Below are 115343 nucleotides of genomic sequence, written 5' to 3' on the forward strand. Positions count from 1 at the left end.
AGATCCAATTGCTGGATTCAGGAGACTGACATGCTCTACAAAGGCGACACCCTGTACCTCAACTGGCTGGAAGATGGCATTGCCGAACTGGTGTTCGATGCCCCCGGCTCAGTGAACAAGCTTGATACCGCGACGGTGGCCAGTCTTGGCCAGGCGCTGGATGTTCTTGAAAAACAACCTGAATTAAAAGGGCTGCTGCTGCGTTCGAACAAAGCGGCCTTTATCGTCGGTGCCGATATCACCGAGTTCCTTTCGCTATTCCTGGTTCCGGAAGAACAGTTGAGCCAGTGGCTGCACTTTGCCAACAGCGTCTTTAATCGTCTGGAAGATCTGCCTGTCCCGACCATTTCCGCCGTTAACGGTTATGCGCTGGGCGGTGGCTGCGAATGCGTGCTGGCGACCGACTACCGCCTGGCGACGCCGGACCTGCGCATCGGCCTGCCGGAAACCAAGCTGGGCATCATGCCGGGCTTTGGCGGCTCCGTGCGTATGCCGCGCATGCTGGGTGCCGACAGCGCCCTGGAGATCATTGCCGCAGGTAAAGATGTCGGCGCCGAACAGGCGCAGAAAATTGGCCTGGTCGACGGCGTTGTAAAACCTGAGAAGCTGGTTGAAGGCGCACTCGCCATTCTGCGTCAGGCAATCAACGGCGATCTCGACTGGAGAGCCAAACGTCAGCCGAAGCTGGAACCGTTAAAACTCAGCAAGATTGAAGCCACCATGAGCTTCACTATCGCCAAAGGCATGGTGATGCAGACGGCGGGTAAACACTACCCGGCGCCGATCACGGCGGTGAAAACCATTGAAGCGGCTGCCCGCCTTGGTCGCGATGAAGCGCTGAAGCTCGAAAATCAGAGCTTTGTCCCGCTGGCGCACACCAATGAAGCTCGCGCGCTGGTCGGTATCTTCCTCAACGATCAGTTCGTAAAAGGGAAAGCCAAACAGCTGACTAAAAACGTTGAGACGCCAAAACATGCGGCAGTACTTGGCGCGGGGATTATGGGTGGCGGCATCGCTTACCAGTCAGCCTGGAAAGGCGTGCCGGTGGTGATGAAAGACATCAACGAGAAATCCCTGACGCTGGGCATGACCGAAGCGGCCAAGCTGCTGAATAAACAGCTTGAGCACGGGAAAATTGACGGTCTGAAGCTTGCAGACGTGATCTCCACCATTCAGCCCGTGCTGGAATACAGCGGTTTCGACCGTGTCGACGTGGTGGTCGAAGCCGTCGTCGAGAACCCGAAGGTTAAAAAAGCGGTGCTGGCGGAAACGGAAGACAAGGTTCGCCCGGATACCGTACTGGCCTCTAACACCTCCACCATTCCAATCAGCGAACTGGCGAGCGTGCTGAAGCGTCCGGAAAACTTCTGCGGCATGCACTTCTTCAACCCGGTACACCGTATGCCGCTGGTCGAAGTGATCCGTGGGGAAAAAACCTCTGACGACACCATCGCCAAGGTGGTGGCCTGGGCCAGCAAGATGGGCAAAACGCCGATCGTCGTTAACGATTGTCCGGGCTTCTTCGTCAACCGCGTGCTGTTCCCTTATTTCGCCGGTTTTAGCCAGCTGCTGCGCGACGGCGCGGACTTCCGCAAAATCGACAAAGTGATGGAAAAACAGTTCGGCTGGCCGATGGGACCGGCATATCTGCTGGACGTTGTGGGCATTGATACCGCCCACCACGCCCAGGCGGTAATGGCGGCAGGCTTCCCGCAGCGCATGCAGAAAGACTATCGCGACGCGATTGACGCGCTGTTCGACGCTAACCGCTTCGGTCAGAAAAACGGTCTAGGCTTCTGGCGCTATAAAGAAGACAGTAAGGGCAAACCGAAGAAAGAAGAAGACGCGGCGGTGGATAGCCTGCTGGCCGATGTCAGTCAGCCGAAACGCGACTTCACCGACGATGAGATCATCGCCCGCATGATGATTCCGATGATCAACGAAGTGGTGCGTTGCCTCGAAGAAGGCATTATCGCCAGCCCGGCGGAAGCGGATATGGCGCTGGTATACGGCCTGGGCTTCCCTCCGTTCCACGGCGGCGCGTTCCGCTGGCTGGACACGCTCGGCAGCGCTCGCTATCTCGATATGGCTCAGCAATATCAGCACCTTGGCCCGCTTTATGAGGTGCCGGAAGGTCTGCGTAACAAAGCGCGCCATAACGAACCCTACTATCCCGCAGTTGAGCCAGCCCGTCCGGTTGGCGAGCTGAAAACGGCTTAAGGAGTCACAATGGAAAAGGTTGTCATTGTTGATGCGATTCGCACCCCGATGGGCCGTTCAAAAGGCGGCGCGTTCCGTAACGTGCGTGCGGAAGACCTCTCCGCGCACCTGATGCGTAGCCTGCTGGCGCGTAACCCGGCGCTGGATCCGGCTACGCTGGACGATATCTACTGGGGCTGCGTGCAGCAGACCCTGGAGCAGGGCTTCAACATCGCCCGCAACGCGTCGCTGCTGGCGGAAATCCCGCATTCGGTTCCGGCCGTCACCGTTAACCGCCTGTGCGGTTCATCAATGCAGGCGCTGCACGACGCGGCACGCATGATCATGACCGGTGATGCGCAGGCCTGCCTGGTGGGCGGCGTCGAGCACATGGGGCACGTGCCGATGAGCCACGGGGTCGATTTCCACCCGGGGATGAGCCGCAACGTGGCGAAAGCCGCGGGGATGATGGGTCTGACCGCCGAGATGCTCTCCCGCCTGCACGGCATCAGCCGCGAAATGCAGGATGCCTTTGCCGCGCGCTCTCACGCTCGCGCCTGGGCCGCCACGCAGTCCGGCGCCTTTAAGAATGAGATCATCCCGACCGGCGGCCACGATGCAGACGGCGTTCTGAAGCAGTTCAGCTACGACGAAGTCATCCGCCCGGAAACCACCGTCGAAGCGCTTTCCACGCTGCGTCCGGCGTTTGACCCCGTCACCGGTACGGTCACAGCAGGGACCTCGTCGGCGCTGTCAGACGGCGCCGCCGCGATGCTGGTGATGAGCGAAAGCCGCGCCCGCGAGCTGGGATTAACGCCTCGCGCTCGGGTACGCTCGATGGCGGTCGTGGGCTGCGATCCGTCGATCATGGGCTACGGCCCGGTTCCGGCTTCTAAGCTAGCGCTGAAAAAAGCGGGATTAACCGCCAGCGACATCGACCTGTTTGAGATGAACGAAGCGTTCGCCGCGCAGATCCTGCCGTGCATTAAGGATCTGGGGCTGATGGAGCAGATCGACGAGAAGATTAACCTCAACGGCGGCGCGATCGCCCTCGGTCACCCGCTGGGCTGCTCCGGGGCGCGTATCAGCACGACGCTGATCAACCTGATGGAACGCAAAGATGCCCAGTTTGGTCTGGCAACGATGTGTATTGGGCTGGGTCAGGGTATCGCGACGGTGTTTGAGAGAGTGTAAATTAGGAAAAGTATCTCAAAGCCAATGGCGTCAGAACAAGGCGGCAAGCGAGCGAATCCCGATGAGCTTACTTAAGTAAGTGATTCGGGTGAACGAGCGCAGCCAACGCAGTTATGGCGTCATTGGCGAAGAGAGACAGTTTAGTTGCCGTTCTTCCCGCCTGTCAGGGGCGGGTTTTTTACTTAAATGAAGGCAAACGCATCGCCAAACAGGCGGTCTTCACGCGCGTCACGTTCGTTACAGAACAGGTCACGGGCAATTTTCGCCATCTCAAAACGGCCAGCGATATAGATATCGTGTCCTGCCAGCGTGCCGTGATCCTGCAGCACCGCCGTCAGCACCGTCCCGCTACGCCCGCGCCAGCCCTCTTCCGGCTGCTCAACCACCGGCTCAATGCGCAGGTTAGGATGGGTGACGCTCAGCGCTTCCAGTTCAGACAGGTCATACAGGTGTTTCTCTTCACGGCCACCCCAGTAAATGGTGATGTCACGGTCCGGGTTACGCGCCAGGGCGGTTAACAGAATGGATCGCACGTAGGAGAAGCCTGTACCACCGGCAATCAGGATCAGCGGACGGTCTTCGTCATCGCGCAGCCACGCATCGCCGTGCGGAATATCCACCACGATTTCACGTTCCTTCAGGATCCGATCCATCACCGCCATTGCATACAGGTTAAGCTCTGACGCACCAATATGAAGCTCAATAAATTCCTGCTCCGCTGGCGTGGAGGCCATGGAGAAAGGACGCTTATCACGCTCATCCATCACAACCATCAGGTACTGACCCGCGCGGAAAGAGAATGGCGCTTCTGGCACTAAACGGACGCGATATACGGTGTCGGTGATGGCATCTACCGAGGTCACTTTACAGCTTAAGGTTGTCATTCGCTCTCTCTGTCGGGAAGTCTATAGGGCTTAACGGTCAGCTCACGGTTTACCGTTATTCATTATGGCCAGCTCGTCCCAGATCGCGTCAATGCGCGCGGTCACAGCAGGATCTTTTTTGATCGGGCGACCCCATTCACGGTCGGTTTCGCCAGGCCATTTATTTGTGGCATCCAGTCCCATCTTTGAGCCAAGACCGGAAACCGGCGAGGCAAAATCCAGATAATCAATCGGCGTGTTTTCGACTAACACGGTATCGCGCGCCGGGTCCATTCGCGTGGTAATGGCCCAGATTACGTCATTCCAGTCGCGGGCGTTAACGTCATCATCGCAGACAATAACAAATTTGGTATACATAAACTGGCGCAGGAAAGACCACACGCCCATCATCACGCGTTTCGCGTGACCAGGATACTGCTTCTTCATCGTGACCACCGCCATGCGATACGAGCATCCTTCAGGCGGCAGATAAAAATCAACAATTTCCGGGAACTGCTTTTGCAGAATCGGCACAAACACTTCGTTCAGCGCCACGCCCAGTACCGCGGGTTCATCCGGTGGACGCCCGGTATACGTGGAGTGATAAATCGCATCTTCACGCTGCGTAATGTGCGTTACGGTGAACACCGGGAAGTTATCCACTTCGTTGTAATAGCCGGTGTGGTCGCCGTAAGGGCCTTCTGGCGCCATTTCACCCGGTTCAATGTAACCTTCCAGCACAATTTCTGCACTGGCCGGGACTTCGAGATCGTTAGAGATACACTTCACAACTTCCGTTTTCGTCCCGCGCAGAAGGCCTGCAAAGGCATATTCCGAGAGCGTATCCGGTACGGGCGTGACGGCCCCCAGAATGGTGGCCGGATCGGCGCCCAGGGCGACAGATACCGGGAAACGTTCACCCGGGTGTGCAGCACACCACTCCTGAAAATCCAGCGCGCCGCCGCGATGCGACAGCCAGCGCATGATGAGCTTATTCTTGCCAATCAACTGCTGGCGGTAAATACCAAGATTCTGGCGTTCTTTGTGCGGGCCACGCGTGACGGTCAGTCCCCAGGTGATCAGCGGCGCAGCATCTTCCGGCCAGCACTGCATGATAGGGATTTTAGTCAAATCAACCGCATCGCCTTCCAGCACCTTCTGCTGGCACGGCGCGCCGCGCAGGCGTTTGGTGGGCATGTTCAGCACCTGCTTAAACTGCGGCAGTTTGTCGAACAGATCGCGGAAGCCTTTCGGCGGCTCCGGCTCTTTCAGGAAGGCCAGCAGCTTACCGACTTCACGCAGCGCCGTGACGTCTTCCTGCCCCATCCCCAGTGCGACGCGACGCGGTGTACCAAACAGGTTGCACAGAACCGGCATTGAGTAACCTTTTGGATTTTCAAACAGTAATGCGGGGCCACCGGCACGCAGGGTGCGGTCAGCAATTTCTGTCATCTCCAGATAAGGATCAACAGGAAGTGTAATACGCTTGAGTTCACCCTGCTTTTCCAGCAGCGTCAGGAAGTCGCGGAGATCGTGGTATTTCATGCAGTTAATCATGGCCTCTCTGTAAGCGCTTCATTATACGGCGTAAGCCTGCTTGATGCTGTAATTTTGTTAAATAAGCGTGAACTTATGCGTTCTGTTCCATTTTCCCCCATTATAATCAACTTAGCGATCCCGCCAGGGTTTTGATATGCTTGCGCCCCGAACTAAGGGAAAGAGTGATTATGCAGGCCTGGTATTTACTGTATTGCAAACGCGGGCAACTTCAGCGCGCGCAGGAACATCTTGAACGTCAGTCTGTAAATTGCCTGACGCCCGTGATCACGCTTGAAAAAATGCAGCGCGGGAAGCGCACAACCGTCAGCGAGCCGTTGTTCCCGAACTACCTCTTCGTGGAATTCGACCCGGAAGTCATCCACACCACCACCATCAGCGCAACGCGCGGCGTCAGCCACTTCGTTCGTTTTGGTGCCCACCCGGCAACAGTTCCGTCGACGGTTATTCATCAGCTGTCGATATATCAACAGCCCGAAGGTCTCACCGACCCGGAAACACCCTATACGGGCGATAGCGTCGTGATTACCGAAGGGGCTTTCGAAGGCCTGCAGGCGATTTTTGCCGAGCCGGACGGGGAAGCGCGCTCTATGCTGTTGCTTAATCTGCTGAACAAGCAGGTGCTGCAGAGCGTTAAAAACACCGACTTCCGTAAACTTTAAACATTTATCCCGAACAGCTTACGCACGTTGTCATCCGTCTGTGCCGAAAGCCAGTGCGGATCGTCTCCGCGCCGCTTCGCGACGCTCTCAATAATGTGCCCCAGATAAGCGGGCTCATTTCGTCGCGATGCCGGTTTGGGTTTCATATCGCGCGGCAGCAGATAAGGTGCGTCCGTTTCAAGGAGCAACCGGTCAGCCGGGATCGCTGGCAACAGCTCCCGAAGCTCAAGCCCGCGGCGCTCATCGCAAACCCAACCGGTAATCCCCAGATAAAGCCCGCGCTCCAGGCATTCCAGCGCTTCCTGCCGTGAGCCGGTGAAGCAGTGCAGCACCGCGCCGGGCAGTTTATCGAGCCACGGATCAAGCAGAGTCAGAAAACGCTCATGCGCGTCGCGGCAGTGCATAAATACGGGCATTTCAAGCTCTGCCGCTAGCGCAAGCTGGGCAGTGAATGCCTTTTCCTGCTCTTCAGGCGTGGAAAAGTTACGGTTGAAATCGAGGCCGCACTCGCCAATCGCCACCACTTCTGGTGTCTTTGCCAGCCTGCGTAGAGTGTCGCCACTTTGCGCGGTCCACTGGCTGCTGTCGTGAGGATGCACGCCAGCAGTAGACCAACAGCGATCGTATCGTTGCGCCAGCTGCTGCGCCTGCTCGCTCTCATGCAGGTTGGTGCCCGTCAGCAGCAGTCCTTTCACCCCGGCGGCAAATGCACGCGCAACCACCTCATCACGATCTTTCGCAAACTGCGAGCTGGTCAGGTTGAGTCCGATATCAAACATGCAAATCCCCATATAACAACCGCCCTCACGGGCGGCTGGTTTTACTCTTCAGTGGTCTTGTCGGACGTATCGTCTTCGTCATCCGCTCGACGTCCTTTACCCACGTAGAAACGCGAGAAGAAAACACCGACCTCAAACAGACAGTACATCGGTATGGCCAGCAGCGTCTGCGAGAACACATCCGGCGGCGTTAGCAGCATGCCGACCACGAAGGCGCCCACCAGAATATACGGACGCTTCTTACGCAGGTCATCCGGAGTCGTAACCCCTACCCAGCAAAGCAGTACAATGGCCACCGGCACTTCGAATGCCACGCCAAACGCCATAAACAGCGCCATCACAAAGCTGAGGTAGCTGGCAATATCCGTCGACACCTGGACCCCTTCCGGCGCGGTATGCGTCAGGAAGCCGAAGGCCAGCGGGAAGACAACGAAATAGGCAAACGCCATGCCGATATAGAACAGCAGCGAGCTGGACACCAGCAGCGGGATAACCAGCTTGCGTTCGTGTTTATACAGAGCGGGCGCCACAAACGCCCATACCTGGTAAAGAATGACGGGCGCAGAGGCTATCAACGACACCCAGAAGGTCAGCTTGATGGGGGTAAAGAACGGAGAAGCCACATCCGTCGCAATCATCGTTGCGCCCAGCGGCATCTGCTTAATTAATGGTGCAGAGACAACCTGGTAGATATCATTGGCGAAATAAACCAGGCATAGAAAAATAACGAAAACTGCAATAATGCAGTTTAACAGGCGCTTACGCAGCTCTATGAGGTGCGTAATCAGCGGTTGAGTATCATCTACTGCCATGTTTACGCTTTATCACTCGACGAGGGGGCTGATTCGGAAACGGACGCAGCGGGCTTTACTTCCGCCGTTTTAGTTACCGGTTCTTCCGGCTGCGCCTGTTTTTTCACTTCGGTTTCCTGCGGCGTCTGTTCTGGCGCAGCAGCCTGATGTTCAGCGCTGGCAGGCGTTACGCCCTCGCGCTGCTCCTCGCTGCCCTTCACCACCGGGTTATGGATAGTGTTCACTTCATCGCTCGCTTTTTCAGGATCGTTGACGCTGTAAGAGCGCTTCATGGATTCCGCCGCTTCACGCAGTTCATCCATTGAGGCTTTCAGTTCCGGCGTCAGATTATCCATGCTCGCCTTCTCGACCTTTTTGAGGCTTTCCTGAAATTCCTGCAGCTTAAGCTCCTGCGCCAGCTCATTCTGAACGGTCGATGCCAGCGATCTCAGCGCACGCACCCAGCCCGCAACGGTTTTCACCGCCACCGGCAGACGCTGCGGCCCCAGCACGATCAGGCCAATCACAAAGACCAGCAGCAGCTCACCAAAACCAATGTCAAACACGACTTATACCTGCTCTTTATCGTGGCGTTTGGCGTCTTCCTTTTTGGCTTCTTCTTGCTTGTCGGAGATGGATTTAGCAGTAAAGTCAGCGTCCTGGCTGGTTTTATCCTGCTTGCTCTCATCATCGCTCATCGCTTTCTTAAAGCCTTTGATAGACGCGCCCAGATCGGAACCAATAGAACCGAGCTTTTTGGTGCCAAACAGCAGCACGACGATGACGGCAATGATCAACAATTGCCAGATACTGATACCACCCATACATGTTCCTCAGGGATAGATGATTAATGAGTCAGGTCGCATTATACGTATGCGACCCATCGATGGCGACGCAAACTCAGCGCGTTTTTCGCCATCCGGCAAGCCAGACTACCACCCCGCCAGCCATCAGCCAGGCTGGCATCATCTGCCAGTCCGGACGGTTGATCAGCAGCAGCGTACCGCTCAGCAGCAGCGTTGCGCCAATCCCAAAGAGATAGCGGGACTGCCCCTGGCGAACGCGGCTGGACTGAAGCTCGCGGGCGATTTTATCCATGCTGTGCTGAAGGTTCTTGCTCTGACGCAAACTGTCATAAACCAGTTCGGGAATTTCAGGCATTTTTTCTATCCAGAACGGGCCCTTCTCTTTCAGCGAGCGCACCAGCGCTGGAATGCCAACCTGATCCTTAATCCAGGATTCAAGGAAAGGTTTCGCAGTCTTCCACAAGTCTAACTGAGGATAGAGCTGTCGGCCTACACCCTCAACGTAAAGTAATGTTTTCTGGAGTAAAACTAGCTGTGGCTGAACTTCCATATTAAACCGGCGAGCCGTGTTGAACAGGTTCAACAGTACGTGCCCAAAGGAGATTTCCGCCAGTGGTTTTTCAAAAATCGGTTCACAAACGGTCCGGATCGCAAACTCGAACTCTTCGACGTTAGTGTCCGGCGGAACCCAGCCGGAATCGACGTGCAGCTCGGCCACCTTACGGTAGTCGCGGTTGAAGAACGCGATGAAGTTCTCAGCCAGATACCGTTTATCTTCTTTGTTCAGCGACCCCACAATCCCGCAGTCGATACCGATATATTTCGGGTCCTCAGGGTGTTCGTAGCTCACAAAGATATTGCCCGGATGCATGTCCGCATGGAAAAAGCTGTCGCGGAATACCTGGGTAAAGAAGACCTGTACGCCACGTTCGGCCAGGAGCTTCATGTTTGTTCCCTGCTTCTCCAGGGCTACGACATCCGAAACCGGAATACCGTAGATACGCTCCATCACCATCATGTTCTGGCTGCAGTAGTCAGAATAGACTTCAGGTACATAAAGCATCGGGCTGTTTTCAAAGTTGCGGCGCAGCTGAATGGCGTTTGCCGATTCGCGCAGCAGGTTAAGCTCATCAATCAGCGTTTTTTCATATTCCCGCACCACTTCCAGTGGACGAAGGCGGCGCCCGTCCGGCAGCAAGCGTGGCACCCAGCGCGCCAGACGATAAATCAGCTTCATGTCCGCTTTGATGACTGGCAGGATGTCCGGACGAATAACTTTGATAACGACTTCTTTGCCGTTTTCTTTCAAACGCGCGGTGTGCACCTGCGCGATAGAGGCCGACGCCAGCGGCTGAATATCGAAATCGTCAAACCAGGTTTCGACGGGTACATTTCCCATCGCCTCTTCAATTTGCTTTTTCGCGCGCGCGCCGTCAAAGGGTGCGACGCGGTCCTGAAGCATTGCGAGCTCATCGGCAATGAGAGGCGGGAAGAGGTCGCGGCGGGTCGAGAGCATCTGCCCGAATTTAATCCATACCGGACCGAGTTCCTGCAGCGCCAGGCGCAGACGCTCACCCAGCGGTTGACCTTTGTGGCGATTGGGCATCCAGAACAGCATCCGCCGCCAGATGCGAAGCGGCAGCGTGATGCGCATTTTGGGAATAAGCTCGTCGAGCCCGTAGCTCAAAAAGGTGCGAATAATAAAATAGAGGCGCCGAATTTCACCAGGCGTCATTTGCCCTCCAGTTTTTCCAGCCGTTTGGTAAACGCATCAACCGCGCGTTCAACAGCAGCGGTTTCTTCCGCAAACCATGCAACTTCCAGTGGCCCGGGCGCCATTCGCCACTCCTCAGTCATCACTTCCGCCACATAGCGTTGTTGGCGCTGGAGGCTTTTACGCGCAAAGGAGGCGCCACCATGAAGGGCTTTCCCGATGCCTTCGGCAGCAATGTCGCCGATAAAAGGCGCGAGCAGCTCTGCCGGATCGAACTCCGCCAGATCGGTGAGGGCAACGAAGTTTTGCACGACCTGAATGTCGCCTTCCACCTCCAGCTCACCGCTGCGGATAAGCGCCGTTAATTGCTGGCGATCGCGCAGTTTTGGCAGCACGCTCATGTGCGTGATGACCGAGCAGTCAGCTTCACCTTCCCACGCCCCCAGAACGTCAAGCTGGCGTTCGCTGAATACCAGCACAAGCGGCGTCGAGAACTCTTTTAAAACAATACGTAATATCTTCCCGTTTAGCCGCTGACGCGCTGCTTTCAGCGCCGGAGCACGATAGAGAAAGGCATTCAGTACGTTTTCGATACCTGCGGTGACTAAGGGCTTAAAGGGCACGGGACACCTCCACTCAGAACTTGTAACCGCGATGCAGCGCGACGACACCCGCCGTCAGGTTGAAATATTCAACGTTCTCAAATTCTGCATCCTGCATCATGGCTTTTAATGTGTCCTGATCCGGGTGCATACGGATAGATTCCGCCAGATAGCGGTAGCTTTCAGCGTCGTTAGCCACCAGCTCACCGATGCGCGGCAGCACGTGGAAGGAATAGGCGTCGTAGGCTTTGCTCAGCGGCTCAATAATCGGTTTGGAGAATTCAAGCACCAGCAAGCGTCCACCCGGCTTCAGCACGCGGTACATGGAGCGCAGCGCTTTTTCTTTATCGGTCACGTTACGCAGACCGAAGGAAATAGTGATGCAGTCAAAGGTATTGTCCGGGAACGGCAGCGCTTCGGCGTTTGCCTGCACATATTCCACATTCCCCACCACGCCGATGTTACGCAGCTTTTCGCGTCCCATTTTCAGCATGGAGTCATTAATATCGGCGAGAACAACGCGACCGGTTTCACCCACCAGACGAGAGAATTTCGCAGTTAAATCGCCCGTACCGCCAGCTAAATCCAGCACCGTTTGTCCGCGACGCACGCCGCTACAGTCAATGGTGAAGCGCTTCCACAAGCGATGAATGCCGAACGACATCAGGTCATTCATCACATCGTACTTCGCCGCCACGGAATGAAATACGTGGGCCACCATGTCAGCTTTCTGCGCTTTGGCGACAGTCTGAAAGCCAAAGTGCGTTGTGTCTTGTGAATCGTCAGCCATCTTAGAGCCTGCTTATCAGTAAAATGTTCGTGAAGTGTATCAGATTGGGCGCGTTTGCCCTACGTTTCAACCACCGCGAAAAAAACGCGCTGGAATCTCGTCTGGTGATGAATCCGCCGCTAACGTGTTGTCTTCACTGTTTGTTTTTTGTTCGCTCGCCCCTTCTCGCAGGCGAAACTCGTCGTCCTGGGCGGTGGCCTGCTCGACCAATTCCGGATTAATCTCGCGTTTAACTTCTACCCCCAGGCTGCGGAATGATTCAGCCTGCGCCAGCAGATTGCCACGTCCGGAGGCGAGTTTTTTCATCGCCTGGCGATAGTTATCCTGCGCACGATCCAGGCTTTGCCCGACTGAAGACATGTCGTCCACAAAGAGGCGCATTTTGTCGTACAGCTTGCTGGCACGATCGGCAATCTGCTGCGCGTTGCGACTCTGGTGCTCATAGCGCCACAGGTTCGCAATGGTGCGTAACGCCACCAGCAGCGTGGTGGGGCTGACCAACATAATATTATTTTTGAGCGCTTCGGTTATAAGCTCAGGCTGTCTGTCGAGTGCCAGCAGAAATGCGGGCTCTACCGGAATAAACATCAGGACATAGTCCAGCGAGCGCAGACCCGGCAGCTGCTGGTAGTCTTTTCTGCCGAGCAGGCGAATGTGATTACGCACCGAGGCAATGTGCTCCTGAAGCGCCGATTCGCGGGTGTAGTCATCCTCCGCGTTGAAGTAACGCTCATACGCTACCAGCGTCATCTTGGCGTCAATCACCACATCTTTGCCCTGCGGCAGCCGCACGATCACATCCGGCTGCATGCGCGAGCGGGCATCGTTTTCGATACTCACCTGCGTTTCGTATTCGTACCCTTCCCGAAGGCCTGAAGCTTCCAGGACGCGGGTCAGCACCACTTCTCCCCAGTTGCCCTGGGTTTTGTTATCCCCTTTCAGCGCACGGGTGAGGTTGACCGCCTCCTGCGCCATCTGGGCATTCAGCTGCTGGAGATTGCGAATTTCATGCGCCAGGGTATGCCGCTCGCGGGCTTCCTGACCAAAGCTGTCCTGTACCTGACGGCGGAAGCCGTCCAGCTGTTCACGCAGGGGCGTCAGCAGACTGTTCAGGCTCTGGCGGTTTTGTTCGTCAACGCGGCGGTTGCTGTGCTCAAAAATGCGGTTCGCGAGATTCTCAAACTGTTCGCTGAGACGCTGCTCGCTGTTGATCATCTGGCGGATTTTGTCTTCCGCATGCAGTTGGGTGGATTCAAGGCGTGTGGTCACTTCGCGGAGATCGGCCTCCAGTGACGTGTTGATATCACGCAGGTTGCGCAGCTCGTTGTTGAGCAACTCACACTCATCGCGCCAGTGTTCGCTCAGCGCAAGCTGCTGTTTTATAGCGCTTAAATCTGCGACCATCTCTTCTCGCTCAGCCAGCTGGTCGGCCTTCTGCTGCGCATGCTGGTAGCTGGAAATCAGCCAGCCAATCCCTAAGCTCACCAACGCAATCACCGCGTAAATCAGGATTGAGATATCCACAATGCCCCCTGCATCAACGTATTACCCGCACAAAATAGAATTTTGCTGTATAAACGTCCAGTTTGAAAGGGTTTTCCTGCGAGGCGCTACGCAAAAAATAAAGGCCGAACGTGTCGGCCTTTGATTTAAGAAGAGAGGACTAGATCAGGCGACGCGCTGCTTCCACCACGATTTTCACTGCATGACTTTCGGTCTGCTTCATGGTTTCGGCGTTCGGGATCTCCTGCTGGGTACGGTTGACGATAACGCCCGCCACCATACCGGCACGCAGACCCTGGCTTGCACACATGGTCAGCAGCGTTGCGGATTCCATTTCGTAGTTCATCACACCCATGGACTGCCACTCTTCCATTGAGCCTTTGAAACGGCTAACCACGCGGCCTGAGAAGGTATCGTAACGCTCCTGGCCCGGGTAGAAGGTGTCGGAAGAGGCGGTTACGCCCACGTGAGTGGTTGCGCCTACGGATTTCGCAGCTTCAACCAGCGCGGTGGTACATTCGAAATCAGCCACTGCCGGGAATTCCATTGGTGCAAAATGCAGGCTTGCGCCGTCCAGACGGACGGACGCGGTCGTGACCAGAACGTCGCCGACGTTGATATGCGGCTGAATAGCGCCGGTCGTACCGATACGCAGGAAAGTGCGGATGCCCAGCTGCGCCAGCTCTTCAACAGCAATAGACGTAGACGGACCACCGATACCGGTAGAGCACACGATCACCGCTTTGCCATCCAGCTCTGCGCGCCAGGTGGTGAACTCACGATGGGCAGCCAGCTTGACCGGCTTATCCATCAGCGCGGCGATCTTTTCCACACGCTCCGGATCGCCAGGGACGATGGCGAGCGTAGCCCCTTGTAAATCGTTTTTAGTGAGGCCGAGATGAAAAACATCAGACTTAGACATAGGTGACTCCTCTGTGGGTCGGTTAGTCAGAAGAAGTAAAACGGTACTTTACAGAAGCAGTAAGCATATTTTCGTGACGAACCTCACTATGAATAAAAATGGTTACATTGAATTTCCATAAAAAAGTGATTTACATCACATTAACAAGTTATATCGCCAGGTGCTGCACAAAAGATAGACCGTTTAAGGCACTGTGAGTTGTTAACCTGGTGTCTATATTTACCTTTGCGCTAACTCATTGGTACGGAGAATGCCATGACTGAAAAAACCGGTTTTGCACCTGCTGCGGCCCCACATGCTTCAACCATCGTGTCGACTCCAGAAGCGGCAATTACCGCGGGCGAGACCTCTATTCCCTCGCAGGGGGAGAATATGCCTGCTTATCACGCCCGACCAAAATCGGCAGAGGGTCCGCTACCCATCGTGATTGTGATTCAGGAGATATTTGGTGTTCACGAACACATTCGCGACCTCTGCCGCCGGCTGGCGCTGGAAGGGTATCTGGCCGTTGCGCCAGAGCTCTACTTCCGTCAGGGCGATCCGAACGACTACAGTGATATTCCAACATTGCTCAGCAACCTGGTCAGCAAAGTCCCGGACGCGCAGGTGCTGGCCGATCTCGATCATGTCGCCAGCTGGGCGGCGCGCAACGGCGGCGATCCGCATCGTCTGCTGGTCACCGGTTTCTGCTGGGGCGGTCGCATTAGCTGGCTGTATGCCGCGCATAACCCGCAGCTCAAAGCTGCTGTCGCCTGGTACGGCAAACTGGTGGGTGAAAAAACGCTGAATTCGCCTAAACATCCCGTCGATATCGCCACCGAGTTAAATGCCCCCGTGTTAGGGCTTTATGGCGGTCAGGACACCGGTATTTCGCTGGATTCGGTAGAAACCATGCGCCATGCGCTGCGTGCGGCCAATGCGAAGGCGGAGATTGTGGTGTACCCGGATGCCGGGCATGCGTTTAACGCCGATTATCGTCCGAGCTATCACGCGGAATCAGCAAAAGATGGCTGGCAGAGAATGCTGGCGTGGTTTAGCCAGTACGGTGGTAAGAAAGCGTAATAACAAAAACGCCCGGTGGCGGCTACGCCTTACCGGGCCATCCAATACCCCTACGCCTGACGCAAATTCTGCGCTGCCTTCACCATGTTCGCCAGCGCTGCGCGGGTTTCAGGCCAGCCGCGGGTTTTCAGTCCGCAGTCCGGGTTTACCCAAAGACGCTCTGCCGGAATACGCTGGGCCGCTTTTTTCAGCAGGGCTTCAATCCACTCCACGCTCGGCACGTTCGGGGAGTGGATGTCGTACACGCCCGGCCCGATTTCGTTCGGGTAGTCGAATTCTTCAAACGACTCCAGCAGCTCCATATCTGAACGCGAGGTCTCAATAGTGATCACGTCGGCGTCCAGCGCGGCAATTGAATCCATGATGTCGTTAAATTCGCAATAACACATGTGGGTGTGGATCTGAGTGTCGTCCTTCGCCACCGCGGCGTTGATGCGGAACGCCTCCACGCCCCACTGCAGGTAGGCGTCCCAGTCGCTACGACGCAGCGGCAGACCTTCGCGCAGGGCCGGTTCGTCAATCTGAATAATGCCAATGCCTGCGGCTTCCAGATCCGCCACCTCATCACGCAGCGCCAGGGCGATCTGTTTGGCGATGGTTTCACGGGTCACGTCTTCACGCGGGAAGGACCAGCAAAGAATGGTCACAGGACCGGTGAGCATGCCTTTCACCGGCTTGTCGGTCAGGGACTGGGCGTACTTCGCCCACTCAACCGTGATCGCTTCCGGACGGCTGACGTCACCGATGACCACCGGCGGCTTCACGCATCGGGAGCCATAGCTCTGCACCCAGCCGTTCTGGGTAAAGACGAAGCCGTCCAGGTGCTCGCCAAAGTATTCCACCATGTCATTACGCTCTGCTTCACCGTGCACCAGCACGTCCAGCCCAAGGCGTTCCTGCTCGATAATCGCCTGCTTGATGTGTTCCGCGATCCCGGTGCGGTAGTGATTCGCATCCAGATTGCCCTTTTTAAAGTCCAGACGCAGGCCGCGGATCTCGGTGGTCTGCGGGAAGGAACCAATCGTCGTGGTCGGCCACGCAGGCAGATTGAAGCGGGCGCGCTGGGCTTCGGCGCGCACCTCATACGGGCTCTGGCGCTGGCTGTCCTGGGCGGTGATGGCCGCCAGACGTTTTTCCACCGCCGGGTTATGCACGCGCGCGGAGTGGCGGCGCGCCCGGATCGGGGCGCTCCATTCGGTAATTGCCGCCGTGTCGCCGCTGTTCAGCGCGTCACGCAGCAGGGCCAGCTCTTCACATTTTTGCAGCGCGAAGGCAAACCAGCTCTTTACTTCAGGGTCGAGACGGGTTTCCACGCTCAGGTCGATCGGGCTGTGCAGCAGCGAGCAGGACGAGGCCACCCACAGCTCACGTTTACCGACGATGTCTTTGATTTGTGCGTATTTCTCGGTCAGATCGGCGCGCCAGACGTTACGGCCATTCACCAGACCGGCGGAGAGCAGCCAGTCTGCGGGCAGGCGCTTGTGAAGCTCCGTCACATCATCTTTACCGTGTACAAGGTCTACGTGCAGGCCCTGCACCGGCAGCGCGGTAATCGTGTTCAGGTTCGGCGTCACGCCTTCGAAATAGGTTGTCAGTAGCAGCTTCACCTCCCCGGTGAGCGCGTCATACGCCGGTTTGAAGGCATCGAGCCATTCCTGAGGCAACTCGAGCACCAGCGCCGGTTCGTCGATTTGCACCCACTGAATGCCGCGTTTGCCCAGCTCAATCAGCACCTGTTTGTAGACCGGCAGAATGTCCTTCAGCAGGCTCAGACGATCGAACTGCTCGCCTTTGACTTTCCCCAGCCACAGATAGGTCACTGGCCCCAGCAGCACGGGTTTAACCTGGTGACCCAGCGCCAGCGCTTCGTCCACTTCATCCAGAAGCTGCGTCCAGGTCAGTTTAAACTGCTGACCTTTTACGAACTCCGGCACCATATAGTGATAGTTAGTGTTAAACCACTTAGTCATTTCCGCCGCTGCCGCTGGCTCACCCGTTGGCGCACGGCCACGGCCGATGCGGAACAGGGTATCGATATCTACCGATCCATCTTTGTTCTGATGACGAGCCGGCACGTTGCCAAGCAGCAGGCTGGTCGTCAGAACATGGTCGTACCAGGCGAAATCGCCCACCGGCAGCAGGTCAATGCCCGCCTGCTTCTGCTGATCCCAGTGGCGGGCGCGCAGCTCGCGTCCCACCGCCAGCAGCTCTTCACGCGTGGCGTTACCCGCCCAGTAGCTTTCTTGCGCTTTTTTCAGCTCGCGACGCAGGCCAACGCGAGGGAAACCGAGAGTGTGATTGCGGATTGTCATGGTGTACCCCTTGTGAAATTCGTTATTTAGACGTCCAGATGTTTACACTTCTATAATTGGCAGGTACTGTATATTCCTCAAGCGCAAAATGTTCATGGCGAAGTGAAGGACTTTCATGATCGAGATTAAACACCTGAAAACGCTACAAGCGTTGCGAAACTGCGGTTCGCTCGCGGCTGCTGCGGCCACGCTGCACCAGACACAGTCCGCCCTTTCTCACCAGTTCAGCGATCTGGAACAACGCCTCGGCTTCCGTCTTTTTGTGCGTAAAAGCCAGCCGCTACGCTTTACGCCGCAGGGTGAAATTCTCCTTCAGCTGGCGAATCAGGTTCTGCCGCAAATCGCGAGCGCGCTGCAGGCGTGTAACGAACCGCAGCAGACCAAACTGCGTATCGCTATTGAGTGCCACAGCTGTATTCAGTGGCTGACCCCCGCGCTTGAGAACTTCCGCCAGAAGTGGCCGCAGGTGGAGATGGACTTTAAATCCGGCGTGACGTTCGACCCGCAGCCTTCGCTGCAGCAGGGCGAGCTGGATCTGGTCATGACCTCTGACATTCTGCCGCGCAGCGGCCTGCACTATTCGCCGATGTTTGATTATGAGGTGCGCCTGGTGCTGGCGCCGGACCATCCGCTGGCGGCCAAAACGCGCATCACGCCGGAAGACCTGGCGACGGAAACGCTGCTGATTTACCCGGTTCAGCGCAGTCGTCTGGATATCTGGCGTCACTTCCTGCAGCCCGCGGGCATTAGCCCGCAGCTAAAAAGCGTGGATAACACCCTGCTGCTGATTCAGATGGTGGCGGCCAGAATGGGTATCGCGGCGCTGCCGCACTGGGTGGTGGAGAGCTTTGAACGCCAGGGTCTGGTGGTGACCAAAACCCTGGGAGAAGGACTGTGGAGCCGGCTGTACGCTGCCGTGCGCGATGGCGAGCAGCGTCAGCCGATTACGGAGGCGTTTATTCGCTCAGCGCGGAACCACGCGTGCGATCATCTTCCGTTTGTGCGGAGCGCGGAGCGACCCATCGGCGATGGACCCACAGCGAAGCCAGGATCACCGCTCCCCCAATAAGGAAGCTCGGCCAGTGCGGCTGTTGCTGCCAGATAGCGAGGTTGACCAGCAGCCCTGCCGGGACATGCACGTTGTTCATGATCCCCAGCGTACCGGCGTCGACCTGAGTCGCGCCGTAGTTCCACATGAAGTACCCCAACCCGGAAGCCACGACGCCCAGCCAGATCAGCACGCCCCACTGCACGGACGTAGTCGGCAACTTTTGCGGGTTACCGAGCATAAACCACGCCGCTACCGCGACAATCGCGGCGCCCATATAAAACCATGCGAACGCGTTATGCTGCGGCATCGGACGGGTTTCCATCAGGCGTTTGTAGCCCACCATGCCGATAGCGAAACTGATGTTGGCGAGCTGGACGAACATCAGCCCGGTCCAGAAATGATCGCTTACTTTGTCGTAGCGAATAATCGCCGCGCCAATCACCGCCAGCGCCGCGCTCAGCAGGTATCCCCAGCGCAGACGGCGTTTACTCAGCAGATCGTAAATCAGCGTGATGTAGAGCGGCGTCAGCACGGTAAAGAGCAGGAATTCCGAGACGGACAGATAGACGTAAGCCCGGAAGCTGAACAAATACATGATGCCGAGCTGCATCGCCCCCACCAGCATATACAGCACAATCGTTTTCAGCGATTGCCCGCGCGTGCGCAGAAACGGCAGGAACACCAGTGCCGCCAGCCCCACACGCATCAGCACCGAGAAGTAGCTGTCGACCGAACCGGCAAGGTATTCGCCAATCAGGCTAAAGGAGAAGGCCCACAGGATAGTGGTGATAATGAGTAGCGCCACAATGCTTGTCTCTCAGAAAGAAGGAGAGGCATTGTAGCGAACTCTTTAGTTGACAACTGAGCAATAAACAATCAAGTGAAGATTATTCAAGGAACAGCTTGCGCAGATACTTCGGTACCGCGTTGTCAGCGTTAGAACCAATGACTTCCAGTTCAGGGTGGAGATCCTTCAGACGCTGGTGCGCGTTCTGCATGATGCAGCCCTTGCCTGCCATTGAAAGCATCTCGGCGTCGTTCATGCCGTCACCGAAGGCGATACAGTCTTTGAGCCCGAAGCCCAGGCGTTTCGCAACCGCTTCCAGCGCGTGACCTTTGGAGACGCCACCCGCCATCACTTCAAGACAGGTCAGGGTTGAGAAGCTTACGTTGACGCGATCGCCCCAGCGAGCGTTGATCGCCTGTTCCAGCGGGAGCAGCTCTTCGTGGCTATCACAGGTAAAGAACACCTTGCTGATCCCTTCCGGCTCCAGCAGGCCCGGTTCGTAAAGGGAGTAGTTGAATACCGCTTCCTTGAAGAAACGCATTTCATCCGGGCGGTGGCGGTTCATAAACCAGTCGTCGTCGCGGTAAACGTTAGTGACGATAGTCGGGTTGTTATGCACCACGCCAAACAGATCGGCGGCAATATCGCGATCCAGGTTGTGGGTAAAGATCAGGTTGCCGTCGGTATCATGCACGCGCGCACCGTTGGAGGTGATCATGTACGATTTGATCTCGAGATTATCGCGGATCTGCCCCACGTCGACGTGGTGGCGGCCGGTAGCGAACACAAAGTTCACACCACGTGCAGTCAGGAGTTTTAAGGTCTCTTTCGCGTAAGGCGACAGGGTGTGGTCGGGGGAAAGCAGCGTACCATCTAAATCAGATGCAACAACCTGGTACATAGGGATTTCAACCTCTGGTGGAAAACAAAAATCAATTATGCCTGTTGAAAAATTCAACAATGGCGTTGAGCGCGACTGAGCGCATAGCGTCCTTTTCAAAAAGGATCTCATGGAACGCGCCGTTAATGACCAGCGGTTTACCCCCTTCACAAGGGTGACCGGCAGCAGCGCGCAGTTCACAATAGCGGTCATGCATGCGGTTATCCACCACACGCTCTTCTTCCGCCTGAATCAGAAGCGTCGGCGTATCATCATCGCCTACGCCCGCCAGCACCTGCTCACCGGCCATAATACCCTCCCGCACCCAGTGCCAGGTCGGGCCGCCGACGCGTAAGCGCGGTTCATCGGCATAGAAGCGCAGGTTGCGGCGATAACGCTGCCGGCTGTGGGTTAAGACGTTGATGGCGAACGGTAGCGCGCGCCAGCGTCCTGTACCTATGGCGTAACCTTCACGAATGCGCTGATGGCCCTCAGCCCAGTCAAGAAGATGGCGCACCATCCAGTCAGGAAAACGGATAACGATACCGTACATCGGCGCGGTCAGCGCAATGGCATCGCACTGGTGTTCATAACGCTGCAAAAACAGCGTCGATATCGCGCCCCCCATGGAGTGCGCAAGGATGTATCGCTTACGCCAGGGACCGGGCTGAACGTCCTGCTGCCAGAACGCGGCAAAATCGTCGACGTAATCGCTGAAGCGATCGACGTGCCCACGGTGCGTGTCCGGAAGCATACGTCCGGACAGCCCCTGCCCACGATGGTCGATGATCAGTACATCGAACCCCATATGGACCAGGTCGTAGGCCAGCTCAGCGTATTTAACGTAGCTTTCAATACGCCCAGGGCAGACCACTATCACCCGGTCATTTTTTTCATTTCGGAAACGAACGAAACGCACCGGGATGCCCCCGACGCCCGTAAACTCATCTTCCTCACGCTGCCGCCAGAAATCGGTCAGCGGCCCCATAGAGAAAGCAGCAAAAGCGTTTTCTCGTGTTTCCCAGTCCTTTTTCTGCTGAAACATTGGGTTTCCACTCACGTAATCCAGGGAATATCGTTTTTTTCGTCACCGGTCACAAAATGACTCAATAATAGCGTATTGTGGCATAAAAATAGACGGTTCGGGAGTTTCAAATGACCTTCGAGTGGTGGTTCGCCTACCTGCTGACATCCATTATCCTCAGCCTTTCTCCGGGTTCGGGTGCTATTAACACCATGACTACCTCAATCAACCACGGTTACCGCGGTGCGGTGGCATCCATTGCCGGACTGCAGGCCGGGCTGGGCATTCATATTGTGCTGGTTGGGATTGGTCTGGGGACACTTTTCTCCCGCTCGGTGCTGGCGTTTGAAGTGCTGAAATGGGCCGGGGCAGCCTATCTGATTTGGCTCGGCATCCAGCAGTGGTGCGCGGCAGGTTCCATCAACCTGAATACTCTCACGCAGACGCAAAACCGCGGTCATCTGTTTAAGCGAGCGGTGTTCGTCAACCTGACCAACCCGAAGAGCATCGTTTTCCTCGCCGCGCTGTTCCCGCAGTTTATCGTTCCGCATCAGCCGCAGGTGATGCAGTACGTGGTGCTGGGCGCGACCACCATTATCGTCGATATCATCGTGATGATTGGTTACGCGACGCTGGCGCAGCGAATTGCAGCGTGGATTAAAGGGCCTAAGCAGATGAAGGCCCTGAATAAAGTCTTTGGCTCGCTGTTTATGCTGGTTGGCGCGCTGCTTGCGTCAGCGCGTCATGCTTAGCGAGAAATGATGAGATGAATGCCGAAGCCGGCGAACAGCGCGCCGGCGCAGCCGTCAATCCACTTCGCGATACGCTGGTAGCCGCGGCGCATCGCCGGTAAGGCGAACAGGCTGGCCACGATAGTAAACCAGGCAAAGGTTTCAACGACGATCAGCAGGAAGATGCCCCAGCGCGCGCCAGCGCCGACGCTATCGCCGACAAACAGCGAGAACACCGAGCCGAAATAGATAATGGCTTTCGGGTTCGCCAGATTGGTCAGCAGCCCTTTTACAAAGCTGCGGCCGCCCGTTGCCAGCTCCACCTTTGGCTCTTCCGGCTTTTTCTCTTCTTTCTTCAGCGCCCCGCGCAGCATCTGGTAGCCCATCCAGCACAGGTACAGCCCGCCGCCGACCATAATGATGTTATGCAGCCAGGCCATCTTCGCCAGGATCAGGTTCAGACCGAGCAGCGCAACGGCCGCCCAGACCATAACGCCCATGGTGATACCGAGCACGCCCATCATCGCTTCTTTTCGGGAGCGGCTGACGGCCGTTTGTGACACGAAGAAAAAGTCTGGACCGGGGCTCATCAGCGCAACGATGTGCACTAATGCCACGGTGAGAAATAGCATTAACATAATTAGCTCGCGGGGAAATAATTTAGTGAGTCATCATCCTGGCACTTTTTCGCCCGGCTGACTACTCTTCATCGTCGCCGTCGGCGTGAGAGCGGATGAGCGCCATAAACTCTTTACCGAAGCGCTCCAGCTTGCGCGTCCCCACGCCGTTGACGCTGAGCATCTCGCTGGCGCTAAGCGGCATCTGCTCGGCCATCTCAATCAGCGTCGCGTCGTTGAACACCACGTAAGGCGGGATGTTTTCTTCGTCGGCGATGGCCTTACGCAGCTTGCGCAGTTTGGCGAACAGCTTGCGGTCGTAATTGCCGCCGTAGGATTTCTGCATCACGCGCGCCTTCAGGGCGATGACGCGCGGCACGGCGAGCTTGAGTTCAACGTCACCGCGCAGGACCGGGCGCGCCGCCTCGGTCAGCTGAAGCGCGGAGTGCTGAGCAATGTTCTGCGTAGCGAAGCCGAGGTGGATCAGCTGGCGAATGATGCTCACCCAGTGCTCGTGGCTCTGGTCCTTGCCAATACCGTAGACAGGCAGCTTGTCGTGGCCCATATCGCGGATACGCTGGTTATTGGCGCCACGCAGCACTTCCACCACGTAGCCCATCCCGAAGCGCTGGTTCACGCGGTAAATGGTCGAGAGCGCCTTACGCGCGTCCATCAGGCCATCGTACTGTTTCGGCGGATCCAGGCAGATATCGCAGTTGCCGCACGGCTCCTGTCGCCCTTCACCAAAGTAGTTGAGCAGAACCAGACGACGGCAGGTTTGCGCTTCGGCAAACGCGCCCATCGCGTTGAGCTTGTGGCGCTCGATATCCTGCAGCTGTCCCTGCGGCTTCTCTTCCAGACAGCGGCGCAGCCACGCCATATCGGCCGGATCGTAAAACAGCATCGCTTCCGCAGGCAGGCCGTCGCGCCCGGCGCGGCCGGTTTCCTGATAGTAGGATTCGATATTGCGCGGAATGTCGAAATGCACCACGAAGCGCACGTTGGGCTTGTTGATCCCCATCCCAAACGCCACCGTCGCGACCACGATCTGCAGGTCATCGCGCTGGAATTTTTCCTGCACGTCGGCACGGATGTGGTTCTCTAATCCGGCGTGATAGGCGGCGGCGCTAAAGCCGCGGTTTTGCAGACGCGCGGCGGTGTCTTCCACCTTTGCGCGGCTGTTGCAGTAGATAATGCCGGACTTGCCGCGCTGCTCCTGGACGTAGCGCAGGAGCTGATCCAGCGGCTTGAACTTTTCCATCAGCATATAGCGGATGTTTGGGCGATCGAAGCTGCTGACCTGGATATAGGGGTCGTTCAGCCCGAGCAGGCGAACGATATCCAGCCGCGTGGTATCATCCGCCGTGGCGGTAAGCGCCATAAATGGCAGCTCGGGGAAGCGCTGACGCAGCTGGCCGAGGGCGGCGTATTCCGGGCGGAAATCGTGTCCCCACTGGGAAATACAGTGCGCTTCATCCACCGCCAGCAGGACCGGGTTCCAGTGCGCCAGGTGATCGAGGAAGTTATCCAGCATCAGGCGCTCCGGCGCGATATACAGCAGGCGGATCTGCCCGGTGCGGCACCCTGCCATGACCTCTTGCTGCTGCTCCCGGGTTTGGGTCGAGTTGAGACAGGCCGCCGCCACGCCGTTGGCGAGTAGCTGGTCAACCTGGTCTTTCATCAGAGAAATGAGGGGGGATACCACGACCGTCAGGCCGTTAAGCACCAGCGCGGGAACCTGATAACAGAGGGACTTGCCGCCACCGGTAGGCATCACCACCAGGCAATCACGACCTTCCAGCACCGTTTCAATGATGGTTTCCTGGCCAGGGCGGAACTGCTGGTAGCCAAAGGTTTCATGCAAAACCTGTTTAGCCAGCGACTCCTGATTCAATACTTCCGCCTGCGCCACGTTAACCCCATATGCCTGAAATGAAACAGGCGCTATTTTCAGCGCCTGAGAGAGAAACTTCAACGTTTAACGCAAAAACATTCGAACAGCCTAGAGAATATCGTTCAGCATCACGCCCACGCCGACGCGGGTCTGGTTGAAGTTGTAATCGATAAGCGACTCGCCGTAACCGCTGTAGACTTGTGTATAAAGGCGGACATGCTTGCTTACCGGATAGCTTAAGCCCACTTCCGCGCCGCCGTAGCCGGTGTTCCAGTTGTACTGACCTTTCGCACTCAGCACGGCATCACCTAACTGGTAGCCGACTTTAAGCTGGTAGTAGCCCATATATTTGGTGATGTCCGGGTTGTCATCAGTGCTGCCGACCACATACCACGGCTTCACTTCCACCATCCAGTTACCGTTCTGCGCCATCAGGCGCGTATAGGCACGGTTCCAGCTACGGGATGTCGGATCGGAACGTCCGTTAGAGTCATGGTTAAAGCCCACTTCCACATCGCGTAACGTCCAGCCCGCAAACTCATAATCCGTTGCAAAGCCGAGGAACAGCTGGGGCTCATAGTTGGTTTCGCGGAACGGCGAGGATTCCCCGCTGTTAGAGAGCTGCCACCAGGACTTCTGCGTATAGGAGGCACCAAACACCGAGTTCGGTCCCAGAATGCCGCGCCAGAACGGGAAAGCGAGGCTGAGCTGGAACTTCACCTCATCTTTACGCGCATTATCAGACCAGTTATAGGAGCTTATCGCCTCTTTGTTGAGATCGCTGGTCTGGGTGTAAATCACGTAGTTGGTGTCATACGGATAGAGCGTGAACGGATTGTCATGCTCCTGAAGAAGGTTCGCGATAATGCTACCGTGAACGGCAGGCTTATCATGCACCTCTTTGATTGTCGCTTCCTGCGCATATGCTGTGAGGGGCAGCGCAACCGCCGCCAGTAACCATGCCAGATACGTCCGCATCGGTGGTGTTCTCCTGCAAAAGAGTAAAATTAGCTAAATAGTTATGTGGCGGACATTCTACAGACTTCTGCGACAACTGCTGCATCCTCGTTTCTGAAAGTGGAATTCCTTGTTGCTGAGGCATAAAATCAACATTTCGTTAACAATAAGGATGTGATGCCTCATGTCAGCCATGCTTACCGCCGAAGAAGTGTTAAAACTCGTGGGCGAGATTTTTGTTTACCATATGCCGTTTAACCGCGCGCTGGGACTGGAGCTGGAGCGTTACGAGAAAGACTTTGCCCAGCTGAGCTTCAACAACCAGCCGATGATGGTAGGGAACTGGGCGCAAAGTATTTTGCACGGCGGCGTGATTGCCTCCGCGCTTGACGTGGCGGCAGGTCTGGTCTGCGTGGGCAGCACGCTGACCCGCCATGACACCATCAACGAAGACGAACTCCGCCAGCGTCTGGCGCGCATGGGCACCATCGATCTGCGCGTCGACTATCTTCGCCCGGGGCGCGGAAATCGCTTTACCTGTACCAGCAGCCTGCTGCGCGCGGGGAATAAAGTCGCCGTGGCGCGCGTTGAATTACACAACGAAGAGCAGGTGTATATCGCCAGCGCAACCGCCACTTATATGGTGGGTTGAGGCGGCAAAATCGGGTAAAATTAATTCACTTTTTTGTAACGGATTTTCCCGATGGATGCTAAACAGACGCGGCAGGGCGTTTTACTCGCCCTTGCCGCTTATTTTATTTGGGGTATCGCCCCGGCGTATTTCAAGCTTATCGCCTACGTTCCGGCCGATGAGATCCTGACTCACCGCGTCATCTGGTCGTTCTTCTTTATGATTGCGCTGATGAGCCTCAGCCGTCAGTGGTCGGGCGTCAAAACGCTGCTGCAAACCCCGAAGAAGATCTTCCTGCTGGCACTTTCTGCCGTGCTGATTGGCGGCAACTGGCTGCTGTTTATCTGGGCGGTGAATAACCATCACATGCTCGAAGCGAGCCTGGGGTACTTCATTAACCCGCTGGTGAATATCGTGCTGGGGATGATTTTCCTCGGTGAGCGCTTCCGCCGGATGCAGTGGGTGGCGGTGATTCTGGCCTTCTGCGGCGTACTGGTGCAGCTCTGGACCTTCGGCTCGCTGCCGATTATTGCCCTCGGCCTGGCGTTCAGCTTTGCGTTCTACGGCCTGGTGCGTAAGAAGATTGCGGTAGAAGCGCAGACGGGGATGCTGTTTGAAACCTTGTGGCTGCTGCCCGTGGCGGCGATTTATCTTTTCGGCATCGCCGACAGCCCAACCAGCCACATGGGCAGCAACCCGTGGTCGCTAAACCTGATGCTGATGGCGGCGGGCGTGGTGACCACTATTCCACTGCTGTGCTTCACCGGTGCGGCGACGCGCCTGCGTCTCTCCACGCTGGGTTTCTTCCAGTACATTGGCCCGACGCTAATGTTCCTGCTGGCGGTGGTGTTTTACGGCGAGGTGCCGGGGGCGGATAAGATGGTGACGTTCGCCTTTATCTGGGTGGCGCTGGCGATTTTCGTCGCCGATGCGATTTATACCCAGCGCAGGGGGCGCAAAGGGCTGTGAAGTTGCCCTAACTCTAACCCTCTCCCACAGGGAGAGGGAATTCGATCGTAGGGCGGGTAAGCGCAGCGCCACCCGCCAGATTTTTACAGCCAGTTCCGGCGCTTAAAGTACAGATACGGCGCCAGCCCCGCGAGGATCATAAAGATAATCGCCCCCGGGTAACCAAAGCTCCACTTCAGCTCCGGCATAAACTCGAAGTTCATCCCATAGCTGGATGCCACCAGCGTTGGCGGCAGGAACACTACGGACACCACCGAGAAGATCTTGATGATGCGGTTCTGCTCGATGTTGATAAAGCCCATCGCCGCCTGCATCAGGAAGTTGACCTTCTGGAACAGGGATTCGTTGTGCGGCAGCAGGGATTCGATATCGCGCAGGATCTCACGCGCCTGCTCCAGCTGACCGCCCGGCAGACGCGCCTTGCGCACCAGGAAGTTCAGCGCGCGCTGGGTATCCATCAGACACAAACGCACCTTCCAGCCGATATCTTCCAGCTCAGCCAGCGTGGAGAGTGCCTCGTCGTACTCATCGCCCTGATGGCCTTCCATGATCACGCGGCTCAGCTTTTCCAGATCGCTATAGATGTTTTCAATTTCGTCCGCCAGCTGTTCAATTTTGGTCTCGAACAGATCGAGCAGCAGCTCGTAAGCGTTACCATCCACCATTGCCTGGCTGCGGGCGCGCATGCGGTAGAGACGGAATGCCGGCAGCTCGCGCTCGCGCAGCGTAAACAGGCGGCCATCGCGAATGGTAAACGCCACGGTGGAGTTACCCGCGTGGTCTTCCGCATCTTCAAAGAAGAAGAAGGAGTGAATATGCAGACCGTCTTCGTCTTCAAAAAAACGCGCGGATGCTTCGATGTCTTCCAGTTCCGGGCGGGTTGCCAGGCTTTGCCCCAGCTCAGATTGTACGCGAAGGCGCTCATCGTCGTCCGGCTCGACCAGATCCACCCATACGGCATCAATGAGGGGCTGTGACTCTTCGGCTTCAAGCCGAGTCAGTCGGTTATTTTCGAGTTGAAATGCGCTCAACATGACCGGGACTCCCAATGCAAAAAATATCGGACAGTTCGGTGGGCACACAGAAACAAATTGGGTTTCAGACCATTAAACAGCCTGACTCAGCGCGACGGGAATAATGCAGTCGCTGACAACCACTAAGGCCATCAGCAAGAGGAGATAGCCTTAGGAGTTGTTCCTGGATGACAGGGAATTGAGCCAGTATCTACTGGGTGTGTCCAAGGCGAATGTCCTCTTAGCGTAATCGTGCGCGCATGTTACGCCAGCTATAACTGTGGCGTCAACACGCAACGAAACGCTGAAGGGCATTAATTGACCTTCAACGTATAAGGCTAGCAGATTATTACAAAATAATGATATTTTTCTGTATGTTAGACTGTTTCCAGCTTCGCGTAGGCCGCCACCAGCCATTTAATCCCCTGCCCCTGGAACGCCACCTGCAGGCGGCTGTGCTCGCCGCTGCCTTCCAGATTCACAATGGTGCCTTCGCCAAACTTCGAATGGCGCACGCGCTGGCCCAGCTTGTAGCCAGTGTCGGTTTCCGCAATCGGCGAACCCATGCGCTGATGGCTGACAGGACGACTGATGCTCGCCCGCAGACGCACCTCCTCCACGCACTCTTCCGGCAGTTCACCGATAAAGCGCGATGGACGGTGATAGACCTCTTTACCGTACAGACGGCGGGTTTCCGCATAGGTCAGCGTCAGCTTCTGCATCGCGCGCGTCACGCCCACGTAGGCCAGACGGCGTTCCTCTTCCAGACGGCCGCCTTCATCCAGCGACATCTGGCTCGGGAACATCCCCTCTTCCATCCCGACGATGAACACCTGCGGGAACTCCAGTCCTTTGGCAGAGTGCAGGGTCATGAGCTGAACCGCATCCTGCCAGGTATCGGCCTGCCCTTCCCCCGCTTCCAGCGCGGCGTGGGAGAGGAACGCCTGCAGCGGCATCAGGTCTTCGTCTTCTTCGTTGTAGCTGAACTGGCGCGTTGCCGTGACCAGTTCCTCTAAGTTCTCAATACGGGTCTGGCCCTTCTCACCTTTTTCCTGCTCATACATGGTGCGCAGGCCGGAATCTTTAATCACCCGGTCGGTCTGCACGTGCAGCGGCATGTCGGCCGTTTCCTGCGCGAGGGCGTCAATCAGCTCAAGGAAGCGCTGCAATGCGCTGGCGGCACGTCCGGCAAGCGCTTTTTCCTGCAGCAGCTCGCGGCACGCCTGCCACAGCGTCAGCTGGCGGTCGCGCGAGGCCTGACGCACCACGTCCAGCGTACGGTCGCCAATCCCACGGGTGGGCGTGTTGACCACGCGTTCAAACGCCGCGTCGTCGTTACGGTTGGCAATCAGACGCAGATACGACAGCGCATCTTTGATTTCCTGACGTTCGAAGAAGCGCATGCCGCCATAAATGCGGTACGGCATGCTCACCTGCAGCAGCGCCTCTTCCAGCACGCGCGACTGGGCGTTGCTGCGGTAGAGAATGGCGCACTGCTCCAGCGCGCCGCCGTTGTCCTGCCAGGTTTTGATGCGGTTCACCACGAAGCGCGCTTCGTCGAGCTCGTTGAAGGCGCAGTAAATCGAAATCGGTTCGCCATCGACGCCGTCGGTCCACAGCTTTTTACCCAGACGCCCGTTGTTGTTCTCAATCAGGGCGTTGGCCGCGCTCAGGATGTTGCTGGTTGAGCGGTAGTTCTGCTCCAGACGGATGGTTTCCGCGCCGGGGAAATCGTTGAGGAAGCGCTGGATGTTCTCCACCTGCGCCCCGCGCCAGCCGTAGATCGACTGGTCATCATCGCCCACGATCATCACCTTGCCGGTATCGCCGGCCAGCAGGCGGATCCACGCGTACTGGATGTTGTTGGTATCCTGGAATTCGTCCACCAGGATATTGGTGAAGCGTTCACGGTAGTGCTGCAGGATGTGCGGTTTGTTCAGCCACAGCTCGTGGGCGCGCAGCAGCAGCTCGGCGAAATCCACCAGACCGGCGCGATCGCACGCTTCCTGATAGGCCTTGTAGACGTTCTGCCAGGTCTGCTCGACCGGGTTGCCGAAGCTCTGAATGTGGTGCGGGCGCAGCCCCTCGTCTTTCTGGCCGTTGATGTACCACATCGCCTGACGCGGCGGCCACTGCTTCTCGTCGAGGTTCATCGCCTTGATCAGCCGTTTCAGCAGACGGAGCTGGTCTTCGCTGTCGAGGATCTGGAAATCCTGCGGCAGGTTGGCGTCCATGTGGTGTGCGCGCAGCAGGCGGTGCGCCAGGCCGTGGAAGGTGCCGACCCACATGCCGCCCTGGCTGGTGCCCATCAGTTGGGCGATGCGGTGGCGCATCTCCGCCGCCGCCTTGTTGGTGAACGTGACCGCCATGATGGAGTACGGCGAGCAGTTTTCCACGCTCTGCAGCCAGGCGATACGGTGAACCAGCACGCGCGTCTTACCACTGCCCGCTCCAGCCAGCACCAGCAGGTTGGTGCGCGAGGCGGCAACCGCGTCACGCTGTTTGTCATTAAGGCTGTCGAGCAGGTAAGAAACGTCCATTGGCACCGTCACGTCATGTCGGGCAGGCGAATAGCATTCGCCAAAACCCTGTTAATTTATACAGAACAATTGATGATTATATCAGCGTCGTGAGGGATGCCAACCGTGAAATTTCCACGTGCGGCAGAAGACGGCTATCGGAGGCGATCATCAGGTCAGCGTTTTCCGGCTTGATCCAGCAGGCCTGCATCCCGCAGCGGATGGCGCCGGCCACGTCTGTGGTCAGGTCATCCCCCACGTGCAGGATCTCACCCAGCGGCAGGTTAAGCTTATCTGCCGCCAGATGGTACATGTCACTGAACGGCTTCGCGCGCCCGTGAGGACCCGCACGCAGCACGAATTCAAAATAATCGCTGAGGCCAAACAGCTCCGGCTGGGCATTGCCGTTGGTGATGGCCACCAGCGGCCACTTTTCGGCAAGCTTCGCCAGCGTGTCGTGGGTTTCCTGCGGCACGTCGATGCGGCTGCGCCATTTAGCAAAGTTTTCCATGGCCGCTTCCGCCCCAATGGCGGCATCCTGCGTGCTCAGACCCACGTTGAGCATCGCCTGCTCAACCGCGCGACGACGCCATTCGGTCACGTCGTGGTAAATGTCCGGCTCGGTCTCACGCAGGGACTGGCGCAGCTTCTGGAAGTCCTTGTTCTGTATCGCCTTCAGCGCGGGATGGTAGTTCTGCACAAACGCCAGGGACTCCTGCTCGGTGCGCAGGATCACCTCGCGGTTGTCATAAAGAGTGTCATCAAGGTCAAACGTCAGGGCTGAGATCTGACCGAGTGGGCGGTAAAAACGCATTATTTCCCCCGTTTGGCGCGTGGATGCGCCGCGTCATACACCGAGGCAAGGTGCTGGAAGTCTAAGTGGGTATAGATTTGAGTGGTCGACAGATTTGCGTGGCCAAGCAGTTCCTGCACGCCGCGCAGATCGCCGCTCGACTCAAGCATGTGTGTCGCAAAGGAGTGGCGCAGCTTGTGCGGGTGAACGTGGCTGTTCAGCCCCTGCTTAATGCCCCACTTCGCAAAGCGCTTCTGCACGTTACGCGCCGAGATCCGCTTGCCAAGCTTCGACAGGAACAGCGCATCTTCGTCGGAGCCAAACAGCCCGCGCAGGTCAAGCCAGTGCTCAATCCAGGAGACCGCATTGCGGCCAATCGGCAGGCGGCGCTCTTTGCTGCCCTTACCCATTACCCACACTTCGCCCGATTCCAGATCGAGATGCTTGAGGTCGAGGTTAACGAGCTCAGACAGACGTAACCCGGCACCGTACATCACCTCCAGCATCGCGCGGTCGCGCACGGCCAGCGGATCGTTCAGATCGATATCCAGCAGGCGGTTTACGTCGTCAACGTCGATATTTTTAGGCAGATGGCGCGGCGCCTTCGGCGTGGCGATCCCTTTTGCCGGGTTGGCTTTTAAGCCCCCCTGGCTGACCAGCCAGTCGAAGAAGCTGCGCAGCGCTGAGAGCCTGAGCGCCAGGCTCGCCGGGCTGAGATTTTTTTTACGGCTACGCACAACAAACCCGCGTACCGTCGCAGCGTCACATTGTTGCCAGCTTTTCAGGCCGATTTCGTCGGCGATCTGCATGATGGCATCAAGCTGACGCTGATAGTTAAGCAGCGTAATGGGGCTAAGCTGACGTTCCACGCCGAGATAGCGCAGAAAGCGCGAGACGTCAGTGGCGAGCAGTCCGTCCATCATACGCGCTCAATCCAGCGCTCCAGCAGCTCAGGCAGCATCAGGGCGATCTCCTGCAGCAGGTGCGTGGCTTGCCCCTGCTCGTAGTGATGCGCGTCGCGGCTGGTAAATAATATGACGCCCAGATCGCCATCGCGCCCCATCAGCGACATCGCCACCGAGCCAATCGCTTTGGCTTCCGGTAATACCACCAGCAGCTCAGGCCCGTTCAGCGGCCCCAGATAGTGGTGATCATGGCCCAGACGCTGAATGCGCAGCGGTTCAAATGCCTGACGGCTGAGTGCCAGATGGGTAAATCCCGACGGCGCGCCGATGCGCCAGCGGTCAGGGAAAAGACGAATCGTTGCGCCCGCCAGCCCCAGCTCGCGCGCCCAGCGGTGGAAACGGCTGAGGAACTCGTCGAGGCTGTGCGCCGACGCCAGACGCGCCTGCAGATGCAGCAGTCGATAGAACAGGCTTTCGTTGGTGCTGGCCTGCTCCATCAGCAGCGTCATGTTCTCTTCAAGCTGGCTGATGTGGTTGCGCGAGCGCGCCATGTGCCATTCGACCAGCGACACGGTTCCGCGAACCGGGTGCGGCACGCGCATCTCTTCGACGGCGCGTGCATTGCGAATAAAAAACTCAGGATTGCGCAGCAGATAATCAACAACAGCCCTGTCGTCCAGTTCCGTCACTGTTTCCTGCAGTTCTTCCCCTGGTTGTTTCATAGATGGATAAACCCGTCATAGACATGTGCCGCCGGGCCAGTCATATACAGTGGATGACCCGGTCCTTTCCAGGCGATATCAAGCCGACCGCCCGGTAATTCCACGCGAACCTCTTCAGCCAGTACCCCCTGGGAGATGCCCACGGCCACCGCAGCACAGGCACCGCTTCCGCAGGCCTGAGTCTCACCCGCGCCGCGCTCGTAAACCCGCAGGCGAATGTGTTCGCGCTTCACCACCTGCATAAAGCCGATGTTCGCGCGCTCCGGGAAACGTTCGTGGCTTTCCAGTACCGGGCCGAGCGTTTCGACCGCGGCAGTTTCCACATCATCAACCTGAATCACGCAGTGTGGGTTACCCATTGAGACGACGCCGCACAATACTGTCTGCTCGGCCGCACGCATAATATAGGTCTTTTCCGCTTTGTTTGCGCGAAACGGCACGACGGAGGGCTCGAAGTTAGGCTCGCCCATGTTCACGCGCACCAGCTCATCATCGGTGACGCTGAGCACCATGCGACCATTGGCCGTGCTGACGCGAATATCACGCTTGTTGGTCAGCCCTTTCAGGCGGACAAAGCGGGCGAAACAGCGCGCGCCGTTGCCGCACTGGTTAACTTCGCTGCCGTCCGCGTTAAAAATACGGTAGTGGAAATCAAGATCGGGATCGTACGGTGGCTCGACCACCAGCAGCTGATCGAACCCCACGCCCAGATGCCGATCCGCCAGGCGACGGATCAGTTCAGGCGAGAAAAACACATTCTGCGTTACCGCGTCGACGACCATAAAATCGTTGCCAAGGCCATGCATTTTAGAGAACTGCATCATTTGCTCCATTGCGCGGGTACAGAACGTTGTCGTCAGAGATTAACCTGAGTCGGGCCACCGTTGTCGCCACGGTCGTTAGTATTTGGCGTGGTAGACTCAATGCCGCTGTTAACCGGTTTCGTCGGCGGCGGCGCGGTTTTATCCGCAGGCGGAAAGTACAGTGGTCCCTTCAGTCCGCAGCCAGTCAGGCTAAACAGCGTGATGAGAACGGCAAGCGTTCGGAAAGCGTTTTTCATTATAAAGTTGCCCGTAAGTTCAAATCTGTTTCTATCATCGCAGGAGAAGACACAAAAGCAAGAGTTTGCCGCTTTCCTGCAACGGGAATTATTTAGGGTTATACTGCCGGCATCACGAAAAACAGGAACAAAACCATGAACGACAGTGAATTCCATCGCCTTGCCGACAACCTGTGGATGACCATCGAAGAGCGTCTTGACGACTGGGACGGTGACAGCGATATCGATTGTGAAATCAACGGCGGCATTCTGACCCTGAGCTTCGAAAATGGCAGCAAAATTATTATTAACCGCCAGGAGCCGCTTCACCAGGTGTGGCTGGCCGCTAAACAGGGCGGCTATCATTTCGATCTAAAAGACGGGGAATGGGTTTGCGACCGTAGCGGCGTACCGTTCTGGGATCTGCTGGAACAGGCGGCGACCGCGCAGGCGGGTGAGAACGTGAGTTTCAGGTAGTTTTCTTGCCCGGTGGCGGCTGCGCCTTACCGGGCCTACACGGCTCGAACCGTAGGCCGGGTAAGCGTGAGCGCCACCCGGCGAAAAGGCTCAGGAGAAATACTGCTGCAACAGCGGGGCGGTGTCCTGATTGGCAGGCGCGGCAGGCGTGACGGATTGGGTGCGGAACGGAATCACCTGCGTACGGCCGTCGACGTTCACAATCTGGTAGAACTGCGGCAGGTTAAAGTTGATAAAGCTTGAGCCGTAGGTAAAGCGGTCATGCGAAGAGGAGTAGAAGCGGCTGACATCGCGCACCAGCTCCTCTTTACTGCCTTCACAATGGTGATATACCTCGGCGCGGTTAGTCTCATCCAGAATGTAGATGTTGAATCCGGCATCGTCGCCCGACTCTTCAAAGAAGAACTGAATAATCCCTTCACTGGCGAATCCGTCCACCACCTGCGGGAGCTTAACGTGGTTGGTTTCCACCTGCACCGACAGGCCATGCAGCTTGTTGTGTGAAATCGCGCCGTAAAACTCGATGGCGTTTTCCAGCTTCTGTACCGACACGTTCAGGCGCTCGAAGAACAGTCCCCAGGTCTGACCGGAGACGCGCAGCGCTTTAAAGCGGCCTGTTTCCTGACGGGTACTGGAGAGACGCAGTTCGATACACTCAGAAACCAGCTGCTGCACGCGGGTGCGAATTAAACCGCGCAGGTGCTGGCTGTAGCAGAACACTTCCACGCTGTCCGGCGGCGCGGCATCCTGGTGCATCTTGCCAAGAATGGTTTTCAGCGCTTCGATCATTGCCTGCTCGCCGTTGAAGTGCAGGGTACGCACTTCGTTCCACGAGTTGCGGTACAACAGATCGACACTGCCTACCAGGCAGTTTTGCTGCTCGCCAAAGCTAAAGACGTCCAGCTTGCGGAAGTCAAAGTGAACCACCTGATTGCGGAAGGCCGCCGTCGGGTCGTATTCCAGGTTGACGATAATCGCCAGATGGCGAATCTCACACGGGCTGTAGAGCGCTTTCGGCGTAGGGGCAGGCAGACGCAGCGGGAAGTGGTGCGATACATCCGTGACCATCTCCTGCAGCTTAGCAAGATCTACCACCTCGTTGCCTTTGATAAACAGGCGCGTGCGCGAGGTCAGCAGACCGTTAAACCAGGCCCAGGCCACCAGCTTGTTCAGGTAGCGGTTATACTCCAGCGGCTGATGGCTGATAATTGAATCCATGCTTGGCGCACGGTTGTAAAGATACCACCCGGTGCGGTTTGCACGGCCCGGCGGCACAAAGATAAAGGTCAGATTCGGTTCAGACAGGTCTGGCGAAATCTGCGGGTTAACCAGGGTAACTTTACCCGGCAGCGCTTCAAACGCGGCGTAAAGCTTACGGGTCAATACCCCGATGTCCTGCGGGCTGGCAGAAACGCTGAGGTTGTTACGGCGCGCAAAGCGGATCAGGTTACGGTAGCTTTGCATCATCGCATCGAGCAGTTCGTTGTGCGCTTCACGCACCTGATCGATTTTCCAGTTGGCCCGGTTGTCGAGCATGGACAGACGCTCTTCGTCCCATCCCCACTCTTTCACTAACTGACTAACCACTTCACGACGCCAGCCCACGCAGGCGCGCTCGCGGCTCAATTTCTCACACACTTTGAGATAGAAACATCGGCGCACCAGGTCAAGACGCGTGGTGTCGTCAATGGCTTTCAGGTATTCGGTCACGCGCTCCAGCATCATGCAGTAGGCGTCCAGCCCGAAGGAGACGATCTCCCCGTCGTGCAGACGCTGCTTGATATCTTTCGCCAGCAGGCGTGGTGTTGGGTATTCCCAGGAATAGGCTTCCAGCAGCAGCGTTTTCAGCACCGCTTTGTACGGCGAGTCGATACTCTTATAGAGCTGCCAGAGGCTTGCGCCAAAGTACTCTTCTGCTGACAGAGAGCTCAGGCCGCCGAGGTCCAGCCATTCGTTTGGCGTCAGTACGCCCTGCGCGTAAAGCGACATGACGTAGTCATCGTAATGCTCTTCTTCTTCGCACGGGACCATATTCCACAGAATACGCTTCCCGGCCAGACGCACAGCAGTACGGTAGAATTCATCCAGCAATAAGATGTGCTGAGTCGAGCCGCAGTCCTCACCACCCAGACTGCCGCTTTCGTTATGGCGGAAACGGTTTTCATCAATAAGGAAGAAGCTCACTTCCACGCCGAGCGAGGCCGCCCAGCTCTCCAGCAGGCTGCATTTACGCTGCAGTAGCTGACGCTCGTCGTTATCGAGCCAGGACTGATGACAGACCCAGATGTCCAGGTCCGAAGAACAGCTTTGCCCTACCGATGAGGTGCTCCCCATTGAGTAAACGCCGGTAATAGGCAGTTCACCTTTTGGAGATTCCTGTGGCGGCATGCCGCGGTAAAGTTCCAGCTCGTTCAGATAATGCTGTTGGGTTTCATCAGGCGTGAAAAGGCAAATGCCCTGGGGAACGTTACCGTCAAGGTAGCCAGGCATCAGCGGATGGTGATAGTGCAATAATGTCGGCAGCAGACTGTATACCTGCTGGAAAGCAGGGCCCATGGCAGCAAGCGCGCGATCCACACGCAGTTGATTTATGGCATCCAGTCTCTGTTTCAGAGTCTCAATATAGAGGTACAAGACGTATCGCCTGATGTTTCCGGGTGTCGCAAGCTATTCAAAACACGAGTAACAGCGGACCCGCAGTATTTCAAAAAGATAACCGTTACCCTTTTTCGCCTTTATCATTTTTGGTGGTACCGACGAAAAAATGGTCTAAAACGTGATCAATTTAACACCTTGCCGGTTGACCGTAAAGAAAGATGCGCTACATACAAGTGTAGCACCGTTCTGTACGTGTAAATTCCTGAATACGGCTCTGGCTGACGAATACGCCGCCTTGTCCCTCTCACGCTCATCAACCGTAAAACTGCCATCCCAGAGTCAACAATGTTAGGATGGTTAGCGATTGATAATGACGGTAACAAGCATGTTAGACAATGTTTTGAGAATTGCCACACGCCAAAGCCCTCTCGCGCTCTGGCAGGCACATTATGTGAAGCAGCGCCTGGAAGCCTGCCACAGTGGATTGCGCGTCGAGCTGGTGCCGATGGTCACACGCGGTGACGTGATCCTCGATACGCCCCTGGCGAAAGTGGGCGGCAAAGGCCTGTTTGTCAAAGAACTGGAACTGGCATTGCTTGAGAACCGCGCCGATATCGCCGTACATTCGATGAAAGACGTGCCCGTCGAGTTCCCGGAAGGGCTGGGACTGGTGACCATCTGCGAGCGCGAAGATCCGCGCGATGCGTTTGTCTCCAACCACTACGACTCGCTCGACGCGCTGCCGGAGGGTAGCGTGGTTGGCACGTCCAGTTTACGCCGTCAGTGTCAGCTGGCGGAGCGCCGTCCTGACCTGATCATCCGCTCACTGCGCGGTAACGTCGGCACGCGTCTGGGCAAGCTGGATAACGGCGATTACGATGCCATTATCCTCGCCGTTGCCGGTCTGAAGCGTCTGGGGCTGGAGTCGCGCATTCGCGTGGCGTTGCCGCCAGAGCTGTCGCTGCCGGCCGTGGGCCAGGGTGCAGTCGGCATCGAGTGCCGCCTGAACGATGCGCGTACCCGCGAACTGCTCGCACCGCTGAACCATGACGAGACCGCTACCCGCGTAAAAGCGGAGCGGGCGATGAATACCCGCCTCGAAGGCGGGTGCCAGGTTCCAATTGGCAGCTATGCTGAATTGACGAATGGCGAACTGTGGCTGCGCGCGCTGGTGGGCGCCCCTGACGGTTCGCAGATGGTACGCGGCGAACGTCGCGGCAAGGCGCAAGATGCCGAGCAGCTTGGCGTGTCGCTGGCGGAAGAATTACTGGATAACGGCGCCCGCGAGATTCTGGCTGACGTTTACAACGGAGAACCCCCTGCATGAGTATTCTCGTCACCCGCCCTTCTCCCGCAGGAGAGCAGTTAGTGAGCCGTCTGCGCGCACTGGGGCAGGTGGCCTGGAGTTTTCCTCTCATTGAATTCTCCCCCGGTCGGGAGCTCTCTGCGCTCGCCGACCAGATGAATACCCTTCAGGACGGCGACCTGCTGTTTGCGCTGTCGCAACATGCGGTGGAATTTGCCCATGCGCAGCTGCAACAGCAGAGTTTGGCCTGGCCAGTTGCCCCCCGCTATTTCGCGATTGGCCGAACAACGGCACTGGCGCTGCATACAGTAAGCAGCGCGGACGTTCGTTACCCGTTAGATCGGGAAATCAGTGAAGTCTTGCTACAATTACCTGAATTACAAACTATTGCCGGAAAGCGTGCGCTCATTTTGCGCGGCAACGGTGGCCGCGAGCTGCTGGGTGAAACGCTGCATGAACGTGGTGCCGACGTAACGTTCGTTGAGTGCTATCAGCGCTGTGCAAAACACTACGATGGCGCGGAAGAGGCGATGCGCTGGCACGCGCGCGGCATTAATACGCTGGTGGTCACCAGCGGTGAAATGTTACAACAGCTTTGGTCGCTGATACCGCTTTGGTATCGCGAAAACTGGTTACTCCGCTGTCGGCTTCTGGTCGTCAGTGAGCGTCTGGCGAACCAGGCCCGGGAACTGGGCTGGCAGGATATTCGGATCGCTGATAACGCCGACAACGATGCGCTGCTGCGCGCATTACAATAACTCTCAAATGGGAAGCCATAATGACGGAACACGACAAATCCTCCGCCGTGGTTGAAGAGACCAGGGAGACTGTGGAGACGACGCCACAGCCAGAGACGACTGAGAAAACCGCTGAGAAGAAAAACAGCAGCAACAAAACAAGCCTCGCGCTGAGCGCGATTGCCATCGCCATTGCGCTGGCAGCGGGGGGTGGCCTGTACGGGCTGGTGAAACAACAGAGCGCTAACCAGACGTCCACCAGCGATGCGCTGGTGAATCAGCTCACTGCCCTGCAAAAAGAGCAGGAGACGCAGAAAACCGAGCTGGAAGCCGTGATTAAGCAGCAGGCCGCCGCGCTTGCCGAAGCGAACGGTAAACAGGAAGAGCTGACTAAACAGCTGGGTGAAGTACAGCAGAAAGTCGCCACGATTTCCGGCACCGATGCCAAAACCTGGCTGCTCTCGCAGGCCGACTTCCTGGTGAAGCTCGCCGGACGTAAGCTCTGGAGCGACCAGGACGTGACCACCGCCGCCGCACTGCTGAAAAGCGCCGATGCAAGCCTGGCCGACATGAACGATCCAAGCCTTATCACCGCCCGTCGCGCGATTACCGAAGACATCGCCAGCCTCTCCGCCGTCTCACAGGTGGATTACGACGGCATTATCCTTAAAGTGAATCAGCTGTCGAATCAGATTGATAACCTGCAGCTCGCGGATAACAACGACGACGACTCCCCGATGGATTCCGACGGTACCGAGCTTTCCAGTTCCCTGAGCGAATGGCGCATAAACCTGCAAAAAAGCTGGCAGAACTTTATGGACAGCTTTATCACGATCCGCCGTCGCGACGAAACTGCCGTACCGCTGCTCGCGCCGAACCAGGACATCTATCTGCGCGAGAACATTCGTTCCCGCCTGCTGGTGGCGGCCCAGGCCGTGCCGCGTCATCAGGAAGAGACCTATAAACAGGCGCTGGATAACGTCTCAACGTGGGTACGCGCCTACTACAACACCGATGATGCGACGACCACCGCCTTCCTCGAAGACATTGATAAGTTAAGCCAGCAGAACATCACCATGAACGTGCCGGACAAGCTGGCCAGCCAGCCGATTCTGGAGAAACTGATGCAGACGCGCGTACGCAATCTTCTGGCGCAGCCGGGTGTACCTGCAGAGCAGACGAGCGGAGCGGCACCTGTTCCGGCTGCTGCGCCTGAAAGCGCACCGCAAGGAGAGTAATGATGCTAAAAGTTCTCTTACTCTTCATCCTGCTGATCGCCGGGATCGTCCTCGGGCCTATGCTTGCGGGTCATCAGGGTTACGTCCTGATCCAGACCGATAACTACAACATTGAAACCAGCGTAACGGGTCTGACGATCATTCTGATCCTCAGCGTGGTGGTGCTGTTTGCGATCGAGTGGATCCTGCGCCGTATTTTTCGTACCGGTGCCCATACCCGAGGCTGGTTCGTTGGCCGTAAGCGCCGCCGCGCCCGTAAACAGACCGAGCAGGCGCTGCTTAAGCTCGCCGAGGGTGACTATCAGCAGGTTGAAAAGCTAATGTCGAAAAACGCCGACCACGCCGAACAGCCGGTAGTGAACTATCTGCTGGCGGCCGAAGCGGCGCAGCAGCGCGGTGATGAAGCCCGCGCTAATCAGCACCTGGAGCGGGCAGCAGAGCTGGCTCACGGCGACCCGATTCCGGTGGAAATCACGCGCGTTCGTCTGCAGCTGGCACGCAATGAGAATCACGCGGCTCGCCACGGTATCGACCGTCTGCTGGAAGTCGCGCCACGTCATCCGGAAGTGCTGCGTCTTGCCGAGCAGGCCTATATTCGTACCGGCGCCTGGGGTTCACTGCTGGACATCATTCCGTCAATGGCGAAGGCCGAGGTAGGCGACGATGAACATCGTGACGAGCTTCAGCGTCTGGCGTGGATTGGCCTGATGGATCAGGCGCGCGCTGACCTGGGCAGCGACGGTCTGAAAACGTGGTGGAAGAATCAGAGCCGTAAAACGCGCCAGCAGGTTCCTCTGCAGGTGGCGATGGCGGAACACCTCATTGAGTGTGACGATCACGACACGGCTCAGGAGATCCTCCTCGACGGTCTGAAGCGCCAGTACGACGATCGCCTCGTGATGCTGATCCCGCGCCTGAAAACCAACAATCCTGAGCAAATCGAAAAAGTGCTGCGCCAGCAGATTAAAACCGTTGGTGACCGCCCGCTGCTGTGGAGCACGCTTGGCCAGTCGTTGATGAAGCACGGCGAATGGCAGGAGGCAAGCCTTGCCTTCCGCGCCGCGCTCAAGCAGCGTCCGGATGCCTTCGACTACGCGTGGCTTGCCGATACGCTGGACAAGCAGCATAAGCCGGAAGAAGCGGCCGCCATGCGCCGTGATGGGCTGTTGCTGACGCTGCAAAATAACGGTACGCAGCAGTAATTCATCAGGAGGCCAGATGGCCTCCTTTTTTTATCGCATTTCTCCTGCTACATTCTTTACACCCGCATCAGCAAACGAACCCGCCAATGTAACGATGTCTTTTCATTAACTTTTTTTCACACACGCGCACTTTCTGCAGCGTGGACTAAATCGTTTTTGAAAGGAAATCGTCATGAACTCGCTTTTATATGCGCTTATTGAAGCGCTGCGCTGCCACCGCTGGCTGCGCCTGCTTGCCTGTGCTTTTATCTTTTCTTCGCTGGGGAATGGCTTAACCCAGGTCGTGGTCTTCGGCTTGCTGTTAGCGTGGTCAGCTCCGCCCGGTCTGCTCACACTCGCTTTTCTTTTCGCTACGATACCGGGATTTATCGGCAGTACGATCGGCGAAAAGCTGTGCTCGCGCTGTTCTCCGATATCCCTGCTGCTACTGACCGAAGGGCTGGGCCTGCTCGCCCTGCTCTTTCCCCTGCTTGGCGTGGGTTACCACAGCGTTGCCGCATTGCTCGCTGTGCAATCCACCGAGGCGATGCTCAGCGGGATGAGCTGGCCCGCGCTGACGTTGCTCTTTAAGCGCGGTCTCAGCGAAGCAGAGCTGCCTGCTGCAACCTGTCTGGAAAATGTGATTTTTGCTTCGCAGGTATTATTAGGGACAGGCCTGGGCGTGGTGCTGTTCCAGAAGACGTCCGTGTTTACCCTGCTGGCCATTGATGCCGCCAGCTTTCTCGGATCACTGCTCATGCTATGGCTGGCTGGACGCCGGTTTTCTGCGCCTTCACTCCCGCCCCTCGAGGAAGAGGAAGCCCCTGCGGCATTATGCTGGCGGACGTTGACCGTTCGGCAGAAACGCAGTCTGCTCATCCTGCCGTCGCTGGCGGCCGTTGGCTCACCGGCCATGGCGCTGCTTCCGGCCCTGGCACAGCAAATCCATCCTCAGGATGCGGCGGGTCTTGCCCTGCCTCTGCTTTTTGCAAGGAGCATGGGACAGCTTTGCGGCCCCATGCTGCTAAAAAAAGAGAGTCTGACGCGCTTTGCCGCTCGCACACCGCGCATCATCGTTTGTCTGGGCATCTTTCTGGCCGCTTATGGCATGCTGCCGTTTTTGTCCGGGTGGATGGCATGTGCGCTGGGGATGATCTTTATCGCGCATCTGGCCTCGAATATTCTGTTCGCGGCCGGGACGTTTGGCGTACTTAGTAGTTTTCATCTCACGCAAACCGCTTCGGCCAGCGGGAAAGCCTGGCGCTGGCAAACGCTCAGCGCTTCTCTTTTCACCAGTATCGCAGCGGCAGTGGCTGCCGGGTTTGGCTCAGTAGCGGCACTCTATGCTGTCTCCGCAACGGCTCTGGTGATGGTTGCCCTGATCGTGCACCGGTATCGGGAATAAGGAATAAAAAAACGCCTGCTATAAAAGCAGGCGTTAAAACAGGTCTGTAAGACAACATATTTGGTGCTTCACTCAACGTTGTGTCCATGGTGTCTGATGAGGCCGAAGCGACATCTGTCAGTGGACGATAAGCACCGTAAATGGCTCTGCGTCATTCCTGAGTTTATGAGGCACTAAGGCGAACATAAGAGATGGAATGAGCATCTACACGCATATTATTGCACGTAACGTGCCAACATGACAGCCAGAACTTTTACATAACGCAACATTTTAAGATAAAAGGAAATTATGCTGTTAAGCACCGTTTTAAGCTCTACAACGTATCGGGAAAAGGCGGGCATATGTCGCCAGGAGGAGACAGCAAAACCCAGAAATAAATATTCATTTAACTTTCAATGAGTTGAATGTCTCTGGATTGCGACAATGAAAAAGGACGTTGTTGGGGAATGACTACAAGGATGAAGAATCTCAGAAAACAAAAAACCCCGCCGAAGCGGGGTTCAAAATTGGTCGGCGAGAGAGGATTCGAACCTCCGACCCACTGGTCCCAAACCAGTTGCGCTACCAAGCTGCGCTACTCGCCGATGTACTGCTTTTTGAATTTTTAGTTCAATTCATTTAAAAAGTCGTGGTGCGAGGGGGGGGACTCGAACCCCCACATCCAAAGGACACTAACACCTGAAGCTAGCGCGTCTACCAATTCCGCCACCTTCGCAATTCACAACTCTTTCAAATAATGGGGTGGCTAATGGGATTCGAACCCACGACAACTGGAATCACAATCCAGGGCTCTACCAACTGAGCTATAGCCACCACTGTATTCTTTCACGCGGTACTGACTACTTCTCAGACCACCGCAGCTCTAGCGCCGGGACTAAAATGGCGCGCCCGACAGGATTCGAACCTGAGACCTCTGCCTCCGGAGGGCAGCGCTCTATCCAGCTGAGCTACGGGCGCTTAGCGCCGTTGCGGGGCTGGATATTACGTACCTCCGTCCCCGCTGTCTAGTGCTTTTTTGAAAAAAATGCGCGTTTGGTTATGGTTTGCACATTTTGCCGCTTATTCCTCCACTTTCTGCGTGGTGGCACGGCGACCCAGGCCAAAAAGCTTATATGCGGCCGTCACAGCCGCCAGGAAGATCACCCCGACAAACAGCGACATGCGGGTATCTTCATTAAAGTACATCCCGATTAATACGCAAATCAGGAACGCCATCGTCAAATAGTTCGCATACGGGAACAGAATTGAACGGAACGGATGGCTTTCAATCGCTTTTTTATGCGCATGACGGAAACGCAGCTGGCTGATGAGGATAACAAACCACGGCACCATGCCCGGCAGCACGCTGGCGCTGTAAACGTAAACGAACACGCGCTGCGGGTTAGGAATAATGTAATTCAGGCAAGAGCCAATCAGCAGTATTGCAATGGAAACCGCCACACCCGCCACCGGCACGCCGGCACGTGAAACTTTACTCATCACCGCAGGCAGCTGGTTATTCTTCGAAAGCGCATAGAGCATACGCCCACAGCTGTACATCCCACTGTTACAGCCTGACAAAGCTGCCGTCAGGACCACAAAGTTGATGATACCCGCCGCTGCCGTGATGCCAATTTTGGCAAAGGTTAAAACAAACGGGCTACCCGTCGTGCCAATTTCGTTCCACGGGAAGATGGTCACGATAACGAAGATCGCGCCCACATAGAAAATCAGGATACGCCACAGCACTTTGCCCACCGCGCTACGCAGCGTGACCTGCGGGTTTTTCGCTTCACCGGCGGTAATACCGATCAGCTCCACGCCCTGATACGAGGCCACAACGATACACAGCGCCGTCAGGAAGCCCTTCCAGCCGCCGGCAAAGAAGCCGCCGTTTTCGGTCAGATTGCCAAAGCCGATAGCATGTCCACCGTTGCCAAAGCCGAAGAAAATCACGCCCAGGCCGACGACAATCATCACGATGATGGTGGTGACTTTGATCATCGCAAACCAGAACTCGATCTCACCGTAAAGACGCACGGCGGCCAGATTTGCCAGCGCCACCAGCCCCACGGCAATGAGCGCGGGTATCCACTGAGCCATATCCGGGAACCAGAACTGGACGTAGACCCCTATCGCGGTGATCTCTGAGATGCCCACCGCCATCCACATAAACCAGTATGACCAGGCCGTCAGGTAGCCGAAGAACGGGCTCATATAACGATGCGCGTAAACGGCGAAGGAGCCGGTTACCGGCTCCAGGAAAAGCATTTCGCCCATGGAACGCATGATGAAGAAAACAAACAGCCCGGCAATAATGTACGCCAGTAATACGGAAGGGCCTGCCCATTTGAGCGTGCTTGCAGAGCCCATAAACAGGCCCACGCCGATAGTGCCGCCCAGCGCTATCAGTTCAATATGACGAGCTTCCAGCCCACGCTGTAGCTCCGGTTTTTTCTCTGCCATAGATCCTCGATTGTGTTTGCTGTTTCCCGGCTTAATACCGGGTATTGTTTTTTAGGGGTACTAAAATACGGAGCGAATGGTTTCTTAAAATCTGCCAAATGGCAAACGATGCATTAAAAAAATGAATGCATTGCACAGATTATCAGCAGTTTTGCAGGCGAGTTGCAGCGCGAATAGCATATCGCGCTACATTTTGATTACATTTTCCCGGTGTAATGCCAGGCGAGGTAGCGAAGCAGACGGATCTGTCGTTTAATGCGCGTCGGTTGCGATAGCAGACGGTACAGCCACTCCAGCCCCAGATTTTGCCAGACCTTGGGCGCACGCTTAACGTGGCCGGTAAAGACATCGTACGTACCGCCGACGCCCATGTAGAGGGCATCCGGACAGACCAGACGGCAGTCGCGCATCAGGATCTCCTGGCGCGGGGAGCCCATCGCCACGGTGACAATCTTCGCCCCGCTGTCACGAACGCGCTCAAACAGAGCCTGCCGATCTTCCGGTTTGAAGTAACCATCCTGACTGCCGACAATATTAACATTCCATTGACGACGCAGTTTCTCCTCCGTCTGGGCCAGTATCTCCGGCTTCCCGCCAATCAGGAACACGGGCGTGCCCTGTTCACCTGCGCGGGCCATAAGCTGCTCCCAGAGATCGGCCCCCGCCACGCGGGAAACATTAGCGTCAGGATACTTTTTACGGATAGAGCGGACCACGCTTATCCCGTCCGCATATTTAAATTCCGCCGCTTCAATCAGGCTTTTGACTTCCGCGTTATCCTCAACCGCCAGCATTTTTTCCGCGTTGATCGCCACCAGCGTACCGGATTTCATCTGGCCGTCGGCGAAAAGAAAGTCCAGCGCGTGCTGCATGTCGCGCCAGCCAATAAGCTGCAGGCCACGTAGCGCATAGCGCGGTGCAGAAATTTTATCAGTCATTACTATCCTTACTCAGACTTGCGACAGCGTTGTGCTGCCCTGCCGCTCGCGCCTGTGCACAAGCCCTGCGCTGTCAAACAGCCAGTACAGCAGTTTGGCCAGTAACAGGCAGAGGCCGAAAACAACCATGAAGAACACCACGCGCGAAACGAACGAGTCCAGCCCTTCACGCGCCAGAACGATCATATTGAAAATGGCACCAAAGCAGAAACTGTGCAAAATGGCGGCCTTATAGCGGTTGGTCTCTTCGTTTCCACGCACGTAAAGCCAGTCGAACCACTTGATAATCAGCCCCACGGCAACCGCCCCGGGGAGAATGAACCACGCTCCTCCCATCACCACCAGGGAACCAATCAGCGTTGGCGAGATTGCCAGACCAGAATGGTTGTTCAGCACTTCCCAGGTAAAGTAATTTGCCGTGTTAAGCACCACGCCAGGCCGGTCCGGCCATAGCCAGGAAGGGATAAAGACGTAGAAGTCGCGAACAATCGGCGCCAGCCCCTGGAAATCAATCTTGTCATAGTTTTGCAGCAGCAACGCCAGGTTTTCCCACGGCGAGAAGGTATCGCGCGTCAGGTAAAGGAACGTGTAAAACGCCTCATCTCCCGCTACGTTCATTCCATAGCGCTTTAGCGCCAGCCAGAACATACCCACAATGCCAAACGCGCCTGCCGCAACCAGCATCCACAATGAGATCCAGCCGCGGATGATGCCGATAAACAGGAAGATCGCGAAGGCGATGATGATGTTCGCGCGCGTGCCGCCCACGATCATGTAGGTCAGGATGCCAAACGCGACGGTGCTAACCAGGAAGAACAGCCACGCTTTGCTGTCCTGGCGCAGGAAGAAGATCACCAGCATCGCCGGGATGAAGAAGTAGAAGAAACGCTTAAGCGCCACTCCCGAAACCTCGGCCGAAAAAATCTGGCTGTAGGAGTGGAGCTTAAACAGCAGGAAGCCGTTATGCATGAAGAAGATGCCGACGCTGACCAGGGCGATGGTCATCAGCATCACCCACGTCAGGTGGGTCTCCACCCTATTCATGGTAAAGAGCGCCCGACGCGGGGCAGCTGTCTGCGCTGAACGCAGACGCGTTTTATAGGTGACGTAGTAGACGGCATAGAAGCAGGTTGCCGCCAGAAGCGCCTGGAGCAGGATTTCCGGCGGTGCGACGCTCACGTCAAAACGGAACACCAGAATGCTGGTTAGCGGGAAGCCGAAAAAGAAGGTCAGCAGAAACAGTAACGAGAAGAACACGTTAAAGTTGAAGCGCACCCGGCGGAATTCAAACCAGGTAAGCGTGGCGATAAACAGGGTGCTCAGAAGCCAGACAATCAGTAAGCCGCTGAATTGCAACTGACTCATACTTTGTCTCCTGAAGCGATACGCAGCGCGCGGTGCCACGGCGTGAGGTAATTCGGGCTGAAAAAATCAATGCTATTTTTATCCACCAGCGTGAGCTGGCGTTGGGCTTCCCGTACCACCTCGACGTTCAGCGTGTCTGAGGTAAACAGCACGGGAATATGCTGCTCGGCCATGTCCTGCCAGAACGGGTTCTCGCGGTTTAGCACGCACGGTACCCCCGCCTGAATCAGCAGACATAGGGTGCCAATCCCCTGCTGTCGGGCAAAGATGAAATAGCCGAGATCGCATTTTCTCAGCAGCGCGAGATATTCCTCAAATTCCAGCTTATCGCTGAGAATGTGCAGATTTTCTGCGCTAAACAGCGCAAGCCCCTGTCGGCGAACCTCATCTATGTAAGCGTCGTTATTGGCGGGATAGCCCATCGGCACCACAACATTCACCGTGTCGCCAAACTGCTGATGCACCGCCCTGAGCGCCGCGACGTGTTCGTTACTGCGATCGCCGGAATTCCCCACCAGGATCGTTAGTTTGCCTTCACGCACCGTGTCATTCGCCATGGCGTTAAGCGCCGGATCCATGCGGGTGGGGAAATAAAGCAACTCGCCGCGCACGTTGGGGTGCTGTTTAGCAAAATAGTTGAGATCGCCGCGGGTAGCAAAAACGCAGCCCACGCGCCCCTGCGCCATGCGGCGCAACGGATAGAAAAGACGGAATTTCCAGCCTCGGGAGACTTCGTAGAGATCGGCTCCCCAGATATGCCAGCTGCACTGGGAGGGTTTAATCCCCCCGCTGAGAAGCGCCAGCCATAGCCCGGTATTAAACTGTCCGTGGAAGAAGAATCGTTGCTCGCGGTCGGCTTTCGCTTTGGCAACAACCGCCTTCGCCAGCGTGGCCTTGTCCGGCCAGAAGCGAATCGTCAGCGCCGGAAACGCCTCGCTCAGGCCCTTATCCTGACCTGCAACCATAAACTCACGCGCATCTGGATTACCCGATGCCAGCTCGTCGTTGAAGAACCGCAAAACGGTCTGGTTATGGTGTGGGATGTCCGATCCCAGGATGTGAATCAGTGCAGTCATGCGCGTTTACGCCACAATAAAAATACGCCGCAACAGGCAGCGAAATAAACGATATAGGTTGCCATGTAGGCCTGAGCCGCCCCCAGCGCACCGTGCGCGGGTATCAGCCAGTGTGAAAATGCCGTCAGTAAAACAAACTGGCTAATTTCCGCCAGGATATAGAGCCGAAGGGACGCTTTCGCGATCACCAGATAGCCGAAAACGTAAGCCCCCACTTTCAGTACATCACCCACCAGCTGCCAGGCAAAGAGATCGCGCATGGCGGTGAACTTCGCCGAGAACAGCAGCCAGATGGCGACATCGCGCAGTAGCCAGACGGTAAAGCTGGCAGCCGCGACGGCCGGCAATACAAAGCGCAGCGATCGGAAAATCTCGCGCGTTATGTCCTGTCTGGACGTCAGACGCGACAGGGTGGGCAGCAGGTAAACGCTAAAGGAAGCCGTAATAAACTGAAGATAGGCATCGGAAATACTGCTTACGCCCTGCCAGATCCCGACCTCATCCCAGCTATAGTGCGCCGCCAGCAGGTTTCGCATCAACACGTAGGCCACCGGCAGCGTGACCGAGGTGATGAGCGCCATCAGGGTAAATTTACCCAGTTGGCTGGCAAGCATCGAGTCCCATTGCGGTTTCAGGTAGCTCAGCGGAATGACGCCCCGACGCATCAGCATAAATGCCGCAGGCACAACCACCAGCGCCGGAACCAGCGCCAGCCCAAGCAGCGCGCCTTCGTAGCCCCCCAGGCGATAGCAGAAATAATAGGCAATTACGCCGATGACGCTGCCCAGGATTAATGCAAGCGCGTTCCCGGCAGCATCACGAAACCCTTTCATCAGAGCCAGCAGCAGGTTAGCCCAGGCAATCCCCATCTGAACCAATGCGACCAGACGCACCAGCCCCTGATAGTGGGTGTGACCGAATAATCCCTGGCTGATGGGCGCCGCCGCCAGCAGAAAGATAATCGCCATCAGGGTCGAAAAACCCGTGACCATCGCCGACGAGGTGCCCACCACCCTGCGGAGCTGGGCCGCATCATCATGATACTGCGCAACGTATTTGGTGACGCCGTTGAAGATACCAGCACCGGCCAGCACTCCAAGGACGGTGACAAGCTGACGGAAATTTCCCGCCAGCCCCACTCCTGACGGGCCAAATGAGACGGCCAGAAGCTTGACGACCAACAGCCCGGCCCCAATTTTTACAAGCGTGGACGCGGCGGTCCACACCGATGCTTTTGCCAGAGACATATCAGCCGAAATAACTCAGGAGGGTATTAATAACCGTACGCTGGTTAACTGGCGCGAGGTTGTAGAACAGCGGCAGACGAAGCAACCGCTCACTTTCTTTGGTGGTGTAGCGGTCTTCACCCGCAAACGTGCCAAACGCTTCGCCGGCCGGACTGGAGTGCAGCGGGATATAGTGGAACACCGCCATAATTTCGGCCTCTTTCAGCCAGGCGATGAGCTCGCTGCGGTCGTCGTTATCGCGCAGCTTAATGTAGAACATATGCGCGTTGTGGACGCAATCTGCCGGGATGGTTGGCAGTTCAATACGCCCGGCTTTTGCCAGAGGCTCAAGCGCATCGTAATAGGTTTGCCACAGGGAAAGACGCTGAAGGTTGATACGCTCCGCCGCTTCCAGCTGCGCCCATAGGTACGCAGCCTGCAGATCCGCCATCAAATAGCTGGAGCCGATATCGCGCCAGGTGTATTTGTCTACCTGACCCCGGAAGAACTGGCTGCGGTTAGTGCCTTTTTCGCGGATCACTTCTGCACGCTCCACGAGAGCCCGGTCGTTAATCAGCGTCGCACCACCTTCTCCACCCGCAGTGTAGTTTTTGGTTTCGTGGAAGCTAAAGCAGCCTATGTGGCCGATCGTGCCCAGCGCGCGTCCCTTGTAGGTGGACATCACGCCCTGCGCGGCATCTTCCACCACGAACAGATTATGTTTTTTGGCGATGGCCATGATGGTGTCCATTTCACAGGCCACGCCCGCGTAGTGAACCGGCACGATCGCGCGCGTTTTGTCAGTGATCGCCGCTTCAATCAGCGTCTCATCAATGTTCATGGTATCCGGGCGGATATCCACAAAGACAATTTTCGCCCCGCGCAGGACAAAAGCGTTCGCAGTGGAAACGAAGGTATAGCTCGGCATAATCACTTCATCACCAGGCTGGATATCCAGCAACAGTGCCGCCATTTCCAGCGATGCCGTACAGGACGGGGTCAGCAGCACTTTGGCGCTGCGAAAACGCTGTTCCATCCACTGCTGACAGCGCCGGGTGAAACCGCCGTCACCGCAGAGTTTGCCGCTGCCCATAGCAGACTGCATATAGTCGAGTTCAGTTCCGACAACGGGTGGTGCGTTAAATGGAATCATCTTGTCACCTGTATAACCAGTAGGCGGTGGCGTCGATGTTGGCACCACTCGCAATATAACGTTTAAGCGCCGCGGTGTTGCCCAGTTGGGTCGCTACCCGCAGCGTCACTAGCTGTTGCTGTTGCGACCAGTGCAGCGCCGCCTGCATGAGTTTTTCACCCATGCCGCGCCCGGCTAATAAGCCAATACGCGCCTCGCGCTCGTTGAGTTTACGCAGCGAGACGAACCCCTTGATTTGACCGTCTCCTGCACGGAAAACCAGGCAGACGTGGTCAAAGGTGCCTTTAACCGCATTCTCTACCCACTGGGCATAGAAACGCCCGCTATCGTCAGGTGCATACCAGGGCGCACGAAAGCGGCTCTGCGCAAACGCCTGGGTCGCCATCTGACGCAGCACGGGGATATCCTGATCCGTTGCAATTTCCGCGCCTGACGCATCGTGCCGGGTGAGGGTAATGGAAAGATCGACCTCGCCTTCAACCAGCTGAAAGCCGTGTTGCTGGAGCGCGTCAAGCAGATCGGCACGCTCCGCAGGGATCTTCGCCTGCACCCGTTGCCAGGCGGTAAAATCCGATTCAGCCAGCACCGGCGCGTCATCGCGCAGACGCACGATGGCCGACGGCAGGCCAAAAAAGGCACTCTCCCACTGCAGGGACTCGAGCCCCCCTTTCAGGCTGTTCAACGCCAGACACCTTTGGTATCCACAATATACTGCTGACGAACGGCATCACCGGAAGTCGCTTTAAACTCTTTATGATCCACCAGCAGCACCAGCACGTCCGCCGTCGCAAGCGCTTCATCCAGCGCCGTCAGCGTGCAGTGCCCCGCCAGTTTTGTCGGCAATTCATGGATATTCGGCTCAACCACCAGCGTTTCACCCTTGTGCCATTCGGCAATCATCTCAACAATTTCCATCGCCGGGCTTTCACGCAGATCGTCAATGTTGGGTTTAAATGCCAGACCAAAGCAGGCAATTTTCAGCTCGCTAGCGCGCTTGCCGCTCTCTGCCAGACAATCCGCTACAGTGGTTTTGACCTGATTGAGCACCCAGTGAGGTTTGCTGTCGTTCACTTCACGCGCGGTGCGAATCAGGCGCGCCTGCGCTGGATTCTGCGCCACGATAAACCACGGGTCGACGGCAATACAGTGTCCGCCCACCCCCGGGCCTGGCTGGAGAATATTCACACGCGGATGGCGATTCGCCAGGCTAATCAGCTCCCAGACGTTAATTCCCTGATCGGCACAGATAAGTGAAAGTTCGTTCGCAAAGGCGATATTAACGTCACGGAAGCTGTTTTCCGTGAGCTTGCACATCTCGGCGGTGCGGGAGTTTGTCACCACGCACTCGCCTTCCAGGAAAATCTTATACAGCGCGCTGGCACGTTCGGAACAGACTGGCGTCATACCGCCAATGACGCGGTCGTTTTTAATCAGTTCGACCATGACCTGGCCCGGGAGTACGCGCTCCGGGCAGTAGGCGATGTTGATATCCGCCTGCTCGCCAACCTGCTGTGGGAAGCTCAGGTCTGGACGGGCCTCTGCCAGCCACTGCGACATCTGTTCAGTCGCCCCCACCGGAGACGTGGACTCGAGGATTACCAACGCCCCTTTTTTCAGCACAGGCGCGATTGATTTTGCCGCCGCCTCGACGAACGCCATGTCGGGCTCGTGGTCGCCTTTAAAGGGGGTTGGGACTGCAATTAGATAGGCATCCGCTTCAACGGGCGTCGTGCTGGCATGCAGGAAGCCTCCTTCCACCGCCTCTTTCACCACACGATCCAGATCGGGTTCCACAATATGAATTTCGCCACGGTTAATGGTTTCTACCGCGCGGGCGTTAATATCCACACCGACAACCTGTTTTTGACGAGAGGCAAACGCGGCCGCAGTAGGCAAGCCAATGTAGCCAAGACCAATGACAGAGATGGTAGTAAAACTCATAGCGATACCCGATTGTGTTTAAGTGCATGCAAAATACGGCCACAAGCCTGCCCGTCTCCATACGGATTATGGGCCCGGCTCATCGCCTGATACGCTTCATCGTCATGCAGCAGGCGCGTGACCTCTTCGACGATGAGCTGCGCGTTGGTGCCGACCAGACGCACCGTACCGGCTTTGACGGCTTCCGGACGTTCGGTCGTTTCACGCATCACCAGTACCGGCTTGCCGAGAGAGGGCGCTTCTTCCTGAATGCCGCCGGAATCGGTGAGGATCAGCCAGGCGTGATTCATTAGCCAGACAAACGGCATGTAGTCCTGCGGTTCAATCAGTAGAACATTGTCGACATGGCCCAGAATGCGATTAACCGGCTCGCTGACGTTAGGATTGAGATGGACCGGATAGACAATTTGCACATCGTCATTTTGCGCAGCGATTTCAGCCAGCGCGTGACAGATTTGCTCAAAACCCCGGCCAAAGCTTTCGCGACGGTGGCCGGTGACCAGGATGGTTTTTTTGCCGTTGTGCAGGAATGGATAGCGGGCAGCGAGGTCTTTCTGAAGATCGCTATTTGCCAGAACGCGGTCACGCACCCAAATTAACGCATCAATGACCGTATTGCCGGTCACAAAGATTTTGTTATCGGCGATATTTTCACACAGCAGGTTCTGACGAGAATTTTCCGTTGGCGCAAAGTGGTACATCGCCAGATGGCCCGTTAACGTGCGGTTGGCCTCCTCCGGCCACGGCGAATAAAGATTGCCGGTACGCAAACCCGCCTCAACATGCCCCACAGGAATTCGCTGGTAAAACGCGGCCAGGCTTGTCGCCACGGTAGTGGTGGTGTCACCGTGTACCAGCACCACGTCAGGCTTAAATGACTCCAGGATCGGCTTAAGCTCTTGCAGAATGCGACAGGTTATCTCCGTTAAACCTTGCCCCGGTTTCATAATATTGAGGTCGTAATCCGGGACGATGGAAAAGAGCGTTAAGACCTGGTCGAGCATCTCACGGTGCTGGGCCGTGACGCAGACTTTTGCTTCAATATCCGGATCGCTGGCCAGCGCATGAACCAGAGGTGCCATCTTAATGGCCTCCGGCCTGGTGCCAAATACGGTTAGTACTTTCACATCGATTCTCTTCGATTAGGCGATGAAGGCCGCAGCCTTCATCGTAGACGGCGTTCTTAGTTTTTGCGACGACGCGTTAACGCCACGCCAGCGCCCGTCAGTGCGCCTACAATCCCCCACATAATCATCAGGAATGCACGACGCGGACTATCGCGTTTTACAGGTTCTTCAGGCGTTCGCAAATAACGATAGGTCTGAAAACGCGGGTCCAGAGAAGGACCTACATTAAGCGTGTTGAGCATCGCGCGATTTTGATCGTAATCGAGGTCAAAATCAGGACCGACGGCCTGGAGGTTTTCCAGGCGCGCCTGCAGCATGGGGCGGCCAAGGAGGAACATCTCTGAATCAGGCAGCTCATCAGCCGGCACGTCCGTCTCAGTGCGGGAAATATTGTGCTGTTCCGCAATTTTCAGCGCCTGCTCAATATTATGAACACGACGAGCGAAAATGGCTTTAGCCACCTCTTCCTGACGTTTCACCTGTGCTTTCATCTGGATTGTACGAGCCGCCCAGGCGCCTTTAAGCTCTTCGTTAAGATGGCTTGCGGCACGCTGGCTGGCAAACGCGACATACTGACGCAACAGGTTGTTAGCATCCGGCGCGGTTTCTGCAATCAGTTTGACGCTGTCGTTCACGTTACGCAGCGCATCGCCCGGCATAAACTGAATATTGTTAATCAGATCGTCCAGCAGAGCGGCATCGGCTTTAGTGTTATCAACCCGACGCTGCTTGTAATAATCCGTCTGAGACCAGAAGTCGCGGCGCGTATCCCACGAAGCCAGTTGCATCACAAACTCTTTATAAGCCTCATCCATAACGGAGACCTGATCTGGCGTGGCGAGGTTGGCTTTAATATCCAGGTTTCGCAGGAATTGCTGCTGGGAATAGTATCCCCCAAGCATGTTAACCGTTGGTTTGTCCGTGATTGCCGTGGAGCTCCATTCTTGTTTTGCAAAGAACGTATAGGCCAGCGCTAACAGTGCAAAACCCAGCGCGATCCCCGCAATCCAAAGTTTGCCTGCCCATAACACGCGAAACAAACCCCGAATATCCAGTTCATTCTCAGTTACCACTGATTTCGCTCCCGCCAACGGTTGAGTCATCATAGTCCCGGTTTTACTTAGTTAATGTTGTGTTTTTGCCACTGTTACGACGCATCCGGCGTTTAATACGTTTTATGAACCGCGCTACTTTCCATGCGCGCTTGATGCAGTAGCCGTACAGGAAAAATGCTAGCAAGAATAATGCCAACATAACCCACTCAGGAATGATATGAGAATATTCTGCAGCTACGCCAATTGCGGCCAAAATAGCAGCGGCCAGAGTAATCAGCACAAACGCCTGACGAGAAGTAAAACCCGCACGCATGATGAGATGATGAATGTGTTGGCGGTCTGGAGAGAAAGGACTCATCCCTTTGCGCAGGCGGCGATACATAATCGCCACCATATCCATCAATGGAATGGCAATAATCCAAAGCGCGGTTACCGGACTTATCGGGTGGGTTTGACCCTGCGTGGTTTCAAGCAGGATCCAGATAACCGTAAAACCAATCAGCGTACTGCCCGCGTCCCCCATAAAGACTTTATAGCGACGGCCCAGCACGCCGAGGTTTAAGAGGATATAAGGCAGAATGGCGGCAATCATGGCAAAACACCACATTGCCAGACTGTACTGGCCATCAAACCATAAGATAATGCCAATAGCGGCGAAAGAAACGGATGACAGTCCACCGAGCAGGCCGTCAATGCCGTCCACCATGTTGAAAGCATTGATTGCCGCCCAGACGGCAAAGAGCGTCAGGAAGAAGCCAAATGGACCCAGAACTAACTCCCACGGGCCAAACACATAGCCGAGGCTACGCAGATACAGTCCGCCGACAACCATCATCACCACGCCAATGGCCGCCTGAACGGTGGCGCGTATTTTCACCGCGATATCGAAGCGGTCATCAAGAGCCCCGACTAACACCAGGACACCGGCGCAGGCAATATAGAGGGCGGCATGCGGGATATAATAGTCAGCAATACCAAACGTGAAGCAAATCCCTGCGTAAACAGAAATCCCGCCGACTAAAGGAATAAGTCCCTGATGGCGTTTACGAAAATTAGGCTTATCCACCAACCCTATTCGTTTTGCCACCTTGCGCGCAATGAACAAAAAACAGGTTGTGAATAAAAAAATACTGATCAGTTCAGTAACGGCGGTGAATAGATTCACAATGGATTGCTCTCAACAAATGTTAGTCCCGGAAGTATAACCATGAAGCCACAGCCTCAGAAGTAATAAAGATGGCTTCTTACAACTCCCTTTGTATATTTTTCAATCAATTATTTCTTTGGCTGCAGAAACGGCCCTATTGTCGCACCGACCGGTCAAAATTGGGAGTAGATGGTACTAGCGTATAGTCCATAAAAGAAAAACGCCACGTAAAAACGTGGCGTTTGCTGGCTTTATTTGCGTTACGAGCGTTTCATCATGTCAAAGAAATCGTCGTTGGTTTTGGTCATCGCCAGTTTGTTAATGAGGAACTCCATTGCGTCGATCTCACCCATTGGATGGATGATTTTACGCAGGATCCACATTTTCTGCAGCTCTTCCTGGGTGGTGAGCAGCTCTTCTTTACGAGTACCGGAACGGTTGTAGTCGATAGCCGGGAAGACGCGTTTTTCAGCGATTTTACGAGAAAGATGCAGTTCCATGTTGCCTGTACCTTTAAATTCTTCGTAAATCACTTCGTCCATTTTAGAACCGGTATCGATCAGCGCCGTCGCGATGATGGTCAGGCTGCCGCCCTCTTCCACGTTACGCGCTGCACCGAAGAAGCGTTTTGGGCGATGCAGGGCGTTAGCATCCACACCACCGGTCAGGACTTTACCGGACGCCGGCACCACGGTGTTGTAGGCACGCGCCAGACGAGTGATGGAGTCGAGCAGGATGATCACGTCTTTCTTGTGCTCAACCAGGCGTTTCGCCTTCTCAATAACCATTTCCGCTACCTGAACATGGCGAGATGCCGGTTCGTCGAAGGTAGAAGCAACCACTTCACCTTTAACCAGACGCTGCATCTCGGTCACTTCTTCCGGACGTTCGTCAATCAGCAGCACCATCAGCACGCAGTCTGGGTGGTTATAGGCGATGCTCTGAGCGATGTTCTGCAGCAGCATGGTTTTACCCGCTTTTGGCGGCGCCACAATCAGACCACGCTGGCCACGACCAATTGGTGATGCCAGATCCAGTACACGCGCGGTTAAGTCTTCAGTAGAACCGTTACCACGCTCCATGCGCAGGCGAGAGTTCGCGTGCAGCGGCGTTAAGTTCTCAAAGAGGATCTTATTACGCGAGTTTTCCGGTTTGTCGAAGTTAACTTCATTGACTTTCAACAGCGCAAAGTAGCGTTCACCCTCTTTAGGAGGACGAATCTTACCTGAAATGGTGTCACCAGTGCGGAGGTTGAAACGGCGGATTTGGCTGGGGGATACGTAGATGTCGTCAGGGCCGGCGAGGTAGGAGCTGTCTGCAGAGCGGAGGAAACCAAATCCGTCTTGCAATATCTCCAGCACACCGTCGCCAAAGATATCTTCGCCACTCTTAGCGTGCTGCTTCAGGATGGCGAAAATGATGTCCTGCTTGCGCATACGAGCCTGGTTTTCCAGCCCCATATTTTCGCCGAGAGTGATCAGCTCAGAAACCGGCGTATTCTTTAATTCGGTAAGATTCATAATGGTGTGGGTTCTTAAACTCGGGGTGATTCTCGAACTTAATGTTGTGAATGGTATGGCAGGGTCATCCATGCCTGTTTAGCGGCCATCAACTCATGTCTGTTCGCTGTCTGGTCACAGGGAAAGAACGCAGAACTGAAACGACAAGACGGATTGAGCGACAAGCCCGGAATTTAGCCACTTCACGCACTGTTCATGTCAACAACGGGAAGTATCGGGTAAAACAAGATTCAAACAACAAGATATGTTTAAAACGAAGTCATAGCTAACTTAGCACGACTTCAGCCGGGCGTCCAGAGTTCCACATCATTTAGCCGGGAGCTCTGAACGCACAGCGGAGAAACCTTACGCCAGGTTAGCGTCCAGGAACTCTTTCAATTGACCTTTGGACAGCGCACCCACTTTGGTCGCTGCCACTTCGCCGTTTTTGAACAGCAGAAGGGTTGGGATGCCACGGATACCGTATTTTGGTGCGGTGCCCGGGTTCTGGTCGATGTTCAGCTTGGCAACGGTCAGTTTGCCCTGATATTCGTCGGCGATCTCATCCAGAATCGGGGCGATCATTTTGCAAGGACCACACCATTCAGCCCAGAAATCGACGAGGATCAGCCCGTCAGCCTTAAGTACGTCCGTGTCAAAACTGTCGTCAGTCAGGTGAATAATTTTATCGCTCATATATAACTCCACAGGAATAAGCCTGGTACGTTGGTTTTGTCTCCACCAACGACGTGTTGATGTCGCATTAACCAACTAAAGGTTGACTTTATTTCACCGGATACGCTTTCGTAAAGCAATAGTAAGCTGATATTCTACCACACTATGAGCAAAACACATTTAACAGAACAGAAGTTTTCCGACTTCGCGCTGCACCCGAAGGTGATTGAAGCCCTTGAAAATAAAGGGTTTCATAACTGCACGCCCATTCAGGCCCTCGCGCTGCCGCTGACGCTGGCCGGTCGCGATGTTGCCGGGCAGGCGCAAACCGGTACCGGCAAAACGATGGCGTTTTTAACGTCAACGTTTCATTATTTACTTTCTCACCCAGCGATTGCAGACCGCAAAGTTAACCAGCCGCGCGCGCTAATTATGGCCCCGACGCGAGAACTGGCGGTACAGATCCACGCAGACGCTGAACCCCTGGCGCAGGCTACGGGCCTGAAGATTGGCCTGGCCTACGGCGGCGACGGCTACGATAAACAGCTGAAAGTGCTCGAAAGCGGTGTGGATATCCTGATCGGTACCACCGGCCGTCTTATCGACTACGCTAAACAGAACCACATTAACCTCGGCGCAATCCAGGTTGTGGTGCTCGATGAAGCTGACCGCATGTACGATCTCGGCTTCATTAAAGACATTCGCTGGCTGTTCCGCCGTATGCCTCCGGCCAATCAGCGTCTGAATATGCTGTTCTCTGCAACCCTCTCATACCGCGTACGCGAACTGGCGTTCGAACAGATGAACAACGCCGAATATGTAGAAGTGGAACCTGAGCAGAAAACGGGTCACCGCATTAAAGAAGAGCTCTTCTATCCTTCCAATGAAGAGAAAATGCGTCTGCTGCAAACGCTGATTGAAGAAGAGTGGCCAGATCGCGCCATCATCTTTGCGAACACCAAACATCGTTGTGAAGACATCTGGGGCCATCTGGCTGCAGACGGTCACCGTGTTGGCCTGTTGACCGGCGACGTCGCACAGAAAAAACGCCTGCGTATTTTGGAAGAGTTCACCCGTGGCGATCTCGATATTCTGGTCGCAACCGACGTGGCGGCACGTGGTTTACACATTCCAGCCGTGACGCATGTCTTTAACTACGATCTGCCAGACGACTGCGAAGACTACGTACACCGTATCGGTCGTACCGGTCGCGCGGGCGCAAGCGGACACTCTATTAGCCTTGCATGTGAAGAGTATGCGCTGAATCTCCCAGCCATTGAGACTTATATCGGTCACTCTATCCCGCAGAGCAAATACAATCCGGAAGCGCTGTTAAGCGAACTGCCGCCGCCTAAGCGTCTAACCCGCCCACGCTCCGGCAATGGTCCGCGTCGTTCAGGCGGCGCACCGCGTAATCGTCGTCGTTCAGGTTAAGAAAATATGCTCAGCTCCACCTCGCTTTATGCGGCAATTGATCTCGGTTCGAATAGTTTTCATATGCTGGTTGTGCGCGAGGTGGCGGGAAGCATACAAACGCTGACGCGCATCAAGCGCAAGGTCCGCCTCGCGGCGGGCCTGAGCAGCGATAACCACCTCTCACCTGAAGCCATGGAACGTGGCTGGCAGTGTCTGCGACTCTTTGCCGAGCGTCTGCAGGATATCCCGCATGCCCAAATCACCGTCGTCGCCACTGCGACACTTCGCCTGGCGGTTAACGCCGTTGATTTTATTGCCAGAGCGCAGGAAATCCTCGGTTGCCCGGTTCAGGTTATCAGCGGTGAAGAAGAAGCTCGTCTGATTTATCAGGGAGTTGCACACACCACTGGGGGTGACGATCGCCGCCTGGTGGTGGATATCGGCGGTGCCAGTACCGAGCTTGTGACCGGCACCGGCGCGCAGGCAACGTCGCTGTTCAGCCTCTCGATGGGCTGCGTGACCTGGCTTGAGCGCTACTTTACCGATCGTAATCTGGGTAAAGAGAACTTCGACGAGGCGGAAAACGCCGCGCGCGAGGTATTACGCCCGGTCATGGATGAACTGCGCTATCACGGCTGGAAAGTCTGCGTGGGTGCGTCCGGGACCGTGCAGGCCCTGCAGGAAATCATGATGGCGCAGGGAATGGACGAGCGGATTACGCTTGCTAAGCTTCAGCAGTTGAAACAGCGCGCCATTCAGTGCGGACGCCTGGAAGAGCTGGAAATTGAAGGCCTGACGCTCGAACGCGCGCTGGTCTTCCCGAGCGGGCTGGCCATTCTTATCGCTATTTTCACCGAGCTGAACATCCAGTGTATGACCCTGGCCGGCGGTGCGCTGCGTGAAGGCCTGGTCTACGGGATGCTGCATCTGTCGGTCGATCAGGATATCCGCAGCCGTACCCTGCGCAACGTTCAGCGTCGTTTTCTGGTTGATATCGATCAGGCAGGACGCGTATCGCAGCTGGCGTCACGCTTCGCCGATCAGGTCGCTAACGTCTGGGATCTTGATCATCTGAGTCGGGATTTACTCCTGAGCGCGTGCGCGCTACATGAAGTAGGGCTGAGCATTGATTTTAAGCAGGCACCGGCTCACGCAGCGTATCTGGTCCGCAACCTTGATTTACCGGGCTACACGCCCGCGCAGAAAAAATTGCTGGCAACGCTGCTGCTGAACCAAACCAATGCAGTCGATCTCTCCTCTCTGCATCAGCAAAACGCCGTACCGCCGCGCGTGGCCGAGCATCTGTGCCGCCTGCTGCGTCTGGCGATCCTGTTTGCCAGCCGCCGCCGCGATGATTTGCTGCCAGCCATTAATCTTGTGGCCGATGACGAGAAGCTTTCGCTGACGCTGCCGGAAAACTGGATTGAACGTCACCCGTTAGGGGCCGAGATGATCGAGCAGGAGTGCCAGTGGCAGAGCTATGTGCACTGGGTGCTGGAAGTAAAGTAATACGCTGAACATTGCCGGGTGGCGGCTTCGCCTTGCCCGGCTACTCATCATTATCCTTTCTCTTTGGCTTTAGCCAGCATGGCGCGAATGTTCGCCACGTTAGCCTGCCCCTTGTGCATCCGCTCTTCCGCGGTAATCACTTTGCGCTCCTGCTCCCAGATCAGGTCATCCTGCGGCAGTTCCAGCAGGAAACGACTCGGCTCCGGGCGGACGAGTTCGCCATACTGGCGGCGCTCTTTACACAGCGTGAACGTCAGCTCTTTCTGCGCGCGGGTGATCCCCACGTAGGCCAGGCGGCGCTCCTCATCGACGTTATCTTCATCAATGCTGCTCTGGTGCGGCAACAATCCCTCTTCCATACCAACCAGATAGACATACGGAAACTCCAGCCCTTTTGACGCATGCAGCGTCATGAGCTGAACCTGATCGGCCTCTTCTTCGCTCTCACCGCGCTCCATCATGTCGCGCAGGGTAAAGCGGGTGACGACCTGCGTCAGGGTCATAGGCTCGTCGATTTCAGAGCCCTCCAGCATTTCGGTCATCCAGCTGAAAAGCTGGTTAACGTTCTTCATGCGCATCTCAGCCGCCTTCGGGCTGGCTGAGGTTTCATACAGCCAGGACTCATAGTCGATGCCGTGAATGAGATCGCGCACTGCAGCCACCGGCTCGCGCTCCGCGAGACGCTGTACTTCGCCGAGCCAGTGGGTGAAGCGGGTTAACGAGTCATAGCCACGCCCGGTTAACGTCTGGCTCAGCCCCATGTCAAAGCTGGCAGTAAACATACTTTTGTTGCGGGTCATCGCCCACTCGCCGAGCTTTTGCAGCGTCGCCGGGCCTATCTCGCGTTTTGGCGTATTCACAATACGCAGAAACGCGCTGTCGTCATCCGGGTTAGTGAGCACGCGCAGATAAGCCAGCAGGTCTTTGATTTCTGGTCGTGAGAAGAACGACGTGCCGCCCGAAATTTTGTACGGAATGCGGTTCTGCATCAGCATCTTTTCAAAGACGCGCGACTGGTGGTTACCGCGATAGAGGATCGCGTAATCCTTATATTCGGTTTTGTTGACGAAGTGGTGAGCGATGAGTTCTCCCGTGACTCGCTCCGCTTCATGATCCTCATTGTTGGCGCTGAGCACTTTCAGCTCCGTTCCGTAGCCCAGTTCGGAGAAGAGACGCTTCTCGAATACGTGCGGGTTATTGGCAATCAGGATGTTTGCCGCCTTCAGGATACGACCGGAGGAGCGGTAGTTTTGCTCGAGTTTAATCACCTGCAGCGCCGGGAAATCTTTGCTCAGCAGCACCAGGTTTTGTGGACGCGCGCCGCGCCAGGAGTAAATTGACTGATCGTCGTCGCCTACCACGGTGAAACGCGCCCGATTCCCCACCAGCAGCTTCACCAGCTCGTACTGACTGGTGTTGGTGTCCTGATATTCATCCACCAGCAGGTAGCGGATTTTATTCTGCCAGCGCTCGCGCACCTCTTCATTGCGCTGCAGCAGCAGCGTGGGCAGCAGGATCAGGTCGTCAAAGTCCAGCACGTTGCACGCTTTCATATGCGCATCGTACAGACCGTAGCAGTGGGCGAAGATCCGATCCCGTTCGCCTTTGGCGATCGCCGCGGCCTGCGCCGGGGTCATCAGATCGTTTTTCCAGTTCGAGATCGTCGAGATCAGCTGCTGCAACAGCACTTTGTCATCTTCGATCAGCCCCTCGGTGAGCTCTTTGAGCAACGCCACCTGGTCGGTGTCATCGAAGAGGGAGAAGTTGGACTTCATTCCCAGCGCCGCATACTCGCGTTTGATGATATCCAGCCCCAGCGTGTGGAAGGTGGAGATCATCAGGCCGCGCGCTTCTTTACGGCCAAGCGTCTGACCGACGCGCTCTTTCATCTCACGCGCCGCTTTATTGGTAAAGGTGACCGCCGCAATGTGTCGCGCCTGATACCCGCAATTGCGGATCAGATGGGCGATCTTGTTGGTGATCACACGGGTTTTACCCGAACCGGCCCCTGCCAGCACCAGGCATGGTCCAGTAACGAATTCGACCGCTTGTTGTTGTCCAGGGTTTAAACGCATGGGAGTGTTGCTCAATCTTCGAACGGGGTGTGGATTGTAGCAGAAAGCCGGGCGCAGATTTACCGGCTAATGATAAAGTGGAGAAATCGCGTTTAACCCGTAGAGCAGAACCATGAAAAAGACCGCAGCAGCCCTGCATATTCTGGTAAAAGAAGAGAAACTGGCCCAGGAGATCCTGGCCAAGCTGGAGCGCGGCATCAGCTTTGATCATCTGGCGAAGCGCTACTCTAAATGCCCTTCCGGGCGCAATGGTGGGGATCTCGGCGAGTTTCAACAAGGTGCGATGGTCGGCCCGTTCGATCAGGCGGTCTTTAGCTGCCCGCTTCTGAAGCCCTACGGCCCGGTAAAAACCAAATTTGGCTACCATATCATTAAGGTGCTTTATCGCCGCTGACGCGTGGTATATTGCGCCCCGATTTATTTCAACCTATTCAAGGCACGATCATGGCAAAAACAGCAGCAGCAGTGCACATTCTCGTTAAAGAAGAGAAACTGGCTTTAGATCTTCTGGAGCAGATTAAAAACGGTGCCGACTTCGGGAAGCTGGCGAAGAAGCACTCCATCTGCCCGTCAGGCAAACGCGGCGGCGATCTGGGTGAGTTCCGCCAGGGTCAGATGGTTCCGGCGTTCGATAAAGTGGTGTTCTCCTGCCCGGTGCTGGAGCCAACCGGCCCGCTGCATACCCAGTTTGGTTATCACATCATTAAAGTGCTGTACCGGAAATAAACAGCAAGGCCTTCTCTTAGAGAAGGCCTTTAATGTTTGCACCCTCTCCCTGTGGGAGAGGGGCGGGGTGAGGGCATCAGCCCGCCCCTGTTGTTAACCCGCTACCGCGATGCGCTTCATATCGGTCATGTAGCCACGCAATTTGTGACCCACTTTCTCGATCTGGTGGCTGCGAATGGCTTCGTTCACATCGCGCAGCTGCGCGTTGTCCACGGCACCTTCTGCAATCGCTTTACCCAGATCGCCAGTCTGCAGAGTAGTCATAAACTCTTTCAGCAGCGGTACGCAGGCGTAAGAGAACAGGTAGTTACCGTATTCCGCGGTATCAGAGATAACCACGTTCATTTCGTACAGACGCTTACGGGCGATGGTGTTCGCAATCAGCGGCAGCTCGTGCAGTGATTCGTAGTAAGCAGACTCTTCGATGATGCCGGAATCCACCATGGTTTCGAACGCCAGCTCAACGCCTGCTTTCACCATCGCGATCATCAGCACCCCTTTATCGAAGTACTCCTGCTCGCCGATTTTACCTTCGTACTGTGGCGCGGTTTCGAACGCAGTTTTACCGGTCTCTTCACGCCAGGTCAGCAGTTTCTTATCGTCGTTCGCCCAGTCCGCCATCATGCCGGAAGAGAATTCGCCGGAGATAATGTCATCCATGTGTTTCTGGAACAGCGGTGCCATGATGGTTTTCAGCTGTTCAGACAGCGCGTAAGCACGCAGTTTTGCCGGGTTGGACAGACGGTCCATCATCAGCGTAATACCGCCCTGCTTCAGCGCTTCGGTGATGGTTTCCCAGCCGAACTGAATCAGTTTTTCCGCATATGCCGGGTCGGTACCCTCTTCCACCAGCTTATCGAAGCACAGCAGAGAACCGGCCTGCAGCATGCCGCACAGAATGGTCTGCTCGCCCATCAGGTCAGATTTCACTTCGGCAACGAAGGACGATTCCAGCACGCCAGCACGGTGACCGCCGGTCGCCGCTGCCCATGCTTTGGCAATCGCCATGCCTTCACCTTTCGGATCGTTTTCCGGGTGAACCGCGATCAGGGTCGGCACGCCGAAGCCACGCTTGTACTCTTCACGAACTTCGGTACCCGGGCACTTCGGTGCAACCATCACCACGGTGATGTCTTTACGGATCTGCTCGCCCACTTCAACGATGTTGAAGCCGTGGGAGTAACCCAGCGCCGCTCCGTCTTTCATCAGCGGCTGTACGGAACGCACAACGTCTGAGTGCTGCTTGTCCGGGGTCAGGTTAACTACCAGATCCGCCTGCGGGATCAGCTCTTCGTAGGTACCCACTTTGAAGCCGTTTTCGGTCGCTTTACGCCAGGAAGCACGCTTCTCGGCAATCGCTTCTTTGCGCAGGGCGTAGGAGATATCCAGACCGGAGTCACGCATGTTCAGGCCCTGGTTCAGACCCTGTGCGCCACAGCCGACGATGACCACTTTTTTACCCTGAAGGTAGCTCGCGCCATCGGCAAATTCGTCGCGCGCCATGAAGCGGCATTTGCCCAGCTGCGCCAGCTGCTGGCGCAAGTTCAGTGTATTAAAGTAGTTAGCCATGGGTGATACCTCGTGATGTTGTGTGTCTTATTGTTCGGTTCGCGTTTCAGCGAGAATGTATCCACATTACAACAGGAAATTTATTGCGGAAATTGATATATTCACAACGTCATGTTGCAATTTTTGCAATGTAAAAAGAGGGAGTGGAATCGGTGGATTTACGCGATCTGAAAATGTTCCTGCACCTGACGGAAAGCCGTCATTTTGGCCGCAGCGCCCGGGCGATGCACGTTAGCCCCTCCACGCTTTCACGCCAGATCCAGCGCCTTGAGGAAGACCTCGGCCAGCCCCTGTTCGTGCGCGACAACCGCACCGTCACCCTCACGGAAGCGGGCGAAGAGCTACGCATTTTTGCCCAGCAGACGCTGCTGCAGTACCAGCAGCTGCGGCACTCGATTGACCAGCAGGGGCCGTCACTTTCCGGCGAGCTGCATATTTTTTGCTCCGTGACCGCCGCCTACAGCCATCTGCCACCCATCCTTGACCGCTTCCGCGCGGCGCATCCGTCGGTTGAAATTAAGCTCACCACCGGCGATGCCTCCGACGCAATGGAAAAAGTGGTGACGGGCGAAGCGGATCTCGCCATTGCCGGGAAACCTGAAACCCTGCCGGGCGCGGTGGCATTCTCCATGCTGGAGAATCTGGCGGTGGTACTCATTGCCCCGGCGCTGCCCTGCCCGGTGCGTAACCAGGTGTCGGTGGAAAAACCGGACTGGTCCACGGTACCGTTTATCATGGCCGATCAGGGGCCGGTGCGCCGTCGTATTGAGCTGTGGTTCCGCCGCCAGAAAATCAGCAACCCGTCGATTTACGCCACGGTCAGCGGCCATGAGGCAATGGTGTCGATGGTGGCGCTCGGCTGCGGCGTGGCGCTGCTGCCGGAGGTGGTGCTGGAAAATAGCCCGGAACCGGTGCGCAATCGCGTGATGATTCTGGAGCGCAGCGATGAGAAAACGCCGTTTGAGCTTGGCGTGTGCGCACAAAAAAAGCGGCTGCATGAGCCGCTTATTGATGCGTTCTGGACGATATTGCCAAACCACTAACCTGCCAGGAAGAACCTGAACGCCGGGTTATGGGTTTCATCGTGACACTCATAGCCCAGCTCGTTCAGCCGCGTTTCGAAATCCGGCTCGTGCTCGCCCAGTTCAAACGCCGCCAGCACGCGGCCGTAGTCGGTGCCGTGGCTGCGGTAGTGGAAAAGGGAGATGTTCCAGTGCGTGCCCAGCGTGTGCAGGAACTTGAGCAGCGCGCCAGGCGATTCCGGGAACTCAAAGCTGAACAGACGTTCCCTGAGCGGCTTCGATGGACGCCCGCCGACCATGTAGCGCACGTGCAGCTTCGCCATCTCATCGTCGGAGAGATCGACTACGCTATAGCCGCCTTCATGCAGCAGGTTGAGGATCTCTTTACGCTCCTCCACGCCCCGGCTCAGACGCACGCCAACAAAAATGCAGGCGTCTTTAGCATCGGCAAAACGGTAGTTAAACTCCGTCACCGAACGGCCGCCCAGCAGCTGACAAAATTTCAGGAAGCTGCCCTTCTCTTCCGGAATGGTCACCGCCAGCAGCGCTTCACGCTGTTCCCCCAGCTCGCAGCGCTCGGACACGTAGCGCAGACCGTGGAAGTTCACGTTGGCACCAGAAAGCACGTGCGCCAGACGCTCGCCGCGAATGATGTGCTGCGCGATGTATTTTTTCATGCCCGCCAGCGCCAGAGCGCCGGACGGTTCCGCCACCGCACGAACGTCTTCGAAGAGATCCTTCATCGCCGCGCAGATCGCATCGCTATCCACCGTGACGATATCGTCGAGATATTCCCGGCACAGGCGGAAGGTTTCGTCGCCAATACGCTTCACCGCCACGCCCTCGGCAAACAGCCCGACGCGCGGCAGGTCTACCGGATGCCCGGCATCCAGCGCCGCTTTCAGGCAGGCAGAATCTTCCGCTTCCACGGCAATGACTTTGATCTGCGGCATCAGCTGTTTGATCAGCACCGCCACGCCTGCGGCTAAGCCACCGCCGCCCACCGGAACAAAGACGCGGTCGAGATGGGCATCCTGCTGCAGCAGCTCCAGCGCCAGCGTGCCCTGCCCGGCAATCACCATCGGGTGGTCGAACGGCGGCACCCAGGTGAAACCCTGCTGCTGCGCCAGCTCAATCGCTTTGGCTTTTGCTTCGTCAAAGTTAGCCCCGTGGAGTAATACTTCACCGCCGAAACCGCGCACCGCGTCGACCTTGATGTCTGCGGTAGCAACCGGCATCACGATCAGCGCTTTCAGCCCCAGACGAGCAGACGAGAACGCCACGCCCTGCGCGTGGTTGCCCGCCGACGCGGTAATCACGCCGCGCGCTTTTTGCTCATCGGTCAGTCCGGCCATCATCGCGTAGGCACCGCGCAGCTTGAAGCTGTGCACCGGCTGGCGGTCTTCGCGCTTCACCAGAATGACGTTGTCGAGGCGCGAAGAGAGCTTTTCCATTTTCTGCAGGGGCGTGACCTGCACGGCTTCATAGACCGGTGCGCGCAGCACCGCCCTGAGATATTCCGCCCCCTCAGGGGCGGCGGATAAGGGTTGTGACTCGGCCATCGTTAGCCCCCGAGTTTCGATTTATCGCGCACCGCGCCTTTATCTGCACTGGTGGCAAGGCTCGCGTAGGCGCGCAGGGCAAAGGAAACTTCGCGCTGGCGATCTTTGGGCGTCCAGGCTTTGTCGCCGCGCGCTTCCTGCGCTTCACGACGGGCTGCGATCTCCTGGTCACTCAGCTTGAGCTGAATGCCGCGATTCGGAATGTCGATTTCGATCAGATCGCCGTCTTCGATGATGGCAATGTTGCCGCCGCTTGCCGCTTCCGGGGAAACGTGGCCGATAGAGAGGCCGGAAGTACCGCCGGAGAAACGCCCGTCGGTGATCAGCGCGCAGGCTTTACCGAGGCCCATCGATTTCAGGAAGGTGGTTGGGTAGAGCATCTCCTGCATGCCCGGACCGCCTTTCGGCCCTTCGTAGCGAATGACAACCACGTCGCCTTCAACCACTTTACCGCCAAGGATGGCGTCTACCGCTTCATCCTGGCTTTCGTACACCTTCGCCGGACCGGTGAATTTCAGGATGCTGTCGTCCACGCCTGCGGTTTTCACGATGCAGCCGTTTTCCGCAAAGTTTCCGTACAGCACGGCCAGGCCGCCGTCTTTGCTGTAGGCGTGTTCCAGCGAGCGGATGCAGCCTTCGGCGCGGTCATCGTCCAGCGTGTCCCAGCGGCAATCCTGGGAGAAGGCCTGCGTGGTACGAATACCGGCAGGACCGGCGCGGAACATTTTTTTCACCGCCTCGTCTTTGGTCAGCATCACGTCGAACTGGTCCAGCGATTCCGGCAGCGTCAGCCCGAGCACGTTTTTCACGTCACGGTTCAGCAGCCCGGCGCGATCCAGCTCGCCCAAAATACCGATTACACCACCAGCACGGTGCACGTCTTCCATGTGGTACTTCTGGGTACTTGGTGCGACCTTACACAGCTGCGGCACTTTGCGGGACAGCTTGTCGATATCGCTCATGGTGAAGTCGATTTCGGCTTCCTGTGCGGCAGCCAGCAGGTGCAGAACGGTATTGGTGGAACCGCCCATGGCGATATCCAGCGTCATGGCGTTTTCGAACGCGGCTTTACTGGCAATGCTGCGCGGCAGCGCGCTGGCATCATCCTGCTCGTAGTAGCGCTTGGTCAGCTCAACGATGCGCTTACCGGCGTTGAGGAACAGCTGCTTACGGTCGGCGTGGGTCGCCAGCAGCGAGCCGTTGCCCGGCTGAGACAGGCCCAGCGCTTCGGTCAGGCAGTTCATGGAGTTCGCCGTGAACATACCGGAACAGGAGCCGCAGGTCGGACACGCGGAGCGTTCCACCTGATCGCTCTGCTCGTCAGAGACTTTCGGGTCCGCGCCCTGGATCATCGCATCGACCAGGTCGAGCTTGATGATTTTGTCGGAGAGCTTGGTTTTCCCCGCTTCCATTGGGCCACCGGAGACGAAGATCACCGGAATATTCAGACGCAGGGAAGCCATCAGCATCCCCGGGGTGATTTTGTCGCAGTTGGAGATACAGACCATGGCATCGGCGCAGTGGGCGTTAACCATATACTCTACGGAGTCGGCGATCAGCTCGCGCGACGGCAGTGAATAGAGCATGCCCCCGTGACCCATCGCGATACCGTCATCGACCGCAATGGTGTTGAACTCTTTCGCCACGCCGCCGGAGGCTTCGATTTGCTCGGCTACCAGTTTACCCAGATCGCGCAGGTGCACGTGGCCCGGTACGAACTGGGTGAAGGAGTTCACCACGGCGATAATCGGCTTACCGAAATCGGCGTCGGTCATTCCAGTGGCGCGCCACAGCGCGCGGGCACCCGCCATGTTGCGGCCGTGGGTGGTGGTGGCTGAACGATACTTAGGCATGCTTTATTGACTCCCGTCTGACTATGTAATGGGACGGTGCGTGCCGTCCCAAATTTATGCTTAGTGATTAACCTGATCCAACCAGCCGTATTTATCTTCTGTTTCGCCGGTGAAGAGGCCAAAGAACGCTTTCTGAATGCGTTTGGTGACCGGGCCACAGCGGCCTTCGCCCACCTGAATACCGTCTACGCTGCGCACCGGGGTGATTTCAGCCGCGGTACCGGACATAAACACTTCATCGGCCAGGTACAGGGATTCGCGGGACAGCACCTGCTCGCGCACTTCGATACCCAGGTCTTTCGCCAGCTTGATGATGGCGTCACGGGTGATGCCCGGCAGCGCGGAGGAGGTGAATGGTGGCGTAAACAGAATGCCGTCTTTCACTTCAAACAGGTTTTCACCTGCGCCTTCTGAGATGTAGCCATTCACATCGAGCGCGATGCCTTCCTGGTAACCGTGACGGCGCGCTTCGCTGCCGACCAGCAATGAAGAGAGGTAGTTACCGCCCGCTTTCGCGGCGGTCGGGATGGTGTTTGGCGCAACGCGGTTCCAGGAAGAGACCATTGCGTCGATCCCCTGCTCCAGGGCTTCAGCACCCAGGTAAGCACCCCACGGGAACGCGGCAATGATCACATCAGTGGTATAGCCGGCCGGCGGGTTCACGCCCATACCGACGTCACCCACGAAGACCAGCGGACGAATATAGGCGCTGGTGAGGTTGTTCTTACGGATCACGTCGCGGCAGGCTTCCATCAGCTCATCAACGCTCTGAGATACCGGGAAACGATAAATTTTGGCTGAGTCATGCAGACGCTGCATGTGTTCGCGATGGCGGAACACCACTGGCCCTTTGTGAGAATCGTAGCAGCGGATGCCTTCAAACACGGAGGTACCGTAGTGCAGCGCGTGGGACATCACGTGGACCTTCGCGTCCTCCCAGCGAACCATCTCACCGTTGAACCAAATGTAATCAGCTTTTTTTGTCGTCATTTTTTCGTCCTGTCACGCTTAAGCGCGGATTTGTTGTGATGTGGTTGTGCTCTGGCAGATGGCAACATGGGCAACGTCTACCAGCTTTGATAACTGACTAAACAGTAAGTCGACCGGCCGCGGGCTGGCAACGGTTAATTCGATACTGATATTCCGGGCGTCAGTGGCTGTCTCCATATTCATAGAGCAAATCTGAAAACCACGATGACGCACCACACGCAAAACGCGTTCTAAAGTTTCCGGGTTGAAGCGAGCCTGTACGGCGACCTGATGCTGCATCATGATAATTTCTCCATCATTTGTGAGTTACTGGCACCAGGTGGTACCAGCGGCCAGACGTTCTCGAGTTCGTCGATTGAGACATGAAGCAGGTAAGGTCCATCGCTGTTCAGCATGGTGTCGAGCGCCGCTTCAACCTGATCTTTACGGGTGATGTGCTGGCCAGGGATGCCAAAGGCGCTGGCCAGGGTGAGGAAATCGGGGTTATCGGTGAGAGTCGTTTCGCTGTAGCGCTCCTGGAAGAACAGCTGTTGCCACTGGCGAACCATCCCTAAACGCTGGTTGTCGAGCAAGACGATTTTCAGCGGCAACTGCTTGCGTTTAACGGTGCCGAGCTCCTGGACGTTCATCATGAAGGAGCCGTCACCGGAGATACAGATAACGGTATCGTTCGGGCGGGCGACCTGCGCGCCAACGGCTGCTGGCAGACCGAAGCCCATCGTCCCTAACCCGCTGGAGGTGATGAAATTTTCCGGGCGGGTGTAGGTCATATGCTGCGCGGACCACATCTGGTGCTGGCCGACGTCGGTGGTGACGACGCTATCAGCAGGTTTGCGATCCGACAACTGCTTCAACAGCAGCGGCGCGTAGATGGCCTCGCCGGGGTGATCGTAACGCCATGCGTGCTCGGCACGCATATCGGCGGTGTGCTGACGCCATGCGTTGATATCCAGCGGCTTCTGCAATGCCGGTAACAGCGCGTTGAGATCGCCCTGCAGCGCAACGTGCGCCTGACGCAACTTGTTCATCTCCGCCGGGTCGATATCCATATGGATGACTTTAGCGTTCGGCGCAAAGGTATTCAGCTTGCCGGTGACGCGGTCGTCAAAACGGGCACCTACGGCGATGAGCAGATCGCACTCCTGCACCGCCAGGTTTGCCGCTTTGGTGCCGTGCATCCCCAGCATGCCCAGATAGTACGGATAGTCTGCATCTACCGCACCCAACCCTTTCAGCGTGCAGGTGGCAGGTATTTGCGTTACCGCGATAAATTCACGCAGGGCGGGAACGGCCTGCGCCATCCCGACGCCACCGCCGATGTACAGCATCGGCTGTTTCGCCTGCGCCATCATCTGACGGGCCTCTTCAACTTCCGCATGCGGAAACGCGTCGTCGCTTTCAACGGTGGAGAAGTGGGGTTCCAGATCGCCAGGTGCCACCTGGATATCTTTCGGGATATCGACCAGAACCGGACCAGGACGGCCTGAGCTGGCCACTTCGAACGCTTCTGCCATTACGCGCGGCAGCTCTTCCAGAGACTGAACGAGGAAACTGTGTTTGGTGCAGGCCAGCGATAAACCCAGTACATCGACTTCCTGAAAAGCGTCGGTACCGATGAACGGAGACGCCACCTGCCCGGTGATGGCAACAACGGGAACAGAGTCCAGCAGCGCGTCAGCCAGGCCGGTGATGAGGTTAGTTGCGCCCGGGCCTGACGTCGCCATACACACGCCGATTTTGCCGGTCGCGCGGGCGTAGCCAATGGCCGCCATCACTGCGCCCTGCTCGTGTCGGCACAAGAGATGTTCCACGCCGCCGTCATACAGTGCATCGTAAATCGGCATAATTGCGCCACCTGGATAACCGAATACTGTCTCGACTCCCTGCGCGCGCAACGCATGTACTACCCACTGTGCCCCATTCATAGTTAGTTCCCCGTCATAAATCGGGAGAAACAGAATTTTGTGCTAGTCGTCATTCTCTGCTCCTCATTTACGTTTTTTAGTCATAAAAAAACCCCCGGACCTTTCGGTGCGGGGGTCTTAGTTCGTTAAGGCTTGATTTCTAAGCCTTTCCTCGTCCAAGTGCAGCCCCGCACGGTGGGATAATAATCACCACCACGCTAATCACGACCAGGCTAATCACTCGTAGAAGGGCTGTCATTTTCAGTTCTTTTTGCATCTTGTTCGAAGGAATACCTAAAGAGTTATCACAGTTTTTAAATCAAACACAAGATTTATTTATGACGGATTTGATTAGGCAGCGAATCATATTTCTTAAAAGCTTTGTTTTATATAAGGAAATTAGAAAATGAATATTTTTCATTTTTTTACTGCAGTTCTTAACGTCAAAACGGGGCTTTTTACATTCTGCGAGGAAGCTTCCACGGTTATGCAATTGTTTCAGCGTGCGCTTAAAATCTCTGAACAGGCGGCGTAAATCAGCAAAATGACGCTAAACAGACAAAAAAGGCGCTGGCATAGTCACACCAGGAGGTAGTGCAAATGTCACTGTCAGTTGTTTATACGCGTGCGGCTCTCGGGGTAAAGGCACCGCTCGTTTCCGTTGAGGTTCATTTGAGTAATGGGCTACCCGGACTCACGCTTGTCGGCTTACCTGAAACGACGGTTAAAGAGGCCAGGGATCGCGTTCGCAGCGCAATAATAAATAGCGGTTATACCTTCCCTGCGAAGAAGATCACCATCAACCTTGCTCCCGCCGATCTGCCTAAAGAGGGGGGACGATACGATTTACCTATCGCAATTGCCCTTCTCGCGGCTTCTGAGCAGCTTAATACGACAAGGCTAGGCTCGTATGAGTTCGTGGGTGAACTCGCGCTCACAGGCGCGTTAAGAGGCGTTCCCGGTGCGATATCAGGAGCGCTGGAGGCCATACGTGCCGGGCGGCAAATCATTGTCGCAAATGAAAATGCATCAGAAGTGAGTCTTATCAACGAGAAAGGATGCCTCATCGCGGGACATTTACAGGAAGTTTGTGCCTGGCTGGAAGGACGACATGAACTGTCCGAGCCGGAGGAGTGTGACGATGTTATAACCGACGTCCCGGAGGATCTCAGCGAGATTATGGGGCAGGAGCAAGGGAAACGGGCGCTGGAGATTACGGCCGCAGGTGGGCACAATCTTCTGTTGATTGGTCCACCAGGTACGGGGAAAACGATGCTGGCGAGCAGGTTGAGTGGATTGCTTCCACCGCTCAATAATCATGAAGCGCTGGAAAGCGCAGCCATATATAGCCTCATCAGTTCTGCATCGCTGCAAAAACAGTGGCGCCGTCGTCCTTTTCGTTCCCCACATCATAGCGCTTCACTGACCGCAATGGTCGGCGGAGGGTCTATCCCCGGGCCGGGAGAAATCTCACTGGCCCATAATGGAATTCTATTTCTCGATGAGCTGCCCGAGTTTGAGCGCCGCGTGCTGGATGCACTGAGAGAACCTATTGAATCTGGCGAAATACATATCTCGCGCACGCGGGCCAAAATAAGCTATCCCGCGCAGTTTCAGCTGGTCGCGGCGATGAATCCCAGCCCGACGGGCCACTACCAGGGCAACCATAACCGCTGTACGCCGGAGCAAACGTTGCGCTATCTGGGTAAGTTATCCGGCCCGTTCCTTGACCGTTTCGATTTATCCCTCGAAATCCCCCTTCCTCCGCCGGGTCTGCTCAGGCAGACGGGTATCACGGGTGAAAGCTCAGCGGATGTACGCGAGCGGGTGATTGCGGCCCAGACGCGACAGTATGCTCGTCAGAACAGGCTAAATGCCCGGCTGGATAATGCCGGGATCCGGCAGTTTTGTTCCCTTAACAGTGAGGATGCGGGATGGCTGGAGGAAACGTTGACCCGCTTTGGGCTGTCTATACGTGCGTGGCAGCGTTTGCTAAAAGTGGCCAGAACCATTGCTGACGTGGAGGGGTGCACTGACATTGAGAGAAAGCATTTGCAGGAGGCGCTGAGCTACCGCGCTATCGATCGTTTGCTGCTGCATCTGCAGAAGTTGCTGGCATAAAAAAAGGGGCCGTAGCCCCTTCTCTTCATTTTAATCATCAGACTCGGTGTAGTCTTCTGCACCTTCCATCTGCGGCTTGCCGCCAGACAGCGTATGGAAGCGCTTAGGACGCTTAATGCGCGCCATGTACTTGATCCACACACGTTCCGCTTCAGACTGAGGCTCACGCTCACCACGGCAAACGGAAACAAACTGTTTTTCGTCTTCGGTCGCAGGTTCACGCTTACCCAGATCCAGCTCGTTAAAGGCATAACCATGACGCTCAAGCAGTTGAGCTTCTTTGATGGTGAAATCGCCGTGACGAGAGAACCCGCGCGGATAATGTTTATTGTCGAAAAAACGATTAGTCGTCGTAAAGCTTTCCGCCATCCTACACGCTCCTAATTCTTTGGCCGAGCTATTTATGGCGCGGAGTATTAGTTACGCTTGACAGAGTGTAAAACAAAACATTTAAATCATAACGACAAATAATTTTGCGGAGAAAGATGTGGATACGGAATTGCTTAAAACTTTCCTTGAAGTGAGCAGAACACGCCACTTTGGGCGAGCAGCTGAAGCCCTTTACCTGACGCAGTCAGCAGTCAGTTTTCGTATTCGACAGCTGGAAAATCAACTGGGTGTGAATCTTTTTACTCGCCATCGTAACAATATTCGCTTAACGCCTGCCGGTGAGAAACTGCTGCCGTACGCAGAAACGCTCATGAATACCTGGCAGGCAGCACGTAAAGAGGTGGCGCATACTTCGAGGCATAATGAGTTCTCGATTGGGGCCAGCGCTTCTCTGTGGGAATGTATGCTAAGTCAGTGGCTTACCCGGCTATATCATTCACACGGCCACCTGCAATTTGAAGCGAGAATTGCGCAACGGCAGTCGCTGGTTAAGCAGCTTCATGAGCGTCAGCTTGATCTTCTGATCACAACTGAAGCCCCCAAGATGGACGAATTTAGCAGCCAGATTGTAGGCCAGTTTGGTCTGGCGCTTTATGCCTCTGAACCTTCGATGATGAAGGCAGATCTGACCTATTTGCGCCTGGAATGGGGGCCAGATTTTCAGCAGCATGAGACTGGATTGATTGCACCTGATGATGTTCCACAGTTAACAACCAGCTCTGCGGAGATCGCCTGTCAGCAACTGCCCTTGCTGAGAGGATGTACCTGGTTACCTGTTCGCTGGGCAGACGCTAAAGCGGGGCTGCATACGGTGATGGATTCCACCACGCTTACCAGACCGCTGTATGCAATTTGGCTGCAAAACAGTGATAAGCAAGCACAGATAAAAGATCTGTTAAAAATCAATGTAATGGATTGATACATCAGCCAGCAGAAATGCTGGCTGAATATTAAGAAGAGGCCTTTTTGCTGGATTTCAGGCAAAAAAAATCCTTTGCCGAAGCAAAGGATTATATATGGCAGGGGCGGAGAGACTCGAACTCGCGACACCCGGTTTTGGAGACCGGTGCTCTACCAACTGAGCTACGCCCCTAAAGTTTTTTGCCATTAAGCCTGCCAAAAAGGCAGGCTTAATGTCTTAATAAGTGGCGGAACGGACGGGACTCGAACCCGCGACCCCCTGCGTGACAGGCAGGTATTCTAACCGACTGAACTACCGCTCCACCGAAGACTGCTGTAACCACCGGATTTATGCACCGGCTTACTACTTAATTTGATGCCTGGCAGTTCCCTACTCTCACATGGGGAGACCCCACACTACCATCGGCGCTACGGCGTTTCACTTCTGAGTTCGGCATGGGGTCAGGTGGGACCACCGCGCTAAAGCCGCCAGGCAAATTCTGTTAAATCTGTATCAGGCTGAAATTGATTGTTCTGTCTCTTCGCCAAAACATCTTCGGCGTTGTAAGGTTAAGCCTCACGGTTCATTAGTATCGGTTAGCTCAACGCATCGCTGCGCTTACACACCCGACCTATCAACGTCGTCGTCTTCAACGTTCCTTCAGGAGACTTAAAGTCTCAGGGAGAACTCATCTCGGGGCAAGTTTCGTGCTTAGATGCTTTCAGCACTTATCTTTTCCGCATTTAGCTACCGGGCAGTGCCATTGGCATGACAACCCGAACACCAGTGATGCGTCCACTCCGGTCCTCTCGTACTAGGAGCAGCCCCCCTCAATTCTCCAGCGCCCACGGCAGATAGGGACCGAACTGTCTCACGACGTTCTAAACCCAGCTCGCGTACCACTTTAAATGGCGAACAGCCATACCCTTGGGACCTACTTCAGCCCCAGGATGTGATGAGCCGACATCGAGGTGCCAAACACCGCCGTCGATATGAACTCTTGGGCGGTATCAGCCTGTTATCCCCGGAGTACCTTTTATCCGTTGAGCGATGGCCCTTCCATTCAGAACCACCGGATCACTATGACCTGCTTTCGCACCTGCTCGAGCCGTCACTCTCGCAGTCAAGCTAGCTTATGCCATTGCACTAACCTCCTGATGTCCGACCAGGATTAGCTAACCTTCGTGCTCCTCCGTTACTCTTTGGGAGGAGACCGCCCCAGTCAAACTACCCACCAGACACTGTCCGCAACCCGGATCACGGGTCTACGTTAGAACACCAGCCATTAAAGGGTGGTATTTCAAGGACGGCTCCACGCAGACTGGCGTCCACGCTTCAAAGCCTCCCACCTATCCTACACATCAAGGACCAGTGTTCAGTGTCAAGCTATAGTAAAGGTTCACGGGGTCTTTCCGTCTTGCCGCGGGTACACTGCATCTTCACAGCGAGTTCAATTTCACTGAGTCTCGGGTGGAGACAGCCTGGCCATCATTACGCCATTCGTGCAGGTCGGAACTTACCCGACAAGGAATTTCGCTACCTTAGGACCGTTATAGTTACGGCCGCCGTTTACCGGGGCTTCGATCAAGAGCTTCGCGTTGCCGCTAACCCCATCAATTAACCTTCCGGCACCGGGCAGGCGTCACACCGTATACGTCCACTTTCGTGTTTGCACAGTGCTGTGTTTTTAATAAACAGTTGCAGCCAGCTGGTATCTTCGACTGATTTCAGCTCCACCCGCAGGGGCTTCACCTACATATCAGCGTGCCTTCTCCCGAAGTTACGGCACCATTTTGCCTAGTTCCTTCACCCGAGTTCTCTCAAGCGCCTTGGTATTCTCTACCTGACCACCTGTGTCGGTTTGGGGTACGATTTCGTGTTACCTGATGCTTAGAGGCTTTTCCTGGAAGCAGGGCATTTGTTACTTCAGCACCGTAGTGCCTCGTCATCACACCTCAGCGTTAATAAGGTACCGGATTTACCTGGAACCTCCGCCTACATGCTTAAACCGGGACAACCGTCGCCCGGCTAACATAGCCTTCTCCGTCCCCCCTTCGCAGTAACACCAAGTACAGGAATATTAACCTGTTTCCCATCGACTACGCCTTTCGGCCTCGCCTTAGGGGTCGACTCACCCTGCCCCGATTAACGTTGGACAGGAACCCTTGGTCTTCCGGCGAGCGGGCTTTTCACCCGCTTTATCGTTACTTATGTCAGCATTCGCACTTCTGATACCTCCAGCATGCCTCACAGCACACCTTCAACGGCTTACAGAACGCTCCCCTACCCAACAACACATAGTGTCGCTGCCGCAGCTTCGGTGCATGGTTTAGCCCCGTTACATCTTCCGCGCAGGCCGACTCGACCAGTGAGCTATTACGCTTTCTTTAAATGATGGCTGCTTCTAAGCCAACATCCTGGCTGTCTGTGCCTTCCCACATCGTTTCCCACTTAACCATGACTTTGGGACCTTAGCTGGCGGTCTGGGTTGTTTCCCTCTTCACGACGGACGTTAGCACCCGCCGTGTGTCTCCCGTGATAACATTCTTCGGTATTCGTAGTTTGCATCGGGTTGGTAAGCCGGGATGGCCCCCTAGCCGAAACAGTGCTCTACCCCCGAAGATGAGTTCACGAGGCGCTACCTAAATAGCTTTCGGGGAGAACCAGCTATCTCCCGGTTTGATTGGCCTTTCACCCCCAGCCACAAGTCATCCGCTAATTTTTCAACATTAGTCGGTTCGGTCCTCCAGTTAGTGTTACCCAACCTTCAACCTGCCCATGGCTAGATCACCGGGTTTCGGGTCTATACCCTGCAACTTAACGCCCAGTTAAGACTCGGTTTCCCTTCGGCTCCCCTATACGGTTAACCTTGCTACAGAATATAAGTCGCTGACCCATTATACAAAAGGTACGCAGTCACACCACGAAGGTGCTCCCACTGCTTGTACGTACACGGTTTCAGGTTCTTTTTCACTCCCCTCGCCGGGGTTCTTTTCGCCTTTCCCTCACGGTACTGGTTCACTATCGGTCAGTCAGGAGTATTTAGCCTTGGAGGATGGTCCCCCCATATTCAGACAGGATACCACGTGTCCCGCCCTACTCTTCGAGTTCACAGCCTGTGTGCTTTCGTGTACGGGACTGTCACCCTGTACCGTGCGACTTTCCAGACGCTTCCACTAACACACAAGCTGATTCAGACTCTGGGCTGCTCCCCGTTCGCTCGCCGCTACTGGGGGAATCTCGGTTGATTTCTTTTCCTCGGGGTACTTAGATGTTTCAGTTCCCCCGGTTCGCCTCGTTAACCTATGTATTCAGTTAACGATAGTGCAACGAATTGCACTGGGTTTCCCCATTCGGACATCGCCGGGTCAAAGGTTCATATCACCTCGCCGGCGCTTTTCGCAGATTAGCACGTCCTTCATCGCCTCTGACTGCCAGGGCATCCACCGTGTACGCTTAGTCGCTTAACCTCACAACCCGAAGATGTTTCACTTCATGATTGCGAAAATTTGAGAGACTCGAACACACCTTAAAGATGTGTCGTTTCAATTTTCAGCTTGATCCAGATTTTTAAAGAGCAAAACTTCGCAGTGCACCTTTTCAGGTTCACTCTGAAGTTTTCTTGTGTTTGCAGTAAAAGATGGTGGAGCTATGCGGGATCGAACCGCAGACCTCCTGCGTGCAAAGCAGGCGCTCTCCCAGCTGAGCTATAGCCCCATCGTTTTGCAATCTCTGTACCGCTCATCCTTTAAAAGGAGTTTGGTAGGCCTGAGTGGACTTGAACCACCGACCTCACCCTTATCAGGGGTGCGCTCTAACCACCTGAGCTACAAGCCTGCAGAGATTTTTACTGCTGTTTTTCATCAGACAATCTGTGTGAGCACTACAAAGGCAGGTTCTTTAAGGTAAGGAGGTGATCCAACCGCAGGTTCCCCTACGGTTACCTTGTTACGACTTCACCCCAGTCATGAATCACAAAGTGGTAAGCGCCCTCCCGAAGGTTAAGCTACCTACTTCTTTTGCAACCCACTCCCATGGTGTGACGGGCGGTGTGTACAAGGCCCGGGAACGTATTCACCGTAGCATTCTGATCTACGATTACTAGCGATTCCGACTTCATGGAGTCGAGTTGCAGACTCCAATCCGGACTACGACGCACTTTATGAGGTCCGCTTGCTCTCGCGAGGTCGCTTCTCTTTGTATGCGCCATTGTAGCACGTGTGTAGCCCTACTCGTAAGGGCCATGATGACTTGACGTCATCCCCACCTTCCTCCAGTTTATCACTGGCAGTCTCCTTTGAGTTCCCGGCCTAACCGCTGGCAACAAAGGATAAGGGTTGCGCTCGTTGCGGGACTTAACCCAACATTTCACAACACGAGCTGACGACAGCCATGCAGCACCTGTCTCAGAGTTCCCGAAGGCACCAAAGCATCTCTGCTAAGTTCTCTGGATGTCAAGAGTAGGTAAGGTTCTTCGCGTTGCATCGAATTAAACCACATGCTCCACCGCTTGTGCGGGCCCCCGTCAATTCATTTGAGTTTTAACCTTGCGGCCGTACTCCCCAGGCGGTCGACTTAACGCGTTAGCTCCGGAAGCCACGCCTCAAGGGCACAACCTCCAAGTCGACATCGTTTACGGCGTGGACTACCAGGGTATCTAATCCTGTTTGCTCCCCACGCTTTCGCACCTGAGCGTCAGTCTTTGTCCAGGGGGCCGCCTTCGCCACCGGTATTCCTCCAGATCTCTACGCATTTCACCGCTACACCTGGAATTCTACCCCCCTCTACAAGACTCTAGCCTGCCAGTTTCGAATGCAGTTCCCAGGTTGAGCCCGGGGATTTCACATCCGACTTGACAGACCGCCTGCGTGCGCTTTACGCCCAGTAATTCCGATTAACGCTTGCACCCTCCGTATTACCGCGGCTGCTGGCACGGAGTTAGCCGGTGCTTCTTCTGCGGGTAACGTCAATCGCTGAGGTTATTAACCTCAACGCCTTCCTCCCCGCTGAAAGTACTTTACAACCCGAAGGCCTTCTTCATACACGCGGCATGGCTGCATCAGGCTTGCGCCCATTGTGCAATATTCCCCACTGCTGCCTCCCGTAGGAGTCTGGACCGTGTCTCAGTTCCAGTGTGGCTGGTCATCCTCTCAGACCAGCTAGGGATCGTCGCCTAGGTGAGCCATTACCCCACCTACTAGCTAATCCCATCTGGGCACATCTGATGGCAAGAGGCCCGAAGGTCCCCCTCTTTGGTCTTGCGACGTTATGCGGTATTAGCTACCGTTTCCAGTAGTTATCCCCCTCCATCAGGCAGTTTCCCAGACATTACTCACCCGTCCGCCGCTCGTCACCCAGGAGCAAGCTCCCTGTGTTACCGCTCGACTTGCATGTGTTAGGCCTGCCGCCAGCGTTCAATCTGAGCCATGATCAAACTCTTCAATTTAAGTTTGATGCTCGTGAATTAAACTTCGTAATGAATTACGTATGTTCACTCAGAGACTTGGTATTCATTTTTCGTCTTGCGACGTTAAGAATCCATGTCACTTTGAGTGCCCACACAGATTGTCTGATAAATTGTTAAAGAGCAGTGCAACGCGGCTTTCGCTCACCGTTGCGAGGTCCCGTATATTACGTTTTCCTCGTTCAGAGTCAAGTGATTATTTTCGCTTTTCTCTGCTGGCGTTCATCTCTGAACCCCGCTAACCCGGCGGCCTGTAAGCCGTTGTTCCGTGTCAGTGGAGGCGCATTATAGGGAGTTCTCAGACGTTGACAACCCCTCTTTTAAAAAAAACTTTCAACCGTCTCTTTTTTGCTCAAAACCGTGCTATAGCGCCAGTTTTTCGAGCGTTTCAAAGCCATAACGGCGTAAAACGGGTAAAAGTTGCTCAGTCTCTTTTGTGATAGCCATACAAAACGCGATATTCGCATCGGTAGATTTCGCATCCGGCGCTTCGTGTTCCAGCAGCCAGGCAGTTCGACGAGCGATAGCCGCACCCGAATCCACCAGGCGCGTCCCCTCCGGTAACACCTCCAATAACTCTTCCTGTAATAGCGGGAAGTGGGTACAGCCCAGCACAACGGTATCCGGAGGTTCGGGCATCCGCAGCCACGGACGAAGAATACGACGCAGCTCGTCGAGTGATACCGCCTTTCCATGCAGCTTCGCTTCGGCCATCTCCACCAGCTCGGCCGAGCCCAGCATCGCAATCTGACATTCGTTAGCAAAACGGTCGATCAACTCGCGGGTATAAGGACGCTTTACCGTGCCTCGCGTTGCCAGCAAACCCACTATGCCGTTCGCCGTCAGACGCGCGGCAGGCTTTATTGCAGGGACAACGCCCACAACCGGGAACTGGAATTTTTCACGCAGGGCGGGAAGAGAAACGGTGCTCGCCGTATTACAGGCGATGACGGCCAGCGCAAGGGGATAGCGTTTTTGTACCGCAGTGACGATTTCAACCACACGCTCAACAATAAAATCTTCGCTCTTTTCCCCATACGGGAAAGCGACGTTATCGAAGGCGTAGATGTAATGGAGATCCGGCAGGAGATGCCGAATCTCATCATAGACCGAAAGCCCACCGACGCCGGAATCAAACACCAGCACGGTGGGACGCGGATTAGAAGGTGTAGCTGCCAGACAAGGTGTATTCCCGTCCTGCAGTTTGGTAGCCATAAACTGTCTCGTAATCTTTATCGAACAGGTTGGCTATTTTACCACGAACTGTGAGATGTGAGGTGACAGGATACGAAACTGCGACATCCCAAAGGCTGACACCGCCCATTTTCACGCGTTCTGACGAATAGGTGTCAGGATCAATCGCGACATCATAGCGGGTGCCCAGATAACGGTAGGCAAGGTTCCAGTCGAGATCCCATACCTGCCAGTCAAGCTGGTACTTAACCTGCTGCTTAGAACGGCGGGCCAGTACTTCGTTGGTTTTGGCATTACGCGGGTCGACGTAATCATATGAAATCTGATGTCCGACCGGGCCAGTATCGAACTGTGCCGTCGCTTCCACACCTTTAATACGTGCTTCGTCAACGTTGTAGTAACGATACGTATGCGGATCGCTGTTAATAAGATTATCAATGTCATTGCGATAGCCGGTGATACGCCAGTTGACCGGTCCCGTCAGACCTTCAAAGCCCCCTTCCCACTGCTTACTCTCTTCCGGTTTGAGGTCCGGGTTACCATAAGAGGCGCTGTGGATCTGGCTCATGGTTGGTGCTTTAAATGCGGTACCGTAGGAAGCAATCACGCGATAGCCATCCACAAACTCCCACGCCGCACTGGTTTGCCATGTGCCATGGTTACCAAAGTTGGAGTTGTCGTCATTACGCGCCGCCGCTTCCAGCGTCACGCTGCTGAACTGCTGCATTGCCGAAACAAACACGCCGGTATTGCGTTGCTCGTACCCTTTATCCAGGTAGCCCGTTCCGGCCTGCGTCTTCTGCTTTTGCCAGTCCAGACCTGCGCCAATGTTGCCGTGACCGACTTCCACGGTGTTGAGCCATTGGGTGGTATACTGCTTCACATCATCCATGGTGGCGGAATCAGCGTAACGCCCTTTCTTCGGATCATAGTTCTGATCTTTACTGCGACCGTAACCCGCGACCAGCTGTGACTGAAAAATCCCCTGGTTGTAACGCAGACCGGTATCCCAGTTCTGGCTATAGAGCTGGCGAGTATCAGGTCGTCCATCCACCATAAAGTTGTCGTCGTAGTGATCGTAACCGTCGTACGCGGTGCGGTTGTCATAACCAAAGCCACGGAAGAAGCCGCTCACGCTGTCGGTAATCTGCTGTTCCACGGAGCCGTACAGCGATTTACTCATAAAGCCATCGCGGTCCGGCTGGCGCGGAGCATCTTTGGCATCAATATCAAAACCACGGGTATAGGTGTAGTTACCCGCCATGGTGATTTTGGTTTTATCCAGCACCTGCTGGAAAGCGCCGTCATAGGTCTGATAACCCTTAGAGCCGACGCCCGCTGAGATTTCCGCACCCGGCTTGTCACGTCCGGTGATGATGTTGATCACGCCGCCAATCGCATCGGAGCCATACAGGGCCGAACGCGGACCACGGATGTACTCAATACGCTGAATCAGCGAGGTCGGGATTTGGCTCAGATCGGGAACGTTGCTGATCCCGGCGTTATTCAAAGGAATACCGTCAATCAGCACCAGCACATGGCGAGATTCCGTTCCGCGAATAAAAGTCGAAGAGTTCGAGCCCATTCCACCGCTTTGCGCGATATCCACGCCAGGCAGACGTGACATGATTTCCACCACGCTTCTGGCCTGCCAGCGTTCAATATCTTCGCGCGTCACCACGGACGTCGGTGCCAGAACAGTTTTTGCAGGTTGTTCAAAACGATTTGCCGTCACCACCAACGAGTCTGCGCTATCCTGCGCCCAGCCCGAAAATGCCGTGACGGACAACGCCGTCAACAGCGATACTTTTTTAATCATTGTTAAAGCATCCACAATATAAGAAGGATGCCGCAGGCCTCATCGATAGCACGCGATGATGAAACCAAATGCGACGTGATCCCGGCAGGTCTTCGGGCTAGGTGGCTATATAAGGATGAAGACTTCCCATTTTCACAGTGTCTACAACGCTCATCCCGCCAGTCTTTACCGCTGCGCGTCAGCTCCAGATTTACACTGGATTCCCTTTTCACTCTCAGGAGACCGGAAACAGAATGCTACAATTAGACACGTATGGATGTCCAGACAGCTATTGGCCATTAAATCTGGACATCCCCTGAACAATGCCTACAATCGCCGCGTAATTCTTTATCACTCAGGACGCATCATGACCCCAGAACACCTCCCGACAGAACAGTACGACGCGCAGCTGGCAGAAAAAGTTGTCCGCCTGCAAAGTATGATGACGCCTTTCAACGCGCCCGTTCCCGAGGTGTTCCGCTCTCCAGTCAGCCACTACCGCATGCGCGCCGAATTCCGCATCTGGCACGACGGTGACGACCTGTACCACATCATTTTCGATCAGCAGACGAAGTCCCGTATCCGCGTGGACAGCTTCCCGGCAGCGAGTGAGCTTATCAACCAGCTGATGACGCTGATAATGGACGGCGTGCGCAACAATCCGATGCTGCGTAACAAGCTGTTCCAGATTGACTACCTGACCACGCAAAGCAATCAGGCGATTGTCTCCCTGCTGTACCACAAAGCCCTGAACGACGAGTGGCGCGAGCAGGCAGAAGCGCTGCGCGATGCGCTACGGGCGCAGAACATCAACGTCCACCTGATTGGCCGGGCGACAAAAACCAAAATCATGCTGGATCAGGACTACGTCGACGAGCGCCTGCCTGTTGCGGGTAAAGAGATGGTTTATCGTCAGGTGGAAAACAGCTTCACCCAGCCGAATGCCGCGATGAACGTGCAGATGCTGGAGTGGGCGCTGAAGGCGACGGAAGGGTCAACCGGCGATCTGCTTGAGCTCTACTGCGGTAACGGCAACTTCTCGCTGGCGCTGGCGCGTAATTTCGACCGCGTCCTCGCAACGGAAATCGCCAAGCCGTCGGTAGCCGCCGCGCAGTACAATATTGCCGCTAACCATATCGACAACGTGCAGATCATTCGTATGGCCGCGGAAGAATTCACGCAGGCGATGAACGGCGTACGCCAGTTTAACCGCCTGGAAGGGATCGATCTGAAGAGCTACCAGTGTGAGACGATTTTTGTAGACCCGCCGCGCAGTGGCCTGGACAGCGAAACCGAGAAGATGGTGCAGGCGTACCCGCGTATTTTGTACATCTCCTGTAATCCGGAGACCCTGTGCAAGAACCTGGAAACGTTAGGCCAGACGCACAAGGTTGAACGTCTGGCACTGTTCGATCAGTTCCCGTATACGCACCATATGGAGTGCGGCGTACTTCTGACGGCTAAGTAAATATCCGGCATTTTGGCAGGTGGCGCTTCGCTTACCTGCCCTACAAAATTCTCTACTCCGGTAACTGGCTCTTGCGGCTACGCATGCGCGAGCCAATCCAGAACACCAGCGCCACAGACAGTACCGCAGGGAAGAAGTTAGAGCCGATATCCGGATACTCCGCGCGAACCACGGTGCTATACAGCAATACGCCCAGAATAAAGCAGGCAGCGGCCAGCCCCGGTAACCCCACCGGCATGGTGCGGTTCAGGTAACGTTGATGCAGGCAGTAAACCGTCAGCACCAACGCTATAAGCGGGAAAATCGAAAATGGAACGATTGAGCTAAAAATAGCGGCAAACGTACCATTAATGGATAAGCCAGCGATCAATGCCAGCAACAGCGTCCCTTTATCCTGACCTGACTGTTTCATTACTCACCTTCACTCTTCGGTTTGATGTGCCAGTTTCTCTTGTTCACGGCGATACCAGTAGTACGCGCCTTTGGAGATCATCCTGAGCTGCAATACCAGTCGCTCTTCGAGCTGCTTGCGTTGTTCAATGCTGACATCCAGCGCTTCGGCACCCGCGCTGAAAACAATCGTCACCATCGCCTCAGCCTGTGCTTCAGTAAACGCACGCGGCATATGGTTTTCGAGTTCAAGATAGTCGGCAAGTTCCGCGATGAAGTGCTGAATTTCACGCGCGACGGCGGCACGAAACGCCGCCGATGTGCCCGAACGCTCGCGCAGAAGCAGACGAAACGCGTTGGGGTTATTGCCGATAAATTCCATAAAGGTCGATACGGAGGTGCGGATCACGCTGCCCCCTTTGGCGATACGCTGACGCGCCTGGCGCATCAGCTGGCGCAGCATCAGGCCGCTCTCGTCGACCATGGTCAGGCCCAGTTCATCCACATCACGGAAGTGACGATAGAAGGACGTTGGCGCAATCCCGGCCTCGCGTGCGACTTCGCGCAGGCTCAAACTGGCAAAACTCCGCTCAGCACTCAGTTGACTGAATGCGGCTTCCACCAGCGAACGCCGGGTTTTCTCTTTTTGTTGTGCTCTTACGCCCATCACGATAGTTGAATCCTTCCAAAGGCCTGATGGCACTATACCAGAGAATAAAATTAATCTGTTTGCCTGGCTTTGTGAATGATTGTTTACGTGCGGTTTGTGCTCCACTGCCCGAAAAAAGCACAACGATAATTGGGTTACTCTGCCAATGATGTTATGATTCTGTTGCTTTTATGTATAAGAACAGGTAAGCCTTACCATGCCACATTCCTACGATTACGACGCAATAGTTATTGGTTCCGGCCCCGGCGGCGAAGGTGCAGCTATGGGTCTGGTGAAACAGGGAGCCAGAGTAGCGGTCATCGAGCGCTACCATAATGTCGGCGGCGGTTGCACCCACTGGGGCACCATCCCTTCGAAAGCCCTCCGCCACGCCGTTAGCCGCATTATCGAATTTAACCAGAACCCTCTTTACAGCGACCACTCCCGACTTCTTCGTTCATCCTTTGCTGACATCCTGAATCACGCGGACACCGTTATTAACCAGCAGACACGCATGCGTCAGGGATTTTATGAGCGTAACCACTGTGAAATTTTGCAGGGCAACGCGCATTTTGTGGATGAACACACCCTGGCACTCGAATGCCACGACGGTTCGGTTGAAACCATCACGGCTGAAAAATTTGTGATTGCCTGCGGTTCACGCCCGTACCATCCCGCCGACGTCGATTTCTCGCACCCGCGCGTCTACGACAGCGATTCGATTCTGAGCCTGCACCATGAGCCACGCCACGTCATTATCTATGGCGCAGGGGTCATTGGCTGCGAATATGCGTCGATCTTCCGCGGAATGGACGTCAAAGTTGACCTGATCAACACCCGTGACCGCCTGCTGGCGTTCCTGGATCAGGAGATGTCGGACTCTCTCTCCTACCACTTCTGGAACAGCGGCGTGGTGATTCGCCACAACGAAGAGTACGAGAAAATCGAAGGCTGTGACGACGGGGTGATAATGCACCTGAAGTCCGGTAAGAAGCTGAAAGCCGACTGCCTGCTGTACGCCAACGGCCGTACCGGCAACACAGATTCACTGAAGCTGGAAAATATCGGGCTTGAGACCGACAGCCGCGGTCAGCTGAAGGTCAACAGCATGTACCAGACCGCGCTACCGCACGTTTACGCGGTCGGCGACGTGATTGGCTACCCAAGCCTGGCCTCAGCCGCTTACGACCAGGGACGCATTGCCGCACAGGCGCTGGTAAAAGGCGAAGCGACGGCGCACCTGATCGAAGATATTCCGACGGGCATCTATACCATCCCGGAAATCAGTTCTGTCGGGAAAACCGAGCAGCAGCTGACGTCAATGAAGGTGCCTTACGAGGTGGGTCGTGCCCAGTTTAAACATCTGGCGCGGGCGCAAATCGTGGGGATGAGCGTGGGAACGCTGAAAATTCTTTTCCATCGCGAGACGAAAGAGATCCTCGGGATTCACTGCTTCGGTGAACGCGCCGCGGAGATCATTCATATCGGCCAGGCAATCATGGAGCAGAAAGGCGGTGGTAACACCATTGAGTACTTCGTCAACACCACCTTTAACTACCCGACCATGGCGGAAGCCTATCGGGTAGCCGCGCTGAACGGCTTAAACCGCCTGTTTTAACGCGCTGTCGAAATGGCCATCCATCGAACCACGGATGGCCTCTGCCAGCTGCTCATAGCGGCTGCGCAGCGGTGAACCCGGACGATACACCAGGCCGATAGTGCGGCGCGGCTCCGGCTTAATGCACGGCAGATAAACCACACCATCACGTTTACGCTCGTGCGGCACCGCCAGCGCAGGCAGAAGCGTAATACCGCTTCCCGCCGCCACCATATTACGCAGCGTTTCCAGGCTGGTTGCCCGGAAATGGGTATCTTCATCGGCACCCGCTTCGAAGCAGAAGCCCATAGCCTGATCGCGCAGGCAGTGGCCATCTTCCAGCATCAGCAGCTTTTCACCGGCCAGATCGGCCATCGGCACGCGATCGCGGTTCGCCCACGGGTGATCTTCGTAGATCGCCAGCATCATTGGCTCATCGAACAGCGGCACTTCAATAAAAGCTTCACTCTCTTTTACCAGTGCCAGAATAGCGCAGTCGAGCTTGCCGCTGTCCAGCTGCGCCAGCAGCTGATGCGTCTGAGCTTCGTGCAGGTACATTTCGAGTTTCGGGAACGTCTGGTGCAGCATCGGAATGATGTGCGGCAACAGGTACGGGCCAACGGTTGGGATCAGGCCAATATGCAGCGGGCCGGACATGGCCTCCCCCTGCTGGCTTGCCATTTCCTTGAGCACTTTGACCTCGCGCAGCACGGTGCGCGCCTGATCCACCAGCAGAAGACCTGCCTGTGTGAACAGAACCTTACGACTGGTGCGCTCCAGCAGCATCACGCCCAGCTCGTCTTCCAGCTTGCGGATCTGGCCGCTCAGCGTGGGCTGGCTGACGTGGCAGGAATCTGCCGCGCGGCGAAAGTGACGATGCTCGGCTAACGCTACCAGGTATTCAAGATCACGAATATTCATTATTCATCCTCCGTCGCCACGATAGTTCATGGCGATAGATAGCATAGCAACGAACGATTATCCCTATCAAGCATTCTGTTGAATAATACACCACATAGACGAGGCGGCACGTGTTTGACCCTTGACGTCCCCGCACCGTCAGCGAGTTTCTCTCAAAACTCGAACAACTAAAGCCAACGTGAACTTTTGCGGACCCCGTGGTCCGCTTTTTTTTTGCGTAAAAAACCGGAGATAAAAGCAAAATGGCAACCGAAGCTGCCATTTTTCGTGTTTTACCCCTTTTCCCCGGCACATTCTCATAAGCATCTCTTATCTGAAGCAATGCGAATTAAATTTCGTAAATTGCCCTCATTTATTCGTTTGCTGAACCGTTTTCGCAGCAATTGACGACGGGGGTTTTACGTGGCTTTATAAAGGGAGATGACAAAATAATGTCCAGAAAATTTTCGACTGGGCATAAACAAAAATGATGGGGTGACTGGGTTTTTATGAACGAACAATATTCCGCGTTGCGTAGTAATGTCAGTATGCTCGGCAAAGTGCTTGGAGATACCATCAAAGACGCGTTGGGGGAGAACATCCTCGACCGCGTTGAAACCATCCGCAAGCTGTCTAAATCTTCCCGTGCCGGTAACGAGGCCAGTCGTCAGGAGCTGCTCACCACCTTGCAGAACCTCTCAAACGATGAGCTGCTGCCCGTTGCGCGCGCATTCAGCCAGTTCCTGAACCTGGCTAACACCGCTGAGCAATACCACAGCATTTCGCCAAATGGCGAAGCGGCAAGCAACCCGGAAGTCATTGCCCGCACCCTTCGTAAACTGAAAGACCAGCCAGACCTCAACGAAGCCACCATCAAAAAAGCGGTGGAGTCACTTTCGCTGGAGCTGGTGCTGACCGCACACCCCACTGAAATTACCCGTCGCACCCTGATCCACAAAATGGTGGAAGTGAACAACTGTCTGAAGCAGTTGGATAACAAAGACATTGCCGACTACGAACGCAACCAGCTGATGCGCCGTCTGCGCCAGCTGATTGCCCAGTCCTGGCACACCGATGAAATTCGTAAGCATCGTCCAAGCCCGGTCGACGAAGCCAAATGGGGCTTTGCGGTGGTGGAAAACAGCCTGTGGGAAGGGGTGCCGAACTACCTGCGCGAGCTGAACGAACAGCTGGAAGAGAACCTTGGCTACCGCCTGCCGGTCGATTTCGTTCCGGTCCGCTTCACCTCCTGGATGGGCGGCGACCGCGACGGCAACCCGAACGTGACCGCGGAAATTACCCGTCACGTCCTGCTGCTGAGCCGCTGGAAAGCGACCGACCTGTTCCTGAAAGACATTCAGGTGCTGATCTCCGAGCTGTCGATGGTTGAAGCGACGCCGGAACTACGCGCGCTGGCAGGTGAAGAGGGTGCCAGCGAACCGTACCGTTTCCTGATGAAAAAACTGCGCGGTCAGCTGATGGCCACTCAGGCGTGGCTGGAAGCGCGTCTGAAAGGTCAGCGCCTGCCAAAACCAGAAGGCCTGCTCAGCCAGAACGAACAGCTCTGGGAGCCGCTGTACGCCTGTTATAAATCACTCCAGGCCTGCGGGATGGGCATCATCGCTAACGGCGAACTGCTCGACACCCTGCGCCGCGTGAAGTGTTTCGGCGTGCCGCTGGTGCGTATCGACGTACGTCAGGAAAGTACCCGCCATACCGAAGCGCTGGGCGAGCTGACCCGCTACCTCGGCATCGGCGACTATGAAAGCTGGTCCGAAGCCGACAAACAGGCCTTCCTGATCCGCGAGCTGAACTCGAAGCGCCCTCTGCTGCCGCGCAACTGGGAGCCAAGCAACGAAACCCGCGAGGTGCTCAACACCTGTAAAGCGATCGTAGACGCGCCGAAAGGATCGGTGGCCGCCTATGTGATCTCTATGGCGAAGACCCCTTCCGACGTGCTGGGCGTTCACCTTCTGCTGAAAGAAGCGGGAATCGACTACGCCCTGCCGGTCGCCCCGCTGTTTGAGACCCTCGACGACCTGAATAACGCCAACGACGTCATGACCCAGCTGCTGAATATCGACTGGTACCGCGGCTTTATCCAGGGCAAACAGATGGTGATGATCGGCTATTCCGATTCCGCGAAAGATGCGGGCGTAATGGCGGCATCCTGGGCGCAGTATCAGGCGCAGGACGCCCTGATCAAAACCTGCGAGAAAGCCGGTATTGAACTGACCCTGTTCCACGGACGCGGTGGCTCGATTGGCCGTGGCGGCGCACCTGCACATGCAGCCCTTCTGTCACAGCCGCCGGGAAGCCTGAAAGGCGGCCTGCGCGTCACCGAGCAGGGCGAGATGATCCGCTTCAAATACGGTCTGCCGGAAGTGACCATCAGCAGCCTGTCGCTTTATACCAGCGCTATCCTGGAAGCAAACCTGCTGCCGCCGCCGGAGCCGAAAGCGTCCTGGTGCCATATCATGGACGAGCTGTCTGACATCTCCTGCGATCTGTACCGCGGCTACGTGCGTGAAAACAAAGATTTCGTTCCTTACTTCCGCTCGGCCACGCCTGAGCAGGAGCTGGGTAAACTGCCGCTGGGCTCACGTCCTGCGAAGCGTCGCCCAACCGGTGGCGTAGAGTCTCTGCGCGCGATCCCGTGGATCTTCGCCTGGACGCAGAACCGTTTGATGCTGCCCGCCTGGCTGGGTGCCGGTGCCGCGCTGCAAAAAGTGGTGGAAGACGGCAAACAGAGCGAACTGGAGACCATGTGTCGCGACTGGCCATTCTTCTCTACCCGTCTGGGCATGCTGGAGATGGTCTTCTCGAAAGCTGACCTGTGGCTGGCGGAATACTACGATCAGCGTCTGGTGAAACCTGAGCTGTGGGCGCTGGGCAAAGAGCTGCGCGAGCTGCTGGAAGGCGACATCAAAGTGGTTCTGGACATCGCCAACGACTCACACCTGATGGCGGACCTGCCGTGGATTGCCGAGTCTATTCAACTGCGTAACATCTACACCGACCCGCTGAACGTCCTGCAGGCAGAGCTGCTGCACCGTTCGCGTCTGGCGGAAGAAGAAGGGAAAGAGCCGGATCCGCGTGTTGAACAGGCGCTGATGGTGACGATTGCGGGCGTTGCGGCGGGTATGCGTAACACCGGCTAATGCTTTACGCCCGGCGGCGCTGCGCTTGCACGGGCCTACGATAAGTAGGCCGGGTAAGCGTCGGCGCCACCCGGCAAAATTAGGTAGTCTCCTTATGCATTCCGATATCACCCAAATTTTGACTGACCTGGTGAACCGCACGTTACCGCTGGGTCAGATTCATTTCTCAGCGCTGGCTGAACAGCACCCCCGGACCTCTCCCTGCCTCGGCATTACCCTTGATACCCCCTGCGAGGCTATGTTTTCTTTTTTTGGACAAATCACGCCTCCCGCGCCTCACGCCCTGAGCATACATTTCGGTAAGCAGCTGCTGACTATCGAGTTACAGCATGACAATACGCTTTTACAGCAGTTCCAGATTGCCCGACGCGGCCCGCGAACGGGGGCTTTTCTTCTTCAAACGCTTACCGAATTACAGATGCAGCCTGAGGAGCAGGACACAGCAAGGCTGGTGGTTTTAAGCTTGCTCAGCCACTGCCGGGATCTGCTTGGCAGCGAAATTCATACCGACAGCCGTAGCCGGGCACTATTCGAAGCCGTTCGGAGCTATATCGAAGAAAATTATGCCTCTTTGTTAACTCGCGAATCCGTGGCACAGGCGTTCTACATCACACCAAACTACCTTTCCCATCTATTCCAGAAAGTCGGCAGCGTCGGATTCAATGAGTATTTAACAAAAACGCGCCTGGAACATGCGCGCCAGCTGCTGAAAGGCTACGATCTCAAAATTAAAGATATCGCCCCACGCTGCGGATTTACGGACAGCAACTACTTTTGCCGTCTCTTTCGCAAGCACACCGAACGTTCCCCTTCCGAATATCGACGTCAGTACCACAGTCAGCTGATCGCCAAAAATAGCACTGTGATCGCTCTCGCACTTCGTTAAGGACATTACATTTGTCCAGTATTTAGCAAAATTGGCCTGTATCCGCTCTGCCTGCCCACGCCTTATCCTTTATTCAACCTTTCTGACTTAAGGAAAAATAATGGAACTGTACCTGGATACCGCCAATGTGGCGGAAGTTGAACGCCTGGCGCGCATTTTTCCCATAGCGGGCGTCACCACCAATCCGAGCATCATTGCCGCCAGCCGTGAATCCATTTGGGACGTGCTGCCGCGCCTGCAAAAAGCCATCGGGCCAGAAGGCACGCTGTTTGCTCAAACCATGAGCCGCGATGCAGAAGGCATGGTGGAGGAAGCCAAACGTTTAAGTAACGCCATCCCGGAAATTGTGGTGAAAATCCCGGTGACGGCTCAGGGGCTCATCGCGATTAAAGCATTGAAAAAAGAGGGGATAACCACGCTGGGAACCGCCGTTTACAGCGCGGCGCAGGGCTTGCTTGCCGCACTGGCAGGCGCGAAGTATGTCGCGCCGTACGTAAACCGCGTTGACGCTCAGGGCGGTGATGGCATTCGCATGGTCCAGGAGCTGCAATCCCTACTGGAACTGAACGCGCCGGAAAGCAAAGTGCTGGCCGCCAGCTTCAAAACGCCGCGTCAGGCGCTGGACTGCCTGTTGGCGGGATGCGAGGCAATCACGCTTCCCTTAGACGTAGCGCAACAAATGCTCGGCACACCGGCGGTAGAGTCAGCCGTAGAGAAGTTCGAGCAAGACTGGAAAAACGCGTTTGGTAACCTCAATCTCTAAGGGAGAACTGTTATGGACCGTATCATTCAATCGCCGGGAAAATATATCCAGGGCGCTGATGTGCTTACCCGTCTCGGCGACTATCTGAAACCCCTGGCCAATCGCTGGCTGGTTGTCGGCGATAAATTTGTGCTGGGTTTTGCCGAAGAGACCCTGCGTCAGAGTTTTAAAAATGCGGAACTCTATGCCGAAATAGCGCCATTTGGCGGCGAGTGTTCACAAAATGAAATCGATCGGCTGAAAAAACTGGCCGACGGCGCCGACTGCCTGGCAGTCCTGGGCATCGGCGGCGGTAAAACGCTGGATACCGCCAAAGCGCTGGCTCACTTTATGGACGTGCCCGTCGCCATTGCACCGACTATTGCCTCCACCGATGCGCCGTGCAGCGCCCTTTCCGTTATCTACACCGACAGCGGCGAGTTCGATCGCTACCTGATGCTGCCGCACAACCCGAACATGGTCATTGTGGATACCAAAGTGGTAGCAGGTGCGCCGGCACGTCTGCTGGCCGCCGGGATTGGCGATGCGCTGGCGACCTGGTTTGAAGCACGCGCCTGCTCGCGCAGCGGTGCGACCACCATGGCGGGCGGCAAATGTACGCAGGCTGCGCTCGCGCTGGCCGAGCTGTGCTACAACACGCTGATTGAAGAGGGTGAAAAAGCCATGCTTGCAGCGGAACAGCATGTAGTAACACCGGCGCTGGAACGCATTATCGAAGCCAACACCTATCTTAGCGGCGTAGGATTTGAAAGCGGCGGACTGGCGGCGGCACACGCTATTCATAACGGTATGACGGCGGTACCGGACGCGCACCACTTCTATCACGGTGAAAAAGTGGCGTTTGGTACGCTGACGCAGCTGGTGCTGGAAAACGCGCCGGTAGAAGAAATAGAGGCCGTCGCGGCGCTTTGCCACAGCGTTGGGCTGCCGATTACGCTGGCACAGCTAAATATTAAAGAAGATATTCCGGCCAAAATGCGGCTGATCGCAGAGGCGTCCTGTGCGGAAGGAGAAACCATCCACAATATGCCTGGCGGCGTGTCGCCGGATCAGGTTTACGCGGCGCTGCTGGTGGCTGACCAATATGGGCAGCGGTTCCTGCAGGAGTGGGAGTAACTGGCATGAATAAAAATCCCCGCATCGGCGGGGATTTTTTTGCCCGTAGGCCGGGTAAGGCGTAGCCGCCACCCGGCACAAGGGTTACTTCACGTCAAACCGGTCCAGATCCATTACCCTCGCCCATGCTGCAACGAAGTCGCGGACAAACTTCTCGTGTGCATCATCACTGGCATAAACCTCGGCCAGCGCGCGCAGCACGGCGTTTGAACCGAAGACCAGATCGGCGCGGGTGGCGGTATATTTCACTTCACCGCTGACGCGATCGCTTCCGGCAAACAGCTCATTTGATTCGTCGGTCGCCTTCCACTGGGTATTCATGTCCAGCAGGTTCACGAAGAAATCATTGCTCAGCACGCCTTCGCGGTTGGTGAACACGCCGTTCTTACTGCCATCAAAGTTGGCACCCAGCACGCGCAGGCCGCCGATCAGCACCGTCAGCTCCGGTGCGGTCAGCGTCAGCTGTTGGGCTTTATCAATCAGCAGGGATTCCGTCGTGGACACATCCACCTGCGCACGGTAGTTGCGGAAGCCATCAGCAACCGGTTCGAGCAGGTTAAACATCTCGATATCCGTCTGATCCTGACGCGCATCCACGCGTCCCGGCGTAAACGGAACGTTGACGTAAACGCCCGCCGCTTTTGCGGCCTGCTCAACGCCTACCACGCCCGCCAGCACGATAATATCGGCCAGAGAGGCTTTGTTGGTGGTGCGCTGGATAGCCTCCAGAGCCGGCAGCGCACGAACCGCTGCGGCGTTCACGTCCCAGTCACGCTGAGGAGCAAGCGCCAGACGCGCACCGTTGGCGCCGCCACGCTTATCGCCACCGCGGAAGGTCGATGCCGACGCCCAGGCCACAGAAACCAGCTCGCTCACAGAGAGGCCAGAGGCCGCAATTTCCGCCTTCAGGCTTTCAATGTCCTCTTTGGTCGGATTGAATACCGCCTCCGGCAGCGGGTCCTGCCAGATCAGATCTTCTTTCGGCACTTCCGGGCCGAGGTAACGCGATTTTGGTCCCATATCGCGGTGGGTCAGTTTGAACCACGCGCGCGCGAAGGCTTCGTTAAAGGCCTGCGGGTCGTTCAGGAAACGGCGGGAAATCTTTTCGAATTCCGGGTCAAAACGCAGCGTCAGGTCGGTAACCAGCATCGTTGGCTTACGTTTTTTGGACGGGTCGAACGGGTCAGGCATGATTTCCGGCGCATCCACGGCTTCAAACTGAATCGCTCCCGCCGGGCTGCGGGTCTGCACCCATTCGAATTTAAACAGGTTCTCGAAGAAGTAGTTGCTCCACTGGGTCGGAGTTTGTGACCAGATGACTTCCAGACCGGAGGTAATGGCATCAGCGCCCACGCCCGTACCGTGCGTGCTCGCCCAGCCGAGGCCCTGCGCTTCAATCGGAGAGGCTTCCGGGTCAGTACCCACGTGGGTGGCTTCACCCGCGCCGTGGGTTTTGCCGAGGGTATGGCCGCCTGCAATCAGCGCCACGGTCTCTTCGTCGTTCATACCCATGTTGCCAAAGGTGGCGCGAATCGCTGCCGCCGCTGACAGCGGTTCGCCGCTGGCGTTTGGCCCTTCCGGATTGACGTAGATCAGGCCCATTTCGGTGGCAGCCAGCGGACGCTTCGCCAGCGCTTCCGGGTCACGGTGGGTCAGCCAGGCTTTCTCATCACCCCAGTTCACGTCCAGATCCGGTTCCCAGACGTCTTCACGTCCGGCACCAAAACCAAAGGTGCGGAAACCCGAGTTTTCCAGCGCCACGTTACCCGCGAGGATAAACAGGTCAGCCCAGGAAATTTTTTGACCGTATTTTTTCTTGATGGGCCACAGCAGACGGCGCGCCTTATCCAGGCTTACGTTATCCGGCCAGGAGTTCAGCGGCGCAAAGCGCTGTTGACCGCGTCCAGCCCCACCGCGCCCGTCAACGGAGCGATAGGTACCCGCGCCGTGCCAGGCCATACGGATAAACAGGCCCGCATAGCTGCCCCAGTCGGCAGGCCACCACGGTTGAGAGTCGGTTAAGAGTGCTTTGAGGTCGCCTTTAAGGGCGGAGTAATCAAGTTTGCTGAATTCTTTGCGGTAGTCGAAGTCTTCACCCAGCGGGTTCGAACGATTGGAATGTTGGTTAAGAAGATCGATGCGGAGTTGTTTTGGCCACCAGTCGCGGCTGCCTGTACCTGCGCCCGCGCTGTGATCGACGCCGCCCTGGTGGAACGGGCATTTGCCGACTGATGCCGCTTTATTGGTCTCGTCTGACGTGCTCATCGCTATGCTCCCTTTTACAGTGTTACCGTTACGATATACACCACTAGCAATAAGTTATAGTTGAATTAATCCACAGATTCGATAGCTGATACCTTTTAACTTTTTCCCCTGTTAAAAAGCCCTCAATTTAAGAGGGCTTTTGGTGTTTTACGCGGGGCGAACGCCCAGAGTGTGGCAGATGGCGTAGCTCATCTCCGCACGGTTTAGCGTGTAGAAGTGGAAATCTTTCACTCCTTCACGGCTTAAAATTTTCACCATGTCCATCGCGATATTAGCCCCCACCAGCTTGCGGGTTTCCGGGTCATCGTCCAGCCCTTCGTACATTTTGGACATCCACAGCGGAATGCGGACATTGGTCATATCAGCGAATTTCTTCGCCTGCTTGAAGTTAGAGACCGGCAGAATACCCGGGATAATTTCAACGTCGATGCCCGCGGAGACGCAGCGGTCACGGAAGCGCAGATAGCTTTCGACATCGAAGAAGAACTGGGTAATGGCGCGATTCGCGCCGGCGTCCACTTTACGCTTGAGGTTAAGCAGATCGGCCTGGGCGCTTTTCGCTTCCGGATGCACCTCAGGATAAGCGGCAACGGAGATATCAAAATCAGCCACGTCTTTCAGCAGCGCGACCAGATCGGCGGCATACATGTCCGGCTTACCGCTGCCCGGCGGCAGATCACCGCGCAGTGCGACAATATGACGGATGCCGTTATTCCAGTAATCCTGGGCGATAGCCCGTAACTCGTCGCGGGTCGCGTCGATACAGGTGAGGTGCGGCGCCGCTTCCAGACCGGTACGATCTTTGATGCCTTTGATAATGCTGTGCGTACGATCGCGCTCGCCGGAGTTAGCGCCGTAAGTCACGGAAACGAACTTCGGCTTCAGGCTGCTGAGACGATCGATAGAGCTCCACAGGGTTTGCTCCATTTCACTGGTGCGCGGCGGGAAAAATTCAAAAGAGACGTTAATCTGACCGTTTACTTCGGCCAGGCTCTGATTCAGTGCTTCCCGCTGGTTGGCGTGAAAAAAGCTCATACCTCACCTCTATCAATCACATGTCGTTGTCTGTTGTCTTGTGAACTTCTATACGTTTAGACGTCCAGATGTAAAAATGACGGAAAAGCAGAGGGACGTCAACATAAATAATCAACAATAACGGTGAGGTTTGCTCAGACAAGATGAAGAAAGTTCATGATGGGGAGTGAGACACCCCCTGCCCAGGACCTTACTGCCCTTTGGGTAAAGGGGAAAAGACCGCACCAGGCAGTCTTCTCCCTATGGGGTGTACGGTGCGGTTTTAATGCCAGCAGAAGTGATGCACAACCTGAGTAATCAGTTCGCGGGTTGGCTTGATGAAGCGGGTTTCCAGATATTCATCCGGCTGGTGCGCCTGGTTGATGGAGCCGGGGCCAAGGACCAGCGTAGGGCAAAGCGTCTGAATAAACGGCGCTTCGGTGCAGTAGTTCACCACGTCGGTTTTCTCACCGAGCAGCTTTTCCACCACCTCAACCAGCTGATGGTCCGGCGGGCATTCGTAACCCGGGATCGGCGGATGCAGTTCGGAGACCGTCAGGCGGCCCGGCCAGCGCTCGCTCACCGGGGCCAGCGCCTCATTCAGCAGGCCGTCGAGATCGCTGAGGGTCATACCCGGCAGCGGGCGGATGTCCATATGCAGTTCGCAGCAGGCGCATATACGGTTCGAGGCATCGCCGCCGTGCAGGCTGCCGAGGTTCAGGGTCGGATACGGCACGGTGAACGCGTCATAGTGATAGCGCTCTTTCAGATCGTCGCGCAGGGCCATGATGCGCCCGATGGCGTCATGCATCAGCTCAATGGCGTTCACGCCGCGCGCCGGGTCGCTGGAGTGGCCGGACTGGCCGAGCACGCGCACGGCCGTAGAGATATGGCCTTTGTGCGCGCGAATCGGTTGCAACGACGTCGGCTCGCCGATGATCGCGCAATCCGGGCGAATCGACGTGTTTTCAGAGAAGTAGCGCGCGCCAGCCATGCTGGTTTCTTCATCAGCGGTCGCCAGAATGTAGAGCGGTTTTTTCAGCTTCGTCACGTCCACGTCACGCAGCGCGTCGAGGATAAAGGCGAAGAAGCCTTTCATGTCGGCGGTGCCCAAACCGTAGAGCTTGTTGTCATGCTCGGTCAGGGTGAACGGATCGCGCGTCCAGCGGCCATCGTCAAACGGCACGGTGTCGGTATGACCGGCCAGCAGCAGGCCGCCCGCACCGGTTCCGGTGCTGGCGAGCAGGTTAAATTTGTGGCGGGTTCCGGGAACGGGCTGAACCTCAACGTTAAACCCAAGATCGCTAAACCAACCCGCCAGCAGATTGATTAAAGTCTCATTGCTCTGATCCAGCGCTTCTTCCGTTGCGCTGATGGACGGTGTGGCAATCAGGGCGCGGTAGATCTCGATAAATGGCGGTAAGTTCATTTTCATTGTTGACACACCTTAGGTCGTGATAGTATCAATATTCATGCAATAAATGTGAATAAAAATACATTAACGTTGAGCATAAAGGAACCCGATGTTGAATACGCTGATTGTAGGCGCTAGCGGTTATGCGGGCGCAGAGCTTGTAAGCTACGTGAATCGCCATCCACATATGACCATAACCGCTTTGACCGTGTCAGCGCAAAGCAATGATGCAGGAAAGTTAATTTCCGATTTGCATCCGCAGCTTAAGGGCCAGGTCGATCTGCCGCTGCAGCCCATGTCTGACATCAGCGAGTTTACCGACGGCGTCGACGTGGTGTTTTTAGCCACCGCGCACGAGGTCAGCCACGACCTGGCGCCGCAGTTCCTGGCGGCTGGCTGCGTGGTCTTCGACCTCTCCGGCGCGTTCCGCGTTAACGACGGCGCGTTCTACGAAAAATATTACGGTTTCACCCATCAGCATCCGGATCTGCTGGAAAAAGCGGTGTACGGCCTGGCGGAGTGGAGCGCTGACAAACTGAAAGAAGCTGACCTGATTGCCGTTCCGGGCTGCTACCCGACTGCAGCGCAGCTTTCCCTGAAGCCGCTGATCGACGCAGGCCTGCTGGATCTGAGCCAGTGGCCGGTGATTAACGCCACCAGCGGCGTGAGCGGTGCAGGCCGCAAGGCGGCGATCTCCAACAGCTTCTGCGAAGTGAGCCTTCAGCCGTATGGCGTGTTTAATCACCGTCATCACCCTGAAATCACGACGCATCTGGGCGCGGACGTCATTTTCACCCCGCACCTGGGCAGCTTCCCGCGTGGGATCCTCGAAACCATCACCTGCCGCCTGAAACCGGGCGTGACCAAAGAGCAGGTGAACGAGGCCTTCACGCAGGCGTATGCGGACAAACCGCTGGTGCGCCTGTACGACAAAGGCGTGCCGGCGCTGAAAAACGTGGTCGGTCTGCCGTTCTGCGATATCGGCTTTGCCGTTCAGGGTGAGCATCTCATCGTGGTGGCCGCAGAAGATAACTTACTGAAAGGCGCTGCCGCACAGGCAATGCAGTGTGCAAATATTCGTTTCGGTTTCCCGGAAACGCAGGCTCTTATTTAAGGTGTGATGATGAACCCATTAATTATCAAACTCGGTGGTGTACTGCTGGATAGCGAAGAAGCGCTGGAGCGTCTGTTTACCGCGCTGGTGAACTATCGCGAGTCACATCAACGTCCGCTGGTGATTGTGCACGGCGGCGGCTGCGTGGTGGATGAGCTGATGAAAGGGCTCAACCTGCCGGTGAAAAAGAAAAACGGCCTGCGCGTGACGCCTGCTGACCAGATTGACATCATTACCGGCGCGCTGGCGGGTACGGCGAACAAAACGCTGCTGGCGTGGGCGAAGAAACACCACATCGCGTCCGTTGGCCTCTATCTGGGCGATGGCGACAGCGTAAAAGTGACCCAGCTCGACGAAGAGCTCGGCCACGTTGGACTGGCGCAGCCTGGTTCGCCTAAGCTGATTAATACGCTGCTGGAAGGGGGTTTCCTGCCGGTGGTGAGCTCAATCGGCGTGACCGAAGAGGGCGAGCTGATGAACGTCAACGCTGACCAGGCAGCAACCGCGCTCGCGGCAACGCTGGGCGCGGATCTGATCCTTCTCTCCGACGTGAGCGGCATTCTGGACGGCAAAGGCCAGCGCATTGCGGAAATGACGGCTGAGAAAGCCGAGCAGCTGATTGCCCAGGGCATTATTACCGACGGCATGATCGTCAAAGTGAACGCCGCGCTGGATGCCGCACGCACGCTGGGCCGCCCGGTGGATATCGCCTCCTGGCGTCACGCTGAACAACTGCCTGCGCTGTTCAACGGTACGCCGATTGGCACGCGTATTCTGGCGTAATCGATTTAACGTTTTGTAGGCCCGGTAAGCGCAGCGCCACCGGGCAATGAAATTCAAAGATATTAAGGAAGCATGTTATGGCACTTTGGGGTGGGCGTTTTACACAGGCAGCGGATCAGCGGTTCAAACAGTTCAACGACTCTTTGCGCTTCGACTACCGCCTGGCCGAACAGGATATTGTCGGCTCTGTGGCCTGGTCCAAAGCGCTGGTGACGGTTGGCGTACTGACCGCAGACGAACAATTACAGCTGGAAGAAGCGCTGAACAATCTGCTGGAAGAGGTGCGTCTTAACCCGCAGCAGATCCTCGAAAGCGATGCTGAAGATATTCACAGCTGGGTGGAAGGCAAACTTATCGACAAAGTCGGCCAACTGGGCAAAAAGCTGCACACCGGACGCAGCCGTAACGACCAGGTCGCCACCGATCTGAAGCTGTGGTGTAAAGATACCGTTGGCGAACTGCTGGCGGCTAATCGTCAGCTGCAGAGCGCACTGGTGGAGACCGCGCAGAACAACCAGGACGCGGTGATGCCGGGTTATACTCACCTGCAGCGCGCCCAGCCGGTGACCTTTGCGCACTGGTGTCTGGCCTACGTCGAGATGCTGGCGCGTGATGAAAGCCGTCTGCAGGACACCCTTAAACGTCTGGACGTCAGCCCGCTGGGCAGCGGCGCGCTGGCCGGTACCGCTTACGAAATCGACCGTGAACAGCTGGCAGGCTGGCTGGGCTTTGCCTCCGCCACCCGTAACAGCCTGGACAGCGTGTCTGACCGCGACCACGTGCTGGAGCTACTTTCCAATGCCTCGATCGGGATGGTGCACCTGTCGCGTTTTGCCGAAGACCTGATCTTCTTTAACTCTGGCGAAGCGGGCTTCGTCGAGCTGTCCGACCGCGTGACCTCAGGCTCATCCCTGATGCCGCAGAAGAAAAACCCGGACGCGCTTGAGCTAATTAGGGGTAAATGTGGCCGCGTGCAGGGCGCGCTGACCGGCATGATGATGACCCTGAAAGGGCTGCCGCTGGCGTATAACAAAGACATGCAGGAAGACAAAGAAGGACTGTTCGACGCGCTCGACACCTGGCTGGACTGTCTGCATATGGGCGCGCTGGTGCTGGACGGCATTCAGGTGAAACGTCCGCGCTGCCAGGAAGCGGCGCAGCAGGGCTATGCGAACTCTACCGAGCTGGCGGATTATCTGGTGGCGAAAGGCGTACCTTTCCGTGAAGCGCACCATATCGTGGGTGAAGCGGTAGTGGAAGCTATTCGTCAGGGTAAACCGCTGGAAGATTTGGCGCTGGCCGACCTGCAGAAGTTCAGCGCGGTTATCGGGGATGATGTGTATCCGATTCTTGCGCTGCAGTCTTGCCTGGATAAACGTGCCGCGAAAGGCGGCGTGTCGCCTAAGCAGGTGGCGCAGGCGATAGCGGATGCGAAAAACCGTTTGGTTTAATCTGTCCTGACTGGTGCCCTCTCCCCCTATGCGGGGAGAGGGCCAGGGTGACGAGTTACAGCAGCTTAGCCAGACGGTTGATGTCGGACTGAATGGCTCCTGCGGTGACATCGCGCCCGGCGCCAGGACCGCGGATTACCAGCGGGTTATCGCGATACCAGCGGCTTTCGATGGCGAAGACGTTATCGCACGGCAGCAGCGCCGCCAGCGGATGCTCAGGACGCACCGCCTCGACGCCGACTCGCGCTTTTCCGTTAGCCTCAAAACGCGCCACATAGCGCAGTACCAGCCCCATCTCGTTCGCCGCTTCCAGACGCTGAACCATCTGCTCGTTAAGCTCTTCACCATTTTCAAAGAAATGGTCCACAGAACCTTCTTCACAGCCGGCAGGCACCAGTGATTCGACGCGTACGGAATCCGGTTCGATGTCGTAACCAGCTTCACGCGCCAGGATTACCAGCTTACGCATCACGTCTTTACCGGAAAGGTCAACGCGCGGATCGGGTTCCGTTAAGCCCTGCTGCCACGCCTGATCCACCAGGTCGGTGAACGGTACGGTGCCGTCAAACTGCAGGAACAGCCAGGAGAGCGTGCCGGAGAAGATACCGCTCAGCGCCAGAATGCTGTCGCCGCTTTCAATCAGGTCACGCACGGTGTGGTTAACCGGCAGGCCCGCGCCCACGGTGGCGTTATACAGCCAGTGACGGCCAGTTTTTTCAAACGCGTCGTGGATCTGACGGTATTTATCGGTGCTGCTCGCCCCCGCCAGCTTGTTGGCGCTGATGACGTGGAAACCGTGGCTGGCGAAATCAAGGTACTGATCGGCAAGCTGTTCGCTGGCGGTAACGTCCAGCACCACCAGATCGTCATACGGGTGCGCGCGCATCCACAGGAACAGCGACTCTTCATCCTGCTCAACCGCTTCATCGTTAAAGAAGGCAAGCGCGCGGCTGGCGTCCAGCCCTTCGTAGTTCAGCAGGCTGCGGCGACTGTCTACCACGCCCGCAAGAATAAATTCAAACCCGGTACGCGCCGAGAGCGTCACCTGTTCGCGGGCAAACAGCTCAAGCCAGCGGGAACCGATATTACCTTTCCCGAACAGCACCAGGCCGATGCGTTTTTCCGCGCGGAACAGGGAGGTATGCAGACCCTGAATCAGGCTTTCGGTTGGCCCTTTGCGCAGAACGGCAACCAGGCTGATGCCCTCTTCCGACTGCCAGGTGAACTCCACCGGCTGCCCTTTCAGCTGCTGCCAGAAGCGGTGGCAGTGCAGCGGGTTACGGGTGACGCCCGCGCCCACCATCGCCACCAGCGCCAGCCCCTGACGCAGGCGAAGTTCGCCCGGCAGGCCTGCTTCATCCAGAATTTTCAGCGCGCTGTCCGCCACTTCTGCGGTATAGCAGAACTGCAGCAGCTGGCGGTCATTGTGAACACCCACGGCCAGCGGACGCACCTGAGCACGTTTCAGGATCGTGTCGATCTCTTTATGCGCCAGCTTGAAGTCCTGCCCCGCAGGCACCTGGAACTCAATCAGGCAGATGTCGTCATGGCTGGTGACAATACGAGCCCCGGTACCGGACGCCAGCACGCGCTCAATGCGCGTGGAGCCTTGATCCGGGGTGTAACTGCAGCGCAGCTGGAGGTCGATATCGCTGCCGGAAACCGGCTGCAGCGTGCGCGCGTGCAGTACCGGCGCAGCCAGACGCGCCAGTTCACTGGCTTCATCCAGGCGCAGCAGCGGCAGCAGGCAGGCATCCTTAACTTTACGCGGGTCCGCGCTGTAAACACCGGCCACGTCGCTCCAGATGGTGACGCGGGACACGCCCGCCAGGGCACCAATCTGCGTTGCCGAGTAGTCCGATCCGTTACGGCCCAGCAGCACGGTTTCGCCCGCGTTGCTGCGGCTGATAAAGCCGGTGACGACAATACGTTTGCCCGGGTGCTGCACCAGCAGCTGTTGCAGCAGCGGGTAGGACAACCCTTCATCCACCTGCGGCTGCGCGGCGCGTTCGGCGCGCAGGAAATCACGCGCGTCGAGCCAGGCCGCTTCCACGCCCAGGTGTTGCAGCACGGCGGCCATCAGGCGTGCGGACCACACTTCACCGTGGCCCACCACTTCGGCATACACCGCATCGGTAATACCGCTGTCCAGCAGGGCAGCCAGACGCTCAAGGTCATGGGTGAAGGCACCGATCAGCCCGTCCGCCACGTCCGCAGGCAGCAGGCCGGCAATCAGCTCGCTCTGGTAACGACGTAAGGACTGTTGCACCTGATGCGCAGAAAGGCGATCGGTCTGGCTCAGTTTCAGCCAGCTAATCAACTGGTTGGTGGTGCTGCCCGCTGCCGAGACAACCATCATGTCACCCGGCTGTGAATATTCCGTCATGATCCCTGCAACGCGCAGGTAACATTTCACATCAGCAAGACTACTACCACCAAACTTGTGCAGCTGACGACCCTTCGCCCCTGCCTGCGCTATCACACTCATGATTACCCCTTGGCTGCGATCCGGAAGCCATTTTCCAGATCGGCAATTAAATCTTCAGAATCTTCAATGCCGGTTGAGATACGCAGCAGCGTCTCAGAAATCCCGGCGGCGGCACGTGCTTCCGGTGCCATACCTGCGTGCGTCATGGTTGCGGCGTGGGAGATCAAGCTTTCAACCCCACCTAAGGATTCCGCCAGCGTAAACAATGACAGCCCGCTCAGGAAGCGACGCAGCGTTTGCTCGTCACCGTCCAGTTCAAAACTTAACATCGCGCCAAACCCTTTCTGCTGGCGCGCGGCAATCTCGTGCCCCTGATTTTCCGGCAGCGACGGGTGATAAAGCTTTTTCACCAGCGGCTGGGTTTTCAGGAAATCGACAATCGCCTGGGCATTGCGCTGCGCCACGTCCATGCGCGGCGAAAGCGTGCGGATGCCGCGCAACAGCAGATAGCTGTCGAAGGCGCCCGCGGTGACGCCAATGTTATTGGCCCACCATGCCAGTTCGGTGACAACATCCGGATCTTTGGCAATTACCACGCCTGCCACTACGTCAGAATGGCCGTTCAGATATTTAGTGCATGAATGCAATACCAGATCGGCACCCAGTGCGAGTGGGTTCTGAAGGGCCGGACTGAGGAACGTATTATCCACTACACTTATCGCTCCCGCATCCCTTGCGAGCTGACAAATTTTCGCAATATCGACAACGCGCAACAATGGATTGCTTGGACTTTCCACCAGAACCAGCTTTGGTTTCTCTGCCAGAGCCTGTTTCAGCGCCTGTTCGTCGTTTTGATCGACAAACAGCACGCGATAGCAGCCGCGTTTTGCCAGGCTATCAAACAGGCGATAGCTGCCGCCGTAGCAATCGTGTGGGGCAACCAGCAGATCGCCCGGTTTCAGGAACACGGTGGTCACCAGGTGAATGGCGGACATCCCGGTATTGGTTAATACTGCCCCTGCGCCCCCTTCCAGTTCCGCAAGCGCGCGCTGGGTCACGTCACGCGTAGGGTTGCCACGACGCGAGTAGTCATGCGCGCGGGGTTCATTAAATCCGGTGAAGTTGTAGGTACTGGAAAGATGAATCGGCGGGACAACGCAGCCGTACTGCTCGTCATCATTTAATCCGCTACGCACTGCAATAGTGGCCTGTTTACGCGTCATGGTGAGGGCTTCCTGGCGAATGAGGTGAAAAGTCAGGCACCAGAGTAAACATTGAAAGTATGGACGTCAATACATCTGGACATCTAAACTTCTTTGCGTATAGATTGAGCAATGCGCAAATAGCCGTTAAAATTATATGCTTTAGTGCACGCTGCAGCGGCAATATCCGTGCCACGGTATCGTCTCTACGGTAAACTAGACAAGATTGCGGTTCAAAACGGGTGGTTACAGGTTTTGCACCTTTAGATAAATGACTGAGAGGATTAAAGGTATCTCATGGCTGAATGGAGCGGCGAATATATCAGCCCATACGCTGAGCACGGTAAGAAGAGTGAGCAAGTAAAGAAAATTACGGTTTCCATTCCTCTGAAGGTGTTGAAGATCCTCACCGATGAACGTACGCGTCGTCAGGTGAACAACCTGCGCCACGCGACCAACAGCGAACTGCTGTGCGAAGCGTTTCTGCATGCGTTTACCGGTCAACCGTTGCCGAACGATGAAGATCTGCGCAAAGAGCGTAGTGATGAAATCCCGGAAGAGGCGAAGGTGATCATGCGTGAACTGGGTATTGACCCGGAGACGTGGGAATACTGAGAAGCGGATACAAAAAAGGCACCTTGCGGTGCCTTTTTTTCGGGAAACTTATTTAGCGCCCGGGATGCTGAAACGCTTGTTGAAGCGGTCAACACGGCCACCGGTTGCAACGTCACGCTGCTTACCAGTGTAGAACGGGTGGCATTTGCCGCACACGTCCAGGTTCAGATCGTGACCCACGGTAGAGCGGATCTGGATAGAGTTACCGCAAGAACAGTTTGCAGTAATCATTTCGTATTTCGGGTGAATATCTTTTTTCATGGGAGAACCTCAGTTAAGGCCGCGTCGCTCTTCCAGCCCTAACGCCAGACACCACGCGATGTTGATTGTAAGTTCTTTGGCGTAAAGTACACCAAAGGCGGCGAATCATACAGAATTTGACCAACGTATGCAAACTGATCCGCACGCCGCTTTTACTAATGTGTATACTAACGCGCCACTTTTCAAGTCAGGAAGATTCGATGCCCGTCGCTCACGTTGCCCTGCCCGTTCCGCTTCCCCGCACCTTTGACTATCTGCTGCCCGACAGCATGAGCGCCAAAGCGGGCTGCCGCGTGACCGTGCCGTTTGGCAAACAGCAGCGCGTGGGGATCGTCGTCTCCGTCAGCGATAAAAGCGAGCTACCGCTTAATGAGCTGAAATCAGTCGTTGAGGTGCTGGACAGCGAGCCGGTTTACTCCACCAGCATATGGCGACTGCTGCTGTGGGCAGCGGATTATTATCATCACCCGATCGGCGACGTCCTGTTCCACGCTCTGCCAATTATGCTGCGTCAGGGCAAGAGCGCCAGCCATGCGCCAATGTGGTACTGGTTTGCCACGGAGGAAGGCCAGGCCGTCGACATCAACAATCTGAAGCGCTCGCAGAAGCAGCAGCAGGCGCTGGCGGCGCTGCGTCAGGGGAAAATCTGGCGGCATCAGGTCGACGAGCTTGAGGTCAGCGAAACGGCGCTACAGGCATTAAGAAAGAAAGGGCTAAGCGAACTGGCCAGCGAAGCGCCTGCTCTGAACGACTGGCGGGAGAGTTTCTCCGTTTCAGGGGATCGCCTGCGTCTGAATACCGAACAGGCCACCGCTGTAGGCGCGATTCATAGCGCCTCCGATCGTTTCTCTGCCTGGCTGCTGGCGGGGGTCACCGGTTCCGGCAAGACCGAAGTCTACCTGAGCGTGCTGGAAAACGTGCTCGCTCAGGGGAAACAGGCGCTGGTGATGGTGCCGGAAATTGGCCTGACGCCGCAAACCATCGCCCGATTTCGCGAACGCTTTAACGCGCCGGTTGAGGTGCTGCACTCCGGCCTGAACGACAGCGAACGCCTCAGCGCCTGGCTGAAAGCGAAAAACGGCGAAGCGGCGATTGTGATCGGCACCCGTTCATCGCTGTTTACGCCGTTTAAAAATCTTGGCGTTATCGTGATCGACGAAGAGCACGACAGCTCCTATAAACAGCAGGAAGGCTGGCGCTATCATGCCCGCGATCTGGCGGTCTATCGCGCGCACAGCGAGCAAATTCCCATTATTCTGGGTTCCGCCACGCCGGCGCTCGAAACGCTGCACAACGTGCGCCAGCGTAAATACCACATGCTGCGCCTGACGCGTCGGGCGGGTAATGCCCGTCCGGCCATTCAGCACGTGCTGGATCTGAAAGGTCAGCAGGTTCAGGCGGGGCTAGCGCCCGCGCTGATTACCCGCATGCGCCAGCATTTGCAGGCGGGGAATCAGGTCATTTTGTTTCTGAACCGCCGCGGATTCGCCCCTGCCCTGCTGTGCCACGACTGCGGCTGGATTGCCGAATGCCCGCGCTGCGACCACTACTATACCTTCCATCAGGCCCAGCGGCATTTGCGCTGCCACCACTGCGACAGCCAGCGTCCGGTGCCGCGCCAGTGTCCGTCATGTGGTTCAACGCATATTGTGCCGGTCGGTCTGGGAACGGAACAGCTTGAACAGGCGCTTGGTCCCTTCTTCCCGGACGTGCCGATTTCGCGTATCGACCGGGACACCACCAGCCGCAAAGGCGCGCTCGAACAGCAGCTGGCGGAAGTGCATCGCGGTGGCGCGCGCATCCTGATTGGTACCCAGATGCTGGCTAAAGGTCACCATTTTCCGGACGTGACGCTGGTCGCCCTGCTGGACGTGGACGGCGCGCTGTTCTCGGCAGATTTTCGTTCAGCCGAGCGCTTCGCCCAGCTTTATACCCAGGTAGCCGGACGTGCAGGACGCGCCGGTAAACAGGGCGAAGTGGTGTTGCAAACGCACCACCCGGAGCACCCGCTGCTGCAAACCTTGCTGCACAAAGGCTATGACGCCTTTGCCGAGCAGGCGCTGGCCGAGCGCCAGACTATGCAGCTACCGCCGTGGACCAGTCACGTCATCATCCGCGCGGAAGATCATAACAACCAGCAGGCGCCACTTTTCCTGCAGCAGCTGAGAAACCTTCTGCAGGCCAGCCCGCTGGTGGATAATCAGCTGTGGATTTTGGGCCCGGTGCCCGCCCTCGCGCCAAAACGCGGCGGCCGTTTCCGATGGCAGATTTTGCTCCAGCACCCTTCGCGTGTTCGTCTTCAGCATATCGTCAGCGGCGCGCTGGTGCTGATTAATACCTTGCCCGAAGCGCGAAAAGTGAAGTGGGTGCTGGACGTCGACCCCATCGAAGGCTGAAGCTGGATCGAAAAATTTAACTCTCCTCACATTTTTTATGAAAATTCTGTAACCGATTCCATTAACAATCTGTAAAAATGGTGATGTCAGAAGTTCGGTGTTCAGGCGAGGAGAAGACGTTGAAGTCCAGGAAAGAGGTTGCACCGGCGACCATGAAAGACGTTGCCCAGAAAGCACAAGTCTCTACGGCAACGGTATCCCGCGCATTAATGAACCCGGATAAAGTCTCCCAGGCGACCCGTAACCGGGTGGAGCAGGCTGCGCTGGAAGTGGGCTATTTCCCACAGGCGATGGGGCGTAACGTTAAACGCAACGAGTCGCGCACCATTCTGGTTATTGTGCCGGACATCTGTGACCCCTTTTTCAGCGAGATTATCCGCGGTATTGAAGTCACCGCGGCGGAACAAGGTTACCTGGTGCTGATTGGTGACTGTGCTCATCAGAATCAGCAGGAAAAAACCTTCATCGACCTCATTATCACCAAGCAGATCGACGGCATGCTTTTGCTTGGCTCTCGTCTGCCGTTTGATGCCAGCATTGAAGAGCAGCGTAATTTACCGCCGATGGTCATGGCCAACGAGTTTGCGCCAGAGCTGGAGCTGCCGACGGTCCATATCGATAACCTCACCGCCGCGTTCAACGCCGTAAATTATCTCCAGGAGCTGGGGCATAAGCGTATTGGCTGCATCGCCGGACCGGAAGAGATGCCGCTGTGTCACTACCGTCTGCAGGGCTACGTTCAGGCGCTGCGCCGTACCGGCGTTACCGTCGATCCGCACTACATTGCGCGCGGTGATTTTACCTTCGCTGCAGGTGGACAGGCGCTGGAGAAACTTCTGGACCTGCCTGAGCCACCAACCGCCGTATTTTGTCACAGCGACGTGATGGCGCTGGGCGCATTATCGTATGCCAAACGCCGCGGTCTTCGCATACCGAAAGATTTATCGATCATCGGTTTCGATAATATTTCGCTTTCGGAATTTTGCGATCCGCCGCTCTCAACGGTCGCTCAGCCGCGCTACAAAATCGGCCGCGAAGCGATGCTTCTTCTGCTGGATCAGCTTCACGGTCAAACAGTTAGCAGCGGCTCGCGGTTGCTGGACTGTGAACTGATCGTCCGCGGCACTACCCAGGCATTGACTTAAAGTAAACGTCTTTCGGATACCCTTATCTGGTCAAAGCCCCGCCGCTTAAGTAACATGGCGGACTGACGAACGAATAAATACAGCGAAACGATAGTGGCACAACGAGATTATGTACGTCGCGGCCAGCCGGCACCTTCGCGACGCAAAAAGAGTAGCTCAAGGAAAAAGCAACGTAACCTGCCTGCTGTCTCGCCAGCAATGGTCGCTATTGCTGCGGCTGTAGTCGTCGCCTTTATTGGTGGCCTGTACTTTATCACGCACCATAAAAAAGAAGAGTCTGAGGCGCTTCAGGCAAGCAAAGTGGCCGGAAATGGCCTTCCTCCGAAGCCTGAAGAGCGCTGGCGCTATATCAAAGAGCTGGAAAGCCGTCAGCCTGGGGTACGTGCGCCAACTGAACCTTCTGCGGGTGGTGAAGTGCAGAATGCGAATCAGCTGACGGATGAACAGCGTCAGCTGCTGGCACAAATGCAGGCCGATATGCGCCAGCAGCCTACGCAGCTGAACGAAGTGCCGTGGAATGAGCAGACCCCGGCACAGCGCCAGCAAACGCTGCAGCGACGTCAGGCGCAACAGCAGCAGCAGTGGGCACAAACCCAGCCGGTGCAGCAGCCTAAGGCACAGCCGCGGGTAACGGAACAGCCGTATCAGCAGCCGACGCGTACGGTGCAGTCTCAGCCTGTCCAGCAGCAGCCGAAAACTCAGCCTCAGAAACAGGCGGCTCAGCCTTATCAGGATCTGCTTCAGACGCCAGCGCATACCACCGCGCAGCAGCCGAAAACTCAGCAGGCTGCGCCGGTGACCAAAGAGACCGAAGCGCCGAAGCAGACGGCTGAGAAAAAAGACGAACGCCGCTGGATGGTGCAGTGCGGTTCGTTCAAAGGCGCGGAGCAGGCGGAAACGGTGCGTGCGCAGCTGGCCTTCGAAGGGTTTGATTCGCGTATTACCACCAATAACGGCTGGAATCGCGTGGTGATTGGGCCGGTCAAAGGCAAAGAAAATGCCGATGGCACCATTTCGCGTTTGAAAATCGCCGGTCACACAAACTGCATTCGACTCGCCTCCGGGGGTTGAAACCCCCAAAATCCCCCCCATCTATCATTTAATTCAGCCCTGAGCACAGGCTCAGGGCTTCTGTTTCCCGATTCTGTAACCAGGGGGTCTGCTCGTGACAACAATAGTAAGTGTACGCCGTAACGGCCATGTGGTAATCGCCGGTGATGGCCAGGCCACGCTGGGTAATACCGTCATGAAAGGCAACGTGAAGAAAGTACGCCGTCTCTACAACGACAAAGTGATCGCCGGTTTTGCAGGCGGCACGGCGGATGCCTTCACGCTGTTTGAACTTTTTGAACGCAAACTGGAAATGCACCAGGGTCATCTGGTGAAAGCTGCCGTTGAGCTGGCAAAAGACTGGCGTACCGACCGCATGCTGCGCAAGCTTGAAGCGCTGCTGGCCGTGGCCGATGAAACCGCTTCGCTTATCATCACCGGTAATGGTGACGTGATTCAGCCGGAAAATGACCTGATTGCCATCGGCTCTGGCGGCCCGTATGCCCAGGCTGCAGCCCGCGCGCTGTTGGAAAATACCGACATGAACGCGCGTGATATCGCGGTGAAGGCGTTGGATATTGCAGGTGATATCTGCATCTATACCAACCACAATCACACCATCGAAGAATTGACCTCCAAAGCGTAAGGATCTCCCATGTCTGAAATGACCCCACGCGAAATTGTCAGCGAACTGAACAAACACATTATCGGCCAGGATAACGCCAAGCGCTCCGTGGCTATCGCTCTGCGTAACCGCTGGCGTCGTATGCAGCTTGACGAAGAGCTGCGCCACGAAGTGACGCCAAAAAACATTCTGATGATCGGCCCGACCGGGGTCGGTAAAACCGAAATCGCCCGTCGTCTGGCGAAGCTGGCTAACGCGCCATTCATCAAAGTTGAAGCCACCAAGTTCACCGAAGTGGGCTACGTGGGTAAAGAAGTGGACTCCATTATCCGCGATCTGACCGACTCGGCGATCAAGATGGTGCGCGTCCAGGCGATCGAGAAAAACCGCTATCGCGCGGAAGAGATGGCCGAAGAGCGCATTCTCGACGTGCTGATCCCACCGGCAAAGAACAACTGGGGCCAGGCAGAACAGCAGGCTGAGCCTTCAGCCGCGCGTCAGGCGTTCCGCAAAAAACTGCGTGAAGGCCAGCTGGATGACAAAGAGATTGAGATCGATCTCGCTGCCGCGCCAATGGGTGTGGAAATCATGGCACCTCCGGGCATGGAAGAGATGACCAGTCAGCTCCAGTCCATGTTCCAGAACCTGGGCGGACAGAAGCAGAAAGCGCGTAAGCTGAAAATTAAAGACGCGATGAAGCTGCTGATTGAAGAAGAAGCGGCGAAGCTGGTGAACCCGGAAGAGCTGAAGCAGGATGCTATCGACGCGGTTGAGCAGCACGGTATCGTGTTTATCGACGAAATCGACAAAATTTGTAAGCGCGGTGGCAACAGCTCCGGCCCGGACGTGTCCCGCGAAGGCGTTCAGCGCGATCTGCTGCCGCTGGTTGAAGGCTGCACCGTCTCCACCAAGCACGGCATGGTGAAAACGGACCACATCCTGTTTATCGCATCAGGTGCCTTCCAGGTTGCCAGCCCGTCGGATTTGATCCCGGAGCTGCAGGGCCGTCTGCCTATCCGCGTTGAGCTGCAGGCGCTGACCACCGAAGATTTCGAACGTATCCTGACCGAGCCAAACGCCTCTGCTACCGTACAATACAAAGCGCTGATGGCGACCGAAGGCGTGAACCTCGAATTCACCGAAGACGGTATCAAACGTATTGCCCAGGCTGCATGGCAGGTGAACGAAACCACCGAAAACATCGGTGCGCGTCGCCTGCATACCGTGCTGGAACGCCTGGTTGAAGATATCTCTTACGACGCGAGCGACCTTAACGGCC

97 protein-coding genes, 8 tRNA genes, 3 rRNA genes and 1 riboswitch (1 of these 109 running past the window's edge) are annotated in these 115343 nt (G+C 56.2%); of the genes, 36 read left to right on the forward strand and 72 right to left on the reverse strand.

The features are described from left to right. The first annotated feature begins 30 nt into the window (after positions 1-30). Both fadB and fadA read left to right on the forward strand, forming a co-directional pair. Positions 31-2220, forward strand: coding sequence for a fatty acid oxidation complex subunit alpha FadB (gene fadB, locus AC4IBF_RS20710; RefSeq protein WP_136196053.1), 2190 nt, complete (start codon positions 31-33; stop codon positions 2218-2220). 9 nt (positions 2221-2229) lie between these two features. Next, positions 2230-3393, forward strand: coding sequence for an acetyl-CoA C-acyltransferase FadA (gene fadA, locus AC4IBF_RS20715; RefSeq protein ID WP_058690926.1), 1164 nt, complete (start codon positions 2230-2232; stop codon positions 3391-3393). A 182-nt stretch (positions 3394-3575) separates the two neighbouring features. Here the strand turns inward: fadA and fre are convergent, their stop codons facing one another. Both fre and ubiD read right to left on the reverse strand, forming a co-directional pair. After that, positions 3576-4277 carry an NAD(P)H-flavin reductase gene (fre, locus tag AC4IBF_RS20720; RefSeq protein WP_008501516.1) on the reverse strand — a complete coding sequence of 234 codons (702 nt, stop codon included), beginning with the start codon at positions 4275-4277 and terminating at the stop codon, positions 3576-3578. Positions 4278-4319: 42 nt separating this feature from the next. After that, positions 4320-5813, reverse strand: coding sequence for a 4-hydroxy-3-polyprenylbenzoate decarboxylase (gene ubiD, locus AC4IBF_RS20725; protein WP_133295312.1), 1494 nt, complete (start codon positions 5811-5813; stop codon positions 4320-4322). A gap of 170 nt (positions 5814-5983) precedes the next feature. Here ubiD and rfaH point away from each other — a divergent pair, with 170 nt between their 5' ends. Further along, positions 5984-6475 (forward strand): transcription/translation regulatory transformer protein RfaH, encoded by a 492-nt coding sequence (rfaH, locus tag AC4IBF_RS20730; protein ID WP_111963548.1) that lies wholly within the window; start codon positions 5984-5986, stop codon positions 6473-6475. Here rfaH and tatD read toward each other — a convergent pair. The 9 genes from tatD to udp all read right to left on the reverse strand — a co-directional run bounded on the left by tatD (position 6472) and on the right by udp (position 14382). After that, positions 6472-7254 carry a 3'-5' ssDNA/RNA exonuclease TatD gene (tatD, locus tag AC4IBF_RS20735; RefSeq protein ID WP_111963547.1) on the reverse strand — a complete coding sequence of 261 codons (783 nt, stop codon included), beginning with the start codon at positions 7252-7254 and terminating at the stop codon, positions 6472-6474. The genes rfaH and tatD overlap by 4 nt on opposite strands. A gap of 41 nt (positions 7255-7295) precedes the next feature. Continuing rightward, positions 7296-8066, reverse strand: coding sequence for a Sec-independent protein translocase subunit TatC (gene tatC / locus AC4IBF_RS20740; RefSeq protein ID WP_115877026.1), 771 nt, complete (start codon positions 8064-8066; stop codon positions 7296-7298). Between the two features lie 2 nt (positions 8067-8068). Then, positions 8069-8611, reverse strand: coding sequence for a Sec-independent protein translocase protein TatB (gene tatB, locus AC4IBF_RS20745; protein WP_136196054.1), 543 nt, complete (start codon positions 8609-8611; stop codon positions 8069-8071). A gap of 3 nt (positions 8612-8614) precedes the next feature. Further along, positions 8615-8869 carry a Sec-independent protein translocase subunit TatA gene (gene tatA / locus AC4IBF_RS20750; RefSeq protein WP_020882874.1) on the reverse strand — a complete coding sequence of 85 codons (255 nt, stop codon included), beginning with the start codon at positions 8867-8869 and terminating at the stop codon, positions 8615-8617. A 76-nt stretch (positions 8870-8945) separates the two neighbouring features. After that, positions 8946-10586: a ubiquinone biosynthesis regulatory protein kinase UbiB gene (gene ubiB, locus AC4IBF_RS20755; protein ID WP_111963544.1), complete on the reverse strand. Its 1641-nt coding sequence runs from the start codon at positions 10584-10586 to the stop codon at positions 8946-8948. Further along, on the reverse strand, positions 10583-11188 hold the full coding sequence (gene ubiJ, locus AC4IBF_RS20760) for a ubiquinone biosynthesis protein UbiJ (RefSeq protein WP_126304516.1): 606 nt from the start codon (positions 11186-11188) through the stop codon (positions 10583-10585). The genes ubiB and ubiJ overlap by 4 nt, the downstream gene beginning before the upstream one ends. Positions 11189-11201: 13 nt before the next feature. Further along, positions 11202-11957: a bifunctional demethylmenaquinone methyltransferase/2-methoxy-6-polyprenyl-1,4-benzoquinol methylase UbiE gene (gene ubiE, locus AC4IBF_RS20765; protein ID WP_023309612.1), complete on the reverse strand. Its 756-nt coding sequence runs from the start codon at positions 11955-11957 to the stop codon at positions 11202-11204. A gap of 66 nt (positions 11958-12023) precedes the next feature. Next, positions 12024-13481, reverse strand: coding sequence for a DNA recombination protein RmuC (gene rmuC, locus AC4IBF_RS20770; RefSeq protein WP_133295314.1), 1458 nt, complete (start codon positions 13479-13481; stop codon positions 12024-12026). 139 nt (positions 13482-13620) lie between these two features. Then, the gene (gene udp, locus AC4IBF_RS20775; protein ID WP_003860792.1) at positions 13621-14382 is read right to left on the reverse strand and encodes a uridine phosphorylase; all 762 of its coding nucleotides are present in this window, start codon (positions 14380-14382) and stop codon (positions 13621-13623) included. A 255-nt stretch (positions 14383-14637) separates the two neighbouring features. On the opposite strand from udp, the gene AC4IBF_RS20780 reads away from it, so the two are divergent. Beyond that, the gene (locus AC4IBF_RS20780) at positions 14638-15444 is read left to right on the forward strand and encodes a dienelactone hydrolase family protein (RefSeq protein ID WP_115877022.1); all 807 of its coding nucleotides are present in this window, start codon (positions 14638-14640) and stop codon (positions 15442-15444) included. A 50-nt stretch (positions 15445-15494) separates the two neighbouring features. Here AC4IBF_RS20780 and metE read toward each other — a convergent pair whose 3' ends face one another. Next, on the reverse strand, positions 15495-17756 hold the full coding sequence (gene metE / locus AC4IBF_RS20785; protein ID WP_111963540.1) for a 5-methyltetrahydropteroyltriglutamate--homocysteine S-methyltransferase: 2262 nt from the start codon (positions 17754-17756) through the stop codon (positions 15495-15497). A gap of 115 nt (positions 17757-17871) precedes the next feature. Here metE and metR point away from each other — a divergent pair, with 115 nt between their 5' ends. Then, on the forward strand, positions 17872-18825 hold the full coding sequence (metR, locus tag AC4IBF_RS20790) for an HTH-type transcriptional regulator MetR (RefSeq protein ID WP_045357166.1): 954 nt from the start codon (positions 17872-17874) through the stop codon (positions 18823-18825). On the opposite strand, the gene AC4IBF_RS20795 is transcribed toward metR, so the two are convergent. The 3 genes from AC4IBF_RS20795 to pldB all read right to left on the reverse strand — a co-directional run bounded on the left by AC4IBF_RS20795 (position 18713) and on the right by pldB (position 21519). Beyond that, positions 18713-19612, reverse strand: coding sequence for a carboxylate/amino acid/amine transporter (locus tag AC4IBF_RS20795; protein ID WP_133295315.1), 900 nt, complete (start codon positions 19610-19612; stop codon positions 18713-18715). The genes metR and AC4IBF_RS20795 overlap by 113 nt on opposite strands. A gap of 82 nt (positions 19613-19694) precedes the next feature. Continuing rightward, positions 19695-20495 carry a sugar/pyridoxal phosphate phosphatase YigL gene (yigL, locus tag AC4IBF_RS20800; protein WP_136196058.1) on the reverse strand — a complete coding sequence of 267 codons (801 nt, stop codon included), beginning with the start codon at positions 20493-20495 and terminating at the stop codon, positions 19695-19697. A gap of 31 nt (positions 20496-20526) precedes the next feature. Next, positions 20527-21519 carry a lysophospholipase L2 gene (pldB, locus tag AC4IBF_RS20805; protein ID WP_111963538.1) on the reverse strand — a complete coding sequence of 331 codons (993 nt, stop codon included), beginning with the start codon at positions 21517-21519 and terminating at the stop codon, positions 20527-20529. 110 nt (positions 21520-21629) lie between these two features. On the opposite strand from pldB, the gene rhtB reads away from it, so the two are divergent. Next, entirely contained in the window at positions 21630-22250 is a 621-nt protein-coding gene (gene rhtB, locus AC4IBF_RS20810) for a homoserine/homoserine lactone efflux protein (protein WP_491463076.1), read from the forward strand. Here rhtB and rhtC read toward each other — a convergent pair. The 3 genes from rhtC to pldA form a co-directional block, all read right to left on the reverse strand. After that, on the reverse strand, positions 22247-22867 hold the full coding sequence (gene rhtC, locus AC4IBF_RS20815) for a threonine export protein RhtC (RefSeq protein ID WP_111963536.1): 621 nt from the start codon (positions 22865-22867) through the stop codon (positions 22247-22249). The genes rhtB and rhtC overlap by 4 nt on opposite strands. 61 nt (positions 22868-22928) lie before the next feature. Beyond that, on the reverse strand, positions 22929-24758 hold the full coding sequence (gene recQ, locus AC4IBF_RS20820; protein ID WP_136196059.1) for an ATP-dependent DNA helicase RecQ: 1830 nt from the start codon (positions 24756-24758) through the stop codon (positions 22929-22931). Between the two features lie 90 nt (positions 24759-24848). Further along, positions 24849-25718, reverse strand: coding sequence for a phospholipase A (pldA, locus tag AC4IBF_RS20825; protein WP_133295316.1), 870 nt, complete (start codon positions 25716-25718; stop codon positions 24849-24851). Positions 25719-25881: 163 nt separating this feature from the next. Here pldA and yigI point away from each other — a divergent pair, with 163 nt between their 5' ends. Together yigI and rarD are read left to right on the forward strand one after the other, a co-directional pair. Continuing rightward, positions 25882-26349: an acyl-CoA thioesterase YigI gene (gene yigI, locus AC4IBF_RS20830; protein ID WP_008501538.1), complete on the forward strand. Its 468-nt coding sequence runs from the start codon at positions 25882-25884 to the stop codon at positions 26347-26349. Between the two features lie 51 nt (positions 26350-26400). Beyond that, positions 26401-27297: an EamA family transporter RarD gene (gene rarD / locus AC4IBF_RS20835; protein WP_008501539.1), complete on the forward strand. Its 897-nt coding sequence runs from the start codon at positions 26401-26403 to the stop codon at positions 27295-27297. Positions 27298-27380: 83 nt separating this feature from the next. Here the strand turns inward: rarD and corA are convergent, their stop codons facing one another. The 8 genes from corA to lptM form a co-directional block, all read right to left on the reverse strand. Then, complete coding sequence (corA, locus tag AC4IBF_RS20840; protein WP_008501540.1) at positions 27381-28331, reverse strand: magnesium/cobalt transporter CorA; 951 nt, start codon at positions 28329-28331, stop codon at positions 27381-27383. Positions 28332-28481: 150 nt separating this feature from the next. Further along, positions 28482-28538: a YsgD/CorL family protein gene (gene ysgD / locus AC4IBF_RS20845; protein WP_212743980.1), complete on the reverse strand. Its 57-nt coding sequence runs from the start codon at positions 28536-28538 to the stop codon at positions 28482-28484. Between the two features lie 149 nt (positions 28539-28687). Next, positions 28688-30850: a DNA helicase II gene (uvrD, locus tag AC4IBF_RS20850; protein WP_032646073.1), complete on the reverse strand. Its 2163-nt coding sequence runs from the start codon at positions 30848-30850 to the stop codon at positions 28688-28690. 76 nt (positions 30851-30926) lie between these two features. Further along, positions 30927-31643, reverse strand: coding sequence for a 5-amino-6-(5-phospho-D-ribitylamino)uracil phosphatase YigB (gene yigB, locus AC4IBF_RS20855; protein WP_111963534.1), 717 nt, complete (start codon positions 31641-31643; stop codon positions 30927-30929). Then, complete coding sequence (gene xerC, locus AC4IBF_RS20860; protein ID WP_491463077.1) at positions 31643-32545, reverse strand: tyrosine recombinase XerC; 903 nt, start codon at positions 32543-32545, stop codon at positions 31643-31645. The genes yigB and xerC overlap by 1 nt, the downstream gene beginning before the upstream one ends. Next, positions 32542-33249 carry a DUF484 domain-containing protein gene (locus tag AC4IBF_RS20865; RefSeq protein WP_133295321.1) on the reverse strand — a complete coding sequence of 236 codons (708 nt, stop codon included), beginning with the start codon at positions 33247-33249 and terminating at the stop codon, positions 32542-32544. The genes xerC and AC4IBF_RS20865 overlap by 4 nt, the downstream gene beginning before the upstream one ends. Further along, positions 33246-34070: a diaminopimelate epimerase gene (gene dapF / locus AC4IBF_RS20870; protein ID WP_111963532.1), complete on the reverse strand. Its 825-nt coding sequence runs from the start codon at positions 34068-34070 to the stop codon at positions 33246-33248. Before dapF ends, AC4IBF_RS20865 begins: the two co-directional genes overlap by 4 nt. 35 nt (positions 34071-34105) lie before the next feature. Next, positions 34106-34309, reverse strand: a complete 204-nt coding sequence (lptM, locus tag AC4IBF_RS20875) for an LPS translocon maturation chaperone LptM (RefSeq protein WP_024907980.1) — start codon at positions 34307-34309, stop codon at positions 34106-34108. Between the two features lie 135 nt (positions 34310-34444). Here lptM and cyaY point away from each other — a divergent pair, with 135 nt between their 5' ends. Then, positions 34445-34765: an iron donor protein CyaY gene (gene cyaY / locus AC4IBF_RS20880; protein ID WP_111963531.1), complete on the forward strand. Its 321-nt coding sequence runs from the start codon at positions 34445-34447 to the stop codon at positions 34763-34765. Positions 34766-34855: 90 nt separating this feature from the next. On the opposite strand, the gene cyaA is transcribed toward cyaY, so the two are convergent. Continuing rightward, positions 34856-37399: a class I adenylate cyclase gene (cyaA, locus tag AC4IBF_RS20885; RefSeq protein WP_136196062.1), complete on the reverse strand. Its 2544-nt coding sequence runs from the start codon at positions 37397-37399 to the stop codon at positions 34856-34858. 349 nt (positions 37400-37748) lie between these two features. Between cyaA and hemC the strand changes: the two genes are divergently transcribed. From hemC to AC4IBF_RS20910, 5 genes are all read left to right on the forward strand, one after another. After that, positions 37749-38690 carry a hydroxymethylbilane synthase gene (gene hemC, locus AC4IBF_RS20890; protein WP_143345649.1) on the forward strand — a complete coding sequence of 314 codons (942 nt, stop codon included), beginning with the start codon at positions 37749-37751 and terminating at the stop codon, positions 38688-38690. After that, positions 38687-39427 (forward strand): uroporphyrinogen-III synthase, encoded by a 741-nt coding sequence (gene hemD / locus AC4IBF_RS20895; RefSeq protein ID WP_133295324.1) that lies wholly within the window; start codon positions 38687-38689, stop codon positions 39425-39427. Before hemC ends, hemD begins: the two co-directional genes overlap by 4 nt. A gap of 20 nt (positions 39428-39447) precedes the next feature. Continuing rightward, the gene (gene hemX, locus AC4IBF_RS20900; protein ID WP_136196063.1) at positions 39448-40644 is read left to right on the forward strand and encodes a uroporphyrinogen-III C-methyltransferase; all 1197 of its coding nucleotides are present in this window, start codon (positions 39448-39450) and stop codon (positions 40642-40644) included. A gap of 2 nt (positions 40645-40646) precedes the next feature. After that, positions 40647-41846, forward strand: coding sequence for a protoheme IX biogenesis protein HemY (gene hemY, locus AC4IBF_RS20905; protein ID WP_367897317.1), 1200 nt, complete (start codon positions 40647-40649; stop codon positions 41844-41846). A gap of 172 nt (positions 41847-42018) precedes the next feature. Further along, positions 42019-43230: an MFS transporter gene (locus tag AC4IBF_RS20910; RefSeq protein ID WP_143345651.1), complete on the forward strand. Its 1212-nt coding sequence runs from the start codon at positions 42019-42021 to the stop codon at positions 43228-43230. A gap of 507 nt (positions 43231-43737) precedes the next feature. On the opposite strand, the gene AC4IBF_RS20915 is transcribed toward AC4IBF_RS20910, so the two are convergent. The 17 genes from AC4IBF_RS20915 to trxA form a co-directional block, all read right to left on the reverse strand. Then, positions 43738-43814 (reverse strand) — tRNA-Pro (locus AC4IBF_RS20915). Between the two features lie 45 nt (positions 43815-43859). After that, positions 43860-43945 (reverse strand) — tRNA-Leu (locus AC4IBF_RS20920). 22 nt (positions 43946-43967) lie between these two features. Further along, positions 43968-44043, reverse strand: a tRNA-His gene (locus AC4IBF_RS20925). A gap of 67 nt (positions 44044-44110) precedes the next feature. After that, a tRNA-Arg gene (locus tag AC4IBF_RS20930) sits at positions 44111-44187 on the reverse strand. Between the two features lie 102 nt (positions 44188-44289). Next, the gene (gene thrP / locus AC4IBF_RS20935) at positions 44290-45675 is read right to left on the reverse strand and encodes a bifunctional threonine/serine APC transporter ThrP (protein WP_127732596.1); all 1386 of its coding nucleotides are present in this window, start codon (positions 45673-45675) and stop codon (positions 44290-44292) included. A 197-nt stretch (positions 45676-45872) separates the two neighbouring features. Further along, positions 45873-46613, reverse strand: a complete 741-nt coding sequence (gene wecG, locus AC4IBF_RS20940) for a lipopolysaccharide N-acetylmannosaminouronosyltransferase (RefSeq protein WP_115877011.1) — start codon at positions 46611-46613, stop codon at positions 45873-45875. A gap of 12 nt (positions 46614-46625) precedes the next feature. Beyond that, positions 46626-47978: an ECA oligosaccharide polymerase gene (gene wzyE / locus AC4IBF_RS20945; protein ID WP_111963522.1), complete on the reverse strand. Its 1353-nt coding sequence runs from the start codon at positions 47976-47978 to the stop codon at positions 46626-46628. Further along, positions 47975-49054, reverse strand: a complete 1080-nt coding sequence (locus tag AC4IBF_RS20950; RefSeq protein ID WP_143345653.1) for a TDP-N-acetylfucosamine:lipid II N-acetylfucosaminyltransferase — start codon at positions 49052-49054, stop codon at positions 47975-47977. The genes wzyE and AC4IBF_RS20950 overlap by 4 nt, the downstream gene beginning before the upstream one ends. Next, complete coding sequence (gene wzxE, locus AC4IBF_RS20955) at positions 49051-50301, reverse strand: lipid III flippase WzxE (protein ID WP_143345654.1); 1251 nt, start codon at positions 50299-50301, stop codon at positions 49051-49053. Before wzxE ends, AC4IBF_RS20950 begins: the two co-directional genes overlap by 4 nt. Before the next feature lies 1 nt (position 50302). Continuing rightward, the gene (gene rffA / locus AC4IBF_RS20960) at positions 50303-51433 is read right to left on the reverse strand and encodes a dTDP-4-amino-4,6-dideoxygalactose transaminase (protein WP_023309640.1); all 1131 of its coding nucleotides are present in this window, start codon (positions 51431-51433) and stop codon (positions 50303-50305) included. A 4-nt stretch (positions 51434-51437) separates the two neighbouring features. Next, entirely contained in the window at positions 51438-52115 is a 678-nt protein-coding gene (gene rffC / locus AC4IBF_RS20965; protein WP_133295330.1) for a dTDP-4-amino-4,6-dideoxy-D-galactose acyltransferase, read from the reverse strand. After that, complete coding sequence (gene wecC / locus AC4IBF_RS20970) at positions 52112-53374, reverse strand: UDP-N-acetyl-D-mannosamine dehydrogenase (protein ID WP_133295331.1); 1263 nt, start codon at positions 53372-53374, stop codon at positions 52112-52114. Before wecC ends, rffC begins: the two co-directional genes overlap by 4 nt. Beyond that, positions 53371-54501 (reverse strand): non-hydrolyzing UDP-N-acetylglucosamine 2-epimerase, encoded by a 1131-nt coding sequence (gene wecB, locus AC4IBF_RS20975; protein ID WP_143345657.1) that lies wholly within the window; start codon positions 54499-54501, stop codon positions 53371-53373. Before wecB ends, wecC begins: the two co-directional genes overlap by 4 nt. Positions 54502-54557: 56 nt before the next feature. After that, entirely contained in the window at positions 54558-55604 is a 1047-nt protein-coding gene (wzzE, locus tag AC4IBF_RS20980) for an ECA polysaccharide chain length modulation protein (protein WP_111963515.1), read from the reverse strand. A gap of 13 nt (positions 55605-55617) precedes the next feature. After that, entirely contained in the window at positions 55618-56721 is a 1104-nt protein-coding gene (gene wecA, locus AC4IBF_RS20985) for a UDP-N-acetylglucosamine--undecaprenyl-phosphate N-acetylglucosaminephosphotransferase (RefSeq protein ID WP_111963514.1), read from the reverse strand. Between the two features lie 242 nt (positions 56722-56963). Then, positions 56964-58223: a transcription termination factor Rho gene (gene rho, locus AC4IBF_RS20990; RefSeq protein WP_008501566.1), complete on the reverse strand. Its 1260-nt coding sequence runs from the start codon at positions 58221-58223 to the stop codon at positions 56964-56966. 345 nt (positions 58224-58568) lie between these two features. Next, on the reverse strand, positions 58569-58898 hold the full coding sequence (gene trxA / locus AC4IBF_RS20995) for a thioredoxin TrxA (RefSeq protein ID WP_006179218.1): 330 nt from the start codon (positions 58896-58898) through the stop codon (positions 58569-58571). A gap of 144 nt (positions 58899-59042) precedes the next feature. Between trxA and rhlB the strand changes: the two genes are divergently transcribed. Both rhlB and gppA read left to right on the forward strand, forming a co-directional pair. After that, a complete protein-coding gene (rhlB, locus tag AC4IBF_RS21000) occupies positions 59043-60311 on the forward strand; it encodes an ATP-dependent RNA helicase RhlB (protein ID WP_111963512.1) in 1269 nt (422 codons plus the stop codon). A 6-nt stretch (positions 60312-60317) separates the two neighbouring features. Further along, positions 60318-61802: a guanosine-5'-triphosphate,3'-diphosphate diphosphatase gene (gene gppA, locus AC4IBF_RS21005; protein ID WP_021242833.1), complete on the forward strand. Its 1485-nt coding sequence runs from the start codon at positions 60318-60320 to the stop codon at positions 61800-61802. Between the two features lie 50 nt (positions 61803-61852). On the opposite strand, the gene rep is transcribed toward gppA, so the two are convergent. Then, a complete protein-coding gene (gene rep / locus AC4IBF_RS21010) occupies positions 61853-63877 on the reverse strand; it encodes a DNA helicase Rep (protein WP_115877002.1) in 2025 nt (674 codons plus the stop codon). Positions 63878-63989: 112 nt separating this feature from the next. On the opposite strand from rep, the gene ppiC (AC4IBF_RS21015) reads away from it, so the two are divergent. After that, the gene (ppiC, locus tag AC4IBF_RS21015; RefSeq protein WP_004886860.1) at positions 63990-64271 is read left to right on the forward strand and encodes a peptidylprolyl isomerase PpiC; all 282 of its coding nucleotides are present in this window, start codon (positions 63990-63992) and stop codon (positions 64269-64271) included. A gap of 50 nt (positions 64272-64321) precedes the next feature. Then, on the forward strand, positions 64322-64603 hold the full coding sequence (gene ppiC / locus AC4IBF_RS21020) for a peptidylprolyl isomerase PpiC (protein ID WP_023309650.1): 282 nt from the start codon (positions 64322-64324) through the stop codon (positions 64601-64603). 93 nt (positions 64604-64696) lie between these two features. Here the strand turns inward: ppiC (AC4IBF_RS21020) and ilvC are convergent, their stop codons facing one another. After that, complete coding sequence (gene ilvC / locus AC4IBF_RS21025; RefSeq protein ID WP_021242831.1) at positions 64697-66172, reverse strand: ketol-acid reductoisomerase; 1476 nt, start codon at positions 66170-66172, stop codon at positions 64697-64699. Positions 66173-66324: 152 nt separating this feature from the next. Here ilvC and ilvY point away from each other — a divergent pair, with 152 nt between their 5' ends. Beyond that, the gene (gene ilvY / locus AC4IBF_RS21030) at positions 66325-67215 is read left to right on the forward strand and encodes an HTH-type transcriptional activator IlvY (protein ID WP_111963506.1); all 891 of its coding nucleotides are present in this window, start codon (positions 66325-66327) and stop codon (positions 67213-67215) included. On the opposite strand, the gene ilvA is transcribed toward ilvY, so the two are convergent. The 7 genes from ilvA to ilvL form a co-directional block, all read right to left on the reverse strand. After that, the gene (gene ilvA / locus AC4IBF_RS21035) at positions 67212-68756 is read right to left on the reverse strand and encodes a threonine ammonia-lyase, biosynthetic (protein WP_491463078.1); all 1545 of its coding nucleotides are present in this window, start codon (positions 68754-68756) and stop codon (positions 67212-67214) included. The two genes, ilvY and ilvA, sit on opposite strands and share 4 nt — an antisense overlap. Before the next feature lie 2 nt (positions 68757-68758). Continuing rightward, positions 68759-70609 (reverse strand): dihydroxy-acid dehydratase, encoded by a 1851-nt coding sequence (gene ilvD / locus AC4IBF_RS21040; protein WP_136196075.1) that lies wholly within the window; start codon positions 70607-70609, stop codon positions 68759-68761. 60 nt (positions 70610-70669) lie between these two features. Beyond that, a complete protein-coding gene (gene ilvE / locus AC4IBF_RS21045) occupies positions 70670-71599 on the reverse strand; it encodes a branched-chain-amino-acid transaminase (RefSeq protein ID WP_127732610.1) in 930 nt (309 codons plus the stop codon). 18 nt (positions 71600-71617) lie between these two features. Continuing rightward, positions 71618-71881, reverse strand: a complete 264-nt coding sequence (gene ilvM / locus AC4IBF_RS21050; RefSeq protein ID WP_059354681.1) for an acetolactate synthase 2 small subunit — start codon at positions 71879-71881, stop codon at positions 71618-71620. Further along, positions 71878-73524, reverse strand: coding sequence for an acetolactate synthase 2 catalytic subunit (gene ilvG / locus AC4IBF_RS21055; protein WP_133295335.1), 1647 nt, complete (start codon positions 73522-73524; stop codon positions 71878-71880). Before ilvG ends, ilvM begins: the two co-directional genes overlap by 4 nt. Positions 73525-73526: 2 nt before the next feature. Next, on the reverse strand, positions 73527-73577 hold the full coding sequence (gene ilvX, locus AC4IBF_RS21060; RefSeq protein WP_166792073.1) for a peptide IlvX: 51 nt from the start codon (positions 73575-73577) through the stop codon (positions 73527-73529). Between the two features lie 86 nt (positions 73578-73663). Next, positions 73664-73762, reverse strand: coding sequence for an ilv operon leader peptide (gene ilvL / locus AC4IBF_RS21065; protein ID WP_001311244.1), 99 nt, complete (start codon positions 73760-73762; stop codon positions 73664-73666). A gap of 341 nt (positions 73763-74103) precedes the next feature. On the opposite strand from ilvL, the gene AC4IBF_RS21070 reads away from it, so the two are divergent. Next, positions 74104-75624 carry a YifB family Mg chelatase-like AAA ATPase gene (locus AC4IBF_RS21070; protein WP_491463079.1) on the forward strand — a complete coding sequence of 507 codons (1521 nt, stop codon included), beginning with the start codon at positions 74104-74106 and terminating at the stop codon, positions 75622-75624. Between the two features lie 30 nt (positions 75625-75654). Here the strand turns inward: AC4IBF_RS21070 and AC4IBF_RS21075 are convergent, their stop codons facing one another. Then, on the reverse strand, positions 75655-75993 hold the full coding sequence (locus AC4IBF_RS21075; protein WP_008501577.1) for a MaoP family protein: 339 nt from the start codon (positions 75991-75993) through the stop codon (positions 75655-75657). Between the two features lie 118 nt (positions 75994-76111). Between AC4IBF_RS21075 and hdfR the strand changes: the two genes are divergently transcribed. Further along, complete coding sequence (hdfR, locus tag AC4IBF_RS21080; RefSeq protein ID WP_133295337.1) at positions 76112-76933, forward strand: HTH-type transcriptional regulator HdfR; 822 nt, start codon at positions 76112-76114, stop codon at positions 76931-76933. A 98-nt stretch (positions 76934-77031) separates the two neighbouring features. Here hdfR and AC4IBF_RS21085 read toward each other — a convergent pair. The 9 genes from AC4IBF_RS21085 to btuB all read right to left on the reverse strand — a co-directional run bounded on the left by AC4IBF_RS21085 (position 77032) and on the right by btuB (position 85392). Then, positions 77032-77107 (reverse strand) — tRNA-Trp (locus AC4IBF_RS21085). Between the two features lie 53 nt (positions 77108-77160). Next, positions 77161-77237, reverse strand: a tRNA-Asp gene (locus AC4IBF_RS21090). A gap of 55 nt (positions 77238-77292) precedes the next feature. Continuing rightward, a 5S ribosomal RNA gene (gene rrf / locus AC4IBF_RS21095) occupies positions 77293-77408 on the reverse strand. 72 nt (positions 77409-77480) lie between these two features. After that, positions 77481-80385: ribosomal RNA gene (locus AC4IBF_RS21100) — 23S ribosomal RNA — on the reverse strand. A gap of 171 nt (positions 80386-80556) precedes the next feature. Then, positions 80557-80632, reverse strand: a tRNA-Ala gene (locus AC4IBF_RS21105). Between the two features lie 43 nt (positions 80633-80675). After that, positions 80676-80752: transfer RNA gene (locus tag AC4IBF_RS21110), tRNA-Ile, on the reverse strand. Positions 80753-80821: 69 nt separating this feature from the next. Further along, positions 80822-82361, reverse strand: a 16S ribosomal RNA gene (locus AC4IBF_RS21115). The 16S, 23S and 5S rRNA genes sit together here with 4 tRNA genes alongside, the layout of an rRNA operon. 381 nt (positions 82362-82742) lie before the next feature. After that, the gene (gene murI / locus AC4IBF_RS21120) at positions 82743-83594 is read right to left on the reverse strand and encodes a glutamate racemase (RefSeq protein ID WP_023309660.1); all 852 of its coding nucleotides are present in this window, start codon (positions 83592-83594) and stop codon (positions 82743-82745) included. After that, positions 83539-85392 (reverse strand): TonB-dependent vitamin B12 receptor BtuB, encoded by a 1854-nt coding sequence (gene btuB, locus AC4IBF_RS21125; RefSeq protein ID WP_111963979.1) that lies wholly within the window; start codon positions 85390-85392, stop codon positions 83539-83541. Before btuB ends, murI begins: the two co-directional genes overlap by 56 nt. Positions 85393-85458: 66 nt before the next feature. Beyond that, positions 85459-85634, reverse strand: a riboswitch (cobalamin riboswitch). Positions 85635-85738: 104 nt separating this feature from the next. On the opposite strand from btuB, the gene trmA reads away from it, so the two are divergent. Then, entirely contained in the window at positions 85739-86839 is a 1101-nt protein-coding gene (gene trmA, locus AC4IBF_RS21130) for a tRNA (uridine(54)-C5)-methyltransferase TrmA (RefSeq protein ID WP_111963978.1), read from the forward strand. 52 nt (positions 86840-86891) lie between these two features. Here trmA and AC4IBF_RS21135 read toward each other — a convergent pair whose 3' ends face one another. Further along, positions 86892-87251: a YijD family membrane protein gene (locus AC4IBF_RS21135; protein WP_008501783.1), complete on the reverse strand. Its 360-nt coding sequence runs from the start codon at positions 87249-87251 to the stop codon at positions 86892-86894. Positions 87252-87260: 9 nt separating this feature from the next. Further along, complete coding sequence (gene fabR / locus AC4IBF_RS21140) at positions 87261-87899, reverse strand: HTH-type transcriptional repressor FabR (protein ID WP_008501784.1); 639 nt, start codon at positions 87897-87899, stop codon at positions 87261-87263. A gap of 196 nt (positions 87900-88095) precedes the next feature. Between fabR and sthA the strand changes: the two genes are divergently transcribed. Beyond that, entirely contained in the window at positions 88096-89496 is a 1401-nt protein-coding gene (gene sthA, locus AC4IBF_RS21145) for a Si-specific NAD(P)(+) transhydrogenase (protein ID WP_039265649.1), read from the forward strand. On the opposite strand, the gene oxyR is transcribed toward sthA, so the two are convergent. Beyond that, complete coding sequence (gene oxyR / locus AC4IBF_RS21150) at positions 89479-90396, reverse strand: DNA-binding transcriptional regulator OxyR (RefSeq protein WP_133295340.1); 918 nt, start codon at positions 90394-90396, stop codon at positions 89479-89481. The genes sthA and oxyR overlap by 18 nt on opposite strands. Before the next feature lie 488 nt (positions 90397-90884). Here oxyR and ppc point away from each other — a divergent pair, with 488 nt between their 5' ends. From ppc to gldA, 4 genes are all read left to right on the forward strand, one after another. Next, entirely contained in the window at positions 90885-93536 is a 2652-nt protein-coding gene (ppc, locus tag AC4IBF_RS21155; RefSeq protein WP_047653049.1) for a phosphoenolpyruvate carboxylase, read from the forward strand. A gap of 94 nt (positions 93537-93630) precedes the next feature. Then, the gene (locus AC4IBF_RS21160) at positions 93631-94422 is read left to right on the forward strand and encodes a helix-turn-helix domain-containing protein (protein ID WP_248175574.1); all 792 of its coding nucleotides are present in this window, start codon (positions 93631-93633) and stop codon (positions 94420-94422) included. 100 nt (positions 94423-94522) lie between these two features. Then, positions 94523-95185, forward strand: coding sequence for a fructose-6-phosphate aldolase (fsa, locus tag AC4IBF_RS21165; protein WP_491463080.1), 663 nt, complete (start codon positions 94523-94525; stop codon positions 95183-95185). Positions 95186-95197: 12 nt separating this feature from the next. Further along, a complete protein-coding gene (gene gldA, locus AC4IBF_RS21170; RefSeq protein ID WP_136196031.1) occupies positions 95198-96301 on the forward strand; it encodes a bifunctional L-1,2-propanediol dehydrogenase/glycerol dehydrogenase in 1104 nt (367 codons plus the stop codon). 84 nt (positions 96302-96385) lie between these two features. On the opposite strand, the gene katG is transcribed toward gldA, so the two are convergent. The 3 genes from katG to argE all read right to left on the reverse strand — a co-directional run bounded on the left by katG (position 96386) and on the right by argE (position 101015). After that, entirely contained in the window at positions 96386-98566 is a 2181-nt protein-coding gene (gene katG / locus AC4IBF_RS21175) for a catalase/peroxidase HPI (RefSeq protein WP_136196032.1), read from the reverse strand. Between the two features lie 147 nt (positions 98567-98713). Then, positions 98714-99601, reverse strand: a complete 888-nt coding sequence (metF, locus tag AC4IBF_RS21180) for a methylenetetrahydrofolate reductase (RefSeq protein WP_023309676.1) — start codon at positions 99599-99601, stop codon at positions 98714-98716. Positions 99602-99863: 262 nt separating this feature from the next. Next, entirely contained in the window at positions 99864-101015 is a 1152-nt protein-coding gene (gene argE, locus AC4IBF_RS21185; RefSeq protein WP_136196033.1) for an acetylornithine deacetylase, read from the reverse strand. 88 nt (positions 101016-101103) lie between these two features. On the opposite strand from argE, the gene argC reads away from it, so the two are divergent. The 3 genes from argC to argH all read left to right on the forward strand — a co-directional run bounded on the left by argC (position 101104) and on the right by argH (position 104342). Beyond that, the gene (gene argC, locus AC4IBF_RS21190; RefSeq protein WP_111963965.1) at positions 101104-102108 is read left to right on the forward strand and encodes an N-acetyl-gamma-glutamyl-phosphate reductase; all 1005 of its coding nucleotides are present in this window, start codon (positions 101104-101106) and stop codon (positions 102106-102108) included. Between the two features lie 6 nt (positions 102109-102114). Then, the gene (gene argB, locus AC4IBF_RS21195) at positions 102115-102891 is read left to right on the forward strand and encodes an acetylglutamate kinase (protein ID WP_090420882.1); all 777 of its coding nucleotides are present in this window, start codon (positions 102115-102117) and stop codon (positions 102889-102891) included. A 77-nt stretch (positions 102892-102968) separates the two neighbouring features. Beyond that, positions 102969-104342, forward strand: coding sequence for an argininosuccinate lyase (argH, locus tag AC4IBF_RS21200; RefSeq protein ID WP_039264229.1), 1374 nt, complete (start codon positions 102969-102971; stop codon positions 104340-104342). 55 nt (positions 104343-104397) lie between these two features. On the opposite strand, the gene AC4IBF_RS21205 is transcribed toward argH, so the two are convergent. Further along, positions 104398-106830, reverse strand: a complete 2433-nt coding sequence (locus AC4IBF_RS21205; RefSeq protein WP_115876989.1) for a bifunctional aspartate kinase/homoserine dehydrogenase II — start codon at positions 106828-106830, stop codon at positions 104398-104400. Positions 106831-106832: 2 nt separating this feature from the next. Next, the gene (gene metB, locus AC4IBF_RS21210) at positions 106833-107993 is read right to left on the reverse strand and encodes a cystathionine gamma-synthase (RefSeq protein ID WP_045909121.1); all 1161 of its coding nucleotides are present in this window, start codon (positions 107991-107993) and stop codon (positions 106833-106835) included. A 276-nt stretch (positions 107994-108269) separates the two neighbouring features. On the opposite strand from metB, the gene metJ reads away from it, so the two are divergent. Then, positions 108270-108587 carry a met regulon transcriptional regulator MetJ gene (metJ, locus tag AC4IBF_RS21215; RefSeq protein ID WP_015966498.1) on the forward strand — a complete coding sequence of 106 codons (318 nt, stop codon included), beginning with the start codon at positions 108270-108272 and terminating at the stop codon, positions 108585-108587. A 48-nt stretch (positions 108588-108635) separates the two neighbouring features. Here the strand turns inward: metJ and rpmE are convergent, their stop codons facing one another. After that, positions 108636-108848: a 50S ribosomal protein L31 gene (rpmE, locus tag AC4IBF_RS21220; RefSeq protein WP_003862040.1), complete on the reverse strand. Its 213-nt coding sequence runs from the start codon at positions 108846-108848 to the stop codon at positions 108636-108638. Positions 108849-109048: 200 nt separating this feature from the next. Here rpmE and priA point away from each other — a divergent pair, with 200 nt between their 5' ends. From priA to hslU, 5 genes are all read left to right on the forward strand, one after another. Further along, positions 109049-111244, forward strand: a complete 2196-nt coding sequence (priA, locus tag AC4IBF_RS21225) for a primosomal protein N' (protein ID WP_136196036.1) — start codon at positions 109049-109051, stop codon at positions 111242-111244. A gap of 119 nt (positions 111245-111363) precedes the next feature. Next, the gene (cytR, locus tag AC4IBF_RS21230) at positions 111364-112389 is read left to right on the forward strand and encodes a DNA-binding transcriptional regulator CytR (protein ID WP_133295349.1); all 1026 of its coding nucleotides are present in this window, start codon (positions 111364-111366) and stop codon (positions 112387-112389) included. Between the two features lie 93 nt (positions 112390-112482). Further along, positions 112483-113460 (forward strand): cell division protein FtsN, encoded by a 978-nt coding sequence (gene ftsN / locus AC4IBF_RS21235; RefSeq protein ID WP_133295350.1) that lies wholly within the window; start codon positions 112483-112485, stop codon positions 113458-113460. A 94-nt stretch (positions 113461-113554) separates the two neighbouring features. Next, on the forward strand, positions 113555-114085 hold the full coding sequence (gene hslV, locus AC4IBF_RS21240) for an ATP-dependent protease subunit HslV (RefSeq protein WP_008501802.1): 531 nt from the start codon (positions 113555-113557) through the stop codon (positions 114083-114085). A 9-nt stretch (positions 114086-114094) separates the two neighbouring features. After that, positions 114095-115343: the 5' portion of an ATP-dependent protease ATPase subunit HslU gene (gene hslU / locus AC4IBF_RS21245; RefSeq protein WP_143345666.1), read on the forward strand. Its footprint extends 86 nt past the window's final position; only the first 1249 of its 1335 coding nucleotides appear in the window; the start codon lies at positions 114095-114097; its stop codon lies off the right edge, out of view.

It is taken from the genome of Enterobacter sp. Taxon_8 (genome assembly GCF_058354585.1).

Excerpts from the sequence above, each read along its gene's own strand:
- pldB (WP_111963538.1), bottom strand. The coding sequence starts at position 21,519 with ATGTTTCAGCAGAAAAAGGACTGGGAAACACGAGAAAACGCTTTTGCT.
- AC4IBF_RS21135 (WP_008501783.1), bottom strand. The coding sequence starts at position 87,251 with ATGAAACAGTCAGGTCAGGATAAAGGGACGCTGTTGCTGGCATTGATC.
- btuB (WP_111963979.1), bottom strand. The coding sequence starts at position 85,392 with ATGATTAAAAAAGTATCGCTGTTGACGGCGTTGTCCGTCACGGCATTT.
- metJ (WP_015966498.1), top strand. The coding sequence starts at position 108,270 with ATGGCTGAATGGAGCGGCGAATATATCAGCCCATACGCTGAGCACGGT.
- AC4IBF_RS20865 (WP_133295321.1), bottom strand. The coding sequence starts at position 33,249 with ATGAAACAACCAGGGGAAGAACTGCAGGAAACAGTGACGGAACTGGAC.
- ubiE (WP_023309612.1), bottom strand. The coding sequence starts at position 11,957 with ATGGCTGACGATTCACAAGACACAACGCACTTTGGCTTTCAGACTGTC.
- ppc (WP_047653049.1), top strand. The coding sequence starts at position 90,885 with ATGAACGAACAATATTCCGCGTTGCGTAGTAATGTCAGTATGCTCGGC.
- uvrD (WP_032646073.1), bottom strand. The coding sequence starts at position 30,850 with ATGGACGTTTCTTACCTGCTCGACAGCCTTAATGACAAACAGCGTGAC.
- sthA (WP_039265649.1), top strand. The coding sequence starts at position 88,096 with ATGCCACATTCCTACGATTACGACGCAATAGTTATTGGTTCCGGCCCC.
- wecG (WP_115877011.1), bottom strand. The coding sequence starts at position 46,613 with ATGACTGATAAAATTTCTGCACCGCGCTATGCGCTACGTGGCCTGCAG.
- rpmE (WP_003862040.1), bottom strand. The coding sequence starts at position 108,848 with ATGAAAAAAGATATTCACCCGAAATACGAAATGATTACTGCAAACTGT.
- ppiC (WP_023309650.1), top strand. The coding sequence starts at position 64,322 with ATGGCAAAAACAGCAGCAGCAGTGCACATTCTCGTTAAAGAAGAGAAA.
- rhtB (WP_491463076.1), top strand. The coding sequence starts at position 21,630 with ATGACCTTCGAGTGGTGGTTCGCCTACCTGCTGACATCCATTATCCTC.
- tatD (WP_111963547.1), bottom strand. The coding sequence starts at position 7,254 with ATGTTTGATATCGGACTCAACCTGACCAGCTCGCAGTTTGCGAAAGAT.
- AC4IBF_RS21070 (WP_491463079.1), top strand. The coding sequence starts at position 74,104 with ATGTCACTGTCAGTTGTTTATACGCGTGCGGCTCTCGGGGTAAAGGCA.
- ilvG (WP_133295335.1), bottom strand. The coding sequence starts at position 73,524 with ATGAATGGGGCACAGTGGGTAGTACATGCGTTGCGCGCGCAGGGAGTC.
- metF (WP_023309676.1), bottom strand. The coding sequence starts at position 99,601 with ATGAGCTTTTTTCACGCCAACCAGCGGGAAGCACTGAATCAGAGCCTG.
- corA (WP_008501540.1), bottom strand. The coding sequence starts at position 28,331 with ATGTTGAGCGCATTTCAACTCGAAAATAACCGACTGACTCGGCTTGAA.
- yigL (WP_136196058.1), bottom strand. The coding sequence starts at position 20,495 with ATGTACCAGGTTGTTGCATCTGATTTAGATGGTACGCTGCTTTCCCCC.
- ubiB (WP_111963544.1), bottom strand. The coding sequence starts at position 10,586 with ATGACGCCTGGTGAAATTCGGCGCCTCTATTTTATTATTCGCACCTTT.
- rffA (WP_023309640.1), bottom strand. The coding sequence starts at position 51,433 with ATGATTCCATTTAACGCACCACCCGTTGTCGGAACTGAACTCGACTAT.
- gldA (WP_136196031.1), top strand. The coding sequence starts at position 95,198 with ATGGACCGTATCATTCAATCGCCGGGAAAATATATCCAGGGCGCTGAT.
- AC4IBF_RS20780 (WP_115877022.1), top strand. The coding sequence starts at position 14,638 with ATGACTGAAAAAACCGGTTTTGCACCTGCTGCGGCCCCACATGCTTCA.
- tatC (WP_115877026.1), bottom strand. The coding sequence starts at position 8,066 with ATGGCAGTAGATGATACTCAACCGCTGATTACGCACCTCATAGAGCTG.
- gppA (WP_021242833.1), top strand. The coding sequence starts at position 60,318 with ATGCTCAGCTCCACCTCGCTTTATGCGGCAATTGATCTCGGTTCGAAT.
- wzyE (WP_111963522.1), bottom strand. The coding sequence starts at position 47,978 with ATGAGTCAGTTGCAATTCAGCGGCTTACTGATTGTCTGGCTTCTGAGC.
- rarD (WP_008501539.1), top strand. The coding sequence starts at position 26,401 with ATGGATGCTAAACAGACGCGGCAGGGCGTTTTACTCGCCCTTGCCGCT.
- argE (WP_136196033.1), bottom strand. The coding sequence starts at position 101,015 with ATGAAAATGAACTTACCGCCATTTATCGAGATCTACCGCGCCCTGATT.
- tatA (WP_020882874.1), bottom strand. The coding sequence starts at position 8,869 with ATGGGTGGTATCAGTATCTGGCAATTGTTGATCATTGCCGTCATCGTC.
- rep (WP_115877002.1), bottom strand. The coding sequence starts at position 63,877 with ATGCGTTTAAACCCTGGACAACAACAAGCGGTCGAATTCGTTACTGGA.
- rhtC (WP_111963536.1), bottom strand. The coding sequence starts at position 22,867 with ATGTTAATGCTATTTCTCACCGTGGCATTAGTGCACATCGTTGCGCTG.
- AC4IBF_RS21075 (WP_008501577.1), bottom strand. The coding sequence starts at position 75,993 with ATGGCGGAAAGCTTTACGACGACTAATCGTTTTTTCGACAATAAACAT.
- ilvE (WP_127732610.1), bottom strand. The coding sequence starts at position 71,599 with ATGACGACAAAAAAAGCTGATTACATTTGGTTCAACGGTGAGATGGTT.
- ppiC (WP_004886860.1), top strand. The coding sequence starts at position 63,990 with ATGAAAAAGACCGCAGCAGCCCTGCATATTCTGGTAAAAGAAGAGAAA.
- fadB (WP_136196053.1), top strand. The coding sequence starts at position 31 with ATGCTCTACAAAGGCGACACCCTGTACCTCAACTGGCTGGAAGATGGC.
- yigB (WP_111963534.1), bottom strand. The coding sequence starts at position 31,643 with ATGCGTTTTTACCGCCCACTCGGTCAGATCTCAGCCCTGACGTTTGAC.
- hemX (WP_136196063.1), top strand. The coding sequence starts at position 39,448 with ATGACGGAACACGACAAATCCTCCGCCGTGGTTGAAGAGACCAGGGAG.
- yigI (WP_008501538.1), top strand. The coding sequence starts at position 25,882 with ATGTCAGCCATGCTTACCGCCGAAGAAGTGTTAAAACTCGTGGGCGAG.
- ilvA (WP_491463078.1), bottom strand. The coding sequence starts at position 68,756 with ATGGCCGAGTCACAACCCTTATCCGCCGCCCCTGAGGGGGCGGAATAT.
- argH (WP_039264229.1), top strand. The coding sequence starts at position 102,969 with ATGGCACTTTGGGGTGGGCGTTTTACACAGGCAGCGGATCAGCGGTTC.
- thrP (WP_127732596.1), bottom strand. The coding sequence starts at position 45,675 with ATGGCAGAGAAAAAACCGGAGCTACAGCGTGGGCTGGAAGCTCGTCAT.
- metE (WP_111963540.1), bottom strand. The coding sequence starts at position 17,756 with ATGACAATCCGCAATCACACTCTCGGTTTCCCTCGCGTTGGCCTGCGT.
- priA (WP_136196036.1), top strand. The coding sequence starts at position 109,049 with ATGCCCGTCGCTCACGTTGCCCTGCCCGTTCCGCTTCCCCGCACCTTT.
- cyaY (WP_111963531.1), top strand. The coding sequence starts at position 34,445 with ATGAACGACAGTGAATTCCATCGCCTTGCCGACAACCTGTGGATGACC.
- AC4IBF_RS20950 (WP_143345653.1), bottom strand. The coding sequence starts at position 49,054 with ATGACTGCACTGATTCACATCCTGGGATCGGACATCCCACACCATAAC.
- metB (WP_045909121.1), bottom strand. The coding sequence starts at position 107,993 with ATGACGCGTAAACAGGCCACTATTGCAGTGCGTAGCGGATTAAATGAT.
- ilvL (WP_001311244.1), bottom strand. The coding sequence starts at position 73,762 with ATGACAGCCCTTCTACGAGTGATTAGCCTGGTCGTGATTAGCGTGGTG.
- rfaH (WP_111963548.1), top strand. The coding sequence starts at position 5,984 with ATGCAGGCCTGGTATTTACTGTATTGCAAACGCGGGCAACTTCAGCGC.
- hemD (WP_133295324.1), top strand. The coding sequence starts at position 38,687 with ATGAGTATTCTCGTCACCCGCCCTTCTCCCGCAGGAGAGCAGTTAGTG.
- fre (WP_008501516.1), bottom strand. The coding sequence starts at position 4,277 with ATGACAACCTTAAGCTGTAAAGTGACCTCGGTAGATGCCATCACCGAC.
- katG (WP_136196032.1), bottom strand. The coding sequence starts at position 98,566 with ATGAGCACGTCAGACGAGACCAATAAAGCGGCATCAGTCGGCAAATGC.
- rhlB (WP_111963512.1), top strand. The coding sequence starts at position 59,043 with ATGAGCAAAACACATTTAACAGAACAGAAGTTTTCCGACTTCGCGCTG.
- AC4IBF_RS21205 (WP_115876989.1), bottom strand. The coding sequence starts at position 106,830 with ATGAGTGTGATAGCGCAGGCAGGGGCGAAGGGTCGTCAGCTGCACAAG.
- oxyR (WP_133295340.1), bottom strand. The coding sequence starts at position 90,396 with ATGAATATTCGTGATCTTGAATACCTGGTAGCGTTAGCCGAGCATCGT.
- ubiD (WP_133295312.1), bottom strand. The coding sequence starts at position 5,813 with ATGATTAACTGCATGAAATACCACGATCTCCGCGACTTCCTGACGCTG.
- wzzE (WP_111963515.1), bottom strand. The coding sequence starts at position 55,604 with ATGACTCAACCGTTGGCGGGAGCGAAATCAGTGGTAACTGAGAATGAA.
- metR (WP_045357166.1), top strand. The coding sequence starts at position 17,872 with ATGATCGAGATTAAACACCTGAAAACGCTACAAGCGTTGCGAAACTGC.
- dapF (WP_111963532.1), bottom strand. The coding sequence starts at position 34,070 with ATGCAGTTCTCTAAAATGCATGGCCTTGGCAACGATTTTATGGTCGTC.
- fsa (WP_491463080.1), top strand. The coding sequence starts at position 94,523 with ATGGAACTGTACCTGGATACCGCCAATGTGGCGGAAGTTGAACGCCTG.
- ilvD (WP_136196075.1), bottom strand. The coding sequence starts at position 70,609 with ATGCCTAAGTATCGTTCAGCCACCACCACCCACGGCCGCAACATGGCG.
- argC (WP_111963965.1), top strand. The coding sequence starts at position 101,104 with ATGTTGAATACGCTGATTGTAGGCGCTAGCGGTTATGCGGGCGCAGAG.
- hemY (WP_367897317.1), top strand. The coding sequence starts at position 40,647 with ATGCTAAAAGTTCTCTTACTCTTCATCCTGCTGATCGCCGGGATCGTC.
- udp (WP_003860792.1), bottom strand. The coding sequence starts at position 14,382 with ATGTCTAAGTCTGATGTTTTTCATCTCGGCCTCACTAAAAACGATTTA.
- trxA (WP_006179218.1), bottom strand. The coding sequence starts at position 58,898 with ATGAGCGATAAAATTATTCACCTGACTGACGACAGTTTTGACACGGAC.
- ilvM (WP_059354681.1), bottom strand. The coding sequence starts at position 71,881 with ATGATGCAGCATCAGGTCGCCGTACAGGCTCGCTTCAACCCGGAAACT.
- trmA (WP_111963978.1), top strand. The coding sequence starts at position 85,739 with ATGACCCCAGAACACCTCCCGACAGAACAGTACGACGCGCAGCTGGCA.
- ilvC (WP_021242831.1), bottom strand. The coding sequence starts at position 66,172 with ATGGCTAACTACTTTAATACACTGAACTTGCGCCAGCAGCTGGCGCAG.
- xerC (WP_491463077.1), bottom strand. The coding sequence starts at position 32,545 with ATGATGGACGGACTGCTCGCCACTGACGTCTCGCGCTTTCTGCGCTAT.
- pldA (WP_133295316.1), bottom strand. The coding sequence starts at position 25,718 with ATGCGGACGTATCTGGCATGGTTACTGGCGGCGGTTGCGCTGCCCCTC.
- AC4IBF_RS21160 (WP_248175574.1), top strand. The coding sequence starts at position 93,631 with ATGCATTCCGATATCACCCAAATTTTGACTGACCTGGTGAACCGCACG.
- wecC (WP_133295331.1), bottom strand. The coding sequence starts at position 53,374 with ATGAGTTTTACTACCATCTCTGTCATTGGTCTTGGCTACATTGGCTTG.
- argB (WP_090420882.1), top strand. The coding sequence starts at position 102,115 with ATGATGAACCCATTAATTATCAAACTCGGTGGTGTACTGCTGGATAGC.
- fadA (WP_058690926.1), top strand. The coding sequence starts at position 2,230 with ATGGAAAAGGTTGTCATTGTTGATGCGATTCGCACCCCGATGGGCCGT.
- wzxE (WP_143345654.1), bottom strand. The coding sequence starts at position 50,301 with ATGTCTCTGGCAAAAGCATCGGTGTGGACCGCCGCGTCCACGCTTGTA.
- rho (WP_008501566.1), bottom strand. The coding sequence starts at position 58,223 with ATGAATCTTACCGAATTAAAGAATACGCCGGTTTCTGAGCTGATCACT.
- murI (WP_023309660.1), bottom strand. The coding sequence starts at position 83,594 with ATGGCTACCAAACTGCAGGACGGGAATACACCTTGTCTGGCAGCTACA.
- lptM (WP_024907980.1), bottom strand. The coding sequence starts at position 34,309 with ATGAAAAACGCTTTCCGAACGCTTGCCGTTCTCATCACGCTGTTTAGC.
- AC4IBF_RS20910 (WP_143345651.1), top strand. The coding sequence starts at position 42,019 with ATGAACTCGCTTTTATATGCGCTTATTGAAGCGCTGCGCTGCCACCGC.
- hemC (WP_143345649.1), top strand. The coding sequence starts at position 37,749 with ATGTTAGACAATGTTTTGAGAATTGCCACACGCCAAAGCCCTCTCGCG.